Source organism: Mesorhizobium humile (assembly GCF_033977215.1).
Taxonomy (GTDB): Bacteria; Pseudomonadota; Alphaproteobacteria; order Rhizobiales; family Rhizobiaceae; genus Mesorhizobium; species Mesorhizobium humile.
The window spans coordinates 1-112349 of the sequence record NZ_JAVIIV010000013.1 but is presented as its reverse complement, the minus strand read 5'-3'; the positions used below and the strand labels follow the sequence as shown (position 1 = coordinate 112349).

Annotated in this window: 111 protein-coding genes, 1 tRNA gene, 1 other RNA gene and 1 pseudogene (1 of these 114 running past the window's edge); 49 read left to right on the top strand and 65 right to left on the bottom strand. The window is 64.2% G+C overall.

All coding sequences use genetic code 11. The features are described from left to right. The 9 genes from RFM52_RS20030 to RFM52_RS19990 form a co-directional block, all read right to left on the bottom strand. Positions 1 to 255, bottom strand: partial view of a type II secretion system F family protein gene (locus RFM52_RS20030; RefSeq protein ID WP_320297705.1) — the 5' portion only. Its footprint begins 762 nt before the window's first position; the window shows 255 of its 1017 coding nt (coding positions 1–255); its start codon is at positions 253 to 255; the stop codon falls past the left edge of the window. 13 nt (positions 256 to 268) lie between these two features. Continuing rightward, positions 269 to 1282, bottom strand: a complete 1014-nt coding sequence (locus tag RFM52_RS20025) for a type II secretion system F family protein (protein ID WP_320297706.1) — start codon at positions 1280 to 1282, stop codon at positions 269 to 271. Between the two features lie 130 nt (positions 1283 to 1412). Next, positions 1413 to 2912: a TadA family conjugal transfer-associated ATPase gene (locus tag RFM52_RS20020; protein WP_320297707.1), complete on the bottom strand. Its 1500-nt coding sequence runs from the start codon at positions 2910 to 2912 to the stop codon at positions 1413 to 1415. 30 nt (positions 2913 to 2942) lie between these two features. Next, positions 2943 to 4226, bottom strand: a complete 1284-nt coding sequence (locus RFM52_RS20015) for a CpaE/TadZ family protein (protein WP_320297708.1) — start codon at positions 4224 to 4226, stop codon at positions 2943 to 2945. Positions 4227 to 4271: 45 nt separating this feature from the next. After that, positions 4272 to 5009 carry a CpaD family pilus assembly protein gene (locus RFM52_RS20010; protein WP_320297709.1) on the bottom strand — a complete coding sequence of 246 codons (738 nt, stop codon included), beginning with the start codon at positions 5007 to 5009 and terminating at the stop codon, positions 4272 to 4274. Positions 5010 to 5023: 14 nt separating this feature from the next. Continuing rightward, positions 5024 to 6550, bottom strand: coding sequence for a type II and III secretion system protein family protein (locus tag RFM52_RS20005; protein WP_320297710.1), 1527 nt, complete (start codon positions 6548 to 6550; stop codon positions 5024 to 5026). Further along, positions 6547 to 7359, bottom strand: a complete 813-nt coding sequence (cpaB, locus tag RFM52_RS20000) for a Flp pilus assembly protein CpaB (protein ID WP_320297711.1) — start codon at positions 7357 to 7359, stop codon at positions 6547 to 6549. The genes RFM52_RS20005 and cpaB overlap by 4 nt, the downstream gene beginning before the upstream one ends. A gap of 222 nt (positions 7360 to 7581) precedes the next feature. Further along, positions 7582 to 8100: an A24 family peptidase gene (locus RFM52_RS19995; RefSeq protein ID WP_320297712.1), complete on the bottom strand. Its 519-nt coding sequence runs from the start codon at positions 8098 to 8100 to the stop codon at positions 7582 to 7584. Positions 8101 to 8258: 158 nt separating this feature from the next. Further along, complete coding sequence (locus tag RFM52_RS19990) at positions 8259 to 8435, bottom strand: Flp family type IVb pilin (RefSeq protein ID WP_320297713.1); 177 nt, start codon at positions 8433 to 8435, stop codon at positions 8259 to 8261. A gap of 348 nt (positions 8436 to 8783) precedes the next feature. Between RFM52_RS19990 and RFM52_RS19985 the strand changes: the two genes are divergently transcribed. The 3 genes from RFM52_RS19985 (at position 8784) to RFM52_RS19975 (ending at position 10605) form a co-directional block, all read left to right on the top strand. Then, entirely contained in the window at positions 8784 to 9203 is a 420-nt protein-coding gene (locus RFM52_RS19985; RefSeq protein WP_320297714.1) for a pilus assembly protein N-terminal domain-containing protein, read from the top strand. Between the two features lie 141 nt (positions 9204 to 9344). Next, positions 9345 to 9956, top strand: a complete 612-nt coding sequence (locus RFM52_RS19980) for a TadE/TadG family type IV pilus assembly protein (protein ID WP_430699285.1) — start codon at positions 9345 to 9347, stop codon at positions 9954 to 9956. Between the two features lie 37 nt (positions 9957 to 9993). Then, positions 9994 to 10605, top strand: a complete 612-nt coding sequence (locus RFM52_RS19975) for a TadE/TadG family type IV pilus assembly protein (protein WP_320297715.1) — start codon at positions 9994 to 9996, stop codon at positions 10603 to 10605. Between the two features lie 4 nt (positions 10606 to 10609). Here RFM52_RS19975 and RFM52_RS19970 read toward each other — a convergent pair whose 3' ends face one another. After that, positions 10610 to 11548 carry a phosphate/phosphite/phosphonate ABC transporter substrate-binding protein gene (locus tag RFM52_RS19970; RefSeq protein WP_320297716.1) on the bottom strand — a complete coding sequence of 313 codons (939 nt, stop codon included), beginning with the start codon at positions 11546 to 11548 and terminating at the stop codon, positions 10610 to 10612. 132 nt (positions 11549 to 11680) lie between these two features. On the opposite strand from RFM52_RS19970, the gene RFM52_RS19965 reads away from it, so the two are divergent. From RFM52_RS19965 to RFM52_RS19915, 11 genes are all read left to right on the top strand, one after another. Beyond that, positions 11681 to 12919: a phosphopentomutase gene (locus RFM52_RS19965; RefSeq protein WP_320297717.1), complete on the top strand. Its 1239-nt coding sequence runs from the start codon at positions 11681 to 11683 to the stop codon at positions 12917 to 12919. Then, on the top strand, positions 12912 to 13802 hold the full coding sequence (gene mutM / locus RFM52_RS19960) for a bifunctional DNA-formamidopyrimidine glycosylase/DNA-(apurinic or apyrimidinic site) lyase (RefSeq protein WP_320297718.1): 891 nt from the start codon (positions 12912 to 12914) through the stop codon (positions 13800 to 13802). The genes RFM52_RS19965 and mutM overlap by 8 nt, the downstream gene beginning before the upstream one ends. A gap of 47 nt (positions 13803 to 13849) precedes the next feature. After that, positions 13850 to 14623, top strand: a complete 774-nt coding sequence (locus tag RFM52_RS19955) for an enoyl-CoA hydratase (RefSeq protein ID WP_320297719.1) — start codon at positions 13850 to 13852, stop codon at positions 14621 to 14623. Between the two features lie 196 nt (positions 14624 to 14819). Then, positions 14820 to 15086, top strand: coding sequence for a 30S ribosomal protein S20 (rpsT, locus tag RFM52_RS19950; RefSeq protein WP_140645317.1), 267 nt, complete (start codon positions 14820 to 14822; stop codon positions 15084 to 15086). 912 nt (positions 15087 to 15998) lie between these two features. After that, positions 15999 to 17474, top strand: a complete 1476-nt coding sequence (gene dnaA / locus RFM52_RS19945; protein ID WP_430699286.1) for a chromosomal replication initiator protein DnaA — start codon at positions 15999 to 16001, stop codon at positions 17472 to 17474. A gap of 201 nt (positions 17475 to 17675) precedes the next feature. Continuing rightward, positions 17676 to 18794, top strand: coding sequence for a DNA polymerase III subunit beta (gene dnaN, locus RFM52_RS19940; RefSeq protein ID WP_320297721.1), 1119 nt, complete (start codon positions 17676 to 17678; stop codon positions 18792 to 18794). 28 nt (positions 18795 to 18822) lie between these two features. Then, positions 18823 to 19983, top strand: coding sequence for a DNA replication/repair protein RecF (recF, locus tag RFM52_RS19935; protein ID WP_320297722.1), 1161 nt, complete (start codon positions 18823 to 18825; stop codon positions 19981 to 19983). A 31-nt stretch (positions 19984 to 20014) separates the two neighbouring features. Continuing rightward, positions 20015 to 20770 (top strand): molybdopterin-synthase adenylyltransferase MoeB, encoded by a 756-nt coding sequence (locus tag RFM52_RS19930; RefSeq protein WP_320297723.1) that lies wholly within the window; start codon positions 20015 to 20017, stop codon positions 20768 to 20770. 4 nt (positions 20771 to 20774) lie between these two features. Continuing rightward, positions 20775 to 21263: a GNAT family N-acetyltransferase gene (locus RFM52_RS19925; protein WP_320297724.1), complete on the top strand. Its 489-nt coding sequence runs from the start codon at positions 20775 to 20777 to the stop codon at positions 21261 to 21263. After that, the gene (locus RFM52_RS19920; RefSeq protein WP_320297725.1) at positions 21260 to 22513 is read left to right on the top strand and encodes an aconitase X catalytic domain-containing protein; all 1254 of its coding nucleotides are present in this window, start codon (positions 21260 to 21262) and stop codon (positions 22511 to 22513) included. The genes RFM52_RS19925 and RFM52_RS19920 overlap by 4 nt, the downstream gene beginning before the upstream one ends. Next, positions 22510 to 22923, top strand: a complete 414-nt coding sequence (locus tag RFM52_RS19915) for an aconitase X swivel domain-containing protein (protein ID WP_320297726.1) — start codon at positions 22510 to 22512, stop codon at positions 22921 to 22923. Before RFM52_RS19920 ends, RFM52_RS19915 begins: the two co-directional genes overlap by 4 nt. Positions 22924 to 22927: 4 nt before the next feature. Here the strand turns inward: RFM52_RS19915 and RFM52_RS19910 are convergent, their stop codons facing one another. Continuing rightward, positions 22928 to 23929, bottom strand: a complete 1002-nt coding sequence (locus tag RFM52_RS19910) for a 2-hydroxyacid dehydrogenase (RefSeq protein WP_112100053.1) — start codon at positions 23927 to 23929, stop codon at positions 22928 to 22930. Positions 23930 to 24199: 270 nt separating this feature from the next. Between RFM52_RS19910 and RFM52_RS19905 the strand changes: the two genes are divergently transcribed. Then, on the top strand, positions 24200 to 24757 hold the full coding sequence (locus tag RFM52_RS19905; RefSeq protein ID WP_320297727.1) for an SH3 domain-containing protein: 558 nt from the start codon (positions 24200 to 24202) through the stop codon (positions 24755 to 24757). 98 nt (positions 24758 to 24855) lie between these two features. Here RFM52_RS19905 and RFM52_RS19900 read toward each other — a convergent pair. Then, positions 24856 to 24994 (bottom strand): annotated as a pseudogene (locus RFM52_RS19900) (IS5/IS1182 family transposase); the annotation flags it as partial. A 101-nt stretch (positions 24995 to 25095) separates the two neighbouring features. Further along, positions 25096 to 25782 carry a TetR/AcrR family transcriptional regulator gene (locus tag RFM52_RS19895; protein WP_320297728.1) on the bottom strand — a complete coding sequence of 229 codons (687 nt, stop codon included), beginning with the start codon at positions 25780 to 25782 and terminating at the stop codon, positions 25096 to 25098. Between the two features lie 126 nt (positions 25783 to 25908). On the opposite strand from RFM52_RS19895, the gene RFM52_RS19890 reads away from it, so the two are divergent. Next, positions 25909 to 26802 (top strand): NAD(P)/FAD-dependent oxidoreductase, encoded by an 894-nt coding sequence (locus RFM52_RS19890; RefSeq protein WP_320297729.1) that lies wholly within the window; start codon positions 25909 to 25911, stop codon positions 26800 to 26802. A 77-nt stretch (positions 26803 to 26879) separates the two neighbouring features. Continuing rightward, entirely contained in the window at positions 26880 to 27695 is an 816-nt protein-coding gene (locus RFM52_RS19885) for an oxidoreductase (protein ID WP_320297730.1), read from the top strand. A gap of 67 nt (positions 27696 to 27762) precedes the next feature. Here RFM52_RS19885 and RFM52_RS19880 read toward each other — a convergent pair whose 3' ends face one another. Continuing rightward, the gene (locus RFM52_RS19880) at positions 27763 to 28143 is read right to left on the bottom strand and encodes a DUF4260 domain-containing protein (protein WP_320297731.1); all 381 of its coding nucleotides are present in this window, start codon (positions 28141 to 28143) and stop codon (positions 27763 to 27765) included. Between the two features lie 10 nt (positions 28144 to 28153). Continuing rightward, complete coding sequence (irrA, locus tag RFM52_RS19875) at positions 28154 to 28585, bottom strand: iron response transcriptional regulator IrrA (RefSeq protein WP_320297732.1); 432 nt, start codon at positions 28583 to 28585, stop codon at positions 28154 to 28156. Positions 28586 to 28831: 246 nt separating this feature from the next. Between irrA and fabA the strand changes: the two genes are divergently transcribed. The 4 genes from fabA (at position 28832) to RFM52_RS19855 (ending at position 33184) form a co-directional block, all read left to right on the top strand. Then, positions 28832 to 29347, top strand: a complete 516-nt coding sequence (fabA, locus tag RFM52_RS19870; protein WP_149790431.1) for a 3-hydroxyacyl-[acyl-carrier-protein] dehydratase FabA — start codon at positions 28832 to 28834, stop codon at positions 29345 to 29347. A gap of 116 nt (positions 29348 to 29463) precedes the next feature. After that, entirely contained in the window at positions 29464 to 30684 is a 1221-nt protein-coding gene (fabB, locus tag RFM52_RS19865; protein ID WP_320297733.1) for a beta-ketoacyl-ACP synthase I, read from the top strand. Between the two features lie 31 nt (positions 30685 to 30715). After that, on the top strand, positions 30716 to 31528 hold the full coding sequence (fabI, locus tag RFM52_RS19860) for an enoyl-ACP reductase FabI (RefSeq protein WP_095765954.1): 813 nt from the start codon (positions 30716 to 30718) through the stop codon (positions 31526 to 31528). 102 nt (positions 31529 to 31630) lie between these two features. Further along, a complete protein-coding gene (locus RFM52_RS19855; RefSeq protein WP_320297734.1) occupies positions 31631 to 33184 on the top strand; it encodes a putative bifunctional diguanylate cyclase/phosphodiesterase in 1554 nt (517 codons plus the stop codon). Positions 33185 to 33192: 8 nt separating this feature from the next. Here the strand turns inward: RFM52_RS19855 and RFM52_RS19850 are convergent, their stop codons facing one another. The 12 genes from RFM52_RS19850 to RFM52_RS19795 all read right to left on the bottom strand — a co-directional run bounded on the left by RFM52_RS19850 (position 33193) and on the right by RFM52_RS19795 (position 46487). Next, positions 33193 to 34200 carry a class I SAM-dependent methyltransferase gene (locus RFM52_RS19850; protein WP_320297735.1) on the bottom strand — a complete coding sequence of 336 codons (1008 nt, stop codon included), beginning with the start codon at positions 34198 to 34200 and terminating at the stop codon, positions 33193 to 33195. Between the two features lie 71 nt (positions 34201 to 34271). Further along, positions 34272 to 36422: a polyribonucleotide nucleotidyltransferase gene (gene pnp / locus RFM52_RS19845; RefSeq protein ID WP_320297736.1), complete on the bottom strand. Its 2151-nt coding sequence runs from the start codon at positions 36420 to 36422 to the stop codon at positions 34272 to 34274. A 379-nt stretch (positions 36423 to 36801) separates the two neighbouring features. Further along, positions 36802 to 37071: a 30S ribosomal protein S15 gene (gene rpsO, locus RFM52_RS19840; RefSeq protein WP_027165894.1), complete on the bottom strand. Its 270-nt coding sequence runs from the start codon at positions 37069 to 37071 to the stop codon at positions 36802 to 36804. 293 nt (positions 37072 to 37364) lie between these two features. Then, on the bottom strand, positions 37365 to 38459 hold the full coding sequence (gene corA, locus RFM52_RS19835; RefSeq protein ID WP_320297737.1) for a magnesium/cobalt transporter CorA: 1095 nt from the start codon (positions 38457 to 38459) through the stop codon (positions 37365 to 37367). Positions 38460 to 38752: 293 nt separating this feature from the next. After that, positions 38753 to 39712 (bottom strand): tRNA pseudouridine(55) synthase TruB, encoded by a 960-nt coding sequence (gene truB / locus RFM52_RS19830; protein WP_320297738.1) that lies wholly within the window; start codon positions 39710 to 39712, stop codon positions 38753 to 38755. After that, the gene (rbfA, locus tag RFM52_RS19825) at positions 39713 to 40129 is read right to left on the bottom strand and encodes a 30S ribosome-binding factor RbfA (RefSeq protein ID WP_320297739.1); all 417 of its coding nucleotides are present in this window, start codon (positions 40127 to 40129) and stop codon (positions 39713 to 39715) included. A gap of 124 nt (positions 40130 to 40253) precedes the next feature. Further along, positions 40254 to 42836, bottom strand: a complete 2583-nt coding sequence (gene infB, locus RFM52_RS19820; RefSeq protein ID WP_320297740.1) for a translation initiation factor IF-2 — start codon at positions 42834 to 42836, stop codon at positions 40254 to 40256. Beyond that, complete coding sequence (locus tag RFM52_RS19815) at positions 42833 to 43483, bottom strand: RNA-binding protein (RefSeq protein WP_320297741.1); 651 nt, start codon at positions 43481 to 43483, stop codon at positions 42833 to 42835. Before RFM52_RS19815 ends, infB begins: the two co-directional genes overlap by 4 nt. 38 nt (positions 43484 to 43521) lie before the next feature. Next, complete coding sequence (gene nusA / locus RFM52_RS19810) at positions 43522 to 45117, bottom strand: transcription termination factor NusA (protein WP_320297742.1); 1596 nt, start codon at positions 45115 to 45117, stop codon at positions 43522 to 43524. 46 nt (positions 45118 to 45163) lie between these two features. Next, positions 45164 to 45796 (bottom strand): ribosome maturation factor RimP, encoded by a 633-nt coding sequence (gene rimP, locus RFM52_RS19805; protein WP_320297743.1) that lies wholly within the window; start codon positions 45794 to 45796, stop codon positions 45164 to 45166. A gap of 158 nt (positions 45797 to 45954) precedes the next feature. Continuing rightward, complete coding sequence (locus RFM52_RS19800; RefSeq protein WP_320297744.1) at positions 45955 to 46242, bottom strand: type II toxin-antitoxin system RelE/ParE family toxin; 288 nt, start codon at positions 46240 to 46242, stop codon at positions 45955 to 45957. After that, on the bottom strand, positions 46239 to 46487 hold the full coding sequence (locus tag RFM52_RS19795; RefSeq protein WP_224666574.1) for a CopG family ribbon-helix-helix protein: 249 nt from the start codon (positions 46485 to 46487) through the stop codon (positions 46239 to 46241). Before RFM52_RS19795 ends, RFM52_RS19800 begins: the two co-directional genes overlap by 4 nt. A gap of 72 nt (positions 46488 to 46559) precedes the next feature. Between RFM52_RS19795 and RFM52_RS19790 the strand changes: the two genes are divergently transcribed. After that, positions 46560 to 46832 (top strand): hypothetical protein, encoded by a 273-nt coding sequence (locus RFM52_RS19790; protein WP_320297811.1) that lies wholly within the window; start codon positions 46560 to 46562, stop codon positions 46830 to 46832. A 48-nt stretch (positions 46833 to 46880) separates the two neighbouring features. Here the strand turns inward: RFM52_RS19790 and RFM52_RS19785 are convergent, their stop codons facing one another. From RFM52_RS19785 to RFM52_RS19690, 20 genes are all read right to left on the bottom strand, one after another. Further along, entirely contained in the window at positions 46881 to 47348 is a 468-nt protein-coding gene (locus RFM52_RS19785) for a GNAT family N-acetyltransferase (protein ID WP_430699288.1), read from the bottom strand. Between the two features lie 45 nt (positions 47349 to 47393). After that, positions 47394 to 47693, bottom strand: a complete 300-nt coding sequence (locus tag RFM52_RS19780) for a type II toxin-antitoxin system TacA family antitoxin (protein ID WP_320297746.1) — start codon at positions 47691 to 47693, stop codon at positions 47394 to 47396. Between the two features lie 64 nt (positions 47694 to 47757). Beyond that, complete coding sequence (gene trmB, locus RFM52_RS19775; RefSeq protein WP_320297808.1) at positions 47758 to 48468, bottom strand: tRNA (guanine(46)-N(7))-methyltransferase TrmB; 711 nt, start codon at positions 48466 to 48468, stop codon at positions 47758 to 47760. After that, positions 48465 to 49730: a methionine adenosyltransferase gene (metK, locus tag RFM52_RS19770; RefSeq protein WP_320297747.1), complete on the bottom strand. Its 1266-nt coding sequence runs from the start codon at positions 49728 to 49730 to the stop codon at positions 48465 to 48467. Before metK ends, trmB begins: the two co-directional genes overlap by 4 nt. Before the next feature lie 165 nt (positions 49731 to 49895). Beyond that, positions 49896 to 50318, bottom strand: coding sequence for a helix-turn-helix domain-containing protein (locus RFM52_RS19765; protein WP_320297748.1), 423 nt, complete (start codon positions 50316 to 50318; stop codon positions 49896 to 49898). Between the two features lie 140 nt (positions 50319 to 50458). Continuing rightward, positions 50459 to 52030, bottom strand: a complete 1572-nt coding sequence (gene lnt, locus RFM52_RS19760; protein WP_320297749.1) for an apolipoprotein N-acyltransferase — start codon at positions 52028 to 52030, stop codon at positions 50459 to 50461. 97 nt (positions 52031 to 52127) lie between these two features. Next, positions 52128 to 52598, bottom strand: a complete 471-nt coding sequence (locus RFM52_RS19755; RefSeq protein ID WP_320297750.1) for a VOC family protein — start codon at positions 52596 to 52598, stop codon at positions 52128 to 52130. 102 nt (positions 52599 to 52700) lie between these two features. Then, complete coding sequence (locus RFM52_RS19750; protein ID WP_320297751.1) at positions 52701 to 53771, bottom strand: hemolysin family protein; 1071 nt, start codon at positions 53769 to 53771, stop codon at positions 52701 to 52703. A 27-nt stretch (positions 53772 to 53798) separates the two neighbouring features. Further along, positions 53799 to 54296, bottom strand: a complete 498-nt coding sequence (gene ybeY / locus RFM52_RS19745) for an rRNA maturation RNase YbeY (protein WP_320297752.1) — start codon at positions 54294 to 54296, stop codon at positions 53799 to 53801. An 11-nt stretch (positions 54297 to 54307) separates the two neighbouring features. Continuing rightward, positions 54308 to 55300 (bottom strand): PhoH family protein, encoded by a 993-nt coding sequence (locus tag RFM52_RS19740; protein ID WP_226892268.1) that lies wholly within the window; start codon positions 55298 to 55300, stop codon positions 54308 to 54310. A 136-nt stretch (positions 55301 to 55436) separates the two neighbouring features. Continuing rightward, positions 55437 to 56846, bottom strand: coding sequence for a tRNA (N6-isopentenyl adenosine(37)-C2)-methylthiotransferase MiaB (gene miaB / locus RFM52_RS19735; protein WP_320297753.1), 1410 nt, complete (start codon positions 56844 to 56846; stop codon positions 55437 to 55439). A gap of 107 nt (positions 56847 to 56953) precedes the next feature. Further along, on the bottom strand, positions 56954 to 57754 hold the full coding sequence (gene olsA, locus RFM52_RS19730; protein ID WP_320297754.1) for a lyso-ornithine lipid O-acyltransferase: 801 nt from the start codon (positions 57752 to 57754) through the stop codon (positions 56954 to 56956). A gap of 27 nt (positions 57755 to 57781) precedes the next feature. Then, on the bottom strand, positions 57782 to 58276 hold the full coding sequence (locus RFM52_RS19725) for a GNAT family N-acetyltransferase (protein ID WP_140854118.1): 495 nt from the start codon (positions 58274 to 58276) through the stop codon (positions 57782 to 57784). Further along, entirely contained in the window at positions 58276 to 58965 is a 690-nt protein-coding gene (gene tsaB, locus RFM52_RS19720; protein ID WP_320297755.1) for a tRNA (adenosine(37)-N6)-threonylcarbamoyltransferase complex dimerization subunit type 1 TsaB, read from the bottom strand. Before tsaB ends, RFM52_RS19725 begins: the two co-directional genes overlap by 1 nt. Positions 58966 to 59091: 126 nt before the next feature. Continuing rightward, positions 59092 to 60207, bottom strand: coding sequence for a DUF1513 domain-containing protein (locus RFM52_RS19715; protein ID WP_320297756.1), 1116 nt, complete (start codon positions 60205 to 60207; stop codon positions 59092 to 59094). A gap of 3 nt (positions 60208 to 60210) precedes the next feature. Beyond that, on the bottom strand, positions 60211 to 61290 hold the full coding sequence (locus RFM52_RS19710) for an imelysin family protein (RefSeq protein WP_320297809.1): 1080 nt from the start codon (positions 61288 to 61290) through the stop codon (positions 60211 to 60213). 20 nt (positions 61291 to 61310) lie between these two features. After that, positions 61311 to 62915 (bottom strand): di-heme oxidoreductase family protein, encoded by a 1605-nt coding sequence (locus RFM52_RS19705; RefSeq protein WP_320297757.1) that lies wholly within the window; start codon positions 62913 to 62915, stop codon positions 61311 to 61313. 12 nt (positions 62916 to 62927) lie between these two features. Further along, positions 62928 to 63413 (bottom strand): bacterioferritin, encoded by a 486-nt coding sequence (bfr, locus tag RFM52_RS19700; protein WP_320297758.1) that lies wholly within the window; start codon positions 63411 to 63413, stop codon positions 62928 to 62930. Then, positions 63379 to 63690 carry a (2Fe-2S)-binding protein gene (locus RFM52_RS19695; RefSeq protein ID WP_320297759.1) on the bottom strand — a complete coding sequence of 104 codons (312 nt, stop codon included), beginning with the start codon at positions 63688 to 63690 and terminating at the stop codon, positions 63379 to 63381. Before RFM52_RS19695 ends, bfr begins: the two co-directional genes overlap by 35 nt. Before the next feature lie 60 nt (positions 63691 to 63750). Continuing rightward, entirely contained in the window at positions 63751 to 65040 is a 1290-nt protein-coding gene (locus tag RFM52_RS19690) for an imelysin family protein (RefSeq protein ID WP_320297760.1), read from the bottom strand. Positions 65041 to 65454: 414 nt separating this feature from the next. Here RFM52_RS19690 and RFM52_RS19685 point away from each other — a divergent pair, with 414 nt between their 5' ends. Beyond that, positions 65455 to 66708, top strand: coding sequence for an NAD(P)/FAD-dependent oxidoreductase (locus RFM52_RS19685; RefSeq protein ID WP_320297761.1), 1254 nt, complete (start codon positions 65455 to 65457; stop codon positions 66706 to 66708). Between the two features lie 38 nt (positions 66709 to 66746). Further along, the gene (locus RFM52_RS19680) at positions 66747 to 66977 is read left to right on the top strand and encodes a ribbon-helix-helix domain-containing protein (RefSeq protein WP_320297762.1); all 231 of its coding nucleotides are present in this window, start codon (positions 66747 to 66749) and stop codon (positions 66975 to 66977) included. Positions 66978 to 67095: 118 nt separating this feature from the next. On the opposite strand, the gene RFM52_RS19675 is transcribed toward RFM52_RS19680, so the two are convergent. Beyond that, the gene (locus RFM52_RS19675) at positions 67096 to 68373 is read right to left on the bottom strand and encodes a 4-aminobutyrate--2-oxoglutarate transaminase (protein ID WP_320297763.1); all 1278 of its coding nucleotides are present in this window, start codon (positions 68371 to 68373) and stop codon (positions 67096 to 67098) included. Positions 68374 to 68690: 317 nt separating this feature from the next. On the opposite strand from RFM52_RS19675, the gene RFM52_RS19670 reads away from it, so the two are divergent. Genes RFM52_RS19670 through RFM52_RS19660 form a run of 3 tightly spaced genes read left to right on the top strand, consistent with a single transcriptional unit; the run spans position 68691 to position 73995 of the window. Next, positions 68691 to 69827 carry an efflux RND transporter periplasmic adaptor subunit gene (locus RFM52_RS19670; RefSeq protein WP_320297764.1) on the top strand — a complete coding sequence of 379 codons (1137 nt, stop codon included), beginning with the start codon at positions 68691 to 68693 and terminating at the stop codon, positions 69825 to 69827. Further along, a complete protein-coding gene (locus RFM52_RS19665) occupies positions 69824 to 70897 on the top strand; it encodes an efflux RND transporter periplasmic adaptor subunit (RefSeq protein ID WP_320297765.1) in 1074 nt (357 codons plus the stop codon). The genes RFM52_RS19670 and RFM52_RS19665 overlap by 4 nt, the downstream gene beginning before the upstream one ends. Next, positions 70897 to 73995 (top strand): efflux RND transporter permease subunit, encoded by a 3099-nt coding sequence (locus RFM52_RS19660; protein WP_320297766.1) that lies wholly within the window; start codon positions 70897 to 70899, stop codon positions 73993 to 73995. Before RFM52_RS19665 ends, RFM52_RS19660 begins: the two co-directional genes overlap by 1 nt. Positions 73996 to 74205: 210 nt before the next feature. Here the strand turns inward: RFM52_RS19660 and RFM52_RS19655 are convergent, their stop codons facing one another. The 11 genes from RFM52_RS19655 to ffs all read right to left on the bottom strand — a co-directional run bounded on the left by RFM52_RS19655 (position 74206) and on the right by ffs (position 85370). Beyond that, entirely contained in the window at positions 74206 to 74952 is a 747-nt protein-coding gene (locus RFM52_RS19655) for an ABC transporter ATP-binding protein (protein ID WP_320297767.1), read from the bottom strand. Next, complete coding sequence (locus RFM52_RS19650) at positions 74949 to 75788, bottom strand: ABC transporter ATP-binding protein (protein ID WP_320297768.1); 840 nt, start codon at positions 75786 to 75788, stop codon at positions 74949 to 74951. Before RFM52_RS19650 ends, RFM52_RS19655 begins: the two co-directional genes overlap by 4 nt. Next, positions 75785 to 76705, bottom strand: a complete 921-nt coding sequence (gene nikC, locus RFM52_RS19645) for a nickel transporter permease (protein ID WP_320297769.1) — start codon at positions 76703 to 76705, stop codon at positions 75785 to 75787. The genes RFM52_RS19650 and nikC overlap by 4 nt, the downstream gene beginning before the upstream one ends. Next, positions 76702 to 77769: an ABC transporter permease gene (locus tag RFM52_RS19640; protein WP_320297770.1), complete on the bottom strand. Its 1068-nt coding sequence runs from the start codon at positions 77767 to 77769 to the stop codon at positions 76702 to 76704. The genes nikC and RFM52_RS19640 overlap by 4 nt, the downstream gene beginning before the upstream one ends. An 18-nt stretch (positions 77770 to 77787) precedes the next feature. Next, positions 77788 to 79416 carry an ABC transporter substrate-binding protein gene (locus RFM52_RS19635; RefSeq protein ID WP_430699289.1) on the bottom strand — a complete coding sequence of 543 codons (1629 nt, stop codon included), beginning with the start codon at positions 79414 to 79416 and terminating at the stop codon, positions 77788 to 77790. Between the two features lie 260 nt (positions 79417 to 79676). Further along, positions 79677 to 80876 carry a lytic murein transglycosylase gene (locus tag RFM52_RS19630; protein WP_320297810.1) on the bottom strand — a complete coding sequence of 400 codons (1200 nt, stop codon included), beginning with the start codon at positions 80874 to 80876 and terminating at the stop codon, positions 79677 to 79679. Between the two features lie 106 nt (positions 80877 to 80982). Beyond that, the gene (gene recR / locus RFM52_RS19625) at positions 80983 to 81588 is read right to left on the bottom strand and encodes a recombination mediator RecR (protein ID WP_320297772.1); all 606 of its coding nucleotides are present in this window, start codon (positions 81586 to 81588) and stop codon (positions 80983 to 80985) included. A gap of 189 nt (positions 81589 to 81777) precedes the next feature. Continuing rightward, positions 81778 to 82779, bottom strand: coding sequence for a cell wall hydrolase (locus tag RFM52_RS19620; protein WP_320297773.1), 1002 nt, complete (start codon positions 82777 to 82779; stop codon positions 81778 to 81780). 217 nt (positions 82780 to 82996) lie between these two features. Continuing rightward, positions 82997 to 83320, bottom strand: a complete 324-nt coding sequence (locus tag RFM52_RS19615; RefSeq protein WP_040993963.1) for a YbaB/EbfC family nucleoid-associated protein — start codon at positions 83318 to 83320, stop codon at positions 82997 to 82999. A 23-nt stretch (positions 83321 to 83343) separates the two neighbouring features. Then, positions 83344 to 85167 (bottom strand): DNA polymerase III subunit gamma/tau, encoded by a 1824-nt coding sequence (locus tag RFM52_RS19610; protein WP_320297774.1) that lies wholly within the window; start codon positions 85165 to 85167, stop codon positions 83344 to 83346. A 106-nt stretch (positions 85168 to 85273) separates the two neighbouring features. Beyond that, positions 85274 to 85370, bottom strand: an RNA gene (gene ffs, locus RFM52_RS19605) — signal recognition particle sRNA small type. A 182-nt stretch (positions 85371 to 85552) separates the two neighbouring features. On the opposite strand from ffs, the gene RFM52_RS19600 reads away from it, so the two are divergent. From RFM52_RS19600 to RFM52_RS19590, 3 genes are read left to right on the top strand one after another with little or no spacing between them, the layout of a single operon-like run. After that, positions 85553 to 85972, top strand: a complete 420-nt coding sequence (locus RFM52_RS19600; RefSeq protein ID WP_320297775.1) for an HIT family protein — start codon at positions 85553 to 85555, stop codon at positions 85970 to 85972. Between the two features lie 51 nt (positions 85973 to 86023). Continuing rightward, entirely contained in the window at positions 86024 to 86965 is a 942-nt protein-coding gene (gene nudC / locus RFM52_RS19595; RefSeq protein WP_320297776.1) for an NAD(+) diphosphatase, read from the top strand. Positions 86966 to 86975: 10 nt separating this feature from the next. Continuing rightward, positions 86976 to 87278, top strand: coding sequence for a Dabb family protein (locus RFM52_RS19590; RefSeq protein WP_140843772.1), 303 nt, complete (start codon positions 86976 to 86978; stop codon positions 87276 to 87278). A 257-nt stretch (positions 87279 to 87535) separates the two neighbouring features. On the opposite strand, the gene RFM52_RS19585 is transcribed toward RFM52_RS19590, so the two are convergent. Together RFM52_RS19585 and RFM52_RS19580 are read right to left on the bottom strand one after the other, a co-directional pair. Continuing rightward, entirely contained in the window at positions 87536 to 88399 is an 864-nt protein-coding gene (locus tag RFM52_RS19585) for a prephenate dehydratase (RefSeq protein WP_320297777.1), read from the bottom strand. Positions 88400 to 88422: 23 nt separating this feature from the next. Then, positions 88423 to 89151: a 3-deoxy-manno-octulosonate cytidylyltransferase gene (locus RFM52_RS19580; RefSeq protein WP_320297778.1), complete on the bottom strand. Its 729-nt coding sequence runs from the start codon at positions 89149 to 89151 to the stop codon at positions 88423 to 88425. Between the two features lie 193 nt (positions 89152 to 89344). Here RFM52_RS19580 and RFM52_RS19575 point away from each other — a divergent pair, with 193 nt between their 5' ends. From RFM52_RS19575 to RFM52_RS19545, 7 genes are all read left to right on the top strand, one after another. Continuing rightward, positions 89345 to 89992, top strand: a complete 648-nt coding sequence (locus RFM52_RS19575; RefSeq protein ID WP_320297779.1) for a c-type cytochrome — start codon at positions 89345 to 89347, stop codon at positions 89990 to 89992. Between the two features lie 257 nt (positions 89993 to 90249). Then, on the top strand, positions 90250 to 92130 hold the full coding sequence (locus RFM52_RS19570; protein ID WP_320297780.1) for an extracellular solute-binding protein: 1881 nt from the start codon (positions 90250 to 90252) through the stop codon (positions 92128 to 92130). Next, entirely contained in the window at positions 92130 to 94007 is a 1878-nt protein-coding gene (locus RFM52_RS19565; RefSeq protein WP_320297781.1) for an extracellular solute-binding protein, read from the top strand. Before RFM52_RS19570 ends, RFM52_RS19565 begins: the two co-directional genes overlap by 1 nt. 30 nt (positions 94008 to 94037) lie before the next feature. Then, the gene (locus tag RFM52_RS19560) at positions 94038 to 95135 is read left to right on the top strand and encodes a microcin C ABC transporter permease YejB (RefSeq protein ID WP_320297782.1); all 1098 of its coding nucleotides are present in this window, start codon (positions 94038 to 94040) and stop codon (positions 95133 to 95135) included. Next, on the top strand, positions 95135 to 96274 hold the full coding sequence (locus RFM52_RS19555) for an ABC transporter permease (protein ID WP_320297783.1): 1140 nt from the start codon (positions 95135 to 95137) through the stop codon (positions 96272 to 96274). Before RFM52_RS19560 ends, RFM52_RS19555 begins: the two co-directional genes overlap by 1 nt. Then, entirely contained in the window at positions 96271 to 97899 is a 1629-nt protein-coding gene (locus RFM52_RS19550; protein ID WP_320297784.1) for an ABC transporter ATP-binding protein, read from the top strand. The genes RFM52_RS19555 and RFM52_RS19550 overlap by 4 nt, the downstream gene beginning before the upstream one ends. Positions 97900 to 97934: 35 nt before the next feature. Next, the gene (locus RFM52_RS19545; protein WP_320297785.1) at positions 97935 to 98876 is read left to right on the top strand and encodes a 2-hydroxyacid dehydrogenase; all 942 of its coding nucleotides are present in this window, start codon (positions 97935 to 97937) and stop codon (positions 98874 to 98876) included. On the opposite strand, the gene RFM52_RS19540 is transcribed toward RFM52_RS19545, so the two are convergent. The 3 genes from RFM52_RS19540 to RFM52_RS19530 form a co-directional block, all read right to left on the bottom strand. Then, a complete protein-coding gene (locus RFM52_RS19540) occupies positions 98873 to 99403 on the bottom strand; it encodes a P-loop NTPase family protein (protein WP_320297786.1) in 531 nt (176 codons plus the stop codon). The genes RFM52_RS19545 and RFM52_RS19540 overlap by 4 nt on opposite strands. A 71-nt stretch (positions 99404 to 99474) precedes the next feature. Further along, positions 99475 to 99849, bottom strand: coding sequence for a hypothetical protein (locus RFM52_RS19535; RefSeq protein ID WP_320297787.1), 375 nt, complete (start codon positions 99847 to 99849; stop codon positions 99475 to 99477). A gap of 274 nt (positions 99850 to 100123) precedes the next feature. Further along, positions 100124 to 101041, bottom strand: a complete 918-nt coding sequence (locus RFM52_RS19530) for a methyltransferase domain-containing protein (RefSeq protein WP_320297788.1) — start codon at positions 101039 to 101041, stop codon at positions 100124 to 100126. A gap of 209 nt (positions 101042 to 101250) precedes the next feature. On the opposite strand from RFM52_RS19530, the gene RFM52_RS19525 reads away from it, so the two are divergent. Both RFM52_RS19525 and RFM52_RS19520 read left to right on the top strand, forming a co-directional pair. Further along, positions 101251 to 102261: a ligase-associated DNA damage response exonuclease gene (locus RFM52_RS19525; protein ID WP_320297789.1), complete on the top strand. Its 1011-nt coding sequence runs from the start codon at positions 101251 to 101253 to the stop codon at positions 102259 to 102261. 238 nt (positions 102262 to 102499) lie between these two features. Next, positions 102500 to 104101 (top strand): cisplatin damage response ATP-dependent DNA ligase, encoded by a 1602-nt coding sequence (locus RFM52_RS19520; protein WP_320297790.1) that lies wholly within the window; start codon positions 102500 to 102502, stop codon positions 104099 to 104101. A gap of 63 nt (positions 104102 to 104164) precedes the next feature. On the opposite strand, the gene RFM52_RS19515 is transcribed toward RFM52_RS19520, so the two are convergent. Next, entirely contained in the window at positions 104165 to 105361 is a 1197-nt protein-coding gene (locus RFM52_RS19515; protein WP_320297791.1) for a hypothetical protein, read from the bottom strand. Between the two features lie 335 nt (positions 105362 to 105696). Between RFM52_RS19515 and RFM52_RS19510 the strand changes: the two genes are divergently transcribed. The 10 genes from RFM52_RS19510 to RFM52_RS19465 all read left to right on the top strand — a co-directional run bounded on the left by RFM52_RS19510 (position 105697) and on the right by RFM52_RS19465 (position 112239). Continuing rightward, positions 105697 to 105772: transfer RNA gene (locus RFM52_RS19510), tRNA-Thr, on the top strand. Between the two features lie 517 nt (positions 105773 to 106289). Then, positions 106290 to 106502, top strand: a complete 213-nt coding sequence (locus tag RFM52_RS19505; RefSeq protein ID WP_320327870.1) for a hypothetical protein — start codon at positions 106290 to 106292, stop codon at positions 106500 to 106502. 193 nt (positions 106503 to 106695) lie between these two features. Further along, positions 106696 to 106884 (top strand): YodC family protein, encoded by a 189-nt coding sequence (locus RFM52_RS19500; protein WP_140648157.1) that lies wholly within the window; start codon positions 106696 to 106698, stop codon positions 106882 to 106884. 157 nt (positions 106885 to 107041) lie between these two features. After that, a complete protein-coding gene (locus RFM52_RS19495; protein WP_320297792.1) occupies positions 107042 to 107479 on the top strand; it encodes an EF-hand domain-containing protein in 438 nt (145 codons plus the stop codon). Positions 107480 to 107524: 45 nt separating this feature from the next. After that, positions 107525 to 108064 carry an RNA polymerase sigma factor gene (locus RFM52_RS19490; protein WP_320297793.1) on the top strand — a complete coding sequence of 180 codons (540 nt, stop codon included), beginning with the start codon at positions 107525 to 107527 and terminating at the stop codon, positions 108062 to 108064. Positions 108065 to 108138: 74 nt separating this feature from the next. Further along, the gene (locus tag RFM52_RS19485) at positions 108139 to 108588 is read left to right on the top strand and encodes a hypothetical protein (protein ID WP_320297794.1); all 450 of its coding nucleotides are present in this window, start codon (positions 108139 to 108141) and stop codon (positions 108586 to 108588) included. Then, positions 108585 to 109025, top strand: coding sequence for a periplasmic heavy metal sensor (locus RFM52_RS19480; protein WP_320297795.1), 441 nt, complete (start codon positions 108585 to 108587; stop codon positions 109023 to 109025). Before RFM52_RS19485 ends, RFM52_RS19480 begins: the two co-directional genes overlap by 4 nt. A gap of 111 nt (positions 109026 to 109136) precedes the next feature. Beyond that, a complete protein-coding gene (locus RFM52_RS19475) occupies positions 109137 to 109424 on the top strand; it encodes a GCG_CRPN prefix-to-repeats domain-containing protein (RefSeq protein ID WP_320297796.1) in 288 nt (95 codons plus the stop codon). Between the two features lie 82 nt (positions 109425 to 109506). After that, positions 109507 to 110964 (top strand): DUF1800 domain-containing protein, encoded by a 1458-nt coding sequence (locus tag RFM52_RS19470; protein WP_320297797.1) that lies wholly within the window; start codon positions 109507 to 109509, stop codon positions 110962 to 110964. A 36-nt stretch (positions 110965 to 111000) separates the two neighbouring features. Then, positions 111001 to 112239: a DUF1501 domain-containing protein gene (locus RFM52_RS19465; protein ID WP_320297798.1), complete on the top strand. Its 1239-nt coding sequence runs from the start codon at positions 111001 to 111003 to the stop codon at positions 112237 to 112239. Positions 112240 to 112349: the final 110 nt, after the last annotated feature.

Below are 112349 nucleotides of genomic sequence, written 5' to 3'. Positions count from 1 at the left end.
GACGATGTTGCGCATGCCGATGGACTGTTCCTCGCGCAGGCCCTTGCGGCGGCGGTCGGCTTCGTTGGCAAGACGCTGGCGCTGCTCGGCGCGCAGTTTGTCGCGTTCGAGCGCCACGCTCTTCATGCGCGACTTGAGCGACGTGCCGCCGAACGCCGGCATGAGCGTGAAGACGGTCGCGAACACGGCGATGCCGACCAGCATCGCGATCAGGAAGGAAGGGTCGGTGAGTGTTTTGACGACTTGCTCTGTCACCGGATCCGCGCCCCTACACTTCGAAGTTCATCATCTTGCGCATCACCAGGATGCCGATCGACATCCACACACCCGAGCAGCCGAGGATCAGGTTGCCGACGTTGGTGGTGAACAGCGGCATGATGTAGTTCGGGCTCGACAAATAGACGAGGAAGGCGACGACGAAGGGCAAGGCGCCGATGATGACGGCGGACGCCTTGGCTTCCATCGACAGCGCCTGGACCTTGGCTTTCATCTTCTTGCGGTCGCGCAAGACGCGCGAAAGGTTGCCCAGCGCCTCGGACAGGTTGCCGCCGGCCTGCGACTGGATCTGGATGACGATGCCGAAGAAGCCGGCCTCGCTGCACGGCATGGTCTCGGAGATGCGCATGGCGGCGTCAGGCACCGACATGCCCATCTGCTGGGAATCGACGATGCGTCGGAATTCGGACCGGACCGGTTCGGGCGATTCGTTGGCGATCAGGCGGATCGCATCGTTGAGCGGCAGGCCGGACTTGACCGCGCGCACGATGATGTCGAGCGCGTTCGGGAACTCTTCCAGGAAGGCCTTGACGCGGCGTGTGCGGCGAAACGATACGAACCAGCGCGGCAGGCCGAGGCCGCCCGCCAGCAAGGCGCCGGGCAGAGCCCACAAAGGCGCGCCGATAAAAAAGAGAAGGGCCGTGAGCACGAGGCCGCAGACGGCGGAGTAGAGATAGAAACGTTCGAGCGAAACCTGCATGCCGGCCTGGCGGATCTGGGCCTTCAGCGGCGGTTTCTTGACGTTGCGGTCGTTGGTCTTCTGCTTCTCGTCGAGCTGCTTGAGGGAGTCCTGAAGATTTTTGCGCCGCTTGACCGCTTCCGCGGCGCGGTCGCGCGTGGCTTTCACCACCGAGCGGTCGGTTTCGGCCGTCTTGATGGTCTGAAGCCGCTTGCCGGCCTGCTTCTCGTTGTCGATGCGCGTGAACAGGAACGCATAGGCCACCGCGCCGGCGCTGAAGCCGGCGAGCACGATGAAAGCCAGTACGGTGGTGTCAATTCCGAACATCGACCGGGGCCCCTAGGCGGTTCGGCGTTTCAAAGAAACGACGAACCGCCCTATCTCCTTGTTTTGACGCAGTTCCGGACGGAAAGCCGCTTCACGCTTTTCCTGGAATTGCTTCCAACCACCAGATGCATCAGTCAGCGCGCTTCTCCATTGCCTCGAGCGCATTGGCGAGGCGCTGCTCCTCACCATAATAGCGGGCGCGGTCCCAGAAATGCGGGCGGCCGATGCCTGTCGACACATGTTCGCCGACCAGCCGGCCGCTCGAGTCCTCGCCCTTGATGTTGTAGAGGACGAGATCCTGGGTGATGATGACATCGCCTTCCATGCCGACCACCTCGGTGATGTGGGTGATGCGGCGCGAGCCATCGCGCAGGCGGGCCGCCTGGATGATCACGTCGATCGAGCCGACGATGATCTCGCGCACCGTGCGCTGCGGCAGTGTATAGCCGCCCATGGCGATCATCGATTCCATACGGTTGAGGCATTCGCGCGGGCTATTGGAGTGGATCGTTCCCATCGAGCCGTCGTGACCGGTATTCATCGCCTGCAGCAGGTCGAACACTTCCGGTCCGCGCACTTCGCCGACGATGATCCGCTCCGGACGCATGCGCAGGCAGTTCTTGACCAGGTCGCGCATGGTCACCTCGCCCTCGCCCTCGAGATTGGGCGGCCGGGTTTCGAGACGGACCACGTGCGGCTGCTGCAGCTGCAGTTCCGCCGAATCCTCGCAGGTGATGACGCGCTCCTCGCGGTCGATATAGTTGGTCAGGCAGTTGAGCAGCGTCGTCTTGCCGGAGCCGGTGCCGCCCGAAATGACGATATTGCAGCGGACGCGGCCTATGATCTTGAGGACTTCCGCGCCTTGCGGCGAGATGGCGCCGAACTTGACCAGCTGGTCCAGCGTCAGCTTGTCCTTCTTGAATTTGCGGATGGTGAGCGCGGCGCCGTCGATCGACAGCGGTGGCGCGATGACGTTGACGCGCGAGCCGTCGGGCAGGCGCGCATCGCAGATCGGGCTCGATTCGTCGACGCGGCGGCCGACCTGGCTGACGATGCGCTGGCAGATGTTGAGCAGCTGCTGGTTGTCGCGGAAACGGATGCCGGTCTGTTCGACCTTGCCATTGACTTCGATGTAGACGTTCTTGGAGCCGTTGACCATGATGTCGGCTATGTCGTCGCGGGCAAGCAACGGCTCCAGCGGTCCATAGCCCAGAACGTCGTTGCAGATGTCCTCGAGCAGCTCTTCCTGCTCGGAGATGGACATCGCGAAGTTCTTGATCGCAATGATGTCGTTGACGATGTCGCGGATTTCCTCGCGCGCGCTCTCGGGATCGAGCTTGGCGAGCTGCGACAGGTCGATCGTATCGATGAGCGCCGAAAACACCTGGCTCTTGGTGTCGTAATAGGTCTCCGAGCGCTCGCGCTGGACCCTTCTTGCCGGCTCCGGCGCCATGGGCGGCGCCTCGACGGGCCGGCGCGCCGGCGGCGCGGCCGGCGTGCTGGACGGCGGCGCGGCCGGTCGTTCGGCCGTCATCGTCGCCGTTGGAGCGGCGGCGGGAGCAGCGGATGCCGGCGGACGGAATTCGGGCGCTGCCCGGCTGCCGTCGTCTTTGCCTCTTTTACCAAACATGATCGACTACCCGATGCCGCTCAATCAGCGTCACTTCTTGTTGCGCGAGAGCTTGCCGAGGATCGAGCCCAGGCCTGCCTTCTTCCTTGCCTTGATTTCACTGCGTCCGGTCAGCACATGCGCTACTTCGTTGATGGTGGCGACGACCGGGCTCTTGGCGTCCATCTCGCTCAGCATGCGGCCGTTGTTGGCGGCATTGCCGAACAGCAGCGGTTCGAAGTTGATCACGGCCATCGGCGTGATGCCGAGCGGTTCGGCGAAATCGGAAGCCGCGATCTCGGGCCGTTTCGGCACGCCCGCCTGGTTGATGATCAGCTTCGGCGGCGGATCGTTCGGACGCAGCCGCTTCAGCATATCCACCATGTTCTTGGTGTTGCGGAGATTTGCCAGCTCGGGCGTGGCCGTGATGACGATCTCGTCCGCCTTGATCAGCGTGCTCTTCGTCCACCCGCTCCAGACGTGCGGGATATCGAGGACCAGCAGCGGCGCGCTACGCTGCGCCGTCTCTATGATCTGCGAGAAGGCCTCCGGATCGAAATCATAGACGCGCTCGAGCGTGGAGGGCGCCGCGAGCAGCGACAGATGCTCGGCGCATTGCGCGAGCAGGCGGTCGAGATAGACCTCGTCGACCCGCTCGGGCGAAAACACCGCCTCGGCGATGCCTTGCGCCGGATCCTGGTCGAAATTGATGTTGGCAGTGCCGAAGGCGAGATCGAGATCGGCGATGACGACCTCGGACTTGAACAGGGACGACATCGCCCAGGCGACATTGTGAGCGATGGTCGACGAGCCGACGCCGCCCTTGGCGCCGATGAACGCGATCGACCGGCCGATCGGCTCCGATTCCGGATCGACGAAGATTGACGACACGACGCTGACGATGTCGGTCATTGAGACCGGCGCGATGACATACTCGGAAATGCCTGACCGGATAAGCTCCCGGTATAGCCCGACATCATTGTAGTGGCCGATGACCACGACCTTGGAGGACGGATCGCAATATTCCGCGAGCTGGCCGAGTTGTTCGAGCAACTGCTGCGGCTCGCTGCGCGATTCCAGCAGGATCAGGTTCGGTGTCGGCGCGGACTGGTAGAACTCGATCGCGGTCGGGACACCGCCCATATGGACCTTGAGATGGGCCTTGGCCATCCGCCGATCCTCGCCGGCGCGCGCGACGGGATTGGCGACCCCCTCGGTCTCGCAGAAGGCCTGGATCGAAATGCGCGGCACGGGACGCAGCGCCTGCATGGCGGCGATGTCCTGCTGCGAAAGTTCGCCGGTTTCCGCGGGCGTGTCGTAGGCAAGATTGCTCATCGTCATGCTCTTTCCGTGACTGCTCTCTTCGTCGTCCGGCGCGGCTCAGTAGGTTACTTCTGAATTGCTGAGAAACTCCTCGGAGATACCCCTCTCGCGGTACTTGTCGATCACCGCGCCGCGATTTTCGGCGTCGATGTCGGACTGCTTGCGCGGTCCGATCAGATCGTTGGGATTGGCCACCTGGGCCGCGAGGTTGTTCTGATAGGAGCAGCCGAAGTCGGCATAGTGCTTGTTCTCCGACGTCTCCGTCAGATCATCTGGCCAACGTCCGCATTTGTCGGTCTGGGCCCGCACCGCGACGAAAGCGACACGCACCGGCGCGGACGCCTCGGGCACAGCCGACTGATAGGATGTCATCACGATGCGGTTGCGCTTGACGCCCGCCGCCATGGCGAGCCTGGCGAAATCGCGGCCGGCGGCCCGGGCGGCAACCTCGTTGGCGGACCCGGCCGGCATCGCGATCGTCAGCGCCGGCGCGGCGCTCTTGTCGTAGCCGTCGAGAAAACCGAGCAGCGTATCGCGCTGTGCGCCGGTCATGCCGCGATCGCCGGCGCCGACCGGCAGGTCGATCTTCTGGTTCTTCTCGGCGATGACGATCGGATGGGTCGTGCGGTAATCGTCCGGTATCGAGCCGACCGTGACACTGTCGCGGTGCCAGTTGGCGCAGCCTGCGAGCGATGCCGCAAGCATGACCGCCAGTGCCGGGACCACCTGCCGACGGATCCTTGCGATACCGGATGCTGTCCGGACCGTCATGACCTTCGATGCTGACTTGGACATATCCGCATTCCCACTCATTTGTAGATGAAGCCAACGACGCCGTGATAGCGGCCCGGCGGTCTATCGGTCTGCATGGTGCCGTAGACGCGGTTGACGCGGCCGAGGAACATGCCGGCGCCATCGCTCGGCGCATTGAAGTTGTCGTCCGGCTTGGCCAGGTCGTTGCGCGCCACCGGCCGCGACAGATAGGGCGTGATGATGATGACGAGCTCGCTCTCGTTGCGCACGAAATCCTTGCTGCGAAAGAGCGTGCCAAGCACGGGGATCTTGGTCAGGCCGGGTAATCCAGTGACAGCTTGCCTGATATCGTCTCGCACCAGGCCTGCTATCATCATCGAACCACCGGATGGCAGTTCCACCGTCGTATCGGCCAGGCGCTTGCGAAGCGACAAAGCGTTCATGCCGATGTTCCTATTGTCCGTGGATGCCGACGCGGATCCTTCTGTTGTCGGTTCGGAAACCGAGGTTCTGACTTTCAGGCTTATGCGACCCGGCGACAGAACCACCGGCTGGAATTCCAGGCCGATGCCGTACTCGATCTTGGAGATCGAGTAGTTCTGCAGACCAGTCTGATTGCTGTTGGAGACGTTGGCGGAAACACTGGTCACCATATTGTATTCGCCGCCGACCTTGAAGGTCGCCTTTTCACCTGACACGGCGGTCAAGGTCGGCTCGGCCAGAGTCTTCATGACCCCCGACTGCTCCATTGCGTTGATATAAGACTGCAGCCCTGACGAACTAATACCGACGCCCGCATTAGACAGCGGTTTGCCAAGACCCATGTAAGGATCGCTGAGCGCGCCCCACGAAATGCCGTTGCTGGCACCGCTGGCGAGCATATTGACGCCGAGCTGCTTCATCACCGAGCGGCTGACTTCGGCGACGGTGACCTTGAGCGTCACCTGATCGTCTCCGACGATCTGCAAGAGGTTGACGATCTTGGAGGTCCGGCGCTCCTGGTCGGGGTTGTTGATGTCGACGCCGCCATTGACCGAGCCGCCGGCGGCGGTCTGCGAATATTGACCCGTCGTCGCTTCACCGCCGGACACGAAGATGGTCGCCAGGTCGACGGCGCGCTTGGAATCGAGAGGCGTGTCGACCATGCCCGTCAGGACGACGTTGTCGTTGAGAAGCTCGACCTTGATCTGCGAGGACGGGATGAAGCGCTTCAGATAGTCCTCCAGCCCGGCGACGTCGCGCTCGACGGCCAGATCCAGGCTGACGATCTGCTCGCCATTGGGGCCGAAAACGAAGATGTTGGTTTCGCCGACCGCCTTGCCAAACAGGTAGATGCGCCGCGCTGTGCGGGTCACGGCATCGGCAACCGCCGGATTGGCGACGAGGATATCATAGGCGTCGTTAGGCAGGTCGATGACCACTGATTTATTGAGGCCGAGCTTGACGCGCTGCGTGGCGATGGAAGCCGACACGCCGGCACTCGCGGCCTTGGCTTCGACCAGTCCCGGGGCGCTGGTGCCGAGCAGGAAAAAACCGATCGCCGCGGCGGCCAGGGAGGGCAGCAGTTTACCGTTTAGCCTCATTTCCTTGCTCCCACCTCGGAAACCTCACCGGACTTGATCAGCCGTACTGTTCCGCGCCGGCCGCTGCCGTTGACCAGATAGTCGGCCTCGTCCGTACTCTTTTCATGGATGTCGGTGATCGGACGCAGCGCCAGTGTGAGCCGGTCCGCCATCTGCTGCGCCACGGTGATGATCTCGGCCTGCTGCGGCGTCAGTTCCAGCGTCGCGGTCTGGCCGACCCTGGTCTTCTTGCCTTCCTCGTCTTCCTGGATGGTCTGGTCGATGGCCAGCACGCGGATGTTCTTGAGGATGGTCGAGGTGTTGAAGCCGGTGCCGCCGTTGCCTGTGTCGGCACGGCGGGTCATGATGACGTCGACGAAGTCGTTGGGCAGGATGAAGCCGCCGGCGGACGTGTCGGCCGATATCGCGGTGGCGACAGCGCGCATCCCTGAAGGCAGGATCGACGACATGAAGCTCTGCCCCTCGCCGACCAGCTTGGAGCGGCGCAGCGGCTCGCCGGTGTACATTGCGACGCGCGCTACCGAGCCCTTTAGCTTTTCGATCGCGTCAGGTTCGGCGGCGCGCGTGATGAAATTGGCGTTGACGCCATCGGCCGGCCATTGTTCCCAGCTGATGTTGGTGCCGAGCTGGCTGCCCATCGCCACGTCGCCGGAAAGCACCAGCACATCCTGCAATGCGATTGCCGGCTGCTTGGGCGCATCGACGACGACCTGAGGCGGCGGCGCCACGACCATGTTTTTCGCGACATAGCCCGCGCCACCCGCCGCGACCGCAGCCACGCCCAGAATAATCAATCGGGATGCTGGCATTCGTCCGATACCCTTCGCCTCAAGGCAAACCACCTCGCAAGGCCGGACTTTGCAGCCGCAATCGTCAAAACAAGGTTAATGCAATGCTTACGATCGTGATTAATTTAAGGTTTACTCAAATTCGATTGAACGGCCCCGCCGTTAACGAAAAAGGCGGCCAGGCCGCCTTTGTTTTGATGGTTGCCTCAGAACCGCAGCGCACGCACTTGTGGGCGACATGCATCAGGTTGTGAGCCTCTCCAGCGCCCAGACCATCAGCGGCGAATCCGGGAAAGTGATCAGCCCACCCGCGCCAAGCGCGATGCCATAGGGAATGCCAACGCTCTGGTCTGCGAAATGGCGCAGAAGTCGGTTGTGGCCGGTGTACATGGCGAGCGGCGATTTCCGGTAAACCAGGATTGCGAGGGTAAGCAGCCCGCCGATGAAAGCCGACGTCACCAGATAGCCGATCAGGTTGATGTTGAGGCCCATCCATAGAGCGGTCGCGGCGAGAAGCTTGGCGTCGCCGCCGCCCATGCCGCCGAGCGCAAAGAGGCCGAACGTCACCGCAAGCACGAGGGCGCCTGCAGCGAAGTGCCAGCCATAGGTTGTCCAGTCCATACCGGTGAGCGGCGCGACAAGCGCGAATGTCGCCACCAACAGCACCGGAACACGGTTGGCGATCGTCATCGACAAGGCGTCAGAGACCGCCGCGAACAGCATGCAGAACGGAAAGACGACGAAGATCACGGCTTCAAGCATCGATGCGGCGCGCCCATGGCAGTTTCCAGCGGCATCCTAGGCGCGCCGGATTAACGATCGATGAGGCCGGCCGATCAAAATCGGCCGACCACATGAAAAAGGGCCGCCAGCCGGCGGCCCTTTTTCTGTGTGTCGAAAAGGCGCGATACGCGGCCTTATTACGGAGCCGCGCTGTTGAGGGTAGCGGCGATGTTGGCGAACTTGGCGTTCAGCGCGCTGCCGAGCGAGGTAGCGCCGACCATGATGGCGAGCGCGATGAGAGCGGCGATCAGACCGTATTCGATGGCGGTCGCGCCGGATTCGTCCTTCACGAAACGTGCAATGAGATTAGACATGCGAGAGCTCCTACTCCACGTGTTACAGCACTTCCGTCAACTTCTCTTCGCGGTTGATCGGATGCTGCAAATCTAGGGAGAAGCCGTTTCGATCGGCTTAATAAACAGCCTTACCGATTCCTTTCCGGTGGCGAACGCATTGTGTGGTTAACCGCGGGCTAAACATCGCCAACCAGCTCGGGACCCGGGGAAACCGGCGCTTGTGCAATATTCCTAAAACAGTAAGCGCCATCGGCGCATGACGCGCCAGGCGAGCCGATCCTTAATCATGGCCGGGCCCGGCTTAACCGTTGGTTCACCAATCTCGTTCATGTTCCGTTGAAGAATCTGCCCGCCAGGAGCGCTTCAATGACGTCGAGATCGCTGTTTCCAGTCGCCGCGCTGCTGGCAACTGCCGCCTTGGTCATGCCGGCCAGGGCCGGCGCAGGTATAGAAGTCACCATGAACCAGGCCAAGATCGTCAAATTGTCACGCGCGGCCGACACGGTCGTCATCGGCAATCCGGCGATCGCCGACGCCTCGGTGCAGGACGCCTCGACCATCGTTCTCACCGGCAAGGGCTTCGGTGTCACAAATCTGGTCGTGCTCGATTCGGACGGCAGCCCGATCGTCGATGAGCAGGTGACCGTCGTGCGACAGGCCGCCTCGTCGGTGCGCATCTACAGACGCGCCGACGTCCAGACCATGTCCTGCACGCCCTATTGCGAGAGCGCGTTCAAGAGCGAGGCCGAGAAAGCTTCCGAGACCGAAATGAGCGCCGGGCACTGAGCCCTGCGAGGGCAGGCCCAGTGGCATTAAAGACAGCTTAAGGCTTGCCCGGCGAATTTAACGATCATCCATACCGGAACTCAATGGGTTTTCGCTAACCTTGCCGCCGGTACCGCAAAGGGGATCGGCAGGAACTTTGATATGAGCAAGGATGCCACATCCGGCAACGGCATGGACAGCAAGGCGCGCGCCAAAGCCCGCCCTGGCTTCTTCAGCGACAGGCGCGGCAGCACGGCGATGGAATTCGCGATGCTGGCCATCCCTTTCGCGCTTCTCGTCTTCGCCATCCTCGAAAGCTGCATTTCGTTCGCCGGCCAGGAGGTGATGGCCAACGTCACCGACGACGTGGCCCGTCAGTTGCGCACCGGGCAGCTTCAGCAGAACAACGTCACCGAAGCCTCGATCAAGCAACTGATCTGCAATCGCTTGCAGATCATGGTTTCCAACAACTGCACCGATACCGGGCCAGATGCTCCACTGCTGGTCGATCTGCGCGAATACTCGACCTTCGCGGACGCCGCGACGGCGGGTTTCAAGATCGTGAGCGGCGATATTGTGCTGACGCAGGGCGCGAATACGATGTCTCCTACCGTCTCGCCCGGACTGGCGGAGTCCATCAACATGCTTCGGGTGTTCTACAAATGGCCGGTAATGACCGATTTCCTGGCCAAGTCGATGGCAAATCTGAAGGACAGCAAAACGCTGCATTTCGCGTCCGTGACCTGGCAGAACGAACCATTCGACGACAATTGAGACTGCTCGACGGCTAAGCCGCGGCGTGGAGGACGATATGCATAGTGCGGGGGCACTCCAGGGGATTTCGGCAAAGGTGGAGCGGTTCTGCCGCGATCGCCGCGGCGTCGCGGCGATCGAGTTCGCGTTCATCGTGCCGGTGCTCCTCATCATGTATTTCATCACGATGGAGGCCTCGCAAGCCATCGAGACCGGCAAGAAGGTCAGCCGTATCGGCAGCATGGTCGCGGATCTCGTCACGCAGCAGCAGACCGTCGTGAAGGCGAACCTCGATGCAATGATGCAGATCGGCACATCGACGCTGCAGCCTTATAACCGTTCATTGCCGACGATCATCATCACAGGCATACAGATCACGGACGAAGCGTCGCCGAAGGTGCAGGTTGCCTGGTCGCGCAAGGTGGTGGGCACCACCTACAGCGCCGACGCGGCCGCCAACACGATCACCACCGTCCCGTCGGCGCTGATAATCCGCAACACTTTCCTGATCCGCGTGGAAAGCGACCTCGGCTACAAGCCGATCATCACCTGGTCCGCCAGCAATTCGCAGACGCTCGGGCTGACCTCGGCCTTCAGCAACATATCGATGAGCGAAACCTATTATCTAAGGCCGCGCCGGAGTCCGACGATTCCCTGCAGCGACTGCTGATACGCTATTCCTGCCCGGCCGTTTCCTGCCGCACGATCGCCACGGCCATCGCATAGTCCTTCTGCGCGGCCGGCCCGAAACCGCCGGAATGCGTTGCCTCCAGCAGGTCGTACACGTCGGGCGTCTGGGACTTGAGATTGGTCAGGAAGACCGTCAGTCGCCGCTTTGCCTCCGGATCGAGATCGCTGCGGACAGCGTGCGGGCCATAGCGCAACAGGCCCGAGGTCCATAACACCCGAAGCGACGCCTCGGGGATGCCGACGGCCTCCAACCGCGCGACGGTGCCCTCGGAACGGGTGGACCGGCCCTCGGCATCGGCCGGTTCCCAGCCGAACAGCGCGTCCGCTTCGCCGCCACTCAGCATCGTCTCGGCCGCGGTGGCCGAAGCGGCGCGCGCCAGGAAGGGCGAGTCCTGTGCGATCTTGACGCCTTCGGCCGACAGCGCCGCCAGCGGCAGCAACGCGCCGCCGACATTTTCGGCCGGCGCTATCGCGATCCGGTGCGAAGCGATCGCCGCAAGGTCGGGAAGCCTGCCGTCGCGCGTCACCAGGATGGAACGGATGCCGACGGCGCCGTCGGCATCGACCGGCGCCACCAGAGGCTCGACGCAGCCGCAGCGCTCCGAGGCGGTGGCATAGGCGAGAGCGGAATAGATCGCATACTGCACACGCCCGCTCGCCTGTGCCTCGATCAGCGCCGCGTAGTCGCGCGCAACGACGAACTCGACCTTCATGCCGAGCGCATTGGCATAGGCGTCGGTCAGGCGCGCGAGCCCCGGGACGGTGTTGCCGCCGCCCGGTTCGGCGACGATGCCGATGCGGAAGGTGCCGATGTCGTCACGCCAGTCGGCGCGTGCCGGCCAGGAGGCGGTGCAGTACGCCGCGAGGGCGGCCGCGCATATTTTCAGGGCCTGCCTTGCCGCGGTTTTGCCGCGCCTTGCCATACCTCGTCCGCTCCCGCCGCATCCGCGCCTCGCCGCAACTATGGCGACAAGCCGTTGCGGTTTGGTTTCCGATTTGCCAACACCGCCGGGGAACCTTATGTCTGGCAACCCAGACTGACCGCAAAGATACCCATGGCGCGCGCGTTCCTGTTCGTTCTCGATTCTTTCGGCATCGGCGGCGCGGCCGACGCCGAGCGCTATGGCGATGCCGGCGCCGACACGTTCGGACATATTTTTCAGACCTGCGTCGGCGGGCGTGCCGACCAGGCGGGTCTGCGCAACGGGCCGCTGGCCGTGCCCAACATGATGTCGCTCGGACTTGGCCGGGCGGCCCAGACGGCGACCGGACTCAAGCTCGACGTCGACACGCCGTTGCTTGCCTCTTCCTTCCACGGAGCTGCCCAGGAAGTGTCGAGCGGCAAGGACACGCCCTCCGGCCACTGGGAGATCGCCGGCCTGCCGGTGCGTTTCGACTGGGGCTATTTTCCCGACACGGTCCCAGCCTTTCCGGCCAAACTGACCGAAGCGATCATCCGCGAGGGCAAGGTGCCTGGGATCCTCGGCAATTGCCATGCGCCCGGAACCGAGATCATCGAACGGTTCGGCGAAGAGCACATCCGTACCGGCAAACCGATCTGCTACACGTCGGTCGATTCCGTGCTGCAGATCGCCGCGCATGAAACGCATTTCGGCCTGGAGCGGCTTTATGAGCTTTGCCTCGCGGTGCGTCGGCTGGTCGATCCGCTCAAGATCGGGCGCGTGATCGCGCGGCCTTTCGTGGGCGAGACGAAAGCCACCTTCCTGCGCACCCACAACCGCCGCGACTATGCGGTGCCGCCGCCGGAGCCGACCCTGCTCGACCGGCTGACCGGGCGCGGCAGCAAGGTCATCGCCGTCGGCAAGATCGGCGACATCTTCGCTCATCGCGGCATTTCGGAAGTGCGCAAGGCCGGTGGCAACATGGCGATGTTCGACAAGGCGCTCGGCGCAATGGACGATGCCGGCGACGGCGACCTGGTCTTTGCCAATTTCGTCGATTTCGATACCGAGTTCGGTCACCGGCGCGACGTCGCCGGCTATGCCGCCGCGCTCGAGGCGTTCGACCGCCGGCTGCCGGAGGCGCTATCGCGCATCGGGCCGGGCGACCTTCTGATCCTCACCGCCGACCATGGCAACGATCCGACCTGGCGCGGCACCGACCATACGCGCGAACGCATTCCGGTGATCGGCACCGGGCCGGGGCTGACGGGCGGCGACATCGGGCTCAGGCCGACCTTCGCCGATATCGGCGAAACCGTCGCAGACCACCTCGGCCTGGCCGCCGGTCGCCACGGAACATCCTTCCTCGCGACGATAGGCGGCCATGCCTGAGCTGCCCGAAGTCGAAACCGTCCGGCGCGGACTGCAGCCGGTCCTGGAAGGGGCGCGGCTCGTCAAGGTCGAGGCGCGCAGGCCCGACCTTCGCTTTCCTTTTCCCGAGCGCTTTTCGGAACGGCTTACCGGCAAGACCGTGACGGCGCTTGGCCGCCGCGCCAAATATCTGACGATGCATATCGAGAACGGCCCGGTTCTGATCTGCCATCTCGGCATGTCGGGATCGTTCCGTGTCGAGGCCACCGAGGGCGGCGACATCCCCGGCACCTTCCACCACGAGCGCTCGAAAAGCACCGCGCACGACCATGTCGTGTTCGATGTCGTCTCGCCGAAGGACGAGCGCTCCCGCGTCGTCTTCAATGACCCGCGCCGTTTCGGCTTCATGCTGTTTGCCGAAGGGGCGCCGGACACGCATCCGATGCTGGCCGGGCTGGGCATCGAGCCAACCGGCAACGCGCTCGACGGTCCCCTGCTCGCCTCGCTGCTGAAGGATCGCAGATCGCCGCTCAAGGCAGCGCTGCTCGATCAGCGTCTGATCGCCGGACTAGGCAATATATATGTGGCGGAGGCCTTGTGGCGCGCTGGTCTGTCGCCATTGCGCGAAGCTGGCACCATCGCCGGGTCCGCCAGGAAGGCGAAAGAGCAAAGCGGGCGCCTTGCAGAGGCGATCCGCTCGGTCGTCGCCGACGCGATCGCCGCCGGCGGCTCCTCGTTGCGCGACTATGTCCAGGCCGACGGATCGCTCGGCTATTTCCAACATTCCTTCGCGGTCTACGATCGCGAGGGGGAGCCATGCCCGAAGCCGGGCTGCAGCGGCCACATCGAGCGCATCGTGCAAAGCGGCCGCTCGACCTTCTATTGCCGGACCTGTCAGCGGTAAGCTAGGAACGGTATCGATCATCTCACTGCCGCGGAAGGAAGCGAGCCATGGCCCATGAAACCATTATCGTCGAGACGCGCGGCAAGGTAGGGCTGATCACGCTGAACCGGCCCAAGGCGCTCAATGCGCTGAATTCGCAAGTCCTTGCGGAGGTCGTGGCGGCGGCGAGCGCCTTCAATGCCGATCCCGGGATCGGCGCGATGGTGCTTACGGGCTCGGAAAAGGCGTTTGCCGCCGGCGCCGACATCAAGGAAATGCAGGCGATGTCCTTCGCCGACGCTTACACGCAGGACTTCTTCATCGGCTGGGAGGAATTCACGCGCACGCGCAAGCCCATCATCGCGGCGGTCGCGGGCTATGCGCTCGGCGGCGGCTGTGAGCTGGCCATGATGTGCGACTTCATCATCGCCGGCGACAATGCCAAGTTCGGCCAGCCCGAAATCACGCTCGGCGTCATGCCGGGCATGGGTGGATCGCAACGGCTGACTCGCTTCGTCGGCAAGTCGAAGGCGATGGACATGTGCCTGACCGGGCGGATGATGGACGCGGCCGAAGCCGAGCGCAGCGGACTGGTATCACGGGTGGTGCCAGTCGCCGAGCTCGCCGAGGAAGCGCTGAAGGCGGCGGCGAAGATCGCCGAGTTCTCTCTGCCGTCGGTCATGATGACCAAGGAGGCCGTCAACCGCGCCTACGAGACGACGCTCGCCGAAGGGCTGCGCTTCGAGCGCCGCCTGTTCCATTCGCTGTTCGCGCTCGATGATCAGAAGGAAGGCATGGCCGCGTTCGTCGAGAAACGGAAGCCGAATTTCAGCAACCGCTAGGGCATGCTGCCCAATGACGGAAAGCCGGCCATGACCCGACGCGCTTTCAGTCTCCAAAAAGACCGACAAGTGGCGTTGACGCGCCGGAAAAGCTGAACTATAAGCCGCACCAACCGAGGCGGCCCTGTGGCTGCCCGTTTGTTTTTTGCGCCCCGCGGCACCCCGCTGGCGCCCACCAGATCAGAAGAGAGGCATCATGGCCAATACATCTTCGGCCAAAAAGGCAACGCGCAAGATCGCCCGCCGCGCGGCGGTCAACAAGAACCGCCGCTCGCGTGTCCGCACCTATGTCCGCCAGGTCGAAGAGGCGCTGGCCGCCGGCGACAAGGCCGCGGCGGTGGCAGCCTTCAAGGCGGCGGAGCCGGAATTGATGCGCGCCGCCACCAAGGGCGTCGTGCACAAGAACACGGCTTCCCGCAAGGTTTCGCGGCTGGCCCAGCGGGTCAAGACGCTGTCGGCCTGACCGACTCAATCCTTAATCCATCGACGTTGAACCCGGTCGCACAGGCCGGGTTTTTTCGTTTGCCGGCAAGTACTTAAAAAAAATGTCCGCGAGCGCTGCTTGTGGTGCGATTCCAAGGCCAGTAATGTTTTGCCGGCATATTCAACGCCATTGATAGCGGCACGCCCTCCCCGCGGCACCTGCCCAAATTTGCCTGGCAAAAAATCCGCAGTTTTTTCAAAGACTTACAGCCGGTCATCCACAGCTTGTTCAACTCAAGGTCGAGCGGCGGGGGAGAAGTAGCTGTCAAGAGAATTATTTCAGAATATTTCGTTTCGGGCGGCCTTTTTCATATTCGCCGGAAAAGGGTTTGAATCACAATGGCTTTGTCAAAACGTGCCGTGGCGGCACCCGATTTCAAGCCCCGTCCGGTAACCAGATTCGTTAAAAAACCGTTAGACGTGGCCTTGCCCTATCCACAACGATTTCGGTAATGTCCATCCATCGAAGGGACGGGCTTCAGCCCCTGACCCAGCCTGAATCGGCCAGCACAAAATGGCAGAATTCATGACGTGGAGCAATTCCGCGTGTGGCTTGGTTTGTCTCTTCGGTGCGGGTAGGGGACTGGCGTAATTGTACATGGCAGTCGATGTCTCGCCGGCGTTTTCGCCGGAGGGTGCGGTGTTGCCTTGTCTTTGTCGGAAGCCGGCGTGCGGAGCCGGCAGCTGGTCCCTTGCGCGTGTTGCGACGATCGTTGCCGGCGGCGGCAGCGGCATCGCGGCGAAATGAGGTCGCCGGACCAAGGATGCAGGAGGCGCATCCCCGGCGGGAAAAGGGTACGAGAGACAAGGGACTTTGATCATGCAGAGCGGCATCGAGAGGGAGCTAGCGGGCGAGCTTCCATTTCCAGCAACTTTTGCCGGGGGGCACGACGTGGCGGCATCCAGCGACGCGGAACAGAAGTTCGAGCGGGTGAAGACCCAGCTGAAGGCGCGTCTCGGAGCCGAGGTTTATTCGAGCTGGTTCGGCCGCATGAAGGTCGCCGAAGCTTCCCGCGGCGTTGTCCGCATCTCGGTGCCCACGGCTTTCCTGCGGTCCTGGATCAACGGCCATTATCTCGAGCTTATCGCGGAGCTGTGGCGGCATGAGGATCCGGACATCCTCAAGATCGAGATCGTCGTGCGCACCGCGACGCGCCAGGGGCGCAACCCTATCGAGCCGGAAATCGTGCCGGCGCGCAAGATGACCAAGCAGGCGCATACCGCGCTCGCCAACGGCACCGCGAGCGCCGGACGCGTGGAACAGCGGGCGCCGGCGCCCCGCCAGGGCGCGTCCGCGGAACCGGAGTTCCGCCACAACGTGCTGGGGTCGCCGCTCGACCCGCGTTACACCTTCGCCTCCTTCATCGAAGGACCGTCGAACAGAGTGGCCTTCGCCGCGGCCAAGGCGGTGGCGGAATCGCAGTCGAGCGCGGTGCGTTTCAACCCGCTTTTCCTGCATGCGACCGTCGGGCTCGGCAAGACGCACTTGTTGCAGGCGATCGCAGCGGAATCGCTGCGGCACAACCCGAAGTCGCGCGTCGTCTATCTGACGGCGGAGTATTTCATGTGGCGCTTCGCCACCGCGATCCGCGACAACAACGCGCTGACGCTGAAAGAGCAGCTGCGCGACATCGATCTCCTGATCATCGACGACATGCAGTTCCTGCAGGGCAAGTCGATCCAGCACGAGTTCTGCCATCTCATCAACATGCTGCTCGACAGCGCCAAGCAGGTGGTGGTCGCGGCCGACCGGCCGCCGTCGGAACTGGAATCGCTGGAGCCGCGCGTGCGTTCGCGCCTCAATGGCGGCGTGGCGCTGGAAATGTCGGCGCCGGATTTCGCCATGCGGCTCGGCATGCTGAAGCTGCGCCGTGCCACCGCCAAGACCGATGATACCTCGCTCGACATTTCGGACGAGATCCTGGAACACGTCGCGCGCACGGTGACCGGCAGCGGGCGCGAGCTTGAAGGCGCCTTCAACCAGCTTCTGTTCCGCCAGTCCTTCGAGCCGCAGATCACCATCGACCGCATCGACGAGATCCTCGGCCACATCTACCGTTCCGGCGAGCCGAAGCGGGTACGCATCGAGGACATCCAGCGCATCGTGGCGCGCCACTACAACGTGTCGAAGACGGAGCTTCTGTCCAACCGGCGCACGCGCACCATCGTCAAGCCGCGGCAGGTGGCGATGTATCTGTCGAAAGTGATGACGCCGCGCTCGTTGCCGGAGATCGGGCGCCGCTTCGGCGGCCGCGACCACACGACCGTGCTGCATGCCGTGCGCAAGATCGAGGACCTTTCGGGCGGGGACAACACGCTGGCGCAGGAACTCGAACTGCTCAGAAGGCTGATCAACGACCAGGCCTGAAGGGGCGTGGAAATAGCCGGCGACGCGCTTCGCGGGCTTTATCCCCAGAAAGCCCGCGCTACCGGCCGGAACCGGTGTCGCGGGCTTGCGTTCGCAGGCTTTTTACTGTCAGCTTACAGAGATTCTGAAGGCCTTTCAGGGCTTTCACGGGATACCGCCTGCCGGTGACCCGTTCATCCATTGAAGCGAGCCTGTTTCGTCATGCGTGTTATCCTGGAACGGTCAAACCTCCTGAAGTCCCTCAACCACGTGCACCGCGTGGTCGAGCGGCGCAACACCATACCGATCCTGTCCAACGTGCTGCTCAGCGCCGAGGGCGCCAGCCTCGAGATGAAGGCGACCGACCTCGACCTTGAAGTGACGGAAGCGACGCCCGCCAAGGTCGAGCGCGGCGGCGCGACGACGGTACCGGCGCATCTACTCTACGACATCGTGCGCAAGCTTTCCGACGGCGCCGAGGTGATGCTGAAGACGGACGAGGACGGCAACGCGATGACCGTCACCTCCGGCCGCTCGAGCTTCCGTCTGCAGTGCCTGCCGCAATCCGATTTCCCGGAGCTTTCGGCCGGCTCGTTCTCGCATATCTTCCGGCTGGAATCGGCGGCGCTCAAGGGCCTGATCGACAAAACCCAATTCGCCATCTCCACCGAAGAGACGCGCTACTATCTCAACGGCATCTTCCTGCACACGCATGAGGTGGGCGGCAAATTGAAGCTGCGCTCGGTGGCGACCGACGGGCATCGCCTGGCGCGGGCCGAGATCGACGCGCCGGCAGGCTCCGAAGGCATGCCCGGCGTCATCATTCCGCGCAAGACCGTGAGCGAGCTGCAGAAGCTGGTCGACGACCCGGACGTGGCGGTGACCACGGAACTGTCGGACACCAAGATCCGCTTCACCATCGGCAGCGTCGTTTTGACCTCGAAGCTGATCGACGGCACCTTCCCCGACTACCAGCGCGTCATTCCGACCGGCAACGACAAGAAGCTGATCATCGACCGCCAGAGCTTCGCCGCGGCGGTAGACCGCGTTTCCACCATTTCCTCCGAACGCGGCCGCGCGGTGAAGCTCTCGATCAACGAAGGTCAAGTCACACTTGCCGTCAACAACCCGGATTCGGGCAGCGCCACGGAGGAACTGGCGGCGGACTATTCGTCCGATCCGATCGAGATCGGCTTCAACGCCAAATACCTGCTCGACGTCGCGGCCCAACTCACCGGCTCGGAAGCCAAGTTCATGCTGGCCGATGCCGGTTCGCCGACGCTGATCCATGACATGGCCGACGAGACGGCACTCTACGTGCTGATGCCGATGCGAGTGTAGGTCCGAGACGGACCGCTGATATGTCACCGTGACCGCGGATGCGAAACAGCTTCGGCAGCAAAGCTATCTAAGTAAGCTAACGCTTACTAACTTCCGCAACTACGCGGCGCTGTCGCTCGAGCTCGCACCCGGCGCCGTGGTGCTGTCGGGTGACAATGGAGCGGGCAAGACCAATCTCCTGGAAGCGATCTCGTTGCTGACGCCGGGCCGTGGCTTGCGCCGCGCGCCCTATGCGGATGTGGCGCGCGAAGACGGCGACGGCGGCTTCGCCTTGCATGCGCGCATCGAGGGACCGGAAGGCCAGGTCGAGATCGGCACCGGGATTTCCGGGGGCGAGGCCGCCGGCGAAGGCGGCAGGAAGGTGCGGATCAACGGCGCGCCGGCGCGATCGGCGGAGGATATGCTGGAATGGCTGCGGGTCGTGTGGCTGACGCCGGCGATGGACGGGCTGTTCCCCGGTCCGGCGGCGGACCGCCGCCGCTTCCTCGACCGGCTGGTGCTGGCGATCGACCCAGGCCACGGCCAGCGCGCGCTTGACTATGAAAAGGCGATGCGCGGCCGTAACCGCCTGCTTACCGAAGGCTCCCGCGACGGCGCCTGGTTCGATGCGATCGAGACGCAGATGGCCGAGACCGGAGTGGCGATCGCCGCGGCGCGGGCCGAGCTGGTGCGGCTGCTCGCCGCCATGATCGACAGGTTGCCCGGCAGCGGGCCGTTTCCGCAAGCCGACATCAGCCTTGCCGGTGACCTGGAAAGCGAGGTCGCCGCCGCGCCAGCCGTCGATGTCGAGGAGCGCTACCGCCGCGCGCTTGCCAATGGCCGCGAGCGCGACCGCGCCGCCGGCCGCACGCTGGACGGCCCGCATCGTTCCGATCTCGTGGTGCGGCACCGGCCGAAGTCGATGCCGGCCGAGCTCTGTTCGACCGGCGAGCAGAAGGCGCTGCTGGTCGGCATCGTGCTGTCGCATGCCAGGCTGACCGGCGAGATGTCGGGGCTGACGCCGATCCTCCTCCTGGACGAGATCGCCGCGCATCTCGACGCGGGCCGGCGCGCGGCGCTGTTCTCCATCCTGGAGGAGCTGAACTGCCAGGCCTTCATGACGGGCACGGATGCCGCGCTGTTTTCCAGCCTCGAGGGCCGGGCGCAGTTCCTGACGGTCGATCACGGCAGCGTCGGACCGACCGGCTGACAACGCCTTGTGCCAGCGATAAGGTCCTGCCATGACCAATGCCGCGCTGACCGACGAAGAGCTCGAACGCTACGCCCGCCACATCGTGCTGCCCGAGATCGGCGGCCCGGGCCAGCAGAAGCTGAAACGGGCGCGGGTGCTGGTGATCGGCGCCGGGGGACTCGGCGCGCCGGTGCTCGAATATCTTGCCGCGGCCGGCGTCGGCACGCTCGGCATCGTCGATGACGACACGGTCTCGCTGTCCAACCTGCAGCGGCAGGTGATCCATGGGACAGACACGATCGGCATGGCCAAGACCGACAGCGCACGGGAAGCGATCATGCGCATCAACCCCAACGTCGCGGTGGAATCGCATCTCCTGAGGCTGACGGAAGCGAACGCCCCTGCCCTCGTCGCGCGCTACGACATCGTCGTCGACGGCTCCGACAATTTCGAAACCCGTTACGCGGTCGCCGATGCCTGCGCCGGCGAGAAGAAACCCCTCGTGACCGCCGCCGTCGGGCGCTTCGACGGCTCCGTGACGGTACTGAAGCCTTTCGAGACGGGAGCCGACGGCAAGCGCAATCCGGGCTATCGCGACCTGTTCCCCGAAGCGCCGCCCGAAGGGCTGGTGCCGTCCTGCGCCGTTGCCGGTATCGTCGGCGCGCTGACGGGCGTCATCGGCACGCTGGAGGCGATGGAGGCGATCAAGCTGATTACCGGCATGGGCGAGCCGCTCATCGGCCGGCTGCTGCTCTATGATGGGCTCACGGCCCGCTTCGACACCATCCGCTACAAGGCCGTGTGAGCGCATGGACCAGAGCGTCGGCATCTCCATAGTTCTCCTTGCCGCGGACTTCGACCGCTGGGACGACTTGCTCGCGCTGATCCGGCGCGCCTTTGCCTATATGAACGGTGTCATCGACCCGCCGTCATCGGCGCATCTGTTGACCGCCGACAGCATTGGCGAGAAGGCAAAGCGGGAGACGGCGTTCCTGGCTGTGGAGAACGGCCGGATCGTCGGCTGCGTGTTCGCGCTGGAGAGGGCACGGGATTTCTACGTCGGCAAGCTCGCGGTCGAGCCAGGGTTCCAGGGCCAAGGCATCGGAACCCGGCTGATGCGGGCTGCGGAAGATCTTGCCCGCGAACGCGGCAAGGATGCGATCGAGCTCCAGACCCGCATCGAACTGACCGCAAACCATGCAGCCTTCGCCCGGCTCGGATTTCGCGAGACCGAGCGCACGGCGCATGCGGGCTATGACAGGCCGACCTCCATCACCATGCGCAAGGTGCTGTCTTGAGCCTTTCACTCAGCCCGGAAGAGCAGGCGATCGCCGCCGGCCGGGAGGGCGCGGCAATTGCGATGCGCATCGTCGCCGAAAGCGCCCGCCTGCTCGGCGCGCCGCGTCTCATCCCGATCGCTTCCACCCATATCGACGGCGCACTCTATCATGGCGATTCCGGCACGTTGTTTGCCGAGAGGCTGGTCGAAGGCGGCGCGAGGGTCGCGGTGCGCTCGACGCTCAATGTCGGGGCGCTCGACCTCATGGGCTGCTCGCGCATTCGCCTCGAGGAGCCGCAACGCGGCATGGCCCGGCGGATGATGGAGGCCTATCGCAAGCTCGGCTGCGAGCAGAGCTGGACCTGCGCGCCCTATCAGGCCGGACACAGGCCGGCGCTCGGCAGCGACGTGGCCTGGGGCGAGTCCAACGCGGTCGTCTTCTGCAATTCGGTGCTCGGCGCGCGCACCAACCGCTATGGCGACTTTCTCGACATCGCCTGCGCGATTGTCGGCCGCGCGCCGGACTATGGCCTGCATCGGCCCGAAAACCGCCGTGCTAGGCTTGTCTTCGATGTCTCAGGCCTGTCGCCATCCTTCCTCGCTTCGGAGATCGCGTGGCCGGTGCTGGGCAGCCTCTATGGCCGCGAGGTGGGCAATGCGATCGGTGTCGTCACCGGCGTGACCAGTCATCCCGGCGAGGACGCGTTGAAGGCCTTCGGCGCGGCGGCCGCGTCGTCGGGCGCGGTCGGCCTGTTCCATATTGCCGGCGTGACGCCCGAGGCACCCGACGTCGAAACCATCCTGGCCGGGCCGGAACCGGAAGCGATGATCCGCGTGACGCCTGACATGGTGGCCAAGGCGCGCGCCGGCCTGTCGACCGCTGCCGCCGCCAAGACCATCGACGCGGTGGCGATCGGCAGCCCGCATCTGTCCAACGCCGAGTTCGACAGCCTGGAGCGGCTGATCGCAGGACGCAGGCTCGCGGTGCCGATCTATGCCTGCACCGGCCGCCACGCGCTCGCCTTGCTGGAGCTGGACGGCCGGCGAAAAAGGCTCGAGGCCAGCGGCGTCGTCATCGTCGCCGATACATGCGTGGTTGTGACACCGATCATGCCGGACCTCGGCAATGGGGTGTTGATGACCAATTCGGGCAAGTTCGCGCATTACGCGCCAGGCAACACCGGCTATGCGGTGCTCTACGCCTCGCTCGCCGACTGCGTCGAAAGCGCGGTCCTCGGCAGGCCGGTCTTCACGGAGATCGCCGCATGAGCGCGACTGCCGAAATCCTGGTGCCGGGCAGAGCGGGCGAAGGCGAGGCGCTGGTGCTGACGGCGCCGATCAGCTTCTGGGGCGGCGTCGACCCCAAGACAGGCCGCATCGCCGATGTCCGCCACCCGCAGCATGGCGAAGTCATTGCCGGCCGGGTGCTGTTCCTGCCAGGCACGATCGGCTCGTCATCCGCTTCGGCGGTGCTGATGGAGCTCGTCCATAACGGCCGCGCGCCGGCCGCCCTGGTGCTGCACGAGCCGGACGCCATCCTGCTGCTCGGCCTGATCGTCGCCCGGGAAATGGGCTGGGAGACGCCCATGGCGGTGCGGCTCGACCGCGGCGTGTTCAATACCTACCGCGGAGCCGTCGTGACGGTCACTTCGGACGGCGCAGTGACCGGCACCGTTTAAACCTTCAGGTTCTCAGCGGCAGGACGCGGTCCGGCGGGCGGTGACCGTCGAAGAAGGCGCGGATGTTGATGATCACCTTCTCGCCCATGTCGATGCGGCCTTCGAGCGTGGCCGAGCCCATATGCGGCAAAAGCACCACCTTGCCCTTGGCGGCAAGCTTCAAAAGCTTGGCGTTCAGCGCCGGCTCGTGCTCATAGACGTCGAGCCCGGCGCCGGCGATCTTGCCGTCATGGATGAGCTTGATCAGCGATTCCTCGTCGATGATGTCGCCGCGCGCGGTGTTGACGATATAGGCAGAAGGCTGCATCAGCGCGAGGCGACGACCGGACAACAGGTGGAAGGTCGCCGGCGTCGACGGGCAGTTGACCGAGATGATGTCCATGCGGGCCAGCATCTGGTCGAGGCTTTCCCAGTAAGTCGCCTCCAGTTCCTCTTCCACCGCCGGCAGCACGCGGTGCCGATTGTGGTAGTGGATCGACAGGCCAAAGGCCTTGGCCCGCCTTGCGACCGCCGTGCCGATGCGGCCCATGCCAACGATGCCGAGACGTTTGCCCCAGATGCGCCGGCCGAGCATCCAGGTCGGCGACCAGCCGGCCCATTTCTTCTCGCCCGTCAGCACGTTGGCGCCCTCGGCCAGCCGGCGCGGCACGGCGAGCATCAAGGCCATGGTCATGTCGGCGGTGTCTTCGGTGAGCACGTTCGGCGTGTTGGTGACGGTAATGCCTTTCTTGGCGGCGGCCGCGACGTCGATCTTGTCGACGCCATTGCCGAAATTCGCGATCAGCTTGAGATTTTCGCCGGCCTGGGCGATCAGCGCGGCATCGATATGGTCGGTGATGGTGGGGACCAGCACATCGGCTTCCTTGACCGCCGCGACCAGCTCCGGCTGCGTCATTGGCCGGTCCTCGACATTCAGCCTTGCGTCGAACAGTTCGCGCATGCGCGTTTCGACCGGGTCGGGCAGCTTGCGCGTGATGACGACGAGGGGCCGTTTTTTGCCTGCCATTTTATCCCCGAAGCTTCCTGGATCAGGATGACGTTTCGTTGAATCGTCATCCTGATCCTACTCTTTTTTGGAGCATGATCTTTTCCGAAAACCGGTTCCCACTTTTCGGGATCATGCTCTCGAATCCGATCTCGTTGAGACCTCTTTAACCAAGACCGGCGAAACTTGTAGCCAGTCGCGGCATCAGCTCACTCCTGTAACAAGCAGTGCCGCCGAAGACAAAGAAAAAGGGGCGCCCGTCCCGACGGACCGGCGCCGAAAGGAACGAAAGTGTCTGGTTTCGCGTCGCTTCGCCTGGCCTTCAGCGCAGCCCTTCTTGGCGCCCTCATCTGCGCGCCGCAGGCGTTCGCACAGAGCGCGGCCGCGCCGGCGCAGACCATAACGCTTGGCCCAAGCGGCCTGCCGCTGCCGCGTTTCGTCAGCCTGAAACCGGCCCGGGTCAACTCGCGCGTCGGCCCCGGCGCCAACTATTCCGTCAACTGGATGTATCTGAAGGCCGGCCTGCCGATGGAAATCATCCAGGAATTCGACACCTGGCGCCGCGTGCGCGATGCCGACGGCTCGGAAGGCTGGATCAACCAGTCGCTGCTCTCCGGCCGCCGCACCGCCATCGTCGCGCCCTGGCAGCGCGGCAAGGGCGGGCGAATCAACCTGCTCTACGAGCCCGACAAGGATGCCGGCGTCGTCGCCATCATCGAGCCGGGCGTGATCGGCGCGATCAAGAAATGCGACGGCCAATGGTGCGAGATGACCTTCGACGGCCACACCGGCTGGATGGCCCAGTCGCAGGTGTGGGGCGCCTACCCCGGCGAGAAGTTCAAGAACTAAAGCGCGTCGCGCTGAAACGGATTCAGGCGACGCGCTTTAGGCCTTTGTTTGATGCATGTCGTTGCCGCAAAACCGAGGTCACTTTTGCGCGACATGCATTAGGGCGCGGACTCATTAAGGCGCAGCCATAGCCTGATTGACGCGAGTTGAACGAAGGCTCGGTAATTGGCAGCGAGCCTGTCGTAGCGCGTTCGCCACCCGACGACATTGTTTGATCCTGTTGAAGAACCGCTCGACCTAGTTGCGAGCGCGATAGAGATAGGACCGTGCGCCGACTCCTCAATTTTCCTGATCTGCTGGCCTGCCTTGACCTGCTGGCCGACTCGGTCACGCACGATTCAAATTTTGCTTTTTGACCTGGAGGCAGGCGAATATCCTCCCGCGTGGTCGTTGCCACCGTGCGCGGCGATAAACATGGCGACGGCCGACCGACAATAGGATTCGATTTCGTTGTCGTCCTCTGCTCTGGGCTCATCGAAGCGTGCGATAATCAGGAGATCGGAGCCTTTGAAAAGCGCGGCAAACAAGCGGGCGGACCGGAGAGGATCGGGCACGTTCAGAACCGCCATCGCATGCAACTGACGCAACAGGGCCTCGACTTGGGCGATGATATGGGCGGGACCGGCTTCGTAATGGAGCTTGCTCAACGACTTTTGACTCGTCATGTCGGCCATGACCATCGCTTCGACATTGCGGACGTCCGGGCGCAACAGCGTGCGAAGCAGTGATGACCCCACCGCCATGAGCTGATCTTCGGCCGAACCCTCGACGCCTTCAAAAAGGGCCTGTGGTATTAACTGCTGGCAGCGGGCTGCAAACGCCGCGCCAAACAGCGCCTCTTTGTTCTCGAAGTGCCGATAGATGCTGAGCTTGGATATCTTCGCTCGCTGGGCGACCTTGTCCAATGTCGTCGCTTGAAAACCCAGTTCGGCAAAAAGTTCGCCCGCCGTGTCGACGATCGTTTGTCCAAGCGCCTCGTTGGCGGGCCGGCCGCGCCGGGCCCGAGTGTTTTTCTCGGTTACCACAATTCAAGTCCTTGACAGTATCCTAATTCTCGAATTACGATACCACGCAGTTCCTAAAATATGCAAGCCAATGGATAGGCTTCAGCACCAGCCGCCCCCTCCATCCACAACACGGAGCTTATCACCATGGATGACGTCATCATCATCGGCGGCAGCTTTGCCGGTCTCGCCGCCGCCCTGCAGCTAGGCCGTGCCCGCCGCAAGGTCACTGTTCTTGATACCGGCCTGCCGCGCAATCGCTTCGCCGGCCGCTCGCATGGTCTGCTCGGCCACGATCACAAGCCACCGCTGGACATCCTGGCCGAGGCGCGGCGGCAGTTGGCGCGTTATCCCGCGATCAGGCTGGTCAATGCCCGGGCCGACGGCGTCTCCGGCGGCCTCGATGATTTCTCCGTCCTCACTGGCGATGGCGAAAGCCTAGAGGCGCGCCGGCTGATCCTGAGCTATGGTATTACCGACCAGATGCCTGATGTGCCGGGCTTCGCCGAAGGCTGGGGCACGTCCATCGTGCCCTGTCCCTATTGCGACGGCTTTGAAGTCGCCGGCCAGCATTGGGGTCTCGTCTGGTCCGGCCCGCAGTCGCTAAATCAGGTCAGGCTGTTCCACGATTGGACCGACAGGTTGACGGTCTTCTCCGATGGTCACGACATTCCACCCGATATCCGGGCCGATCTGGAGCGTCGCAACACACCTCTCGTCGACGGCCGGATCACTGAAATCGCCCGTCACGGGGGGCATGGCGCCACCGTCAAGCTTAATACCGGCCCCGATGTCGCTGTCGACATCCTGTTCGCGCATCCGCGCAACAAGCCATCTGCAAGCCTGCATGAATCGCTGGGCCTCGCCACGCTCGATACACCTCTCGGCATCGTCCTCAAGGTCGACGAGCGCCGTGAAACCAGCATGCCCGGCATCTATGCCGCCGGGGACCTCACCAACCCCCTCATACCCTCGGTCACCACGGCATCCTGGCAAGGCGCGATGGCGGGCATCTTCGCCCAGCAGTCGATGCTGACTTGAGAGCAGAGTTTCTCGGGTCCCAATTGGCCAAGCCCAGCGGCGGTGCTCCAATCTAAGCAAGAAGGGAAGTGACCCTCATGAATAGGACCAGTCCTGGCGTCGCCCTGGTGACCGGCGCATCCTCCGGCATCGGTCTCGCCACCGCCAAAGCCTTGCGGAATGCGGGCTTTCGAGTGTTCGGAACCAGCCGCCGCGCCGCGACGGAGAGATCCGACGGTATTACTATGCTGACCTGTGACATTACCGACGACGAGTCCGTGGCGAAACTGGTCGATCGCGTCCTTGCCGAGGCCGGCCGCATCGACCTGCTCGTTAACAACGCCGGCATGGGCCTTCTCGGCGCCGCGGAGGAGTCCTCGACGGTTCAGGCGCAGGCGCTTTTCGACGTGAACGTCTTCGGCGTCTTTCGCGTGACCAATGCGGTGTTGCCGACAATGCGACGCCAAGGAAAGGGTAGAATTGTTAATTTGAGCTCGGTGCAGGGGTTCATCCCGGGTCCCTTTTTCGCGCTTTATTCGTCGACCAAACATGCCGTTGAAGGCTATTCCGAATCGCTCGACCATGAACTGCGCCCGTTCGGAATTCGCGTATCGTTGGTCGAGCCCGCCTATACCCGCACGTCCTTCGAAGAGAACCTCGCGAAGCCGGACCAGTTCCTGGATATCTATGAGACGGCGCGCGCAGCCATGAATGGAGCGGTACGGAAGGAGATGGAGAAAGGCGATGCGCCCGAAGTGGTAGCCCAGACCGTATTGGCGGCTGCGACCGATCCGGCTCCGAAGAGGCGCTATACGGCTGGGAAAACGGCGCGTCAGATCAGTTTCCTGCGCCGTTTCGTCCCCGCTTCCGCATTCGACAAGAGTCTACGAAAGCGGTTCGGACTGCCGGTCTGATGCAAGGATCAACCGGCTTTCGTTTCGCAGCCGGAGGGAGAGTCTTAGTTAAGGATCTCAACACGCCCTAACGGACGGCGCTGTTGCGCTCACGGCCGATGCGCCCGAGATGCGTATCCTGAAAACTTGTCGGCAGCTTCAGCCCATAACCCAGGGCACGGTCGATTGCGATGTGCGCGATCCAGATGAGCGCCACGGCGGTCGTGACCCGGCCGGCGAGCAACGCGCCCGCAAGCAGGAGGACGAGCGGGGCAATCAGGATATGCAACGCGTTGTAGGTGGCGGCGCCGAAGCGCGGTCCGGCGAGGTAGCCCAGCATCGACAGGTCCGGCGCAAGGATGAGCAGCGCAAACAGCCACCAGGAAAAGCCGGACATTGCGTAGCAAACGATAGCCAACGCGGCGACGGTGACCCATTCAAACCGGACAATCAGGTCGACGGGCCGCATCGCCACAGGATCAGTCGCCGCGTTTCGCGCGCAGCCTCACGACGATGTCGACATTGGCGATCTCCATGCCTTCCGGCGGCGCCGGCAGGTTGGAGACGGTCACCGGTCCGCTCTCGATGTCGAAAATCCGGTTCTCGCCCTCGACGTAGAAGTGATGATGGTCGGAGGTGTTGGTGTCGAAATAGGTTTTCGAGCCTTCGACCGCCAGGATGCGCAACAGGCCGGCCTGGGTGAATTGGTGGAGCGCGTTGTAGACCGTCGCCAGCGAAACCGGCACGCCGGCGGCAATCGCCTCTTCGTGCAGTTCCTCGGCAGACAGGTGGCGGTCGCCCTTGGCGAACAGCAGGTCGGCCAGCGCAATGCGCTGGCGCGTCGGCCTCAGGCCGGCTTCGCGAACCCGCTTGTCCACAGCGACATTTTCCTTCCGGTAGCCCGAATCCATCTTCGCGTCGAAGCTTTGTTGCCCAGCCCATCAACAGGTCCAGCATGGCAAAAAGACGTCAAAAGCCAAAACCGGACATCAGCCGACATATATTCTGTAGTCCGAATGCGATCAATAGCGCGCATTGACCCGGGCAGGCGCACGGGTTAAGCGCAAACGCCGGTTTCCGGCCGCAAACAGAGTGTGTTAGGAAACCAACGACAAGGGCGCCCTGCCGCCCGCGAAGAACACGGGGACAGAAATTTGATGGCGGGTCAAAAGTCCAGCTACGATTACGAGGAACTGCTCGCCTGCGCCCGCGGCGACCTGTTCGGGCCGGGCAATGCCCAGCTACCCTACCCACCGATGCTGATGTTCGACCGCATCACCGAGATCAGCGAGACCGGCGGCGCCTTCGACAAGGGCTTCATCCGCGCCGAATTCGACATCAAGCCGGACCTGTGGTTCTTCGCCTGCCACTTCATCGGCAACCCGATCATGCCGGGCTGCCTCGGCCTCGACGCCATGTGGCAGCTGACCGGTTTCTATCTCGGCTGGCTGGGCGAGCCCGGCAAGGGCATGGCGCTGTCGACCGGCGAGGTGAAGTTCAAGGGCATGGTGACGCCATCGGTGAAGAAGGTCGAATACGGCGTCGACTTCAAGCGCGTGATGCGCGGCCGTTTGGTGCTCGGCATCGCCGATGGCTGGCTCAAGGCGGATGGCGAACCCATATACGCGGCGACGGATCTGAAGGTCGGCCTGTCCAAGCAGTCGGCCGCCTGACCGTTTTTCGCCACGGCGTCCGCGTAGCCAATGGACGCCAAGTCAGTTTATTTGCGTAGGATCAAGGGCGAAAACCGGCTAGGTTTTTCGCCCGAATACGCCGGAAGGAGTTGCGAATGAGACGGGTCGTAGTGACAGGGCTCGGCATTGTGTCGTCGATCGGCAACAATGCCAACGAGGTGCAGAGCTCGCTTTACGATGCCAAATCGGGCATCAGCTTTTCCAATTCCTTCGCCGAACACGGCTTCCGCTGCCAGGTCTGGGGCGCGCCGACGCTCGATCCGACCCCGATGATCGACCGCCGCGCCATGCGCTTCCTGAGCCAGGGCGCTGCCTGGAACCACGTCGCCATGGACCAGGCGATCGCCGATGCCGGCTTAGGCGAAAGCGACGTCACCAATGAGCGGACCGGCATCGTGATGGGTTCCGGCGGGCCTTCGACCCGCACCATCGTCGAAGCGGCAGAAACCACGATCAAGAACAACAGCCCCAAGCGCATCGGCCCGTTCGCCGTGCCGAAAGCCATGTCGTCGACGGCGTCGGCCACCCTGGCCACATGGTTCAAGATCCACGGCGTCAATTATTCGATCTCGTCGGCCTGCTCGACCTCCGCGCATTGCATAGGCAATGCCTATGAACTCATCCAATGGGGCAAGCAGGACGTGATGTTTGCCGGCGGCCACGAGGACCTCGACTGGACCATGTCGGACCTGTTCGACGCCATGGGCGCAATGTCGTCGAAATTCAACGACAATGCCTCGGCCGCCTCGCGCGCCTACGACGTCAACCGCGACGGCTTCGTCATCGCCGGCGGCGCCGGCGTGCTGGTGCTGGAGGAGTTGGAACACGCCAAGGCGCGGGGCGCCAAGATCTATGCCGAGATCGTCGGCTACGGCGCTACTTCCGACGGCTACGACATGGTTGCGCCTTCGGGCGAAGGCGCGATGCGCTGCATGCGCCAGGCGCTTGCCACGGTGTCTTCGCCGGTCGACTACATCAACACCCACGGCACTTCGACGCCGGTCGGCGATTCCAGGGAAATGGGCGCCATCCGCGAGGTGTTCGGCGACAAGATGCCCTATATCACCTCGACCAAGTCGCTTACCGGCCATTCGCTGGGGGCGGCCGGCGTGCAGGAATCGATCTATTCGATCCTGATGATGCAGGGCGGCTTCATCGGCGAGAGCGCCCATATCGAGGAGCTCGATCCGGAATTCGAGGGCATGCCGATCGTGCGCAAGCGTATCGACAACGCCAAGATCGACACCGTGCTCTCCAACTCCTTCGGTTTCGGCGGCACCAACGCAACGCTGATTTTCCAGCGCTATTCCGCATAAACGCCAGCATTTTTCATAAGGATTGCCAGGCATGGAAGGGTTGATGAAGGGCAAGCGCGGGCTTGTCATGGGTGTCGCCAACGACCATTCGATTGCCTGGGGCATCGCCAAAAAGCTGTCGGAACACGGGGCGGAGCTCGCTTTCACCTACCAGGGCGACGCCTTCGGGCGGCGAGTCAAGCCGCTTGCCGAGAAGGTGGGGGCCTCGCTGATCGTGCCCTGCGATGTCGAGGACAGCGCCTCGGTCACCGCGACCTTCGAGACCCTCGGCAAGGCCTGGGGCGGGCTGGATTTCGTGGTGCACGCCATCGGCTTTTCGGACAAGAACGAGCTGAAGGGCCTTTATGCCGACACCAGCCGCGACAATTTCGTGCGCACCATGGTGATCTCCTGCTATTCCTTCACCGAGATCGCCCGCAACGCCGCCGCGCTGATGGGCAATGGCGGCTCGATGATCACGCTCACCTATGCCGGCTCGGTCAGGGTGATGCCGAACTACAACGTCATGGGGGTCGCCAAGGCCGGGCTGGAAGCCAGCGTGCGCTACCTTGCCAACGACTACGGCCCGCGCGGCATCAGGGTGAACGGCATCTCGGCCGGGCCGGTGCGGACGCTGGCCGGCTCGGGCGTGTCCGACGCCCGCCACATGTTCTCCTACCAGCAGCGCAATTCGCCTTTGCGGCGGACCGTGACCATCGACGAAGTCGGCGGCTCGGCACTTTACCTGCTCTCCGATCTGTCGTCGGGCGTGACCGGTGAAATCCACTATGTCGATTCGGGCTATCACATCGTTTCGATGCCGGCACTGGAGGAACTGAAGCAGAACGACGGCACGCGCGAATAGTTTGCAGTCGCGATAGTAGCGCTCCAGTAAAATTGGATGCATTGGCGGAAACTCATTTTAAGGAGATATCCGCTATAAGGCCCCGTAATCTAGGGACAATGCATGCCTGCAGTCAGCAATCCCAAACGGACTCCGCTGTTCCGGCTGATCACCATCGCCAGCTCGGGCATGGGCAGTTTCATCCTTGGACTATGGGGGCTGCGGTTCGGCTTCGGCGACGGCATGGCCGGTATGCCGGCCGAAACGATGGCCGGCGTCATCGCCGCGCTCTGCGCCTTGGCCGCCGGCGGTGCGGCGCTGTCGTTCTTCGCGGGCGTCGATGAATCGGTGGCCTATGTCGTCAAGGAAACCCATTTCGACAAGCTGACCGGCCTTTTGTCGCGCCAGGCCATGGTCGGCAAGATAGCCGAGGCCGCCTCCGGGACGATCCGAACCGGCGAGCCGGTGTTCCTGATCGACATCGATATCGACCGCTTCAAGCAGATCAACGACGCCATCGGCTACAGCCAGGGTGACGAACTGATCCGCGCCTTCACCAGCAGGTTGAAAGAGAACATGCCGAAGAACGCGGTGATCGGGCGCATCGGCGCCGGCGAATTCAGCGTGCTTTTGCCGGATCGCGACATCAGGGGTTCGATCGAGCGGCTCATCGAGAAGCTCATCAACGAGATGATGGAGCCCTATCCGCTGCAGAGCCATCTGCAATCGGTCAGCCTGTCGGTCGGCATCGTGGCGATGCCGAAGGACGGCGTCGACCCGGTGCTCATCCTGCGCCGTTCGAACCTGGCGCTGCAGAACGCGCGCGCCAGCGGCGTCGGCAACTGGTCTGTCTTCCACGCCGACATGGGCCGGGTGGCGGACTACCGGCAGTGGATCGAATCCGAGCTGAAGACCGCCTTCGACCGCGGCGATTTCAGTCTTCACTATCAGCCGCAGCTCAACCTGCCGAGCGGCCGCATCGTCGGCTATGAGGCGCTGATCCGCTGGAAGCATCCGGAGCGCGGCATGATCCCGCCGATGGAATTCATCCCGATCGCCGAGGAAACCGGCATGATCAATCCGATCGGCGAGTGGGTGCTGCGCAAGGCCTGCAGCGACGCCCGCTACCTGCCGGAGGACTGCTTCGTCGCCGTCAACATCTCGCCGGTCCAGTTCATGACCAGGGATTTCGTCGGCATCGTGCGGGAAGTGATGGCATCGACCGGCATCAAGCCGTCCCGGCTGGAGCTCGAGGTCACCGAAACGGCGATGATGCAGGACCGCGACCGCGCCGCAGCGATCCTGGAGCAGCTTGCCGAGATGGGCATCTCCGTGGCCGTCGACGATTTCGGCACGGGCTATTCCAATTTGAGCTACCTGATCGATTTCTCCTTCGGCAAGCTGAAGATCGACCGTTCCTTCGTCAGCCGCATCGACACCGACTCCAGCTCCGGCGCGATCGTTTCGACCATTGTCGGCCTGTCACGGGCGCTGGGCGTCGGCATCATCGCCGAAGGCGTGGAGACCGAGAACCAGGCCACCCTGCTCCGAGCGGCCGGCTGCGAGGTGGTGCAGGGCTATCTGTTCGGCCGGCCGGCGCCGCTCAAGGTCGAACTCGGCGAAGCGCGGCCCGCCTTCGGCAGGAACGAGCCCGCCCGCATCGTCAGCATTCAATAGAACAAGCTTTAGCGGCGTGCCGAAAGCACCTTGAACATGCCGTCACGGGCCAACTCGGCATGGCTAGCGAAAGCGGCAGCCAATACCTCTTCGTAAGGAAGCTGGCGGTTGGCGACCATGAACAGGCGCCCGCCCGGCTTCAGCGCCTTCGACGCGGCACGGATCATGCCGACGCCAATTTCTGGCTCGGCGGCGCGGCTGCGATGGAAGGGCGGGTTCATGACGATTGCGTCGTAGCGCCGTTCGACCGCCTCGGTGAGCAGATCGATCCAGAAGAAGCGGGGCTCGATGGCGCCATGGACGTTCAGCCTGGCTGCCTCCAGGGCCTCGAAATCGGCTTCGTAGAGATCAAGGGCAACGAGGCTCTGCGAGCGCTGCAGAACGTCGGCCGCCAGATAGCCCCAGCCGGCGCAGAAGTCGGCGATGCTGCCCCTGAGGTCGCCGGGCAGGCTTGCGGCAAGCAATTTTGAACCGGCGTCGACACGATCAAAGGAAAACATGCCGGGCTTGGTCTCGAAGCCGCCTTCAACGACAAGATCGGGATTGCCGGCGCGCAGCATCGCAGCCGCCTCCGTGCCGGTCCGGCGGAACCAGAAGGCAACGCCGTGATGCTTCGGCAGATGGCCTTCGAGCGGCGCCAGCGCGTCGATCCGCTTGCGCAGGCTGTCGATACCGTCCTCCTTGCCACCCGCGACCGCGATCAGCCCGCCTGGCACGGTGCGTTCTATCGCCTCGGCGATGCGCAACTCATTTTGTCCACGATGACGGCCCGCAAGCACCAACGCCATGTCGAAGCCGGCACCCTCAGCGCGCGGCGTGACGGCGTAGCCTGACGCCTGCAGCGTTCGAAAATGCGGCCGAAAGCCTTGCACGATATGCAGCGCCGCCTCGAAGCCGGTAGGCAAGCGGAAGCCGGGCTCGGCGCCGAGAAACAGGACGCGGGCATCCTTTCGCGGCAAAGGCGCCGCCTCGGCCGCGAACGGGTAGAACAGCGTCTTCAGCGGCTCGGCGGCCATTCGCATAGTCCTTCAAACAAAACGGGCGCGACCTTGCGGCGCGCCCGTCATGGATCACCCGTTCAGGTCTATCAGGCGGCGTCTTCCTCGCCGTCCGACTTCTTCTTGTCCTGGGCGATTTCCTTGCCGGTCGCCTGGTCGACGACCTTCATCGACAGGCGAACCTTGCCGCGCTCGTCGAAGCCCATCAGCTTGACCCAAACCTTGTCGCCTTCCTTGACGACGTCGGAGGTCTTGGCGACGCGCTCATTGGCGAGCTGCGAGATGTGGACGAGACCGTCGCGCGGACCGAAGAAGTTGACGAACGCGCCGAAGTCGGCCGTCTTGACGACGGTGCCTTCATAGATCTCGCCGACTTCCGGCTCGGCGACGATGGTGTGGATCCACTTCTTCGCCGCCTCGATCTCCTTGGCGTTGGCCGAAGCGATCTTGACCGTACCGTCGTCCTCGATGTTGATCTTGGCGCCGGTCTTCTCGACGATCTCGCGGATCACCTTGCCGCCCGAGCCGATGACGTCGCGGATCTTGTCGGTCGGAATATGCATGACCTCGATGCGCGGCGCGAACTCGCCGAGCTCGGCACGGGCGCCGGAGAGCGCATGCGCCATCTCGCCCAGGATATGCAGGCGGCCGTCCTTGGCCTGGGCAAGCGCGATGCCCATGATCTCCTCGGTGATGCCGTCGATCTTGATGTCCATCTGCAGCGAGGTGACGCCGTTGGCGGTGCCGGCGACCTTGAAGTCCATGTCGCCGAGATGGTCCTCGTCACCGAGGATGTCGGAGAGCACCGCGAAGCGCTCGCCTTCCTTGATCAGGCCCATGGCGATGCCGGCAACCGGCTTTGCCAGCGGCACGCCGGCATCCATCAGCGCCAGCGAGGTGCCGCAGACGGTCGCCATCGAGGACGAGCCGTTGGACTCGGTGATCTCCGAAACGACGCGCAGCGTGTAGGGGAACTGGTCCGCGCTCGGCAGCATCGGGCGGATGGCGCGCCAGGCGAGCTTGCCGTGACCGATCTCGCGGCGGCCGGGCGAGCCCATGCGGCCGGTCTCGCCCACCGAGTAGGGCGGGAAGTTGTAGTGAAGGAGGAACTTCTCCTTGTACATGCCGGTCAGCGAATCGACATACTGCTCGTCCTCGCCGGTGCCGAGCGTGGCAACGACCAGCGCCTGGGTTTCGCCGCGGGTGAACAGCGCCGAACCATGGGTGCGCGCCAGGACGCCGACTTCGGAGACGATCTTGCGGACCGTCTTCAGGTCGCGGCCATCGATGCGCGAGCCGGTGTCGAGGATGTTCCAGCGCACGACCTTGGCCTGGAGCTCCTTGAACACCGAGCCGATCTGCTCGGAGGTGTATTTGGCCTCTTCGCCTTCGGCCGGCGCGAACGCGGCCTTGACCTTCGCCTTGACGGCGTCGACGGCGGCGTAGCGCTTCTGCTTGTCGGTGATCTTGTAGGCCTCGCGGAGCTCGTCGCCGACGATCTTCAGCATCTCGGCTTCAAGCGCAGAATAATCCGGCGCGGTGAAGTCGCGCGGCTCCTTGGCGGCGACCTCGGCCAGCTTGATGATCGCCTCGATCACCGGCTGGAAGCTCTTGTGGCCGAACACGACGGCGCCGAGCATCAGGTCCTCGGAGAGTTCCTTGGCCTCGGATTCGACCATCAGCACGGCGTCGGCGGTGCCGGCGACGACGAGGTCGAGCTTGGATTCCTGCATTTCATCGATATGCGGGTTGAGCACATATTCGCCGTTGATGTAGCCGACGCGGGCGCCGCCGATCGGGCCCATGAAGGGCACGCCCGAAAGCGTGAGCGCGGCGGAGGTGGCGACGATCGACAGGATGTCCGGATCGTTCTCGAGATCATGCTGGACGACGGTGACGACGATCTGGGTGTCGTTCTTGTAGCCGTCGGCGAAAAGCGGGCGGATCGGACGGTCGATCAGGCGGGAAACCAGCGTTTCCTTTTCGCTCGGACGGCCCTCGCGCTTGAAGTAGCCGCCCGGGATCTTGCCGGCGGCGTAGGTCTTTTCCTGGTAGTTGACGGTCAGCGGGAAGAAATCGAGGCCGGGCTTCGGCTCCTTCATCGAGACGACGGTGGCGAGAACGACGGTCTCGCCATAGGTGGCAAGCACCGCGCCGTCAGCCTGGCGTGCGATCTTGCCCGTTTCGAGGATGAGCGGACGGCCGCCCCATTCGATTTCCACTTTGTGTTGATTGAACATGTCTTGTCCTTCGTATGCGGAAAGGGCCGCGCCGTCTCACGGTTCGCGGATGTCCCTTCCCTGGCTTCCTTGTCGGGCAGCCACGGGCAAGACAACGGGAAGCTCGATAAGTCCGGCCTCAGCCGAGCGAGCATCCTGCAATCCTGCCCCATGACCGTCCATGGGGCGGTTCCGAATGGCCCTCTGCGCGTCCGGAACCGTGTTTGGCCGGCTGATCGGCCGGCTTTGCGCATGACGCCGGAAACGGCTGTTTCCGGAACGCGCCCTGCGCGAATGCGAATTTCAGGAGCGCGTCGCGCTCCGGCATTATCGCACCGGACCATCCGATGCGCCAATGTGCGACCGGCGGGCCCCCTTCGAGAGCCCGCCGGTCAATTCGTCAGCGACGGAGACCGAGCTTGTCGATCAGCGTCTGATAGCGCGCGTCATCCTTGCGCTTGAGATAGTCAAGCAGGCTGCGGCGCTGCGAGACCAGAGCAAGCAGGCCACGGCGGGAATGGTTATCCTTCTTGTGGTCCTTGAAGTGCTCGGTCAGGTTCTTGATGCGCTCGGAAAGGATGGCAACCTGGACTTCCGGAGATCCGGTATCGCCCTTGGCGGTCGCGAATTCAGTCATCAATTCCTTCTTGCGATCGGCAGTGATCGACATCGTGTTTTTCCTTATCTGTTGGAGGAAACGGGACGCCCACAGCCGGGATGTCGTCCAGCAGAGGCCAGTGCAAGCGACGCGTCAGGGCGCGAAGCTGCGGCGCATATAGTGCAATTCCGGAAAAAACGCCAGCCCAAATGTCAAGCCGGCTTGTCGCAGGTCTTGCCGTGAAAACAACGGGTTCAGCGGCTAAAGCGCGTCGCGCTGAACCGGATTCAGGCGACGCGCTTTAAGTCTTTGTTTTGATGCATGTCGTTGTCCCAGAACCGCTGCACACTTCTGGGCGACATGCATTAGAGCCACTTCTTCCATTTGAAGAAGAGGATCAGCCCGACAGCGACAACCGCCATGAACAGAATTGCCGCCGGATAACCGTAATAGGCTTTTAGCTCCGGCATGTTCCAGGGCGAGCTTCCCGGATCGAAATTCATCCCCCAGACGCCGACCAGAAAGGTCAGCGGCATGAAGATCACCGAGACGATCGTCAGATAGGAAATGACATCGTTGGTGCGGGCCTGGGTCAGCGAGACATGCATCTCGATCAGGCCGGTGAGCATGTCGCGCTGGTTCTCGACCAGCTCGATCAGGCGCAGCGAATGATCGAGCGTGTCGTTGAAGAAGATCTTGGTCTCCGCCTTCACGAAGGTCACGTCGTTGCGGATCAACGTCGCCAACGTATCACGCATCGGCCACAGCACGCCCTTCAGCACGCCGGCGTCGCGCCGCAATTCATGCAGCTGCCGCATCTGATCCTTGTGCGGCTTGTTCAGCATCTCGTCCTCGATGCCGTCGACCAATTCGCTCGCCGCCTCAATCGGCGGGAAATAGCTGTCGACGATGGCATCGATCAGCGCATAGGCGAGATAGTCGGCGCCGCGCGAGCGAAGGCGGTTGGGCATCGCGCTGGCGATGCGCTTGCGCACCGGATCGAACGGGTCGCCCTCGCGCTCCTGGAAGGTGACGACGAAATTGCCGCCGAAGAACAGCGCGATCTGCTCGTAGCGGTGCGAGGTGACATCGTCGATCATACGCATGACGACGAAGGCATGATCCTCGAAGAAATCCACTTTCGGCCGCTGTCCGGTGTTGACGACATCCTCCAGCGCCAGCGGATGCAAATTGAAGATGCGGCCGATCTCCTCGATCAGCGGGATGTTGGCAAGCCCCGTGCAGTCCAGCCAGACGACGGGCCATTTCTCGCAATGGGCGTTGAGATCGTCGATCGAGGCATTGTCGATGGTCTTGTATTTTTGCGGCGAGATCAGTGTCAGCCGAAGCTCGCTGCGCCGCGCCGCCGGATCGGCGATAAGCGTGCCGGGCGACGCCCCGACCGGTGGCCTGCGGGTTTTCAGCGATGCCCGCTTCTTGCCTGCATCAGCCTTGGCCATGAGATATCCTCGGGACTCAGCGTTCGGCCGAGATTAGAGCAATTCCAAGAAAAGTGCGCAGCGGTTTTCCGTCCGGAATTGTGTAAATAACAACCACTTAAGCGCGTCGCGCTGAAACGGATTCAGTCGACGCGCTTCAAGTCTTTGTGTTGATGCATGTCGTTCTCCCAAACCGCTGCGCACTTTTGGGCGACATGCACCAGGGCGTTTCGACGCAATTCCGGGCGGAAAGTTACGGCGGAGGCGCCGAACCTGACCGCTCACATTTGTCCTGGAATTGCTCCAGACGGGATTCACCCGACAAAGACCCGCTTGGGCTTGAACATGCCCTGCTCGATGGCGCCGATGGCGACGAGCTTGCCGCGGGCGGTGGCGCAGGCCTCCTCAGCCTCGACCGGCGCATCGCGGCCGCGAATGATGACGGGATTGCCGAGCCGGATCTTCGTCGCCGCATCGTCGCTGACCGCGACCTGCGGCAGGCAGTCGAGCGCCGCCGCCGTTTCGACCAGCAGCGCGTCGATGGCGCTGAAATCGATCGGCGCCTCGGCTTCGTCCGGATTCGGCTCCGCCTTGTCGCCAAAGCGGGCCGCTTCCAGCTCGGCAACGGTGACGAAATCCTCCGGGGTGAACGGCTCGACCTCGACGCGGCGCAATTCGGCTATATGGCCGAAGCAACCGAGGTCGCGACCCATGTCGCGGGCCAGCGAGCGCACATAGGTGCCCTTGCCGCATTCGATCTCGAAGACGGTCTTGTCGGCACCGTGCTCGACGATGTCGAGGCGGCCGATCTCGATCTCGCGCGCCGGGATATCGACCGTCTCGCCTTCACGGGCAAGATCATAGGCACGCTCGCCGGCGATCTTGATGGCCGAGAATTGCGGCGGCGTCTGCATAATGACGCCGGTGTATTTCGGCAAGAGCGCCCTCACCTCCGCCTCTGCCGGGCGCCGGTCGGAGCTGTTGGTCACGGGGCCTTCGAGGTCGTCGGTCGAGCGCTCCTCGCCCCAGGCGACGGTGAAGCGGTAGACCTTGGCGCCGTCCTGCACATAAGGAACGGTCTTGGTCGCCTCGCCGAGCGCGATCGGCAGCATGCCGGAGGCCAGCGGATCGAGCGTGCCGGCATGGCCGGCCTTCTCTGCCTGGAACAGCCACTTGATCTTGGAGACCGCTTCGGTCGAACCCATGCCGACTGGCTTGTCCAGCACCACCCAACCGGAAACCGGCCGGCCCTTCTTCTTGCCGCGACGCGCCACCTATTCCTCGTCCTTGTCGTTGTTCTTGCCGTCGCCGAGATCGCGCGCGACTTCGGGCGATTTCAGCAGTTCGTTGATCTTCGCGAAATTGTCGAAGGACGTATCGAGCCGGAAGCGAAACTCCGGCATGTACTTCATCTGCCTGAGCGCGCCGGAAACACGGCCGCGGATGAACTTCGCATGCTTGTTGAGCGCCTCGACCACAGCGCCATCGTCGCCCGCGCCGAGCGGCGAGACGAAGGCGGTGGCGATCTTGAGGTCGGGCGACATGCGCACCTCGGAAACCGAAACGACGCAGTTCTCGATCACCGGATCGATGATCTCGCCGCGCTGCAAGGTCTCGGACAGAGCATGGCGCACCTGCTCGCCGACGCGCAGCATGCGCTGCGAAGGGCCTGATGTGGTCGAACGGGGCATTTTTTCTGGGTCCTGAAATCGTGAAGCGCGGGATGGGACCACGCCACATGTCTCAACATGCGTAAGGGGTCTGGGCGGCAGCCTTTCGGCCGCCGCCCGTTATTATCCGGCAAGTATAGCTGAATTAGAGCGTTCTGGTTACCATCTCGATGCGGAAGCACTCGATGACGTCGCCGACGCGCATGTCCTCGTAGTTCTGGAAGGCCATGCCGCACTCCTGGCCGCCCGGCACTTCCGCAACCTCGTCCTTGAAGCGCTTCAGCGTCTTCAGCGTGCCTTCGTGGATCACGACGTTGTCGCGGATCAGGCGCACGCCCGCGCCACGCTCGACCTTGCCTTCGGTGACACGGCAGCCGGCGATCTTGCCGACCTTCGAGATATCGAAGATCTCGAGGATCTCGGCATTGCCGATGAAGGTCTCGCGCCGCTCCGGCGAAAGCATGCCGGAAAGTGCCGCCTTCACGTCATCGACGAGATTGTAGATGATCGAGTAGTAGCGGATCTCGATACCGGCAGCGGCTGCGGCCGCACGCGCCTGCGCATTGGCGCGGACGTTGAAGCCGATGATCGCCGCTCCGGACGTCTCGGCGAGCGAAACGTCGCTTTCGGTGATGCCGCCGGCACCGGCATGGACGATGCGCGCACGCACCTCGTCATTGCCGAGCTTTTCAAGGGCGGCATTGATCGCCTCGATCGAACCCTGCACGTCGCCCTTGATGACCAGCGGGAATTCCTTCAGCCCGCTCGTCTGCAACTGCGACATCATCTGCTCAAGCGAGCCGCGCTGGCCGGCATGCCTAGCCACAGCCTTGTCGCGCGCCAGGCGCTGGCGGTATTCGGTGATCTCGCGGGCGCGCGCCTCGTTGTTGACGACGGCGAAACGGTCGCCGGCCTGCGGCGTGCCCTGGAGGCCAAGCACCTCGACCGGCATCGCCGGCGGCGCTTCCGGCACGTGCTCGCCGCGATCGTTGACGAGCGCGCGCACACGGCCCCACTCGTTGCCGGCGACGATGATGTCGCCCGGCATCAGCGTGCCGGTCTGCACCAGCACGGTGGCGACAGGCCCGCGTCCCTTGTCCAACTGCGCCTCGATGACCGCGCCTTCGGCGGTGCGATCGGGATTGGCCTTGAGGTCGAGGACTTCGGCCTGCAGCAGGATCGCTTCCAGCAGCTTGTCGAGATTGGTGCCCTTGGTCGCCGAAACCTCGACGTCCAGCACCTCACCGCCCATCGATTCCACGAACACTTCGTGGCGCAGCAGTTCGGTCCGCACCTTCTGCGGGTCGGCGTCACGCTTGTCGATCTTGTTGATGGCCACGATGATCGGCACGCCGGCCGCCTTGGCGTGACTTATCGATTCGATCGTCTGCGGCATTACGCTGTCGTCGGCCGCCACCACCAGCACGGCAATGTCGGTGACCTGCGCGCCACGGGCGCGCATGGCCGTGAAGGCGGCGTGGCCGGGCGTGTCGATGAAGGTGATCTTCTGACCGTTCTTCTCGATCTGGTAGGCACCGATATGCTGGGTGATGCCGCCGGCCTCGCCGGAGACGACATTGGCGTTGCGGATGGCGTCGAGCAGCGAGGTCTTGCCGTGATCGACATGGCCCATGATGGTCACGACCGGCGGACGCGACACAAGGTCTTCCGCGCGGTCGGCGATGTTGAACAGGCCTTCCTCGATGTCGGACTCGGCGACGCGGCGGACCGTGTGGCCGAATTCGGAGGCGACCAGCTCGGCCGTGTCGGCGTCGATGACGTCGCCCGGCTTCAGGATCTGGCCCTGCTTCATGAAGAACTTGACCACGTCCACGGCACGCTCGGACATGCGCTGCGCCAGTTCCTGGATGGTGATGGTTTCGGGCAGGATCACTTCGCGCATGACTTTCTCGCGCGGCTCGTTATGCATCGCGCGTTTGAATTTTTCCTGGCGGCGACGCATCGACGACAGCGAGCGGGCGCGCGCGTCGTCATCCGACAGCGCCGAGTTCAGCGTCAGCTTGCCGCGGCGGCGATCTTCCTCGCCCTTGGTCGGCTTGGCCGGCCGCGCCACTTCCGGCGTCGCAAGACGGCGCGGCGGCGCACTCGCACCGGCACCAGTACCTGTACGCCGCGGCTTGGCCTCCTCCTCGTCGTCAGCCGTGACGACATCGGCCGCCAGCGGCGCGCGGCGGCGAGCCTCTTCCTCGGCGCGCCGGCGGGCCTCGGCCTCCGTCTGCAGGCGTGCCTCCTCCTCGGCCTGACGGCGCGCGGATTCGTCACGCTCGCGCTTGCGGCGTTCTTCTTCCTCGGCGCGGCGCTTGGCATCTTCCTGAGCGCGCTGGCGATCCTCGGCCTCGCGGACCTTGGAACCTTCCAGCGCCTTGCGACGCGCTTCCATCTCGCCGCGCGAGAGTTCGTTCAGGACCATGCCGGAACGCTCCGGCGGCGGGGGCGGCGCCTTGGGCGCTTCCTGCACGACAGGCGCGGCGGCGACAGGGGCGGCAGCGGCGGGCTTCGGCGTGAAGACGGACGCAGCCACCGGCTCCGGCTTGTCGCCAGGCATCGAGAACTTGCGCTTCTTGATCTCGACCTGGACCTGCTTGGTGCGGCCATGCGAGAAATTCTGGCGCACGGTACCCTGCTCGGTACCGGGACGCTTCAGCGTCAAGGTCTTCTTCGGCGTCACGCTCAACGTCTTGTCGTCGCCCGATTTCGTATCGCTCATTCCATATCCTCTGCGGCATCATCTTCGTCAGCAACGGCCGCAAGCATTGCCAGATCGTTCGGGGTACCGCCCCGATATCGGTCGAGCGCAACAACGCGCTTCTCAACCGCCAGTCCCGCGTCCTGCGCGAGGACGGCAGCATGTATCACATTTGTACCCCCCAATGCCAAGCTCAACTCGGCCTCGGGGAAAAGTTTGTAGGCAAGGATGGCGGGGCCGCCGAGATGGACGGTTGCCCGCCGCGCCTGACTGATCTTGCGGACACCGTCGTCCGAAGCCTCGGTGGCGTGCAGCACCAGCAGCGCCTGACCGTCGCGCACCGCGCCCTCGACCTTGGCGGCGCCAAGAACGACGGCGCCGGCCTTGCGAGCAAGGCCAAGCATGCCCAGAGCGGATCTGGAGAGCAGCCCGTCGACCATGCCGCCGATATCGGCGGGAACGGTCACCTGCGCCTTGAAAGCACGGGCAAACAGGTTCTTGGCCGCTGCCTTCTCGATATGTAGGCGATCGGCGGTGACCCAGCAACCGCGGCCGGGCAGATTTCTCTTGATGTCCGGAACGACGGCCGAATCCGGGCCGACGACGAAGCGGATCAGCTCATCCGCTTCGGCCTGCCTGCGCGTAACGATGCAAGTGCGATCGTTCATCTCGTCCTGGGGCGGGTTGTGTGCGATGCGGTTTCACCTCACGCACCAACAGCTTCGTCAGCCGCGACTTGTTCGGCTGCAAGCTCGTCTTCGCTGATCCAGCCAGCCTTGAGGCGGGCTGCCAGAACCATCTGCTCGGCATCGGCGCGCGAGACGCCGTGACTGGCGAGCACGCCCGGATAGACCTTGGTCTCGCCGTCCTTGCGTTCCTTCCAGCCGGTCAGGTCGTCGGCGGCATAGCCGGCGAAGTCCTCGATCGTCTTCACACCGTCCTCGCCGAGCGTCACCATCATGGCGGTGGTGACGCCGGGGATCTCGCGCAACTCGTCCTTGACGCCCAGCGCCTTGCGCTTTTCGTCATGCTCGGCCTCGATCTTCTCCAGATACTCGCGGGCGCGTGTCTGGATTTCCGAAGCGGTGTCCTCGTCGAAGCCGTCGATCGAGGAGATTTCGCCCGAGTCGACATAGGCGACTTCCTCGACGCTGGTGAAGCCTTCGGAGGCAAGCACCTGGCCGACCATCTCGTCGACGTCGAGGGCTTCCATGAACAGCGCCGAACGCTCTACGAATTCCTTCTGGCGACGCTCGCTCTCCTCCTGCTCGGTCAGGATGTCGATATCCCAACCGGTGAGCTGCGATGCCAGGCGCACATTCTGGCCGCGGCGGCCGATGGCCAGCGACAGCTGGTCGTCCGGCACCACCACTTCGATGCGCTCGGCATCCTCGTCGAGCACCACCTTGGCGACTTCGGCCGGCTGCAGTGCGTTGACGATGAAGGAAGCAGCCGAGGGCGACCACGGAATGATGTCGATCTTCTCGCCCTGCAGCTCGCCGACAACCGCCTGGACACGGCTACCGCGCATGCCGACGCAGGCGCCGACCGGATCGATCGAGGAATCGCGCGAGATCACGGCGATCTTGGCGCGCGAGCCCGGATCGCGAGCTACCGACTTGATCTCGATGATGCCGTCATAGATTTCGGGCACTTCCATGGTGAAGAGCTTGGCCATGAACTGCGGATGCGTGCGCGACAGGAAGATTTGCGGGCCGCGCTGCTCGCGGCGCACGTCATAGACATAGGCCCGGACGCGGTCGCCATATTTGTAGTTCTCGCGCGGGATCAACTCGTCGCGGCGGATGATCGCCTCGCCACGGCCGAGATCGACGATGACATTGCCGTATTCGACGCGCTTGACGGTGCCGTTGACGATCTCGCCGATGCGATCCTTGTACTCGTCATACTGGCGATCGCGCTCGGCCTCGCGCACCTTCTGCACGATGACCTGCTTGGCCGACTGAGCGGCGATGCGGCCGAAATCCATGGGCGGCAGCTGCTCGGCGATGAAGTCGCCGAGCTGGGCGTCGGGGTTGCGCTCGCGCGCCGTGGAAAGCGCGATCTGCGTCGCGTAGTCATCGACCTTCTCGACCACTTCCATCAGCCGCTGCAGCTTCATCTCGCCGGTGTTCGGGTTGATGTCGGCGCGGATGTTGGTCTCCTGGCCGTAACGAGAGCGCGCCGCCTTCTGGATCGCATCTGCCATGGCGGCGATGACGATCGACTTGTCGATCGACTTTTCACGCGCGACCGCGTCGGCGATCTGCAGCAGTTCAAGCCTGTTGGCGCTTACAACCATTGTCTTTCTCCCGATTTCGCGCCGGGCATACGGCCCGGCTGCTCAATCAACTTTCCTGTTCGGTTTCGTTTTCCTCGCCGTCGGCGGCGTCTTCCGCTTCGCCGCGGCGCTTCCTGGCTTCCTTGCGCGCCCGGTTGTCCTTCGACAGGGCATCGCGGATGAGATCGTCGGTCAGCACCAGCCGGGCTTCGGCGATCGCGTCAAACGGCACGCGCACCGTCGGCTCCTCGCCATAGGCCGCCTTGTCGCGCTCGACAAGGATGCCGTCGGCATCCGCCTCGGCGATCTTGCCCTTGAAGCGCTTGCGGTCGCTGACAAGAACCGATGTCTCCAGCTTGACCAGATGGCCGGTCCAGGTGGTGAAATCCGACTTGCGCACCAGCGGCCGGTCGATGCCGGGCGACGATACTTCGAGATGATACGCCTTTTCGATCGGATCATCGACATCGAGCGCCGGCGACACCGCGCGGCTGACCTCTTCGCAATCCTCGACGGTCATGGTGCCGTCTTCGCGTTCGGCCATGATCTGCAACGTCAGCCCGTTCTGACCGGTCAGCTGCACGCGCACGAGACGGAAGCCGATGGCCTTGAGCACCGGCTGCACGATCAGCGCAATGCGCGCATCGATGCCGCTTTCGCGGATGATACGGTCGTCGGCCTCGCTTGCCGCTGCAGTCATCAGATCCCTGTCGCTTTTTTGCGTTTCCGGCCGGCAGGTAATAAAAAAGAGCGGGACCGGGTGGACCCACTCTTCGTCATACCGACCAAGAATTTGACGCTGATATAGACGATTGCCGCCGGCGTTTCAAGCCTTCAGGCAAAGGCTCGCGGCGGTGTCTACAACTGGCGCGGCCATCTCTGGGCCGCATGCATCACGGTGAGTATCTCGATCTCGCCGCCGACAACGCGGTAGGGAATTATGTATGGGATGTCAGCCAGGACCAGCTCTCGTGTCCCTTTCACCCGCCCGACGCGCCCCATGGCGGGTTGCTCGGCGAGATTGTCCGCAGAGGAAACGATACGGGCAATGACCCGTTCCGCGGCGGCTGGATTGTCCTTTTCGACGAATGCGCCAATCTGGTCGAGACGGCGCACGGCGCGTTGGGTCCAGCGGATCCGCTTCATCGTTCAGAAGCCGGCTTGACGTATTTCGCTATGACGCCTGCCAGATCCTTCTCACTCGCAAATTCTCCTCGATCGGCTTCGTCAAGGCCAGCCTCGATCTCGGCAAGTTGCCATTCTTCCCTCGCGACATAGTCTTCGATCGCTTGAGCCGCGACGTAGGAACGAGAGCGATCCACCTTTTCGGCCAGTTGGTCGAGCTTGGCCACAGTCTCATCAGGAAGCCGCACGGTGAAGGCGCTCATTATCCTGTCTCCATTCTGGTTCACTATGAATGTGCTAGAACCAAATTGGTTCGTCAAGAACCCGCTTGGGCTGCGTTGCGCGCCGCGCATGGCGGCCATGCAGCCCTTTGGCTAATCGACGTGTCGTCACCATTTATGCTGCAATGCAAAAAAGAGACGCGCGCGGTGGCGCGCGAAGCTGATCATATGGACCGTGGATTGTTTTTCGTCATAGGCGATTTCTTCAACACATTCGGCAGCGCGGCAGCCGCGGCGCGGGCGCTCGAGGCTGGCCGCAAGCTGCGCCGCAGCGACCTGAAGAAGCCTGGCATCGATCCGGCCGCTTTCGACAGGATCGGCCGCTTCTAGCCTCACAATGGAAGCCCGACCGTCACCACTTCGCCAAGGTGCCCTACCTTATCTCTGGGCCTCCGCCAGCGAGGCGGCGATTGCCGCGATCGAGCGAAATAAGATGAGCGGATCGTCCCTCGTCGGGAGAAACCCCCGGCGCTGCCAGAACTGCGCCGCTTCGGCGTCAAAAGCATTGACCATCAACGCGCGCCCTCCGATCAGTTCCGCCGCCTGAGCGCAGCGCTGAAGGGCATGCTTTACCAGGCCTGTGCCGATGCCGCGCCCGGCCCAACCGGTATCGGTCGCAAGTTGGCCGAGGAGCAGGCACGGCACCGGGTCGGGCGGTTGCCCCGTGCGGATCGACCGGGGCAGGATCGACGGCACGACGGCCGTCGGCGCCAAACCATAGTATCCAACCACCCGGCCGGCTTCCTGGACAACGAGAACGGCCGTAAAGCCCTTCTCCTGATTGGAAAGTGCGCGGGTTTTCAGCCAGTGATCGAGCGCAGGCTTCCCACAGGAAAATCCGGACACGTCGTGAAGTGCCGTAAGCGGTTCGGGAGCCGATAAGGCCACCGGTCAGCGCTTCGTCGTGTAACCAGCTTCCCAGGGGGCGGGCCGCTTTGCCAGTTCCACCATGTCGGGAACGGGAGCGGCCGGAGCCGACAGGACCTCCATGAACTCCGCGAACCCTTCCGGGCTCATGCGGACAAGACGGTTGTCCATCAGCACATCCTCGGCCGCGCGCACGGCGGCGTCGCGCACGAAATCGGTGCGGGACCGGCCGCGCAGGGTTGCGGCACGATCGATCATCGCAACGTCCGCTTCCGGCAGGCGCATCGAGATCGGGTATTCCTTGCGTTCGACCGGGGCGGCCATAACTGTCTCCTTGCCGGCAATCTAGCGGTCTGTAGCGCTATATGCAATACAGAGGACCGCCCGATTACTTCCGGATAAAGGTCAGATAGGCAGGCCGCCGTCCCTCGCGGATGGCCTTGGCCTCGTAGCGCGTGCCGGGCCAGCCGTCATAGGGCCGGTGCCAGCCAGCGGCGTCTTCGGCCTGCCATGCGAAAGCGCCGTGATCGCGGCAGGCGAGCAGCGTCCAGTTCACATAGCTGTCGATGTCGGAGGCGAAGCGGAACCTGCCGCCCGCTTTCAGCACCCGGGCGAAGCGGGCGAGATTGGCGGCGCCGACGAAGCGCCGCTTCCAGTGCTTCTTCTTCGGCCATGGATCGGGATAGAGCAGATCGATGCCGTCGAGCGAGGCTGACGGCAGCCAGTCCAGCAGGCGCGTGGCGTCGTCGTCATAGACTCTCAGATTGGCGAGCGGCGTCTTGCCAAGCGCCGTCATCATCTTGGCCATGCCGTTGACGAAGGGCTCGACGCCAATGAAGCCGGTTGCCGGCGCTTCCGCCGCGCGATGCAGGAGATGCTCGCCGCCGCCGAAGCCGATTTCCAGCTGGAGCGTCGAAATCTGTGCCTTGAACAAGGTCCTGAGATCGGCCGGCGCCTGCGCCGTCAGGTCGAGCCGGTATTCGCGCAGACCGCTTTCGAGGGCGATCGCCTGCTGCGGGCGTATAGTCTTGCCGTGCCGGCGACCGAAGAATCCTTCGGTCGCCCGGCTCGGCCTGTCCTTTGCGTCCGCTGGCGTCAGGCGGCGACGGCGTCCTTGAGCGCCTTGGCGAGATCGGTCTTCTCCCAGGAGAAGGAACCGTCGCGACCGGCCTTGCGGCCGAAATGGCCGTAGGACGAGGTCTTTGCATAGATCGGCTTGTTGAGGTCGAGATGACGGCGGATGCCCGACGGCGACAGGTCCATCACCTTGCGCAGCGCATCCTCGAGCTTCGATTCGTCCACCTTGCCGGTGCCATGCAGGTCGACATAGACCGACAGCGGCTGAGCGACGCCGATGGCGTAGGAGAGCTGGATGGTGCAGCGGTCGGCAAGCTTGGCCGCCACCACGTTCTTGGCAAGGTAGCGAGCCGCATAGGCGGCCGAACGGTCGACCTTGGTGGTGTCCTTGCCCGAGAACGCGCCGCCGCCATGGGGTGCCGCGCCGCCATAGGTGTCGACGATGATCTTGCGGCCGGTGAGGCCGGCGTCGCCGTCAGGCCCACCGATGACGAATTTGCCGGTCGGGTTGATGTACCAGTTGCAGTCCTCGGCGATCTTCAACTCGCCAAGCGCCTCGCGGATATAGGGCTCGACCACCTTGCGGACCTTCTTGGAGTCCCAGCTCGCATCGAGATGCTGGGTGGAGAGCACGATCTGCGTGACTTCCGCCGCCTTGCCGTCGGCATAGCGCACGGTGACCTGGCTCTTGGCGTCCGGGCCGAGCTTGCCGGCCTCGCCATTGCCTTCGTGGCGCGCCGCCGCCAGCAATTCGAGAATCTTGTGGCTGTAATAGATCGGCGCCGGCATCAGGTCGGGCGTCTCGCGGCAGGCGTAGCCGAACATGATGCCTTGGTCGCCCGCGCCTTCCTCGCCCTGGCGGTCGGCGGCGTTGTCGACGCCCTGGCCGATGTCGGGAGACTGACCATGCAGCAGCACGTCGATCTTGGCGGTCTTCCAGTGGAAGCCGGACTGCTCGTAGCCGATCTCGCGGATCGCCTTGCGGGCAACCGATTTGAACTTGGCCGGGTTGACCACGGGGTGGCCGGATGCGTCCTTGAGGACGTTGCCGGCCTTGTCCTTCTTCAAGAGCGTGTCCGGGACGCGGACCTCGCCGGCGATGACGACGCGGTTGGTGGTGGCCAGCGTTTCGCAGGCAACGCGCACCTTCCACGGATCCATGCCCGTCTTCTTGGCTTCGCGATAGACCAGATCGACGATCTCGTCGGAGATACGGTCACAGACTTTGTCGGGATGACCCTCGGAGACGGATTCCGAGGTAAAGAGATAATTCTGCCGCGTCACGGGTGTCCCCTCTTGAAAAAAGATCGGCAGGGCTGCCGATTTTGGCGCGCCACGTGTTAGCGGTGCCGGGCGCCGCTCGTCAAGCGGCGCGACGGATCTGGCATGAATGTAGGCAAGGTCGGCTATGCCACCGGCGGCATGACACCGCCGACGGCATAAGGCAAATCAATCGGCGTCCTCGGCGGAGAGCGCCTTGACCAGATCGATGATCCGGCGGCGCACCTTGACGTCGCCGATCTTGACGAAAGCCCGGTTGAGCTGAAGCCCTTCGGGACTGCCGCAGAATTCGATGGCGAACGCCATCGAGGAGTCTTCGGCAAATCCTCGATTGCCGCCAGCGGGCTCCTCGCCCGGGGCATCCTCGAAGAAGAAGGCGACCGGAACGCTCAGGATGGAGGCGATCGCCTGCAAACGGCTGGCGCCAACCCTGTTCGTGCCCTTCTCGTACTTCTGGATCTGCTGAAAGGTGATGCCGAGATTTTCACCCAGCTTTTCCTGGCTCATTCCAAGCATATTGCGACGCAGCCGAATGCGACTCCCGACATGGATGTCGATCGGATTCGGCTTCTTCTTGTTCTCTTCTGTCATTTTTTCCTCGCCGAATTTTTCCGGCTTTTTCTATTTTGTTCCGCCCATATGAAGCCGGAGCCACCTGCCCCAACAGAACCCTCCAACCGACTTCGAGAAAATTTTAGGCGTTACAGTATGAGTTTCTAATGTGCCGACTGTCAATTCACCCGTAGCCGCTGCCTTACATTCAGTGTGAAGGCAATCAGCGCAAACAGCAACATGATCAGCAATCCGTTAATGCGCCGCTGTTCGGCGGACAGGAGAGCGCGCCCAGAAACCGGCACATGCGCGTCGATGGCGCCGCGCGCGTCGACGGCAAGCGCATCGACAATGCGCCCGCGCGAATCGACGACGGCGGAGATGCCATTGTTGGCCGCGCGCAGCAGCGGCAATCCATTCTCCACCGCACGGACCTGCGCCTGCCTGAAGTGCTGATACGGGCCTGGCGTGTCGCCAAACCAGGCGTCGTTGGTGACGTTCACAATTACGTCAGATGACGCAGAGTCGGCGGCGACGAGATCGGGAAAGATCACCTCGTAGCAGATGAACGGAGCGGCACGCAGGCCGCCCGGCACGGCGATCGGATGGCGCTCGTTGCCGGCGGCGAAATTCATCGGTCCGGCGACGAGCTGGCCTATGCCGAAGCGTTCGAACAGGTCGGCGAAGGGCAGATATTCGCCGAAAGGCACCAGATGCACCTTGTCGACGGCATCGACAATCTCGCCCTTGTCGTTGATCGCCACCACGGAATTGTAATAGCGGCTGCCGGCGCTCGCCGATCCGCCCTCCTCGCGCACGACACCGGCAATCAGCATCTGGCCGTCGGCCAGCAAGTCGCCCAGCGCCGTCAGCGCGTCCGGGCGCTCGGTGAAGAGGAACGGCACCGATGTCTCCGGCCACAGGATGAGCTGAGGCTTGGCGTGACCCGATATCCCCAGCAACGTTGCGAAGATGCGGTCGCGCACCGAGGCGTCCCACTTTTCGCTGAGGTCGACCGCGGGCTGGACGATGCGGACGTCGAGGGAGCGTGTCGCCGGCTCGGCCGGCATGGCGAGCCTGAAATAGCCGAAGCCGACATGGGCGGCGACGAGGATGACGAACAGGGCAACGCCCAGCCTCAGATGCCGGCGCGCCACGACCAGCGCGGGCAGCGAAAACAAGAAGACCGCGAGCGCGTTCATGCCGATCATTCCGGTCACCGACACGCTCTGCATCAGGAGCGGCACGGGCATCGCGGCATAGCCGACGGCGTTCCAGGGAAAGCCGGTGAAGAGGAAGTCGCGCAGCCATTCGGCAAGGCCGAACCCGAAGGCAAGGGCGGCGATGCGGCCGATATCGCTGCTCCAGAACAGCCGCGCCACCACGGTGGCAAAACCGTAGAAGAAGGCCAGCGCGAAGGGGATGCCGACGACGGCGAAGGGCAAGGCCCAGGCGAAGTTGTCGGCCTCGACCAGCAAGGCCTGGCCGATCCACCAGAGACCGGCGAGAAAGTAGCCGAAGCCGAACCACCAGCCGGTTGCGAAAGCCGGCCTCAGACGCCGGAACCAGCCATCGGAAGCCTCACCGGTGGCGCCGTCGAGCAGCCAGACCAGGACCGGGAACGAAACGAAGCAGACGGCGAAGAAATCGTAAGGTGCCTGGGCAAGCACCGCCAGCGCTCCGGCGGCAAACGCCACCAGCGCCCGCCGCCACCCCCAAAGCAGAATTATCCGGCCGGCAAAGCGCTGCATCCAGCTTCCCAAGTCGCGCGAATCAGGGAGCTAGAGGTTTAACAGGCCGCGCCGCCCGATCCAAACGCGGATAAGCGCAGCCTGATACAAAGTCGCGCTATCTATGCCAGCCCTCGATGCGCAGGCCGCTCAGTCGCTCGGCTTCGTCCTTCAGGACAACGCGCATTGTCTGGGTGAACGTCCAGACATGGCCTTCGGGGTCACGGGCGCGATATTGGCGCTCGCCGTAGAAATGGTCGGCGGGCTCCTCGACGATATCCGCGCCCGCCGCGCGCGCCTTCTCGCAATGCGCGTCGATATCCTGCCGCAGACGCACATAGACGGCCTGCGTGTTCTTGCCGCCGACGGAGGCCGGGCTGGCGATATGCTCATCCCATTCTGAATCGACGATGATGTAGCCGTCGCCAAAACGCATTTCGGCATGCACGAGCCGGCCGTCGGCATCGCTCACCAACATGCTCGGCTCGAAGCCGAAGGCCGCCTGCAGCCAGCTCAATGCCGCGCGCGGATCCTTATAGAAAACACCCGAACCCAGAACCGCGTGCTTGAACGGATCGTCGATCACCATGCGGCCTCAAGTCTTTGTCTCTGCGTAATTCCGGACGGAAGGGTTACGGCGAAGGCGCCGAGCCTAACCGCCAGGCACTTTTCCTGGAATTGCTCCGGGATATCAGGCCTGTTCGGTGCGCGCGGCGCGGCGGCGACGCTCGCCCTTCTGGCTCTGCACGATGCGTACGCGCTTGACGCGGCGCGGGTCGGCGTCGAGCACATGGAATTCGAAGCCGGGGATAGCCTGCACGACTTCGCCCCTGGCCGGGACACGTCCCAGCGTGTTGAAGATCATGCCGCCGATCGTGTCGACATATTCGCCATGCTCGCCGGCGGCGAAATCCTCGCCGATCATCTTGGCGACCTCGTCGATCTCGGCCTTGCCGTCGACGACGAAGACGCCGTCGCCGGTCTGGGTGATCATCGGCTCATCGTCGTCATGCTCGTCCTCGATGTCGCCGACCACCATCTCGACGATGTCCTCCAGCGAGGCGAGGCCGTCGGTGCCGCCATATTCGTCGATGACCAGCGCCATCTGCGTGCGCGTCGTCTGCATGCGGCCCATCAGGTCGGAGGCCAGCATCGAGGGCGGCACGAACAGCACCTCGCGGATAAGATTGAGATCGCCGATGGTGCGCGCGAGATCGACCTGGGCGAAGTCGAGCGCCGTCGTCACCGGCGCCTTCGCCCTGGTGCGGCCCTTCTTGACGCGGGCGAGCTTGGTGATGTGGGCGAGCACGTCGCGGATGTGGACCATGCCGCGCGGATCGTCCAGCGTCTCGGAATAGACCGGCATGCGCGAATGGCCGGATTGCTCGAAAAGGCCGAGCAGGTCGCCAAGCGTGGTGTTGATCTCGACCGCCTCGATATCGGCGCGCGGCACCATGACATCCTCGACCCGCACTTCGCGAAGGCGAAGGATGTTGTTGAGCATGGCGCGTTCGCCGGGCGAGAAAGATTCGGCATCGGTTGCCGTTTCGGCCAGCGCGCCCGCGATTTCCTCACGCAGGCTGGTGCCGTTGCGGTGCCGGAACAGGCCGAGCACGCGGTCGACAAGGGAAGGACCGGCATGCGGCTCAGCGGCCGCGCTGCCGGTGGGAATACTCGGACTGGAGCCCTCTTCCGTCTTTTCGGAAGGCTTGGCAGCACTGCCGGCGTCCGGACGGGCGGCAGTTTCTGGTGTGTCGTTCATCGCCATCGGGTCAATTGAGCTTTTTTGTTACGCGTAGGGATCGGGAATGGCAAGCCTCGCAAGCGCCGCGCGCTCGATCGCTTCCATCTCCTCCGCCTCGGCGTCGGTCTCGTGATCATGGCCCAGAAGATGCAACAGGCCATGGATAACGAGATGGGTGATATGGTCTTCAATCGGCTTGTCTTCCAGAGCGGCCTCACGCGCCACCGTCTCGGAAGCCAGCACGATGTCGCCCAGCATCGGCGGCAGCGGACCGCCTTTCGGAAAGGAAAAAGCCGGGAAAGACAAGACGTTGGTGGGCTTGTCCTTGCCGCGCCATTCGGCATTGAGCGTTTGGATATGGGCATCGTCGGAAAAGACGATGCTGAGCTCGGAGGCGCCGTCCACGCCGGTCTCGGCAAAGGCGGCCGCAACGGCGCGCTCGACCAGGTGCGTCAACTCGGCTTCCGCGGGCCAGGCGCCGGCCTCGACGAAAATATCGATATCGACCGGGATACCGGCAGAGGATTTGGTGTCTTCAGCCATGCGGCCTTTGATCAGCTTTCGGCGCCGAGGCCTCGCGCCAGCTTGCCGTCACGGTCATAGGCCTTGACGATCTCGGCGACCAGCGGATGGCGCACCACGTCGCCCTCGTTGAAGCGGACGGTAACGATGCCGGGGACACCGTCGAGGACACGCAGCGCCTCGACAAGTCCCGACTTGGTGTTGGGCGGAAGGTCGATCTGGGTCGGATCGCCGGTCACGATCATGCGCGAGTTCTCGCCGAGACGGGTCAGGAACATCTTCATCTGCATAGGCGTGGTGTTCTGCGCCTCGTCCAGGATGACCGCCGCGTGCGCCAGCGTGCGGCCGCGCATGAAGGCCAGCGGCGCGATCTCGATCACCTCGGCGGCGATCGCCCGCTCGACTTTGTCCGCCGGCATCATGTCGTAGAGCGCGTCGTAGAGGGGTCGCAGATACGGATCGACCTTCTCCTTCATGTCGCCGGGCAGGAAACCCAGCCGCTCGCCGGCCTCGACGGCCGGGCGCGAAAGGATGATGCGCTCGACCATGCCGCGCTCCAAGAGCATCGCGGCATGCGCGACCGCCAGATAGGTCTTGCCGGTGCCGGCAGGCCCGATGCCGAAGACCATTTCGGAGCGCTCCAGCGCCCGCATATAGGCGTCCTGGTTGAGCGAGCGGGCATAAATCGTCTTCTTACGCGTCGCGATCTGGGCAGCCGATACCTTGCCTTTGCGCTCCATCGTCGGCAGCGTCAGCTGATCGTCGGCGGCAATCGCCATGCGCACGGCGCCGTCGACGTCCGACTGGCCGATGTCGACGCCCTTCTGCAGGATGCCATAGAGCGTATCCAGAGCGCGGCGCGCCTGCTCGGCTGCGGCCGCCGAGCCCTTGATCGTAAGCTGATTGCCGCGCGAGCGGATGTCGACGCCGAGCTTCTGCTCAAGCCGGGCCAAATTCTCATCGAACTGACCGTAAAGGGCGCTGGCTAGCTTGTTGTTGTCGAAGGTCAGTACGATGTGCGCCATGTCGGAAGCCCCGGACGCCTGGTTCTGGGGCAGATTCTTCAGTTCAGCAGCGCTCAACCGTCTCTCCTCATCTGCCGAGGTTTGTGGCTATGCATGTCGTTATCCCAAAACCGCGGGCACTTTTGGGCGACATGCATCAGACCAGTTCGGCGAACAGGCTATTGTAGCCGGTCCTTGTGATTCGTACGTCGATAATGTCACCGATTCCGCCGGCCTTGTCGTCAACAATAACGGGCTGCAGCCAGGGCGAACGGCCAACTTTCTGGCCGGCCTGCCGGCCAGGCTTCTCGATCAGCGTGCCGATGGTCCTGCCGACCAGACTCAAGCCGAAATCCTGCTGCTGCTTCAAGAGCAGCGCCTGTAGCCGCTGCAGCCGCTCATCCTTCACCGCTTCCGAGACATGGCCATCCATTTCGGCGCCCGGTGTGCCGGGGCGAGGCGAATATTTGAACGAGAAAGCCAAAGCATAGTTCACTTCGCGCACCAATTTCAGCGTCGCTTCGAAATCCTCATCCGTCTCGCCGGGGAAGCCGACGATGAAGTCGCCGGACATGGCGATGTCGGTTCGGGCGGAACGGATGCGCTCGATGAGCGCCAGATAGTCGCGCGCCGTATGGCGGCGGTTCATCGCCTTGAGGATACGATCCGAGCCGGACTGCACCGGCAGATGCAGATAGGGCATCAAGGCGGGCAGGTCGCGATGCGCGGCGATCAACTCGTCGTCCATGTCGCGCGGGTGGCTTGTGGTGTAGCGCAGCCGCGCCAGGCCAGGGATTTGCGCCAGTCGGAACAGCAGGCGCCCGAGGCCCCATTCCTCGCCATTTTCGCCGACGCCGTGCCAGGCGTTGACGTTCTGGCCAAGCAGCGTCACCTCGCGCACGCCGGCCTCGGCCAGGCGCTCGGCCTCGGCGACGATCTGCGTCACCGGGCGCGAGACCTCGGAGCCGCGGGTGTAAGGCACCACGCAGAAGGTGCAAAACTTGTCGCAACCTTCCTGCACCGTGAGGAAGGCGGTGACGCCGCGCCTGGCAAGCTCGGCGCGCTTCGGCGGCGGCAGATGGTCGAACTTGTCCTCGATGGCGTATTCGGTCTCGACGATCTTTTCGCCGCCACGGACCCGCGCCAGCACGTCGGGCAGCCGGTGATAGGTCTGCGGACCGATGACCAGATCGACCGCCGGAGCGCGGCGGATGATCTCGGCGCCTTCGGCCTGCGCCACGCAGCCGGCGACGCCAATCAGGAGCTCGCGGCCGGCTTCGGCGCGTTCGGCCTTCATGTCGCGGATGCGGCCAAGCTCGGAATAGACCTTTTCCGCCGCCTTTTCGCGGATATGGCAGGTGTTGAGCAGCACCAGATCGGCGTCTTCGACGGCGTCGGTGGCGACATAGCCGTCGGCGGCCAGCGCATCGGTCATGCGCTGGGAATCGTAGACGTTCATCTGGCAGCCATAGGTCTTGACGAAGACCTTTTTCACCGTCTGGTCGGTGCTGGCCGAATGCTCGGCGGGCGAGCCGGCGCCATGGCTTTCAATCGTGTTCAATTCCATCGGGCGGCTTCTAGCGCCTTTCCATGACAAAAAACAGACGATTCTGCCTGTAGCGCGTCGCGCCGCCCTGTCCCAAACCCGCTACAGGCCTTTGGGCGGCATACCGATCAGCGGCTCTTGGCCGGGTCGGCGAGGATAGCTTGCATCATCTCGAGCACCTTGGCTTCCATCAGCCTCGCCGTTTCCTTGCGGTTCGAGCCCTTGGAGAACGGCACCGGCTCGCCGAAATGCACTTCGGCATCGATGGCGCCTTCGGCAAGCAGGGTTTTCAGATGCGGCATCAGATCCTGGTCGCCGATCCAGGCGGTAATCGGCCGATGACGGCGGCCCATCGGCATGCCGTGCAGGCGCGTATAGGCGATCGCCACGGGCTGGATGAAGACCTGTTCCGCCGCACCTTCCGAAATCGCCATGGAGGCCGCGCCGAACAGCGTGCTCTTGAACGGCAGCACGAGGTTGCCGTCGCCGGTCGAGCCTTCGGCGAACAGCACCATGGCGTCGCCCTTTGCCATCCTCTTGGCGATCTCGCTTGCCTGGTCGCCGGAGGTGCGCTTGCGCTCGCGCTCGATGAAGACGGTGCGCTGCAGCTTGGACAGCATGCCGATCAGCGGCCAGCCTTCCATGTCTGCCCTGGCGATGAATTTCACATCGACGAAGGAGCCGAGCACCATGATGTCGGTCCAAGAAATGTGATTGGCCGCCACCAGCAGCGGCCGCTCCCTGGCCAACGCGCCTTTCACATGCACCCGCATGCCGAGCGCCCTCAGGATCATGCGGTGCCAGATCTTCAGGATGAAGGTTTCGGGCCACAACCCCGTCTTCATCGACAGCATCTGCAGCGGCACCAGCACCAGTGAACAGACGACGACATAGAAGAGCGCCAGGAAAATCCGTAATTTCTTGATCATTCGCTCCCGCCCTATCGCGCGGATTGGCTAGCGAAGATCGCGGCGCATGACAAGCGCGCCGGTCGGACCGTGCTCGGTCGAGCGATAATAGTTGGGACGATGACCCACCTGGCGGAAGCCGAGCCTGCGATAGAGCCCGATCGCCGGCGCGTTGGTCTCGTCGACCTCGAGGAAGAGCGCCTCGGCGCGCTGCGCGTGAAGCTCGCGCAGTACCGCGTCCATCAATTGCCAGCCAAGGCCCTGGCGGCGATGCGTGCGGGCGACGGCCACGGTCAGGATTTCGCCTTCGCCGGCCGCGAGCCGCGCCAGCACGAAGCCGACCGGCGGCTTGGAGCCTTGGCCGGTCTCACGCGCGGCGTAGCCGAAGACCGTGTCCTGTTCGAGGAGCGCGGCGAACTCGCCATCGGTCCAGGGCCGCACGAAATCCTCGCGATGCAGCACCGAAACGGCGGCGCTGTCGGCGACCGTCAGCGGCTCCAAGGCATAGTCCCTGCGGCGCGGCTGAAAGAACGGTATGCGCATCAGGGCTCGTTTCCCTTGTCCTGCCTTGGCAAAATGAAACCCGCCTGCGGCTTGGCGTCGGCGCCGCGCAGATAAAGCGGTTTCGGCTTTTCACCCGGCTCCCTGGCAGAGCCCAGCCTGGCATAGGTCGCGATGTCGGCTGTCGCGGCGACCGGACCGGTGTCGAAGGCGCGACCCGCTGCGTTGGCAATCTGCGGCGCGGCGGTCCCGACCAGGACCGCGTCGGCGCCGGTCGCCACGGACACTGCATCGGCAAGTGTGACCACCGAAGGTCCGTAAGTTTCAACTAACGCTTTATCGTAGAGCGCAGCGTGGATTTCCTCGCGGCCGGCATCGAACGCGGCAAGCACCGAGAGCCCGGGAAAGATTTTGGCACCCTCCGCCGCCAGGGCTTCCAGCGTCGTCACGCCGATCGCCGGGATTTTCAGCGCAAGCGCCAGGCCGCGCGCGGTCGAGACGCCGACGCGCAGGCCGGTGAAGGAGCCGGGCCCGATCGAGACGGCAACGGCGTTTAGGTCCGGGTAGCCGATCCCGCCGGCTTTCAGGGCCGCCTCGATGACGGCCATCAGATGCTCCGCATGCCCCTTGCCGAGGTCGCGCACCTCACGGCCAAGCTCCTTCCCCGCGCCCGCGTCATAGACGCAGGCGGCACAGAGATTGGCGGCACAGTCGATGGCAAGCACCTTCATGCGGGCAGCTTCATATCGCCGGTTAAAGAACTGGATCGAAACACAATTCCCTCTGCCCGGCATGGGCCGCCGCCGCAAGAGCCAGGGCGGAGAAATGTTAAGCGGCTTTGCTTCTACGCGCGGCGATCACGCCGTCGCGACAATGCGCAGCATGTGGTTGTCCCAGACATAGTCCGGCTCGGAACGGGTCGCGCCGGCGCCACCGACGATCTCGCCGGCGCCGGTCGTCGCCATGAAGCCGGCGCCGTCGGGCGCAAGGCCGCAGACCTCGACCAGCGACCTGGTCGCGACCAGGCGTCCGCTGGCGGCGTCGAGGACGGCCAGCGAATTACCCTCCGGCGAAGTGACCGCGACCGTGCCCGTCGCCGCATTGGCGGCGACGGAGCCGATATAGTTGCGGAAGCCGGAGAGCACGTCCTGCGGCATCTCCAAAAGCTCGAGCTCCTTGCCGCGCGCGGCGCGGCCGACCAGCGCCGGGCTGTCGGTCGCCGGCCCGCGATACTGGCAGCCGAACCAGACGGTGCTCGCCTGGTCGCGATCCATGTGGCGGATCGAAAGCTGATGCAGCGCCGGCGGCAATTCATGCTTTTCGATCAGGTCCCCGGTGACGCGGTCGACCAGCGTATAGGAGGGCTTCATCGTCGCGATGTTGAGCTCGGCGCGGCCATAGTCGGGATGGGTTTCGATGCCGCCATTGGCAATGGCCAAGGTGCGGCCATCACCAAGCAGGAGCAACTCGTGCGGCCCCATGCCGTAAGTCGGGAACTCGCCGATGCGATTGAACTTCGCCCGCGCGTCATAGACGCCGACGACGCCGGCGGCATTGTCGAAGTCGTTCTCCGTCGCATAGAGCAGGGCGCCGTCGGGCGAGAACACGCCATGGCCGAAGAAATGCCGGCCGGCGATGCTGGCGATGGTCAATGGCTTGTCGCGGCCGGCATTGTCGAAGACGACGGCGAACGTGCCTGGCTGGCGGGCGAAGACGACCGAGCGTTTCGACACCGGATCGAAGGTGACGTCATGGCCGCGATCGGGCAGATCGACCGTGTACAGGATTTTTCCCGCCTCGGAGAGCACGGCGGCGCCGAAGCTGCCGTCACGCTTGACGAAGGCCGTGGCAAAGAGGGCGTCCGCGGCAAGCGTATCGGCCCAGGCGCGCGGCGCCATGGCGGCGGCAAAGCCCGCGCCCGCGGCCCGCAGGAAATCGCGGCGATCGATGAGCCGTGTACCTGTCCACGCCATCGATCAGTCTCCGTCCAGCGACGAGAAGCCCGCGGTCAGGCCGAACTCGGCGGTCATCCTGGTGCCGATCAAGGTCGACAGGCTCGAGGTGATCAGCGCGAAATGCTCGAGCTTGTCGCGCAGCGCCGGATCGGCGAGAGCCTTGTCGATCGGACCGGCGATGGATTTCGCCGTCGCCGCGCCGTTGGTGAGCTGAATGTGGATGGACTCGGCCATCCATTGCGCATCGGCGGGCAGTGCGTCGCCGAACTTGGAGGCCTGGAACAGCTGGTCGATGCCTGACAGGTTTCCAGCCAGCGAAACCATCGTGTTCTGCGAGCGCCAGTAGATCGCCTGCTTCGGCTTGTCGGTATCGGGCTTGGCGCCGAGGAAGCCCTTGAGCCGCACGTCGCGGATCACTTCCAGCTCGTTGATGAAGACGCCGACCAGTTCCGTCACCGCTTCGTTGCCGTCGCGGTAGAGCGGATTCTTCGGCCCCGGAGTGGCCCAGAGCGAGGCAAAGCCGTCGGGCCTTTGCCAGGCGTCGCGCACCTCGCCGGCGATCGTTTCGATGTTGCCGGCGACCGCGGCGCCATAGGCGCAGCGATAGGGATCGTCCTTCCTGGCGAGCGTGTCGGCGCCGTCGCCGTAGAGCACATATTCGAGCGCGCCGAGACCCTGCATGGCGACGCTCTTTTGCGCCAGTTGGGCCGGATCGATGGCTGACGGGTCCTTGGATGCGAGCGTGGCCTGCACCTGTCGCAGGCCGATGCTCTTGCGGTCCGGCCAATAGAGCATGCGCTCCAGCCGGTTGTTCTCCTTGATCGGCCCGAAGGCGATGATCTCGGCCACCGACCAGGCCTCCACAATGCCTGAAAACGCCGAGCGCGCCGCTTCGAGATTCTTTTCAGACGGCGCCTCGCAAAGCTGGCGCATCGCCTTGGTCAGGCCCGCCGCATGATCGTCTAGGCTGGCATAGGCGGGGCGGACGAAACCGTCGATCGCGCGGCCGATGACATCGGAAGCCTTGACCGCGGCCGATGCGGGCAGGGAGATGACCAAAAGAAGCGGAAGGGCAAGCGCGGCAGCCAGGCGTTTCGACATCAAAGCGACGCGTTTTAACATCAAAAGGACTCCAGGAATTTGATCAGCGCGTCACGATCGGCCGCGGCGGCCCCGGCAAAGCGGTCGCGCGCCTTCCGCCCTTCGCCGCCATGCCACAGGATCGCCTCGGCAAGCGTGCGGGCGCGGCCGTCATGCAGATAAAAAACATTGCCGTTGACCGTCGCGGTGAGCCCAATACCCCAGAGCGGCGGGGTGCGCCACTCGCTACCGCTCGCTTCCCCCACCCGCTGGCCGTCAGCAAGGCCCTCGCCCATGTCGTGCAGAAGGAAGTCGGAATAAGGCCAGATCAGCTGGAAGGCCTGCGCCTTGTTGGGCGTGCCGCGCATTGTGACGAATTTCGGCGTGTGGCAGGAAATGCAGCCCATCTCGTAGAACTGCTTCTTGCCGGCGAGCACTTGCGGTGTGGCGATGTCGCGCCGCGCCGGCACGGCCAGATTCTGCGAATAGAAGGTGACGAGGTCCATGACCGGCAGCGGCGCCTCCACCGCCCCCAGGCGTTGCTGCACGCCGTTCGGCATGGCAAGGCAATCCGTCTGCGCCTCGGTGCAATCGCCCCAATGCTTCGGCATTTCCGGCGTGGAGATGCCGATATCGCCGGCAAAGGCATCGGCCGCCTGCTGGCGGATCGAGGCGGTCTGCGCCTTCCAGCCGAAGCGGCCCAAGGTCACCGCGCCGCTCAACGCGTCGCGCACGATGTTCGGCCGGCCAGAAATACCGTCCCCATCGCGGTCGTCCGGATCGGTATGGGCGAGGATATCGGCCGGCGCAATCTGCTCGATCAGGCCGAGCCCGATCATCGGCGGCGTCAGGCGCGGCGACAGCGTGGTGCGCGTACCGAGCGGCCCGTAGCCGAGATTGTCGACGAAATAGCGCGGCTTGCGCAGCGAAACGACAGTGCCGTCGCCGAGCGTCACTTTTTCCTCGGAGTATTCAACGCGCATGCGGCCCTCGCCCTTGAGGCCCGGGACCGCAAGATCCTGCAGTTGCGTGCCATAGACCGGATCGGGAAAGTTCAGCACCTTGTGATCGGCAAGCGCGGCTTTTTCCTCGGCGCTGGCGGCGTCGCGGGCGAGCCGCAGGAACATCGATGTCGATCCGGCATCGCCTTGCGGAGGACGGCCGCGACCGTCCTTCAGATGACAGTTCTGGCAGGCGCGCTCGTTGAACAGCGGACCGAGCCCGTCTGAAGCTTGGGTCGAGGACGGCGACGACACCCAGTTCTTGCGGAAAAGCGCGTTGCCGAGCTTGAAGGTGCCCTCCTCCTCGAAAGTGATGTTGGCGGAGGACTGCGAGAAGGCGTCGCGATCGACGTCCTTGCGCGACGTGCCGGCGCCGCCCTGCATCAATTCGAACGCCTCGGGCTTGGTAAAATCGGTCGTTGGCCTGGTGACCGCCAGAACCCGCGCCTGATCCTTCGGCGTCAGGTCGGTGCGGCTCGTCGGCAGAGCGGCTGGCTCACCGGCCATGGCGGGAGCGGAAAGCATGATCGCCAGCAGAAGCGAAGCCCCGCAACCGGTCCGGTATCGCGGAGACTTCCGAAGCGACAGGCCGTCGATTGCAGCCCGCCGCGCGCGGCGCGAAAAACGAACTACGGGGCGCCGCATTCCCGCATGTCCTTACTCCGCCTCGTTGGCCGGGTCGGCGTTGAGCAGGCCGTACTTTTCCTCGCCGATCGAGGCAAGCAGGTCGAGCTGCGTCTCCAGGAAGTCGATATGTCCTTCCTCGTCGGTCAAAAGGTCCTCGAACAGCTTCATCGAGACGAAATCGCCTTCCTCATGGCAGATCTCGCGCGAGCGCTTGTAGGCGGTGCGCGCGTCATATTCGCCGGCGAGATCGGATTCGAGCACTTCCTTGACGTTCTGGCCGATGCGCAACGGCGCGACGGATTGCAGGTTGGGATGGCCTTCGAGGAAGATGATGCGCGCGATCAGCCGGTCGGCGTGATGCATCTCCTCGATCGATTCCGCCCGCTCCTTCTTTGCCAGCTTGGTGTAGCCCCAATCCTCGAGCAGACGATAATGCACCCAGTACTGGTTGACGGCTCCAAGCTCCAGAAACAGAGCTTCGTTAAGCCGCTCGATGACCTGCGGTTCGCCTTTCATGGGTTCTGCTCCCGTATTGGCCGCGCAAGTCTCGCACGCGATCCAGGTGTGAAACGATGTCCACGCCGCCCACCTCTGAGCGGGCGTGGTAGTTCTCGGTGACCCGAATGATCGTTTCCACCACATTCGGGAAACAGCCGCAACAGCGACCGCGCTTGCGCATCGCATGATAGACCTTCGCGGGCACGATCAGCTGCCAGGGATCCTCATCCAGCAGGCCGACGATCGTCTGCTCGATCTCCTTCTCGGTGATGATGTTGCAATGGCAGATCAGCATCTGTTTGCTCTGGCTGACGGCGCCGGTCCGGCGCCGCTTGGCTGGTGGGTACGTTTAGTCCTACTTGAACACCTTGTCGGGAGCGTCGAGGCTGTCGGAGCCCTCGAAGGCGATCTGGCTCAGCTTGAGCGAGCCGACGGCGCGCTCGATCGACTTGGTCTGGTCGATCAGGGCGTCGATCGCCGCCTGCACGGTGGCGTTGCCTTCGGTGTTGCCCTCGGCGATCTGCTGGTCGTAGGCCTCGCCGGCCAGGGCGCGTGCCTTGATGGCCTCCATCCTGGCGACGGTGGTGTCGAGCTTCCCCGACAGTTCCTTGTCGATCGCCGGATCGGCGGCCTTCACCATGTCGGACACCGACGGACCCGAAACCACGGAGCCGTCGAGCCGCTTGTAGCTGGCACGGTAGGCGTCGCGGATGCCGACGGCATCATAGAGATGCGAGTTATAGGTGTTGTCGGAGAAGCAGTCCTGCTCCTCTTCCGGATCGTGCAGCAAAAGGCCGAGCTTCATGCGCTCGCCGGCCAGTTCGCCGTAGGAAAGCGAGCCCATGCCGGTGAAGACAATCGAGATGGCGGTGTTCGGCTCGCCGTCGACAAGGTTCCTGCGCGCCGCGCCTTCTTCCTTCCAGTCGTTGACCATCTTCTGCAGATCGGCGACAAGAAGGTCGGTTGCCGATTTCAGATACTGCGCGCGGCGGTCGCAATTGCCGCCGGTGCAGTTCTTGAGGTCGTAGTCGGTATAGGGGCGTTCGCCGGCGCCCGGGCCGGTGCCGTGCAGATCCTGCCCCCAGAGCAGGAACTCGATCGCATGATAGCCGGTCGCGACATTGGCTTCGATGCCGCCAGCTTGCTGCAGCGTGCCCGAAAGGAATTCCGGCGTCAGGTTCGAGGCGTCGACCTTCTTACCGTTGATCTCGATTTCCTTGTTGGCGATCACATTGGCCGTATAAAGCGAGTTCGTGTCCGATTCCGTGCCGTAGCTCTTGGCGACATAGTCGATCAGGCCTTCATCCAGCGGCCATGAGTTCACCTCGCCTTCCCAGTCGTCGACGACCTTGTTGCCAAAGCGGTAGACTTCGGTCTGCTGGTAAGGAATGCGCGCCGCCTTCCAGGCTTCGCGCGCGGCGTTCAAGGCGTCGGCGGAGGGGCTGGCGATGAGTGCGTCGACCGCCTTGTCCAGCGCCTGCGCGGTGGTCAGCGAATCCTCGTATTTGGCAAGCCCGATATCGGCATAGGTCTTGATCACGGCCTTGGCGTCGGTCTCGGCTTTCGCCGGCAACACGAAAACCGCCGCCGTCAGTGCAGCCGTGGCGCAGACCGCAGCCAGCCTGCCGCCGTTGCGTGCCGTCATTATCCTTCTCCAGTTCTTTGGAAATTCAACAAAAGGCGCCCACCCGCGCCGAGGCATAAGCATGCCGGGAAAAATGGTGGCCGCGTCGAAGCGCGGTTCGCGATGAAAAGACACCCACTTGCCTCCAATCGAAAGGGTTCAAGGCCCAGACATCAAAGGGATGCGCTTTGCGCGCAGCTCTCCATAAAGCGATGGAGAGGCCGGGAGTCAACTGGCGCGGCAGAAAAAATTCAATCGAAACAATAGTTTAGAATTATTCTAAACTAGGATTATCAACTTTAAGACAATCGCCCGACCGGAGACAGGATTGACAGGCAGCCGTTCTGGGTGCGACCCGGACGCCTACTCTTGCGGCGGCGGCAGACAATCGCCACTTGGCGCAAGAGCCTAGATTTGCTGAGTAAAAGGATTGCGATGACGAACGGGGTTGTGATTGTCGGTGCCGGCCATGCCGGCGTGCAGGCCGCAGCCAGCCTGCGCGAAGAGGGCTATGGAGGGCCTGTCGTCCTGATCGGCGACGAGCAGGAACTGCCCTATCACAAGCCGCCGCTCTCCAAGACCTTCATCAAGGACGCCGAGGCCAAGCCGCAGCCCCTGCGCGGCGAAGCCTTCTACACCGGCAACAACATCGACTACCGGCCGGGCGTACGCATCGAGAGCATCGATGCCCGCGCGGGCCAGTTGAATGTCGCGGGCGGTGGAACGCTCGGCTTCGACCGGCTGGTGCTTGCGACCGGCTCGCGGCCGCGCCTGCTCAAGCTCGACGGCGCCGGCCTTGCCGGCGTGGTCTCGCTGCGCTCGCTGGCCGACGCGCGGGCGATCCGCGAGTTCAGCGCGCAGACCGAAGACGTGGTCATTCTCGGCGGCGGCTTCATCGGGTTGGAGATCGCGGCGACGCTGAGAGCCGCCGGCCGCAACGTCACCGTCGTCGAAGCCGTCGACCGGCTGCTTGGCCGCGCCGTGGCGCCGGTCATCGCCGCGCATGTGCGCCAGCGCCTGGAAGCGATCGGCGTGCGCATCCTGACCGGTACCACCGTCGCCCGCTTGGAGGGCGAAGACGGCCGCGTCTCGGCCGCGATCACGTCCGGCGGCGAGCGCCTGCCGGCGCAAATGGTGATCATCGGCATCGGCGTGGTGCCCAATGTCGAGCTGGCGGAAGCCGCCGGCATCGCGATTGCCAACGGCATCCGCGTCGACCAGCAGATGCAGAGCTCGATCCCAGAAATCCTCGCCATCGGCGACGCCGCTTCCTACCGGCACTGGTTCACCGGCGGCGACGTGCGGCTGGAATCGGTGCAGAACGCCACCGACCAGGCACGGCTTGCCGCGCGCACCATCCTTGGCCATGCCGAGCCATTCTCTGCGGTGCCGTGGTTCTGGTCGGATATCGGCGACATGAAGCTGCAGATGGTGGGGCTCACGCAAGGCGGCGATAGCCACGTGGTGCTCGGCGATCTCGCCGACAACAAGTTCTCGATCTACCACTATGCCGGCAGCCGGCTGCTCGGCATCGAATCCGTCAACCGGCCGGCCGATCACATGCTGGGACGCAAGATGCTCGGCGCCGGCTTCTCGCCGACGCCGCAGACTGTGGCAGGCGGGCCGGACGCGCTGAAGGCGGCGCTTGCGGCGTTTCAGGAAATGGAACCGGCCAAGGCCACCGCGTAGAGATTGCCAATTTCGGGCGAACGCCGCAAAGTGTTCGAATGAGCACAATAAATGTCTCGCTGCCTGACAGCTTGCAGCATTTCGTCGAGCAGCAAGTGGCGGAGCGCGGCTATGGCACGAGCAGCGAGTATGTGCGTGAACTGATCCGCCACGATCAGGATCGTCAACTTCTACGCTGTTTGCTGCTAGAAGGCGCGTCGTCCTCGCCGGGCAATCGCGTTGACGACAACTACTTCGTATCCCTGCGACGAAGAGCGCAGGGCCGATAAATCACTTTGGCGGATTCTGCACGCCAAGCGGATATTCCAGTCTGGCTACAGAATCCTAGCTCCTGACGGCACATCCAATCGCTTCGACGTAAGCCGTCAGGAGGAATGCAGGGTGCCCTTAAGCCGCCCGCGCGTCGCGGATCGAGGTTTCCAGGATATCCAGCGCCTCAGTCATGACGCCGTCCTGGATGGTGATCGGCGACAGGAAACGGATGACGTTGCCGTAGACGCCGCAGGTGAGCAGGATGAGGCCCTTGTCCAGCGCCTTCAGCCTGACCGTGTTGGCGAACTCCGCCGACGGCAGGCCCTTCTTCACATCGTTGAACTCGACGGCGTTCATGAAGCCCGGGCCGCGGATGTCGACGATCTCCGGCACTTCGTCGCGGATCGATTCCAGCCGCTGCTTCAGCCTGGCGCCCAGCGCGTTGGCGCGGTCGCAGAGCTTTTCCTCGTCGATGACGTCGAGCACGGCGTGGGCGGCGGCGACGCCGATCGGGCTGCCGCCATAGGTGCCGCCGAGCCCGCCCGGGCCGGGCGCGTCCATGATCTCGGCGCGGCCGGTGACGGCCGACAGCGGGAAGCCGCCGGCAAGGCTCTTGGCCATGGTGGTGAGATCGGGCGCCACGTCATGATGATCCATGGCAAACATCTTGCCGGTGCGGGCAAAGCCGGTCTGCACCTCGTCGGCGATGAGAAGGATGCCATGCTGGTCGCAGATCTTGCGCAGTGCTGCCATGAAATCGCGCGGCGCTTCATAGAAGCCGCCCTCGCCCTGCACCGGCTCGACGATGATGGCCGCGACGCGGCCCGGATCGACATCGGCCTTGAACAGCTTGTCGAGCGCGGCGAGAGAATCGGCGACCGAGACGCCGTGCAGCGCGATCGGGAACGGGGCGTGGAAGACATCGGCCGGCATGGCGCCGAAGCCGACCTTGTAAGGCACGACCTTGCCAGTCAGCGCCATGCCCATGAAGGTGCGGCCATGGAAGCCGCCGGAAAAGGCGATGACTGCCTGGCGGCCGGTGGCGTTGCGGGCGATTTTTATCGCGTTCTCGACCGCCTCGGCGCCAGTGGTGACGAAGATGGTCTTCTTCTCGAACTTGCCGGGCAGCAGGCCGTTCAGCCGCTCGGCGAGGTGCACGTAGCTCTCGTAAGGCACGACCTGGTGGCAGGTGTGGGTGAAGCGGTCGAGCTGCTCCTTGACGGCCTCTATCACCTTCGGATGGCGATGGCCGGTGTTCACCACGGCGATGCCCGACGAAAAGTCGATATAGCGGCGGCCCTCAACGTCCCAGATTTCCGAATTCTCGGCGCGATCGGCATAGATCTGCGTCGTCATGCCGACGCCGCGCGAGATCGACTGGTTCTTGCGTTCGGAAATGGCTGAATTCTTCATCTCGTCCCTCAATCGGGCCATCCCTATGTCGAGACTGGGCCGTTCTTGTTGATGCCGTTGCAGGCCTCTTCTGACCTTATTTCACATTTTGCTCAAGTCGGCACCATGGCCCAGTCGATTGGGCCTGCCTAAACGCAATTCCGGGAAAAGTGTGACGCGGTTTTGCGTGCGGACTTGCGTCAGGCAGAAAGAAGCGATCTTAACCAGGGTGACGATGGGCGCTGCGGAAATGGTTTCCTTTTCCCGCCGATCGATTAGTCTCGTTTCATCCGCGACGTGCCGCCGTCAGGAGCGGCTCCCACGGGCTGAGGGGAACCATGAGCAGGAACGTGACATCGTCCGCCTTGCCGTCTTCGCCGCCCCGCCCGCTTTTTCGTACAAAAACCTTGCTGGTGCTGGCCTGCGCCGGCGCGGCGATTTCGGCGGCCGGTTGCCAGAAACAGCAGGCGGCGGAAAAGAAGCTGCCGGTGGTGGTGACGACCCAGACGGTCGCGCTCGCCGACTACGCGCCACGGACCTCGCTGACCGGGGTGATCGCGGCGCGCACGCTCAACAATCTGTCGTTCCGCGTCGGCGGCCGCGTCGCCCAACGTCTGGTCGATGTCGGCCAGCATGTCGACCAGGGTATGGTGCTTGCCCGCATCGATCCGCAGGAACAGCAATCGGACCTGCGGTCGACCCAGGCCGATCTCGACGCCGCGCAGGCGCAGCTGACCCAGGCCGCGGCCACCTACGAGCGGCAAAAGACGCTGCTTTCGCAGGGTTTCACGACGAGACGGGACTTCGACACCGCCAACCAGACGCTGAAAGTGGCGCAGGGCAGCGTCGATGCCGCGCAAAGCGCCTTGGCCAACGCCAAGGAAAACCTCTCCTACACCGAGCTCAAGGCGGGCGCCGCCGGCGTCATCACGGCGCGCCAGGTCGAGGCCGGACAGGTGGTCCAGGCGGCGCAGACGGTGTTCACCATCGCCGAGGACGGCGATCGCGACGCCGTCTTCAACGTTCATGAAACTCTGGTTGCCCAGACGCCGCCGTCGCCCGCGGTGACGATCACGCTGCTGTCGGACCCGCAGATCAAGGCCGTGGGCAAGGTGCGCGAAATCTCGCCGGCGGTCGATACCCAGTCGGGATCGATCCGGGTCAAGGTCGGCATTCCCGACACGCCCGCCGGCATGCCGCTCGGCGCAGCGGTGATCGGCACGGTCAGCGCCAGGTCGGTCAAAGCCATCCTGTTGCCCTGGCAGGCGCTGACCTCGACCGCCGGCAAGCCCGCCGTCTGGATCGTCGATCCGTCGAGCAAGGCGGTGACGCCGGCGCCGGTCGAGGTGCTCGCCTTCGATTCCGGCATTGTCGTCGTCGACAAGGGGCTGCAGGAAGGCCAGAGCGTCGTCACCGCCGGCGGGCAGTTGCTCAGCCCCGGACAGACGATCGAGGTGTCGGGAGCGAGCCAATGAAGCGGTTGCCGCGTATCGTTCCCCTGCTGATCCTTGCGGCGCTTGCCGCTTGCTCGCGCTCGGAAGAGAAGCCGCCGGAGATCATCCGGCCGGTCCTGTCGATGGTGATCCAACCGAAAACCGTCGAGACCTTCGGCTTCGCCGGCTCGGTCGAGCCGCAATACAGCGCCGACCTTGCCTTCCGCCTGCTCGGCCGCGTCGTCTCGCGCGACGTCAAGGTCGGCGACCTCGTCACCAAGGGCACGACCATCGCGGCGCTCGATCCGACGGCGCTGGAGCTTGCCGTCCAGGCCTCGAAAGCGGATCTGTCGAATGCGCAGGCGCAGTTCACCAACGCCGCCGCCAGCGAGGATCGCCAGCGCCAGCTGCTTGCCTCGGCCAACACCTCGCAAGCCACGTTCGATGCCGCGAAGCAAGCGCGGCAGGCGGCGGAAGCCGGCGTGGAGCGCGCCAATGCCGCTTTGGCCAAATCGCAGGAGCAGCTCGGCTATGCAAGGCTGTTCTCCGATTTCGACGGCGTCGTCACCGCTACCGGCGCTGAAGTCGGCCAGACCGTTTCGGCAGGGCAGACCGTCGTCACCGTGGCGCGCACCGACCCGCGCGAGGCGGTGGTCGACATCCCCGACCAGTTGATCGGCGATCTCACCGTAGGCATGCCCTTCGAGATCGTCTTGCAGTCGGTGCCGGCCATCAAGACCGACGCCAGGCTGCGCGAGATCGCGCCGCAGTCGGAAGGCACAACCCGCACACGGCGCGTCAAGCTGACGCTGGTCGATCCGCCGACGGCGTTCCGGCTCGGCTCGACGATCACGGCGACGCGCATGACCAAGGTCAACCCGACGATCGAACTGCCGATGTCGGCGCTGCTCGAAAAGGACGGCTCGCAAAAAGTGTGGATCGTCGATCCGCAATCCTCCAGCGTGAGCACGCGCGAGATCAAGGTCGCCTCCAAGGGCGGCGGCAGCTTCACGGTGGCGGAGGGGCTCGAGGCCGGCATGCGCGTCGTCACCGCCGGCGTGCACAGCCTCGCCGAAGGCCAGAAGGTCAAAGTGCCGGAGGGCGGGGTCTGATGAAGGGCTTCAACCTCTCCGACTGGGCGCTCAGCCATCGCTCCATGGTCTGGTACTTCATGCTGGTCTTCGTGGTGGCCGGCATCTTCTCCTATCTCAATCTCGGCCGCGAGGAAGACCCCGCCTTCACCATCAAGACCATGATCATCCAGGCCAACTGGCCCGGCGCCTCGGTCAAGGAGACGGTGCAGCAGGTGACCGACCGCATCGAGAAGAAGCTCGAGGAGCTCGACAGCCTCGACTACACCAAATCGGTCACCACAGCCGGCCAGACCGTCATCTTCGTCAACCTGAAGGACACCACCAAGGCGCGCGACGTCGTGCCGAACTGGCTTCAGGTGCGCAACATGGTCAACGACATCAAGGCGCAGCTTCCGCAAGGCGTGCAGGGACCGTTCTTCAACGATCGCTTCGGCGACGTCTACGGCAATATCTATGCCTTCACCGCCGACGGGCTGACGCCGCGCCAATTGCGCGATTACGTGGAGGATGTCCGCACCAAGATCCTGACCGTGCCGAATGCCGGCAAGGTCGATCTGGTCGGAGCGCGGGACGAGGCGATCTATCTCGAATTCTCGAGCCGGCAGATCGCGGCGCTCGGCCTCAACCAGCAGCAAATCGTCGCCAGCCTGCAGGCGCAGAACGCGATCACGCCCTCCGGCGTCGTCGAGTCCGGACCGGAGCGCATCAGCGTTCGCGTCGGCGGTCAGTTCACTTCCGAAGAGAGCCTGCGGGCCATCAATTTGCGCGTCAACGACCGCTTCTTCCGGCTAAGCGATGTGGCGACGATCAGGCGCGGCTATGTCGATCCGCCGACGGCGCTGTTCCGCTTCAACGGCCAGGATGCGATCGGGCTTGCCATCGGCATGAAGCCCAATGCCAACCTACTGAAATTCGGCGAGGCGCTGCATGAGGAGATGCAGAAGGTGCTGGCCGACCTGCCGGTCGGCGTCGGCGTGCATCTGGTCGCCGACCAGCCCGTGATCGTCGAGGAGGCGGTCTCGGGCTTCACGCGGGCGCTGTTCGAGGCCGTCGCGATCGTGCTCGCCGTCTCCTTCATCAGCCTGGGGCTGCGCGCCGGCTTCGTCGTGGCGCTGTCGATCCCGCTGGTGCTGGCCATCACCTTCACGGTGATGGCCTATCTCGGCATCTCGCTGCAGCGCATCTCGCTTGGCGCCTTGATCATCGCGCTGGGGCTATTGGTCGACGATGCGATGATCGCGGTCGAGATGATGGTGGCGCGGCTGGAGGTCGGCGACAATCTGCGCAAGGCGGCGACCTATGTCTACACCTCGACCGCCTTCCCTATGCTGACCGGCACGCTGGTAACGGTCGCCGGCTTCATCCCGATCGGCCTCAATTCGAGCGCGGCAGGTGAGTACACCTTCACGCTGTTCGTCGTCATCGCCGTGTCGCTGCTGGTGTCATGGATCGTGGCGGTGCTGTTCGCGCCGCTGCTCGGCGTCACCATCCTGCCGGCGACGATGAAGGAGAAGCACCACGACCAGCCCGGACGCTTCACCTCGCTGTTCCGGCGCGTGCTTGTCTTCTCCGTTCGCCGCCATTGGCTGACTGTCATCGTGACCGTGCTTGTGTTCGCCGCCTCGGTCGCCGGCTTCGGCCTCGTCCAGCAGCAGTTCTTTCCGCCCTCCGACCGACCGGAACTGATCGTCGACTGGAACCTGCCACAGAACTCCTCGATCACGGAAACGCGCGACCAGATGGAGCGCTTCGAACAGCGCGCGCTGGTCGGCAATCCCGACATCGACCACTTTTCGTCCTATATCGGCCAGGGCGCCGTGCGCTTCGTGCTGGCCTATGACGTGCAGCCGGCCAATCCCTATTTCGGCCAGACGGTCATCGTCACCAAGAGCATCAAGGCGCGCAACCGGGTGAAGCCGGCGCTGGAAAAACTGCTGCGCGCGGAGTTCGTCGGCACCGACGCCTTCGTCAAGCCGCTCGAGCTCGGCCCGCCGGTCGGCCGGCCGGTGCAATACCGCGTCGGCGGTCCCGACATCCAGACGGTGCGGGAGCTCGCGCAGCAATTCGCCGGCGTGATCTCGGCCAATCCGAAGCTGGCCGCCCCCACCTTCGACTGGAACGAACCGCAGCGCGTGCTGAGGGTCGACGTGCTGCAGGACAAGGCGCGCCAGCTCGGCATCACCTCGTCCGACATCGCCAGCGCGTTGAACAGCACGGTCGGCGGCGCGACCATCACGCAGGTGCGCGACGCCACCTACCTGATCGATGTCGTGGCGCGCTCGCGCGAGGCGGACCGCAGCTCGATCTCGACGTTGCAGAATTTGCAACTGCCGACCGGCACCGGCGAGTCGATCCCGTTGGCGGCAATCGCCAACTTCCGCTACGACCTCGAACAGCCGACGGTATGGCGGCGCAACCGCACGCCGACGATCACCGTGCGTGCCGGCCTGGTCGGCGACGTGCTGCCGGCGACCGTCGTCAACGAGCTGAAGCCGTCGGTCGACGCCTTCATCGCCAAGCTGCCGCCCGGTTACTCGGTCGAGACCGCGGGCTCGGTCGAGGAAAGCGCCAAGAGCCAAGGCCCGATCGCGGCCGTGGTGCCGCTGATGCTGTTCGTCATGGCGACCATCCTGATGATCCAGCTGCAGAGCTTCCAGCGCCTGTTCCTGGTGGTGGCGGTGGCGCCGCTCGGCCTGATCGGCGTGGTGGCGGCGCTGGTGCCGAGCGGCGCGCCGCTCGGCTTCGTCGCCATCCTCGGCGTCCTGGCGCTGATCGGCATCCTGATCCGCAACTCGGTCATCCTGATTGTGCAGATCGAGGACCTCGTCAAAGAAGGCAAGGATCGCTGGGCGGCGGTGATCGAAGCGACCGAGCACCGCATGCGGCCGATCGCGCTGACGGCGGCGGCCGCCAGCCTGGCACTTATCCCGATCGCGCGCGAAGTGTTCTGGGGTCCGATGGCCTATGCCATGATGGGCGGCATCATCGCCGGCACCGCGATCACGCTGCTGTTCCTGCCGGCGCTTTACGTGACGTGGTTCAGGATCAAGGAGCCGAAGCGCGAGGCGGGTGACGGTGAGGAAGCAGAAGCGGTACCGGAAGGCGGGGCGGTTTGAGCCGCAAAATTCGATTGCCGAGTTCCCGCCCACCCCCCTCTGGCCTTCCGGCCATCTCCCCCGCAAGGGGGGAGATCAGCAGTTGGTTTGACGGTGCTTTTCCTGCAAAGTTGGCAATTGGCGAAAGCATTCGCGACATCCAATCTCCCCCCTTGCGGGGGAGATGTCCGGCAGGACAGAGGGGGGTGTGAAGGAACGCTACCTACGAAGCTACACCCGCACAAACCCTTCGCTCGCCCTCAGCAGGTTGCGCGTATAATCCTCGCTGACGCGGTGGCCGATCAGCTGGCTCGCGGTCAGCGTCTCGACCGCCTCGCCGTTCTGCATCACCATCAGCCGCTCGCACATATGGGTGATGATGGCGAGGTCGTGGCTGACCATCAGGAAGGTGAGCTTGCGGCGGCGGCGGACCTCTTCGAGCAGGTTCAGCACCTCCGCCTGCACCGAGGCGTCGAGCGCCGAGGTCGGTTCGTCGAGCAGAAGGACCGAGGGTTCGAGGATCAGCGCGCGCGCAATCGCGACGCGCTGGCGCTGGCCGCCGGAGAGCTGGTGCGCGTAGCGGAAGCGGAAGCCCTTGCCGAGGCCGACCTCGTCCAGCGCGCGCTCGATGCGCTTCTCGCCGTCGGCAATGCCGTGGATCGCGAGGGGTTCCTGCAGCAGGCGGTCGACCGTCTGGCGCGGATGCAGCGAGCCGTACGGGTCCTGGAACACCATCTGCACGTCACGGTAAAAAGCCTTGTCGCGGGTTTTGCCAAGGGTCTTGCCGTTGACGGTGATGGTGCCGGACGCGACCGGCGCGAGGCCGGTGATCGCCCTCAGCAGCGTCGACTTGCCGGAACCGCTTTCGCCGACCAGGCCGTAGGATTCTCCTTCCCGAACATCGAGGCTGACGCCCTTCAGCACGCGAAACCGGTCGAAGACCACTTCCAGCCCTTCGACGGTGATGGAAGCCGTCATGCCGCCCACTCCGGCTTGCGGTCTAGCACCGGCAGCGGATGGCGCTCGAAACCGATCCTCGGCATGCAGTTGAGCAGGCCGCGCGTGTAGGGATGCTGCGCATCGCGCAGTTCGGAAGCCTTGATCTGCTCGACCACCTTGCCGGCATACATGACGACGACACGGTCGCAGAAGGAGGAGACCAGGCGCAGGTCGTGCGAGATGAAGATCAGGCCCATGCCGCGCTCGGCGACGAGCTTGTCGAGGATCTTGAGCACGTCGAGCTGCACGGTGACGTCGAGCGCCGAGGTCGGCTCATCGGCAATCATCAGCTCGGGTCCGGTGACCAGCATCATGGCGATCATGGCGCGCTGACCCATGCCGCCCGAGACCTCGTGCGGGTAAAGGTCGAAGACGCGGGCCGGATCGCGGATCTGCACCGCCTGCAGCATGGCCAGCGCGCGCTCGCGCGCCTCGCTCCTGGAGACCTTTTCATGCGTGCGCAGCGTCTCGACGATCTGGCGGCCGATGGTCATCACCGGGTCGAGCGAATATTTCGGATCCTGCAGGATCATGGCGATGCGGTTCCCCCGCAGCGCCCGACGCTCGCGCGACGATACGGACAGCAGGTCGATGCCGTCGAAGGCGAGCTTCTTCGCCGAAACCTCGGCCTGCGGCGGAGTGAGGCCCATGATGGCGCGGCCGGTCTGCGATTTGCCGGAGCCGCTCTCGCCGACGATGCCCAGGCGCTCGCGGCCGAGCGAGAAGGAGACGCCGCGCACGGCCTGCACGAGGCCGGTGCGGGTCGGGAAGGTGACACGCAGATCGTCGACGTCGAGGAGTGTTTCGCCGCTCATTGGTCACCGCTCCGGGGATCGAGCGCGTCGCGCAGGCCGTCGCCGAGCAGGTTGAAGCCGAGGCTGACGATGAGGATGGCAGCACCCGGTGCAGCCGCCACCCACCATTGGTCGAGGATGAAGCGGCGACCGGACGCGATCATCGCGCCCCATTCGGGCAGCGGCGGCTGCGCGCCGAGGCCGAGGAAGCCGAGGCCGGCGGCGGTCAGGATGATGCCTGCCATGTCGAGCGTGACGCGGATGATCAGCGAGGAGATGCAGAGCGGCATGATGTGGCGCAGCACGATGCGGAAGGGCGAGGCGCCCATCAACTGCACCGCCTTGATATAGTCCGAGTTGCGCACCGTCAGCGTCTCGGCGCGGGCAATGCGCGCGTAAGGCGGCCAGGAGGTGATGGCAATCGCCAGCACGGCATTCTCGATGCCGGGGCCGAGCGCGGCGACGAAAGCCAGCGCCAGCACCAGCTTCGGGAAGGCCAGGAAGATATCGGTGATGCGCATCAGGATCGTGTCGGTCCAGCCGCCGGCATAACCGGCGATCGTGCCGACCAAAAGGCCGATGGGCGCGGCGATGATGGCGACGAGGATCACCACATAAAGCGTCCAGCGCGCGCCATAGACGATGCGCGAATAGATGTCGCGGCCGAGGTCGTCGGTGCCGAACCAGTGCGCTGTGCCGGGCGGCAGCAGGCGGGCGTTCTTCAGATCGCCGATGGTCGGCGAATAGGGCGCCAGCACATCGGCAAAGGCGGCGACCACCAGGAGCCCGATGATGATCAGCATGCCGACCAGCGCCAGGCGATTGGCGGAGAAGCGCCGCCAGGCGACATAGGCGCGGCCGAGCCTTGCCTGCAGGCGAGAGGCCGGCCGGTCGCTCAGCAGCCATTCGCGACGGGATTGGATGGTTTCAGCGCTCATCCAACCTTCGTCCTCGGATCGAGCAGCCGATAAAGCAGATCGGACAGAAGGTTGATGGCGATGAAGACCGAGCCGATGGCGATGGTGCCGCCAAGCACGGCGTTCATGTCGGCGTTCTGCAGCGAGTTGGTGATGTAGAGGCCGATGCCCGGCCAGGAGAAGACGGTCTCTGTCAGCACCGAGCCTTCGAGCAGGTTGGCGTAGGAAAGCGCGATCACCGTCACCATCGGCACGGCGGCGTTGCGCAGCGCGTGGCCCCAGATGATGCGGCTTTCCGACAGGCCCTTGGCGCGCGCGGCGACGATGTATTCCTGCGCCAGCTCGTTCAGCATGAAGGAGCGGGTCATGCGGCTGATATAGGCGAGCGAGAGATAGCCGAGCAGCGCGGCCGGCAGGACGATGTGGCGCCAGGCGTCGTAGAAGACGTCCCACTGCCCCTGGATCGCGGCATCGAGCAGGTAGAAGCCGGTGATCGGCGTGAACGTGTATTCGAAGACGACGTCGAGCCGCGCCGGAAAGGCGATCCATTGCAGCTTGGCGTAGAACAGCACCAGCCCGAGCAGGCCAAGCCAGAAGATCGGCACCGAATAGCCGATCAGGCCGACGACGCGCGCGACCTGGTCGATCAGGCTGCCGCGCTTGACGGCGGCCAGCACGCCGAGCGGCACGCCGATGACGGCGCCGATGATCGTGCCCAGCGTCGCCAGCTCGATGGTCGCCGGGAAGACGCGGCGGATGTCGGACATGACCGGATTGGTGGTCAGCACCGAAGTGCCGAAGTCGCCCCTCAGCGCTGCTTTGACATAGAGGTAGAACTGCTCGATCCAGGGCAGGTCGAGGCCCATTTCGCGGCGGGTACGCTCTACGACGGCCGTCGGCGCCCGGTCGCCGAGAACAGCCAGCACCGGATCGATCGGGATGACACGGCCGATGAAGAAGGTCACCGCGAGAAGACCGAGATAGGTCGTCACCGCGATGACCAGGAAGCGGCCAAGCGACGATAGAAAGGCGACGGCACGGGCGCTGCCGCGCCCTGCCGCCACCTGGTTTTCAGCTACGCTCACGCGGCGGATCCGCCGACGCTATTCCTTGGAGACCGCGCCGACGAAGTTGGTGTCGAAGCTCGGGCCGAGCGCGAAGCCCTTGAGGTTCTTGCGCAGGCCGGCCACTTCGAGCTGCTGGTGGATGATGACGAAGGGGCTGGTGTCGAGGATCTTTTTCTGCAGATCCTTGTACATGTCAGCGCGCTTGCCCGAATCCTTCTCCAGCAGCGCCGCTTCCGTTTCCTTGGTCAGTTCCGGAATGTCCCAGCTGTTGCGCCAGGCAAGCGTGTGTGACTTGCCGGCATCCGAATTGTCGGGGTTCGAGGCAAAGGTCTGGGCATTGGAGTTCGGGTCGAAATAGTCCTGTCCCCAATTGCCGATATAGATGTCGTGATTGCGGGCGCGGTACTTGGTCAGGGTCTGCTTGCCGTCGCCAGGGATGATCTCCAGCTTGATGCCGGCCTGACCAAGCGTCTGCTGGATCGATTCCGCCATGCCGGTCGTCGGCTGTCCAGTGCGCACGTCCATGGTCACCTTGAAGCCGTCCGGCAGGCCGGCCTTGGCGAGCAGTTCCTTGGCCTTGGCGACGTCGAGCTTGAAGGGATTGTCGTCGATAGCGCCGAGGTCGCCCTTCGGCAGGAAGGATTGGTGAATCTCGCCGATGCCCTTGAGGATGGTCGAGCCCAGCGCATCGTAGTCGACCAGATATTTGAACGCCTGCCGCACCTCGGGCTTGGCAAGCGTCGGGTTCTTCTGGTTGAGGCTGATGTAATAGACCGTGCCCTTCGGCGCGCTGGTGGTGGTGAGGTCGGCGTTCTTGGCGATGGCGTCGAGGTCGTTCGGCTCGAGGTTGCGGGCGACGTCGATATCGCCTGCCTCCAGCGCCAGGCGCTGCGCCGAGCTTTCCTTCATGTTGCGGTAGATGACGCGGGCGAGCTTGGCCTTCTCGCCGTTGTAATTGTCGTTGCGCTCCATGACGACGGCCTCGTTGGCGCGCCACTCGCGCAGCTTGTAATGGCCGGAGCCGGCATAGCCGGTTTTCAGCCAGGCATTGCCGAAGTCGTTGTCCCATTTGTAGTCGGCGCTCGGCGTGACGGCGGCGACATGCTCCTTGACCAGCTTGGCGTCGACGACGGAGGCGACTGTGGCCGACAGGCAGTTGAGCACGAAGCTCGGCGCGTAGGCCTTGTCGACGACGAACTGGAAGGTGGTGTCGTCGACGGCCTTGGCCTTTTCGGTGACATTGTCGCCGGTGATGCCGAACTGGTTGATGATGAAGGCCGGGCTCTTGTCGAGCTTGATGGCGCGCTCGAAGGAATAGGCGACATCGGCCGCGGTGATCGGGTTGCCGGACGCGAACTTCATGCCGGGCTTGAGCTTGAAGGTGTAGGTCAGGCCGTCATCGGAAACGGTCCAGCTCTCGGCGAGGTCACCCTTGACCTTTGAGGTATCGCTGAGGTCGAGGCGGACCAGGAGATCGTAGGTGTTGCCGGTGACTTCGGCCGTCGACAGCTCGAACGCTTCGCCCGGATCCATCGTGATGATGTCGTCGATGGCGAAGCCCTCGACCAGCGTATCGGCGGGCGTGACCGCGAAGGCGGGCGTTGCGAGCAGCGCAGTCATTGCCACACCCGCAAGCAAGCTACGGACAGCAAACTTTTCCAGCATCATAGTGATCGTTCCCTGTTTTGTTGACCTGAGTTCCCGGCTCAGGCCTTCATTATTCTTCTCGAAGCCGGCAGCGGCTTGGACCACGTACCGTCGTGGTTTTTGTCCAGTTGGTCAACACCCATTCGACGGCGCTCGCCCGACAGCGTGCAGATACCATATCGGACCAGACGGGCCGCCATGAGTTGACCCATGCGCCGGCTAATTGACACCGCCGATCCGGAAACATTTGCCAGGGGCCGCGCCTTGGGAAGCAGCCGCTATTTCAGCTGCGCAACCAAACCCGCATCGGGAAAGCAGGTGGCGGGCTTGCCGTTCTTGGATTGCCAGATGCCGATCGAGCGGCGGGTCTTGAAGCCCGGCAGGCCGTCGGCGCTGCCGACATCGTAACCCTTGGCCTCCAGCGCCCGTTGCAGGGCGGCGATATCGGAGCGATGGAGATCGCCGACCGCGCCCCAGGCGCCGACGAAGGTGGTGTCGCCCTTGGCGATGCGGTCGGCGGCATGGCCGATGAACAGGCCGTAGAGATCGCTGTTGTTGTATTGCTTGATCACATAGAAGTTCGGCGTGACGACGAAGGCCGGACCGCTGCGCCCGGCCGGCATCAGCAGGAAACCCTCGGCCTTCAACTCGCTCGCCGCAAACGCCTTGCCGTCGACGCGCCTGATGCCCATCGCCACCCAGTCGGAGATCTTCTTGCCCTGATCGGGTCCTTCGAGCGAGCAGGAGACATTTGCCGGAACCGTCACCTCGGTCCCCCAGCCGCGCCCCCTCACCCAGCCATAATGGACGAGGTAATTGGCGATCGAGGCGAGCACGTCGGGCGTCGAATTCCAGATGTCGGGCCGGCCGTCGGCGTCGAAATCGACGGCATGCTTCAAGAAGGAGGTCGGCATGAATTGCGGCTGGCCGAGCGCGCCGGCCCAGGACGACTTCATCGTGTTGACCGGCGCCAACCCGCGCTCGACGATTTCGAGCGCCGCCAGCACCTCGGTGCGAAAGAAGTCTTTCTTGGTCGACATGAAAGCGTCGGTGCCCAGCACCTCGAAGGCATCGTAAGGCATCTTGGCCGCGCCGAAGCCGGTCTCGCGGCCCCAGATCGCCAGCACGATCTCGCCTGGAACGCCGTAGCGCTTTTCGATCAGCCCGAGCGTGCGGGCGTTGGCGCTCTCGCGCATCCTGCCGCCGGTGGTGACGGCGCGGAGGATCTTCTCGGCGAAATAGTTGGCCGGTGGGCCGAACTCGGCCTGGTGCTGCTTCTCAGGTGTCGTCGGCTTTTGGCCGGGCGGGACGAGATCGGGCAGCTCGAGGTTCGGCTTCACGCCGATGAAGGCGCCGTCGAAGGTTTTTTTCGAGATACCTTTGGACTTGGCTTCGGGCCAGAGGTCGGTTTGCAGCCAGGCCTGGAACTGATCGTCGATGGGAGCGGCGCGGGAGGGGGTGGTGAAAGAGAATACCAACGCGGCAAAGAGGAAAACAGCGGCGAATACGCGGAGGTAGCGTTCCTTCGGACGGAGTGCAACGCTTCGATGAAACCCGCCTGTCACCGTCCCCTCCCCGCCAATTTCAAAACGCCGTCCTCGACCTCAACGCCGCGGCCAGCGTGCCCTCGTCGAGATAATCCAGCTCGCCGCCGACCGGCACGCCATGCGCCAGCCTCGTCACCTTCACATCGAAGCCCGACAACTGATCCGTCAAATAATGCGCGGTCGTCTGGCCCTCGACGGTGGCGTTGACCGCAAGGATGACTTCCTTCACCTCGCCGCCGGCGACACGGTCGACCAGCGAGCGGATGTTGAGCTGGTCCGGACCGATGCCGTCGAGCGGCGACAGCGTGCCGCCGAGCACGTGATAACGCACGTTCATGGCCGCCGCGCGCTCCAGCGCCCAGAGGTCGGAGACGTCCTCGACGACGATCAGCGTACTGGCGTCGCGGCGCGGGTCGGTGCAGATCATGCATGGATCGGCGGTGTCGACATTGCCGCAGGTCGAGCAGATCCTGACCTTGTCGACCGCCTCGCCCATGGCGGCGGCCAAGGGCTCGAGCAGCTGCTCCTTCTTCTTGATGAGATGAAGCGCGGCGCGCCTGGCCGAGCGCGGCCCAAGCCCCGGCACCTTGGCCAGGAGCTGGATCAGGCGTTCGATTTCCGGACCGGCGATTCTCTTCGACATCGCCCTGATCTAGAGCAATTCCAGGAAAAGTGCGAAGCGGTTTTCCGTCCGGAATTGCGTGAAACGAAAAGATGGATCAGTTCGTCGTTTCGTGAAACGGCGGACTGATCCAGGATTTTTCAGGACAGCCAGCAACGGCACAGGGCCCGCCATGCTGCCATGGCGGGCCCTGTGCGGATGCAATCGGGTTCAGTTGGCTTCGAGCGGCCGGTCCTGGCTGACGATCATCGCGCCTATGGCGTCGGTGTTCTCAGGCGTCGACTGGAAGCCCATCGATGCTTCCTGCGGTGCGTTCGGCACCGAAGTGATATAGCGACCCTTGAGCGTGCCGCCGAAACGCGAGGCGTCCGGTTCGGCCATCGGCTCCTGCATCGCCACGACCATCTGCTTCTGCGCGAGACGACCGGACTTCGCGGATGGTGCAGGGATTGCAGGCGCCGCGGCAGCGGTCACATAGGTCTGTTCGGCGGAAGCGGTTTCGGTCCGCGCGGCGGCGGCCAAGGCGGCCTGCTTCGCCGGGTCCGGACGGACGATCGTCTTTACCACCGGTTCGGCGGAAGCAACCAGCACCGGGGCGTCGGCCGCGGGCTTCTGCCGACCGGACTTCTGCTGGTTGTCCACATTCATGGCGACCATCGGCTCGTCCGGCAGCGGCTGCCAGTTGCGGCCGCGCTTCTCATAGAAGGCGTTGCCGCCGGCGACCATCGTGTAATGCATGTTCTTGTAGGGGAAATGCAGGCCGGCGGTGTGGAAATACATCGTGTTCTTGAGCTTGGCCTTGCGCTCGCCCCGCAGCACCGCGTCGGCGGCTTCCTCGACATCGGGCAGCGCCCTGGAGTTCATCGGCCGCGTCATCACGCCGGGCGCAAACTGGCCCGGCTCGCCGACCACCTGACAGATGGTGCTGCCGTGCTGGCCGGAGCGAAGCCGGTTCATGACGACCGTGCCGACGGCGATCATGCCGTCGCGGCTCGACCGGTTGGACTCGAAGAACATCGCCCTTTGCAGGCATTCCTTGTCCTTCAGCGAGGGGCTGGAGGAACGCGTGAGGAAGCTTGGCGTGAGGGCGTCGGTCAGACCCGAGACCGACATGCCATGGGAAGAAGTGGTCTGGCTGCAACCGGCCAGGAGCAAGGGGGAAGTGACGATGCCGATAAGCAGCAGCGGCGTCTTCCATCGCGTCGCGATCACCAAAAAAGCCTCATGTCCAGATGCCAGCCCGCCCCGAGATGTGGCAAGAATGAGACTCTTTCGGGCAAAAAGATGGCTAGAGGGTTAGCAAAATCTGGACTTGGGTAAAACTTTATGAAAGCCGCGTAATGAGCCCGTGAGCAACGCCGGCAAAATAGTTAACAACGCGCCGCGCGCCCAATTTCCGTTCATAATCAATTAACTGGGGGACGCCGCCTCAGAACGGCAATTTCATTCCGGGCGGAATCGGCAGACCCGCCGTCAACGCCTTGGTCTTTTCCTGCATCACCTGCTCGACCTTATTTTTGGCGTCATTGTGAGCGGCCAGGATGAGGTCCTCCAGGATCTCGGCTTCGTCCGCCTTGATCAACGACGGATCGATCTTCAGCGCTTTCATTTCGAACTTGCCGGTCAGCGTGATGCTGACCAGGCCGCCACCGGCCTGGCCGGTGGCCTCAAGCGTGGCGATCTCGTCTTGCATGGCCTGGAACTTGGCCTGCATTTCCTTCGCCTTGCCCATCAGGCCGAGAAGATCTTTCATCGGGGTGGTCCTCTAAGATTGTTTCAGATTTCGTCGTCGTCGGCCGCAGGCTCGACCGGCACTTCGGCCTCGGCCTCTTCCACATCCGGCACGTCCGGAATGCGCACGTCGATGATCTTGGCGCCGGGGAACCGGGCGAGAATGGCCGCGACAGTCGGGTCGCTCTTGGCATCGGAGAAGGCGTTCTCGCGCTTCGTCGTCTCCATCTCGGCCAATGTCTGGCCGCCCTCTTCCTTCGACAGCGACACCAGCCAGTTGCGGCCGGTCCAGGCGCGCAGCTTGGCGGTCAGGTCGTTGAGCAGCATCTTCGGCGCGTCGTCGGTCAAGGTGACATCGAGACGGCCGGGCTCGATGCGGACCGGTCGCACGCAGCGTTTCAGGAGCACCTTGAAGGCCATGTCGCGATTGGCGTCGGCAAGCGCGACGATATCGGCCAGCGATTTCACCGGAACGACGGGCGCCTCGGCAACGGGCTCCGGCGCCGGAACGAAGGCGGCGGGCGTGGGCTGCGTTTCGACCAGGCGCATCGTCTGGGCGCCGCCACCGGTGGAAGCCGGCATCCGCGTCTGCGCGACAGCGCTCGCGCCGCCGCCATTGCCGGAACTCGCCGGCGCTCCGTTGGCGCGCGGCGGCGCGCCGTTCTGCACCAGGGTCGCGCCCTCGAGCGATTTCAGCGCCTCGTCCAGCGTCGGCAGATCGGCGGCATGCGCGAGCCTGATCAACACCATCTCGCCGGCGCTGACCGGGCGGTTGGAGGACTGCACCTCGGGAATGCCCTTGAGCAGCATCTGCCAGGTCCGCGACAGCACGCGCACCGAAAGCGTGCCGGCGAATTCGGCGCCGCGCCGGCGCTCGTCCTCGGAAAGCGACGCATCTTCGGCGGCCGCCGGCACGAAGCGCAGGCGGGTGACGAGGTGGTTGAACTCGGCAAGATCGGTGAGCACCGCGGCCGGATCGGCGCCGGTGTCGTATTGCGCGCGGAATTCGGCCAGGGCCGCGGCCACATCGCCCTTCATGACATGCTCGAACAGGTCGATGATGCGGGCGCGGTCGGCAAGGCCGAGCATGGCGCGCACGGCCTGCGCGCTCACCGTGCCGCTGCCATGGGCGATCGCCTGGTCGAGGATGGAAAGCGAATCGCGCGCCGAGCCTTCGGCGGCCCGCGCGATCATCGCCAAAGCCTCGTCGTCGACGGCAATGCCTTCCTTGGCCGCGATCGAGGACAAATGGCCGACCAGCGCGCCGGCATCGATGCGCCTCAGGTCGAAGCGCTGGCAGCGCGACAGCACCGTGATCGGCACCTTGCGGATCTCGGTGGTGGCGAAGATGAACTTGACGTGCGGCGGCGGCTCTTCCAGCGTCTTCAACAGGCCGTTGAAGGCCTGCGTGGAGAGCATGTGCACTTCGTCGATGATGTAGACCTTGTAGCGGGCCGAGACCGGCGCGTAGCGGACGCGGTCGATGATGTCCCTGATGTCGTCAATGCCGGTATGGGATGCGGCGTCCATCTCGATGACGTCGACATGGCGGCCTTCCATGATCGCCTGGCAGTGCTCGCCGGGGATCGAAAGGTCGACGGAGGGCTGATCGACGGTCGCCGTCTTGTAGTTGAGCGCCCGCGCCAGGATGCGCGCGGTCGTCGTCTTGCCGACACCGCGCACGCCGGTCAGCATCCAGGCCTGGGCGATGCGGCCGGTGGCGAATGCATTGGTCAGCGTGCGGACCATCGGCTCCTGGCCGATCAGCTCGGAGAAATTCGAAGGGCGGTATTTGCGCGCCAGGACGCGGTAAGCGCCGGCCTTACCTGTTCCCAGGCTTTCTGGCCCCAAATTTCCGGCTTCGCTCATTCGCCGTCAAAAGCTCCCAGGACCGCGACGGAAGGCGGCCGATTCCTGCGCATAGTCTCACCCGCACGGCTCGGGGCCGTCAATGTCGCGGGAGAAAGGCGAAGAGGCGGGAGGCTGGAACAATGACCCGTTCCGGGCTCGTTAGGGCTGCTTCCTTCCGGACCTGACCCGGTTGGCGAGTGGATCGTCCACCACCAACCTCCCGCGCTCCATATCGGCAATTCGGCGGCGAAATGCAAGGGCCGAGCCGAAACCTGCCGCCACATAGAAGGCGGAAAGTCCTTCAAATCGATAATGACGGCAATGAATCGCTTGCAGCCACCTTGCCGCCGCTCTAGCGTTCCGGGTTTGGAAAATGCTTACAACAAAAGCGAAGGAAACGCCCATGCTGCCTGGCCTCAAGGCCGGATTCACGCTGGACGCCCGGCTGGAGGCGGATAGCGAGCAGCTCATGTGGCTTGGCCTTTGCGAGCTCAGGCTGATGAACGACCGCCGCTGGCCATGGCTGGTGCTGGTGCCGCAACGGCCCGGCGTGGAGGAAATCCACGACATGACGCCGCTCGACCAGACGATGCTGACCTTCGAGACCAACATGGTGGCGCAGGCGCTGAAGCGGGTGACCGGCTGCACCAAGATCAATACCGGGGCTTTGGGCAATATCGTGCGCCAGTTGCATGTCCATGTCGTCGCCCGCTCCGAGGGCGATCCCGGCTGGCCGGGACCGGTCTGGGGGCACGGCATGCGCGAACCCTACCAGCGCTCCGATATCAGGCGGTTTGCCCAAACGATCAAGGCGGCGCTATAAGCTGACCAGTGTCCATTCCGCACCCGAGTTCCCAGCACACCCCGAGTCCCCATGAGCTTTCGCCTGTTCGACGCGCCCTTGCGCGAGCCCAGCCAATTCGTCGGTTTCGCCGGTAACCGGATCGACCGGCAGTCCGAGAACCGCGCTGACGACGCGGTCGGAAAAGCGCTGGCCGACCGCACCGCGCGGCTCATGCTGATGCATGCCGGCCGGCTCTACCTCAAACTCGACGATGGCAAATTCGACCCCTGGTTCAAGGCGGATGAAAGCCAGGCCTTCGAGGTTTCGCTCGACCACGGCGTGCTGCTCGGCTTTTCGGAGGAAGGCCCTGTGCTGGCGGTGCCTGCCGGCATCGAGCCGGAAAAGCTGCCCGAGACGATCAAGGCGATCGACTATCGTTCCGTCTATATGCAAGGGCTGGTCGACGAGGCGGCCGCCGGCGCGCTGGCGCAAGGCGCCGCGCTGCTTGCCTGGCACGCCAGCCACGCCTTCTGCTCGAAATGCGGCAACCGCTCGGAAATGCGGGCCGGCGGCTACCGGCGCCATTGCCCTGCCTGCGGCACCGACCATTTCCCGCGCACCGACCCGGTGGCGATCATGCTGACGGTGACGGGCGAAAAATGCCTGCTCGGACGCGGCAGGCATTTCGCGCCGGGCATGTATTCGGCGCTTGCCGGCTTCATCGAACCGGGCGAGACGATCGAGGCGGCGGTACGGCGCGAGACGCTGGAAGAGGCGGGCATCCAGCTCGGCCGCGTCGTCTACCACGCCAGCCAGCCCTGGCCGTTCCCCTATTCGCTGATGATCGGCTGCTTCGGCGAGCCGCTCAACGAGGATATCCAGGCCGACCTCAACGAATTGGAAGACTGCCGCTGGTTTTTCCGCGACGAGGTGCGCACGATGCTGGACAGGCAGCACGCCGACGGCTTGATTACCCCGCCGAAAGCGGCGATCGCCCATCACCTCATCCGCGCCTGGGTCGACAGCGAATAGGAGCAGAGACATGATCCGTCACACCGTCGTGTTCACGCTGAAACATCCGCTGCAGTCGCTGGAGACGAAGCGCTTCCTGCACGACGCGAAGAAGATCCTGACCGGGATCAAGGGCGTCACGCATTTCGAGCAGCTTCGGCAGGTGAGCCCGAAGAACGACTATCAGTTCGGCTTCTCGATGGAGTTCGCCGACCAGGCGGCCTACACGCGCTACAACGAGCATCCCGACCACGTCGCCTTCGTGCGCGACCGCTGGGTGCCGGAGGTCGAGAAGTTCATGGAGATCGACTACGTGCCGCTGGGCTTCGGCTGAAATTGGGTTAAGCGCAAACGTCGGAGATTAGCGCGGGCCTCCATCAGGTCGTCATTCCAGGGCGGAGCGAAGCGAAGACCCTGGAATCCATGCCGTTACCTCAGCCGAAGGGCGCAGCGGAGCAGAATTCTGCGCCGTGGGCGGCGCTTCAACGTCACGGAATGGATCCTCGGGTCTGCGCGCGTCGCTTCGCTCCTTGCTTCGCCCGTGGATGACGAAGTGTGAGCGTCTCGGCTAAGTTCGCAGGTTTAGCCAGCCTAATCCGCCACCTTCCACTGCTCGCGGGACGCGCTTGCCGGATAGACGCCGAGGATGCGCATCTCGCGCGAGAAGAAGCGCAGCTCGTCCAGCGCCAGCTTGACCAGCGGATCGTCCGGATGGCCCTCGATGTCGGCGTAGAACAGCGTCGCGGTGAAGGCGCCGAGCTGGTAGCTTTCAAGCTTGGTCATGTTGATGCCGTTGGTGGCGAAACCGCCCATGGCCTTGTAGAGCGCCGCAGGCACGTTGCGGACACGGAAGATGAAGGTCGTCATCATCTTGGCGTCCGGCGCCGGGCGCTCCACCCAAGCCTTGTTCTTGGTCAGCACGACGAACCGGGTGACGTTGGAGTCAGTGTCCTCGACATTCTTCTCGATGATGTCGAGCCCATAGAGTTCCGCGGCCAGCGCCGGCGCCAACGAGGCCATGGTGCGGTCCCTGACCTCCGAGACCATCTTGGCCGAACCCGCCGTGTCGCCGGCGATCACCGGCTTCCAGCCGTTCTTGCGGATGTATTTGCGGCACTGTCCCAGCGCGTGGATATGGCTGTGCACGGTCTTGATCTCTTCGCGCTTCACCCCCGGCAGCACCATCAGCTGGAAGTGGATCGGCAGGAAATACTCGCCGACGATGTGCAGCTTGGATTCCGGCAAGAGGTGATGGATGTCGGCGACGCGCCCGGCGATCGTGTTCTCGATCGGGATCATGGCGAGCTCGGCCTTGCCGGTCTCGACCGCATTGAAGGCGTCCTCGAAGGTCGGGCAAGGCAACGGCTCCATCGACGGGAACATGTTGCGGCAGGCCGTGTCGGAATTGGCGCCGGGTTCGCCCTGGAAGGAAATTCTGTCGGTCTTAGCGGTCATGCCCCAGATGTCTCTATCTTGTCTCAGTTTGAAAGGATCTTTCTAGCCCGCTCCAGGTCGTCGGGGGTGTCGACGCCAAGCGGCAGCGATTTGACGATCTCGGCGTCGATGCGCATGCCGGCTTCCAGCGCGCGCAGCTGCTCCAGCCGCTCGCGACGTTCCAGCGGCGACGGCTTCAGCGCCACAAAGCGTTCGAGCGCGGCGCGGCGATAGGCGTAGAGGCCGATATGGTGATAAAGCGGCCCCTCGCCCCAAGGCGCGGTGGCGCGGGTGAAATAGAGCGCTTTCAGCCGTGTCGCGGAAAGCGGCGAGCCGACGATCTTGACCACATTCTGGTTGGTCTTCTCCTCGTCGCGCACGATCTCGACGCCGAGCGTGGCGATATCGACCGATCTGTCCTCAAACGGCCGCAGCGACGCGCCGATGATCTCGGGATCGATGGTCGGCAGGTCGCCCTGGACGTTGACGATCGTTTCCACCTGCTTTTCGGGGTCGAGGGCCGTCAGCGCCTCGAAGATGCGGTCGGAACCCGATTCATGATCCGCGCGGGTCATGACCGCCTCGAAACCGTGCGCCCGCACGGTTTGCGCGACCGCTTCGGTGTCGGTTGCCACCACGACACGGCCAAGCCTGGCCTCGGCGGCACGGCGGGCGACATGGACGATCATCGGCGCGCCCGCAATATCGGCCAGCGGCTTGCCCGGCAGGCGCGTCGAGGCCATGCGGGCGGGGATCAGGATCAAGGTTGACATCGGATTTCTGGGCGGTCGAAAAACGCGGATGGAAAAGTGGCAAAAGGTCTCACTGGAAGCGCCCTTATAGGTGTTGCAACGCCAGAGCAAAAGACCTAGTTTCCGCCCGATTTGACTGGCCTTTCGAGGCAGTTCGCGATACCGACGGACGGAGTGGACGGGACGGTCCGCCGGAAAAGGGAGCAAGGGGCGTATGGATTCCAACGAAGTCAACAAGCTGCTCGGCGGATTTCTGGGAACCTGCTTCATCGTCTTTTCGATAGGTCTCGTCTCGGACGCGTTGTTCGCCTCGCCGGCGCCGGAAAAGCCCGGCTTCGCCATCGAGGCCCAGGAGCCGACCGAAGGCGGCGCCGCCGCGCCTGCGGCGGAAGCCAAGCCGATCGCCGACCTGCTCGCCGGCGCCAGCGCCGATGCCGGTGCCGCCATCTTCAAGAAGTGCCAGGCCTGCCATTCCGGCGAGAAGGGCGGACCGAACAAGGTCGGCCCGGATTTGTGGGACATCGTCGACCGTCCGGTTGCCGAGCATGAGGGCTTCGCCTATTCGGCCGGCATGAAGGACTTCTCCAAGGGCGGCCAGGAGCACTGGACCTACGAAAACCTCAACCACTTCATCACCTCGCCGAAGAAGTTCGTGAAAGGCACAGCGATGGGCTTCGCCGGCCTGCCGAAGGATGAAGACCGCGCCAACGTGATCGCCTATCTGCGCACGCTGTCGGACAATCCGAAGCCGCTGCCGCAGCCGGGCGCTGCCGCCGACGCTTCCAAGCCCGCCGATGCGGCGAAGCCGGCGGACGGCGCCGCCAAGCCGGCCGAGGCCAAGCCTGCGGCCCCCGCTCAATAAACAATTTGTCATAGAGACTTCCTTGGAAAAGCCGGGTTCGTCCCGGCTTTTCTGTTAGGAAATATGCATGGACGGCGACAAAGGCCGTGCTTGCGGTTCCCACCGGCGTCAAATGATCTAGATTGCGGGTGGGCAGAGCAATTCCAGGAAAAGTGGGAACCGGTTTTCCGTCCGGAATTGCGCCGAGACAAGGCAATAGAGCGGCCGTCGTTTCCGTGAAACGATGAGCGCTCTGGGGCTCACGACGAGGAGAACGCATGAAGGTTGGCCGCTCCCGCACGCTTTTCGCATCGGCGCTGGCGCTCGCCTTCGCCGCCAGCCTGCAGGCCGGCTTAGCCGATGAGTGGCGCACGACGTCGTCGCTGATCGGGCCTTCAAAATACGGCGAGAATTTCCAGCATTACGACTACGTCAACCCGGATGCGCCAAAGGGCGGCGCCTACAACTCCGTCGTTGTCGGCACATTCGACAGCTTCAACCCCTATATCGTGCAGGGGTCGCCGGCCGCGGGAATGGTCGGGTTCGGCGGCGGGCTGCTCTACGACACGCTGATGGATCAGGCGACCGATGAGGGCAGTGTCAGCCACCCGCTGGTTGCCGATGCCTACAAATACCCTTCCGACTACTCGTCCGCCACCTACCGGCTCGATCCGCGGGCAAAATGGCATGACGGCCAGCCGATCACCGTCGACGACGTGATCTGGTCCTTCCAGGTGCTCAAGGCCAACAGCCCGCAATACAGCCGCTATTTCGAGAACGTCACCGACGCTGCGGCGATCTCCGATCGCGAGGTCGAATTCCATTTCAACCAGAAGGGCAACCGCGAGCTGCCCAAGATCCTCGGCGATCTCGTCGTTTTACCGAAGCACTGGTGGGAAGGCACGGACGCCAGCGGCAAGAAGCGCGACATCACCAGGCCGACGCTGGAGCCGCCGCTTGGCTCCGCTGCCTACAAGATCGCCAGCTTCAAGCCGGGCTCGGAGATCGTCTGGCAGCGCGTGCCGGACTATTGGGGCGCCAAGCTGCCGGTGAAGGTCGGCCGCGAGAATTTCGACACCCAGCGCTTCACCTACATCCTCGACGACAACGCCGCTTGGCAGGCCTTCACCAAGGGCGGGCTGGACGACATCAAGCCGGAAAACAGCTCCAGGCGCTGGGCGACGGCCTATAATTTTCCCGCCATCAGCGCCGGCGACGTGATCAAAAAGGAATTCAAGACCACCTCGCCTGAGCCGATGCAGGCTTTCATGCTCAACCAGCGCCGGCCGCTGTTCCAGGATCGCCGGGTGCGCGAGGCGCTGAACTATCCCTACGATTTCGAAACGATGAACCGCACGTTGTTCTTTGGCTTCAACACCCGCACCCAGAGCTATTTCCAGGGCACCGAGCTGGCTTCGAGCGGCTTGCCGCAAGGCAAGGAACTCGAAATCCTGGAGAAATACCGCGACAAGCTGCCGCCTGAACTGTTCACCCAGGAATTCAAGCTGCCGATCTACGACTCGCCGCAGGCGGAACGGAAATACCTGAAGCAGGCGGTGGACCTCTTCGCCCAGGCGGGCTGGGTGATCAAGGGCGGCAAGATGATGAACGCCAAGACCGGCGCGCCGTTCAAATTCGAGATCATCGGCACGTCCGACACGGACCAGATCCTTGCGGGCACCTATATCGCCAACCTGCGCAAGATCGGCGTCGATGCGACGCTGCGCATCATCGATCCCACCCAGTACGTCAACCGGGTCAACAATTTCGACTACGACGTCATCACCAATCTGCTGCAGCAGTCAGAATCGCCAGGCAACGAACAGCGCGATTTCTGGAGCTCGAAGGCCGCCGACGCGCCCGGATCGCGCAACTATGCCGGCATCAAGGACCCGGTTGTCGACGCATTGGTCGACCGCATCATCTTCGCCACCGGTCGCGACGACCTCGTCGCGGCCACCCATGCGCTCGATCGGGTGCTGTTGTGGAACTACTATGTGGTCCCGCAATTCCATCGGGCGGTGGTGTGGCTCGCCTATTGGAACAAATTCGGCATGCCGGAGAAGCAACCCACCTATCGCGGCGCCGATATCGATTCCTGGTGGATCGACCCAGAGAAGGAAAAGGCGTTGGCCGCCAAATACAAGGGCCTCAATTGATGGGGCGGCAGGCTTTGCTTCCCCGTCGCGACTTCCTGGCGCTCGGCGTCGCGGCAACAGCTGCGGCCTTGCTGTCTGGCCGCGCCTTTGCCGAGACACCGACCGGCGTCAAGCTGCATGGCCTGTCGGCCTTCGGCGACCTGAAATACAAGCCCGACTTCACGCATTTCGACTATGTCAATGTCGACGCGCCGCAAGGCGGCACGTTCAATTTCTCGCCGCCGAACTGGGGCGCCAACCAGAGCCCGCAAACCTTCAACACACTGAATTCCTTCGTCCCCAAGGGCGATTCTCCGCAACGCATGGAGATGTGTTTCGATACGCTGATGGCGAGAGCGCTCGACGAGCCTGACGCGGTTTACGGGCTGATCGCCGACAACGTGACGATTTCGGACGACCGCAACAGCTTCACATTCTCGCTGCGCCCGCAGGCACGCTTCCATGACGGCACGCAACTCACCGCCGACGATGTCGCCTTCACCTTCAAGCTGCTGAAAGACAAAGGGCATCCGGACTACGCGCTGTCGCTGACGCATCTGGAAGATGTCGTGGCGAAGGACGCTCACACCGTCGAGCTCAAATTCTCCGGCAAGCAGTCGGCCCGCACCATCCTGAACGTGGTCGGATTCCCTATCCTGTCGAAGGCCTTCTTTACGGCCAATCCGTTCGATTCCTCGCAGCTCAATCCGCCGCTCGGCTGTGGCGCCTACAAGGTCGGACGCTGGTCGGCGGGTGCCTGGATCGAATATGAGCGTGTAACCGACTATTGGGGCAACGACCTGCCGGTCAATCGCGGCCAGAACAATTTCGGGCGCATCCGCGTCGAATTCTACCAGGATCGCACGGCTGGGTTCGAGGCCTTCAAGAAGGGCGAGATCCTCTATCGCGAGGAATTCACCTCGCGTGTCTGGGCGACGGCCTATGACTTTCCAGCCTTCACCGCCGGCAAGGTGATCAAACACGAGTTCCCGGCCGAAACAACGCCTTCCATGCAGGCCACCGCGGTCAACCAGCGGCGTGAGCAATTCAAGGACTCGCGCGTGCGGCAGGCGATCGCGCTCTGCTTCGATTTCGAATGGACGCGGCGCAACTTCTTCTATGGTTCCTATGAGCGCTCGCAATCCTGCTTCGAAAAGTCCGACTTCCGGGCCGCCGGCGCGCCAACGCCGCAGGAGCTGGCGCTGCTGGAACCGCTGCGCGCCCAGCTGCCGCCTGAGACCTTCGGCGAAGCGGTGACGCAACCGCCATCGGACGCGTCCGGGCGAGACCGCAAGCAACTGAGCGCGGCGCTGAAGCTGCTCGCCGAGGCCGGCTGGAAACGCTCCGGCGATTTCGTGGTCAATGACAAGGGCGGGCGGCTGTCCGCCGAATTCCTGGTCGACGACGAGACCTTCGTGCAGGTCTATTCGCCCTGGGTCGCCAATATGAAGGCAATCGGCATCGATGCTTCGATCCGGCTGGTCGATTCAGCTCAGTACCAGCTCAGGCAATCGACGTTCGATTTCGACCTGCTCTCGGCCGCCTTCAATTTCAGCGCCACGCCGACCCGCGACGATCTGGAAATTTTCTTCCACTCGCGCAGCGCCACCGTATCGGGCTCGCGCAACCTGTCGGGCGTTGCAAGTCCGGCGGTCGATGCGCTGATCGATGCCGTCGGCGCCGCCAAGGACCGTGAAAGCCTGACCACCGCCATGCGCGCGTTGGACCGGGCCTTGCGCGCGCGGCGCGATTGGATTCCAAGTTGGTATCTGGCGAATCACCGAAGCGCCTATTGGGATATGTTCGGCTTCCCCGAGCAGAAACCCGAGTTCGGCTTTCCGGTCGAAGCGCTGTGGTGGGTCGACAAGGGTAAGGCGGCAAAGATTGGCAAAGCCTGACATGAACGTTTGCGCGGGGTCGGACGCCTGATGGGCGCCTATATCCTGCGCCGCATTCTTCTCATGATCCCGACGCTGTTCGGCATCATGGCGATCTCCTTCGCGGTCATTCAGTTCGCGCCGGGCGGTCCGGTCGAGCAGGTGATCGCCCGGCTGACCAACCAGGGCGGCAACGATCGCCTGGGCAGCGGTGGCGGCGACGCCGGCGGTAGCGGCAATTTCGACGTTGCCGGCGACGTTAGCTCGAAATATCGCGGCGCGCAGGGACTCGATCCCGAATTCATCAAGAAGCTGGAAAAGCAGTTCGGCTTCGACAAGCCGCCGCTCGAACGCTTCGGCATGATGCTGTGGAACTATAGCCGCTTCGATTTCGGCGACAGCTATTTCCGCGACATCTCGGTGCTGAATCTGATCCTGGAGAAGATGCCCGTCTCGATCTCGATCGGGCTGTGGATCACGCTTCTGTCCTACCTGATCTCGATCCCGCTCGGTATCCGCAAGGCGGTGAAGGACGGCTCGACCTTCGACGTGTGGACCAGTGGCGTCGTCATCGTCGGCTATGCCATTCCCGGCTTCCTGTTCGGCATCATGCTCATGGTGCTGTTTGCCGGCGGTTCGTTCTGGGACTGGTTTCCGCTGCGCGGCATCGTTTCGGACAATTGGGACCAGCTCTCGTGGCCGGGCAAGATCGCCGACTATTTTTGGCACATGACGCTGCCATTGACGGCGCTCGTGCTGTCGGCTTTCGCGACGACCACCCTGCTCACCAAGAACTCCTTCCTTGAAGAAATCCGCAAGCAATATGTGGTCACGGCGCGCGCCAAGGGCCTGTCGGAGCACAAGGTGCTCTACGGCCACGTCTTCCGAAACGCCATGCTGATTGTCATCGCCGGCTTTCCCGGCGCCTTCATCTCGGCCTTCTTCACCGGCTCGCTGCTGATCGAGAACATCTTCTCGCTCGACGGCCTCGGCCTGCTCGGCTTCAAGTCGGTGATCGACCGCGACTATCCGGTGGTGTTCGCCACCCTCTACATCTTCTCGCTGCTCGGCCTGTTCGTCGGCCTTTTGTCCGACCTGATCTACACCTGGGTCGATCCGCGTATCGACTTCGAGCGGAGAGACATCTGATGGCCGAGGCCGCGATCGAAAGCGCGTCGGCGCCGCCCCGCAGGCCATGGCTGTCGCCGCTCAACCAGAGGCGATTGCAGAATTTCAAAGCCAACCGTCGCGGCTACTGGTCGCTCTGGATTTTCCTGCTGCTGTTCGTGCTGTCGCTGTTTTCCGAACTGATCGCCAACGACAAGCCGATCATCGCCTCCTACAAGGGCGAGATCCTGTTTCCGGTCCTGGTCGCCTATCCGGAGGAGAAGTTCGGCGGTTTCTATGCGGTCACCGACTATCGCGATCCGGTGATCCAGGACGAGATCAATGCCAATGGCTGGATGATCTGGCCACCGGTCCGCTACTCCTACCAGACGGTCAACAACGCCATTCCGGAACCGGCGCCGGCAAAACCGTCCTGGCTTTACGACAAGAACAAGCGTTGCGGCCAATACCCAAAGGGAGAGGCCGACGAGAACTGCGTCGTCGGCAACTGGAACTGGCTGGGCACGGACGACCAAGCCCGCGACGTGCTGGCGCGCGTGATTTACGGCTTCCGCATCTCGGTGCTGTTCGGCCTGATCCTGACGCTCGGCTCGTCGCTGATCGGCGTCGCGGCCGGCGCGGTGCAGGGCTATTTCGGCGGTTGGACCGACCTTCTCTTCCAGCGCTTCATCGAGATCTGGTCGGCGATCCCGGTGCTCTACCTTTTGCTGATCGTCTCGGCCATCCTGCCGCCGGGCTTCTTCATCCTGCTCGGCTTGATGCTGCTGTTCTCGTGGGTGGCGCTGGTCGGCGTGGTGCGGGCCGAATTCCTGCGCGCGCGCAACTTCGAATATGTCAACGCGGCGCGCGCGCTGGGCGTGCCGAACCTGACCATCATGTTCCGGCACCTGTTGCCCAACGCCATGGTGGCGACGCTGACCTTCCTGCCCTTCCTGCTCAGTGGCTCGATCTCGACGCTGACCTCGCTCGACTATCTCGGCTTCGGCCTGCCGCCAGGCTCGGCCTCGCTCGGCGAATTGCTGAAACAGGCGCAGCGCAACCTCAACGCCCCCTGGCTCGGCATTTCAGGCTTCATCGTCATCTCGGTGATGCTGTCCCTGCTGGTCTTCATCGGCGAGGCGACACGCGACGCCTTCGATCCGCGCAAGACGTTCAAATGAGCCAAGCCCTGCTGTCCGTCCAAGATCTGAGCGTCGCCTTCGCGCAGGGCGGCAAGCAATCGATCGCCGTCGACCATATCTCCTTCGACATCGCCAAGGGCGAGACGGTGGCCCTGGTCGGCGAATCGGGTTCGGGCAAATCGGTATCGGCGCTGTCGGTGCTGAAGCTTCTGCCCTATCCCGCCGCCAGCCACCCGTCGGGCAGGATCCTGTTCAGCGGCGCCGACCTGCTCGCCATGAACGAGAAGGCCCTGCGCGGCGTGCGCGGCAACAAGATCACCATGATCTTCCAGGAGCCGATGACCTCGCTCAACCCGCTGCACACGATCGAGCAGCAGATCGTCGAGGTGCTGCAGCTGCATCAAGGCATGCGCGATGCTCCGGCCCGCGCGCGCACGCTGGAGCTGCTCAACGAGGTCGGCATCCGCGATCCGCAAAAACGCCTCGACGCCTATCCGCACCAGCTCTCCGGCGGCCAGCGCCAGCGTGTCATGATCGCCATGGCACTGGCCAACGAGCCGGAACTGCTGATCGCCGACGAGCCGACGACGGCGCTCGACGTCACCGTGCAGGCGCAGATCCTGGAACTGCTGGCGAAGCTCAAAACCCGCAAGGGCATGTCGCTCTTGTTCATCACGCATGATCTCGGCATCGTGCGCCGGATCGCCGACCGCGTCTGCGTCATGACCAAGGGCAAGATCGTCGAGAGCGGTCCGACCAGGGAAATCTTCGCCAATCCGCAGCATGACTATACAAAGCATCTGCTGGCGGCCGAGCCGAAGGGCAAGCCGCCCACAGCCGACCCGGGCGCCAAATCCGTCATGACGGGCAAGGACATCAAGGTCTGGTTCCCGATCAAGAAGGGTTTCTTCCGCAAGACTGTCGACCATGTGAAGGCGGTCGACGGCATCGACGTCACCGTGCGCGCCGGCCAGACGCTCGGCGTCGTCGGCGAATCCGGCTCGGGCAAGACGACGCTCGGGCTGGCGCTCGCCCGGATGATCTCCTCGACCGGCACGATCAATTTCAACGGACGCGACATCAACCAGCTGTCCTTCAGCGCCATGCGGCCGCTGAGAAGCGAATTGCAGATCGTCTTCCAGGATCCGTTCGGATCGCTCAGCCCACGCCTGTCGGTCTCGGAGATCATCGAGGAAGGGCTGAAGATCCACGCGCCGAAACTCTCCGCCGACCAGCGCGACGACAAGGTCGTGGAGGTGCTGAAGGAGGTCGGCCTCGATCCGGAAACCCGTCACCGCTACCCGCATGAGTTTTCCGGGGGCCAGCGCCAGCGTGTCGCCATCGCCCGCGCCATGGTGCTCAACCCGCGCTTCGTCATGCTCGACGAGCCGACCTCGGCGCTCGACATGAGCGTGCAGGCGCAGGTGGTCGACCTCTTGCGCGGCCTTCAGGCCAAGCACAATCTCGCTTATCTCTTCATCAGCCACGACCTCAAGGTCGTCCGTGCCCTTGCAAACGACGTCATCGTCATGCGCAATGGCCAGATCGTCGAGGCGGGACCTTCCGCGCAGATTTTCAGCAGCCCGCAAACCGACTATACGCGGGCGCTGATGGCGGCGGCTTTCAAGATCGAGACGGCGCCGACCGGCGTGGTCAGCGAGTAGGCTTGGCTGGAGATACAGGGAAGAAAAATCCGAAAATGGAAAAAGGCAAAATCCTGCTTGCCGTCACGGCGTTTCATCCGCAGCGCTGGCACCAGCTGCTGGCGGCCGAACGTGAGGTGGTGCTGGAGCCGGCCGGCGCCAGCGACCCCTCGATCGCCTACGCGGTGGTGTGGAAGCACAAGCCGAACCTGCTCTCCGGATTGCCCAACCTGCGCGCCATCTTCTCGGTCGGCGCAGGTGTCGATCACATCTTTGCCGACCCCGGCCTGCCCGATGTGCCGATCGTCAGGGTCGTCGCCGACAATCTCACCCAGTACATGACCGAATATGTCGTCTGGCGGGTGCTCGATCACCATCGGCACGGCATGCTCTATCGGGCACAGCAGCCGAAGAAGACCTGGCATGAGCCGCTGCAGCGGCCGGCCGGCGACATCTCCGTCGGTATCATGGGCCTCGGTCACCTCGGCCGCGCCGCGGCGTCGGCGCTGCTTTCGCTCGGCTTCGCCGTCAATGGCTGGTCGCGCAGCGACAAGGCCATGAAGGGTGTTTCGACCTATGCCGGCGAGGCGGGGCTGATCCCGTTCCTCAACGCCACCGATATACTGGTGGTGCTGTTGCCGCTCACGCCGCAAACCCAAGGCATTGTCAATTACGGGCTGCTCAAGGAACTGCGCCGGCGCAACGGCCTTGGCGGCGCGGTGTTGATCAATGCCGGGCGTGGCCGCCTGCAGAAGGACGCCGACATCGTGCGCGCGCTGGACGACGGCACGCTGAAGGAAGCGAGCCTCGACGTGTTCGAAGTCGAGCCGCTGCCGAAGACCAGCCCGTTATGGAGCCATCCGAAAGTGTTCGTCACGCCGCACGCGGCGGCGACCTCGGACCCGGCCCATCTGGTGCCGATCATGCTTCGGCAGATGGACGCATTCGAGCGCGGCGATAAGCTCGAGAACCTGGTCGACCGCGAAGCGGGATATTAGCCGGGAGTCAAACCCCAGTCGCGAAAACACTGCTTGATCGCCCGCAGCGAAGACAGCCGCAGCTTCGGCAGCGCAAGCTCTTCGAACATCGCCTGGTATTTCTTGCGGTTTTTCGGCGTGGTGACGGCGATGTGGTGGATCATGTCCCATTTGACGCTGTCGCGCCCGCCTTCCAGGGCGCCTAGCCTGTCTTTCTCGAACAGCGTTCGCCTAAAATAGCGCAGAAGGCTCGACGCCGTGGAGATATCCAGCAGGATCAAGCCTGTTGCCCGCCGAAGGCGCTGCGGCATGCACACCGAGTAGTTGCCGTCCATCACCCAGCGCTCGCCAGCTATCGCGGAATCGTGCAGGGCGATGAATTCGTCCCTCGGGCGCTGCTCCCAATCCGTGTTGGGCAGATGGAAGAGCAGATCGAGGTGAACGGCTTGCAAGCCGCGCTTGCGCGCGATCGCGTCGGCAAGGGTAGACTTGCCGCTGTTGGACGGTCCCAGGATAACGATGCGGTCGCCGAGGTCCGAGAGGTTCATCGGTTGGACTTTCAAGCGCAGTCAAACGCTCGGCGATCCGGCCGAGCGTTAAAATATCGAATGTAGGCTTCTCAGGAAGGCTTCGAGCCGGGCAGCCCGAACGTCTCCTTCTTCTTCGGCTTGCCGCAGTCGCGGCGGTCGATCGAGCGGCTCATGGCGTCGATCTCGCCGCTCGCCTTGTTGCTGGCGCGCTGCGCCTTGGAGCGCGTGTCCGGCATAAAAGGACCGAAGCCCATCGCCGGGTTGGAGAAACCCGGCTTGGCGGTGACAGGCAGATTGTTCTGCTGCGCCAACTGATTGCGCTGCGCCAGCAATTGGTCGCAAGGCACATCGTCATACTGCAACGAGGACTGGACATCCTCGTCCTGACGCTCGGCCATCGACGTGCCGCCGACGCAGCCGGCAACCGTCAGGCAGGATGCCAACGCAACCATGGTCCAGCGCATGGATATCTCCTTGCGACGTTCGCCCCCCTGTAACCCGACATGCGATTCGGGCTTTTTGGGGGGCAGAGAATTAATACAACGTCGGCGGGACAGCACCCCCCTCTGTCCTGCCGGACATCTCCCCCTAAAGGGGGGAGATTGGCAGTTTCGGCCTGCCGCTCTTCCTGCAGCGTTGGCGATTGGCGAAAGCCGCCGCGACATCCGATCTCCCCCCTAGCGGGGAGATGGCCGGCAGGCCAGAGGGGGTGGGACGGATCGCGGCGTTGGCGATCCTTTACACCGGATGTCCTTTCCCGGCCACGATGACAAGACCCTCGACCGGATCGCGCCGGTCGTGCCGGATGACCATGCTTTCCAGCGACAGGACCGCAAGCCCGTTGGCGCAAAGCACGCGCCGCGCATAGGCCTCGGAATGGGCATAACGCCGTGATGGCAAAAGGGCGAAATCACCGCCGCCGGCAAGCGTCTCGAGCGAAAAGGCGAATATGCCATCCTCGGCAAGCACGGTCGCAACCGCGCCGACGATGCGTTCGAGGGCGCCCAGATAGATGAATACGTCGGCAGCGACCACGAGGTCGGCTCTGTCGCCGGTGTGGGAGAAATGCTGAAGGTCGGCCTTGGCCAGCAGGTCGTAGATGCCCTTGGCTTTCGCCTTCCTCAGCATGCCGGCCGAGATGTCGTAGCCTTCCAGCCGGTCGACGAAAGGGCGCAGCCTTTCGCCCATCAGGCCGGTGCCGCAGCCGAGATCAAGCGCCAGCCGGAACCGGCCGGGCCTTGCCGTGCCGATGGAGCGACCGAGAAAGTCCGGCAGCCCGTATCCGAGCTTCTTGACGAGCGAGTCCTCGAAGCCGTCGGCATAGTGATCGAACAAGGTCTCGACAAAGGCGCTTGGCGGCGCCGCCGCGGCTGGCGCCTTGCCGATCAGTTGAAGCTTGAGCGCGGCGCCCAGGCGATCCGCGGGCTCGAGCTTCAGGGCCATGGCCCAGGCTTGCGCGGCCTGGTCGAGCAGGCCAGCCACTTCCTGCATCTCGCCGAGGCGAAACCAGCCCGCGGCCCAGCGCGGCGCCAGTTCCAGCGCGCCGAGCAGAAGCTCCGCCGCCTGCGCGGGCTCGCCCGAGGCGAGCAGCGTCTCGGCGAAATCGGCGCGACGGTCGGCATTCAGATCGCCCGACGAGGCCTGGAGCGGTTTCATCTCTTGAAGGATCCCACCGGCAAGGCGGGCCGGCGAAGGGTTCCATAGCATGATCCCGAAAAGTGGGAACGGTTTTCGGAGAGAGATCATGCTCCAACAAAGAGTTGGATCGTGATGGCGTTTCAACGAAACGCCATCGCGATCCAAGATGAGTCAGCAGTCTCTTGCAACAGGCTTCCCGCGCGGAATTTAGCCACTATCTTGGAGCGATGCGCGCCAGCGAACTGCTCAAATCCCGACCGGAAGGCCTCTATTGCCCGCCCGGCGATTTCTTCGTCGACCCGGTGCGGCCCGTCGAGCGAGCGCTGATCACGCACGGCCATTCCGACCATGCGCGATCCGGCCACCAGTCGGTGCTGGCCACGCAAGAGACGCTCGACATCATGGGGCTGCGCTATGGCGAGGATTTCGCCGGAACGACGCAGGCAGCAGTGTTTGGCAAAACACTCGACATCAATGGCGTCGCCGTCACCTTCCATCCGGCCGGGCACGTGCTGGGCTCGGCGCAGATCTGCGTCGAGCACCGGGGCATGCGTATCGTCGCCTCCGGCGACTACAAGCGGCAAAAGGATGCCACCTGCCTGCCGTTCGAACCTATCCGGTGCGATGTCTTCATCACCGAGGCGACTTTCGGCCTGCCTGTGTTCCGTCATCCGCCGGACCATGAGGAGATCGCCCGCGTGCTCAAATCGGCGGCGCAATTTCCCGAGCGCTCGCATCTGATCGGCGCCTATGCGCTCGGCAAGGCGCAGCGCGTGATGCGGCTGTTGCGCGACGCCGGCTACGACAGGCCGATCTATATCCATGGCGCGCTGGCCAAGCTCAGCGAATATTATCAGGGCCAGGGCATCGATCTCGGCAAGCTCGAGCCGGCGACGGTCGAGAGCGGCAGCAAGGCCGATTTCGCCGGTGCCATCGTCGTCGGCCCGCCGTCGGCCTTCGCCGACCGCTGGGCGCGGCGTTTTCCGGACCCGATCTCGTGCTTCGCCTCGGGCTGGATGCGCATCCGCCAGCGCGCCAAGCAAGGCGGCGTCGAGCTGCCGCTGATCATTTCCGACCATGCCGATTGGGACGAGCTGATCATCACGATCAAGGAGACGGGCGCACAGGAAATCTGGGTGACGCATGGCCGGGAGGAAGCGCTGGTGCGCTGGTGCGAGCTGGAGGGCATCGCCGCGCGGCCGCTGCATCTCGTGGGGTATGAGGACGAGGGCGACTGATGGAACGGTGTTCGCCAATCGTCGCCGCTGAGTTCTACGGCGCCCGCCTCTGTCCTGCCGGACATCTCCCCCTCAAGGGGGGAGATTGGCAGCTTCAGCGCCGGCGCATCTCCCGCGGCGCCGGAGATTGGCGAAAGCCGGCGCGACATCCGATCTCCCCCCTTGAGGGGGAGATGGCCGGCAGGCCAGAGAGGGGGGCCTCGCGCCGGCTTTCGCTATCGATCAGGCCTACCCAGCCATGAACCGCTTCGCCGAGCTCCTCGACCGCCTGGTGCTGACGCCGTCGCGCAACGGCAAGCTGACGCTGCTGACTGACTACTTCCGCAGCGTCGAGGACCCCGATCGCGGGCTGGCGCTGGCGGCCATCACCGGCGATCTCAACATAGCGGCGGTCAAGCCCGCGATGCTGCGCGCGCTGGTGGTCGAGCGCATGGACCCGGTGCTGTTCGGCTATTCCTATGACTATGTCGGCGACCTCGCCGAGACGGTGTCGCTGGTCTGGCCGCAACCGCAAGGACATATCCCCAACCATGCGCCGACGCTGGCCGAGGTGGTCGGCAGGCTGCAGGCAGCAAGCCGCTCCGACGGACCGAAAGTGCTGGCGCGGCTGCTCGACGACGCCAGCATCTCGGCGCGCTTCGCCATCATCAAGCTGGTGACCGGCGGCTTACGCATCGGCGTGTCGGCCAGGCTCGCCAAGCAGGCGCTGGCCGACCTCGGCCAGGTCGACGTCGCCGAGATCGAGGAACTCTGGCACGGGCTGGCGCCGCCTTACACCGAGCTGTTCGCCTGGCTGGAAGGCCGGGCGGAAAAGCCGAGGAGTGCCGCGCTTGCGCTGTTCCGGCCGGTGATGCTTTCCAATGCCGTAGACGACGGCGATCTCGCAAAGCTCGACCCGGCAGACTACGCGGCGGAATGGAAGTGGGACGGTATCCGCGTGCAGGCGGTGTGCGAAGGCGGCGTCCGCCGGCTCTATTCGCGCACTGGCGACGACGTGTCCGGCGCCTTCCCGGACGTTGCCGCGGCGATGAATTTCGAAGCGGCGCTGGACGGTGAGCTGCTGGTCGGCGACCCGCGCGAGGCGACGGGTACGTTTTCGGACCTGCAGCAGCGGCTGAACCGCAAGAGCGTCTCGCCGAAGATCCAGCAGCAATATCCGGCCTTCATGCGCTGCTACGACGCGCTGCAGATCGACGGCGAGGATTTGCGCGCGCTGCCCTTCGCCGAGCGCCGCAAGCGCCTCGAGGCCTTCGTCGGGACGCTCGATCCCCGCCGCTTCGACCTGTCGCCCCTTGTCGCGTTTCCCGATTGGGAAACGCTTGAGAAGCTTCGCCAGGCGCCGCCGCACCCGATCATCGAGGGGGTGATGCTGAAGCGCTGGGATTCACCCTATCTCGCCGGCCGGCCTAAAGGGCCCTGGTTCAAATGGAAGCGCGATCCGCACACCATCGACGCGGTGCTGATGTATGCGCAGCGCGGCCACGGCAAGCGCTCCAGCTTCTATTCCGACTACACGTTCGGCGTCTGGTCCGGCCCCGAGGGCTCGGAAGAGCTGGTGCCGGTCGGCAAGGCCTATTTCGGCTTCACCGACGAGGAGCTGAGAGAGATCGACAAATATGTGCGCGACAACACGATCGAGCGTTTCGGGCCGGTACGCTCGGTGCGCGCCGACCGCCGGAACGGCCTGGTGCTGGAGGTGGCATTCGAAGGCCTCAACCGCTCGACCCGGCATAAATCGGGCGTCGCGATGCGCTTTCCCCGCATCTCACGGCTGCGCTGGGACAAGCCGGCGGCGGAAGCCGACCGCATCGAGACGCTGCAGGCGCTGCTGGATGGCTAAGAGCTAAAATCCGATGCGGGCGCGGTTGGGGATTGCTGCGCCCGCATCGATAGGTAAGCGCAGTCACTCCGCGATCGAGACGCGGATGTCGTAGATATCGACGGACTTGCCCTGCTGGTCGAAGTCGGAGTTGACGGCGATGGTGCCGGCGGCGCCCGGATGCTTGTCCGGGAACCGCACATCGAACAGATATTCGTTGCGCTCGTGGCCGACCGCGTAGCGTTTGCGGCCGCAATCGCCAAGATCGCCGAAATTGCAGTCGACCGAGATCTGCGTCTCCTTGCCCTCTTCCGAGCGGGCGATGATGTCGAACATGGCATGCTTGCCGGCAAGCTTCTCCAGCACGCCCTGGCCGACATCGAAGGCAATGGCCGAGCCCGAGGCGCCCGAGCGGATGCGCAGGAACTGGCCGGTATCGTCCTTCATCACCTCGGCGGCGGCGTCGGACGGCGCGCTGACATGGGTCGGATCGGCGGGCGAGAAGACGTTGATCCAGTTCTTCGACTGGTCCGCCTCGCCTGGCTTCTGGGGCGAGCCGGGTTCGGCCGGCTGCGAGGAATCCTCGTCGTCCAGCGTCGGCGTCGGTTCCGGCGGACCGGTGTTGAGCTCGGCCGCCGTCTTGAACACACCGGTCTGCTTGGCGAAATAGAGGCCGATTCCGGCGGCCGCGAGCAGCGTCGCGACGACAAAGATGGCGGTGAGCGGCAGGCGCCGGCCCCTAATGCGCCGCTCGTCACGGTCGGGCGCAACCTGGGCGCCGTTGCCGACCGGAGCGCCCGGCGAATCATCTAATGACGGCGCATCGGGAAGCGCCGTCTCGTCCGGCATGATGTCGGGCACGCGCGGCAGCACGCGCGAACGCGGCTGGTCCGAGGCGTCGGGCTGGACCGGGCCGTCGACGGTGATCGAGGGCGAGGGTGCCGATTGCGACGGCGGCAACGGCGCGTCGACCGACGGCGCTGCCGATCCGGCCGGCGCTTCGACACGGGGATCCGGCGCGCCATTGCCGGCCGGCGCGACGTTTTCCGGCGGCAGCGTCACGTCGGGCACTGCCGGCAGGAACTCCGATTCGATCTCGGTGATCTTGGCCTGCACCGCCTTGCGGCGGCTGATGGCGGCCTCGACGGTTATGTTCGGATTGGCCTGCAGGACGCGGTCCAGCGCGGCAAAGGCCGATCGATAGACCTTCTCGCGGAACGCCCGGTCCTCGGCATTGCCCTTCTCGAAGGCATTGCGGATCGCTTTCTCGATGGGGTCCAAGCGAGCTCCCTCTGCGCGTTCGCTCACGGTTCCTGATCGGTAGCGCAGCCGACCAATCAATCAACGGCGAGCGGCTGCCTTGCCGGCCAAAGCCATTTCGGCATTTTTTGTTGAAGAATCAACATTTTTCGTCACCGCCGGCGCGACCGCGCCGGCCAGCCAGGTGCAAAGGACGGCCGGCCCGCACGCCGCCGCGGGCAACGCCTGCGCCCGTCGCGCGGTAACCGTAGATCGGAATTGCCGCCGACGAGGCCGGAATTCACCGCTGCCCATCTTGAATTAGCGAGCGGTTGAGTCTATCACCCAGCCCATTCTGGAAGCCTGACGCTTCCCGGGCCGCTTTAGCTCAGTTGGTAGAGCACATCATTCGTAATGATGGGGTCGCGTGTTCGAGTCACGCAAGCGGCACCAAAACTCCCGACAATTAGGATCGCTTCCGCGGATATTGCGGCACGACCTTATTTGGGCGTGAGTCCCCAATAAGGACATTCGCCCAATCCTTACTGCGCGACGTCAGCAGGACTCCAGAAGCGTGCGGGGGTTCCCTTTTCCTGCGCTGCCATTCGCGCTCTCAATCTTTTTCAGGATCTTCCTTCTCCCCTCTCCCATTGCTGTTTCCGTCCAAACAAGGACGCTCCGGGGGCGGCGTGTCACCTTCCCTTGAGGGCAAGGCTTTCTTTCCCTAACGGAATAAGGGGCTATATCTTTTGTCCCTTCGGACCAATGCGTTTGGCAGGACAGACCTCGGTCGATTGTGGGCTAGCGGGCAAATCAGACAGTCTCGCGATCGCACCGGCTGATAACCCCAAGCCCCCCGCCCATCGGTCGGTGCATGCCCGGCTTGCGGACCTCAAAATCCTAACCACAAAAAGCAAGCCGGGCTTCCATCCCGCGTGCCCGCGCCGAGACGCAAATTGTCGGAAATGCGATGAGGAGTTGGACGGTCTATCACGTCGATTTCGGAGCTGGCGGCAAAAGCCCGCTTCTGACGGAGATCGGAAGCGTTGAAGCAGATAATCTTCTGGCGGCGGTGATGAAGGCACAGGCATTGTGGCCCGATGAAAGGTCCATGACTGTCCGCCCGGCCGGAGAAGACGGCCCGTCGACAAAGCCGCCAGTTCCACAGCGCGACACCGATTGAACCCGAGGAGGGAGCAGGCCGCGAGTTTCGGCTCCAAAGCCTTGGCGGCCATGCATTCAGCGCTATCCGGCGTGTTGCGCGCGGCGCCAGTTTTCCACGCCTTCCCAGCCTGCACCACTTCACATGCGCATCTCGGCCATTGTCGGGAATCGTTGTTGGTGGGAAACTCCTCTTGTCAGCATGGGAGGTCAAAATGCCCAATAGTTTCAAGACCGGAGACGTCGTCAGGCTGAAATCCGGAGGCCCGGAAATGACAATCAGCGACGGTGCGGCTTCCGGCACGTATCTGTGCCACTGGTTCAACCGCGAAGGCGATGTCTGGACCCCGCAGCATGCGGGCTTCAAGCCGGACCAACTTGTGGCGGTCGACCACCCGAGATAGTCGTCGCTTTCCGTCCTTCAGGGATGCTCCGGTCCGGCCGGGCCGGATGCAGTGGACTTTTGTCCGGTCGAAAAAGAACCGACGGATTTTGCTCCGCCTCGCGTTTAACGGCTGAAGCGTGGCCGCCCAATGGCCGCGCCCAACCGGAGACGAGAGCATGATCCGCCAAACGATGTTCGTCGTTGCCTTTGGTTTGCAGACCGCGGCCGCGGTCGCCCAGACGACGACGCCGACCCCTGCCCCCGTGCCGGCCCAGGCGGCCCCGGACAGCTCGGCCGCCGCCACGGACAAGTCCGGCCTGACGCTGGAAAAATTCGAGGCGCGCCGCGAAAAGGCGTTCATGCGGGCCGACACCGACAATGACGGCAAGGTCAGCCTCGCCGAATGGACCGCTTTCCAGACCGGACGCAAGGCCAAGGGCGATCCGGCCAAATCCTTCGCGCGCATGGACGCCAACAAGGACGGCTTCGTCGACAAGGGCGAGCTCGATGCCTTCCTCGCCAAGCGCTTCGCCAGGCTCGACAAGAACGGCGACGGCGTGCTCGGCGCCGACGAGAGGCCGGGCCACAAATCCGCTCCCAATCAGGAGCAATGACCAAGAGGCTATGCCGCATAATGACAGTCGCGAGCGCCCGGGTTGATGGGCGCCGATCCGGACGAGGAACTGGTACGCCGCATCGGCGCCGGCGACCCCGCCGCCGTGCAGGCGATGGTAGCGCGCAAGCTGCCGCGCCTCCTGGCCCTGGCCGCCCGGATGCTCGGCGACGCGGCGGAGGCCGAGGACGTCGCCCAGGAGACCTTCGTGCGCATCTGGCGCCATGCCTCCGGCTGGCGCCACGGGCAGGCGCGCTTCGACACCTGGATCCACCGCGTCGCGCTCAACCTTTGCTACGACCGACTGCGGCGCCGACGCGAATGGACGACGGACGAGCTGCCGGAGGTGGCCGATGAAGCGCCGCTTCCCGATGCGATGCCGGGCGACGAAGAGCGCAGGGTCAACCAGGCGCTGCAGCGCATCGCGCCGCGCCAGCGCGAGGCGATCGTGCTGGTGTATTATCAGGAGCTGTCCAACATCGAGGCCGCCGGCGCCATGCAGGTCAGCGTCGATGCGCTGGAAAGCCTGCTCGCGCGGGGCCGTCGCTCGCTGCAGGCCATGCTCACGGGAGATGGCGATGACTGAGACCTCGAAGGGACTGCGAATTCCAAGGACCGCGGCGTGGGGGGCCACGTCAAAACGGTGGAAGGGGGAAAGAGATGGCTAAGAAACCTATCGCAAGACCGATGGATGCCGGGCGCTTCGCCGCGCTGGCGGATGCCTATGGCGGCGCGTTGCACCGCTGGCCGCCGGCTGACCAGGCCGCGGCGATGCCGTTTGCCGAGACCGACGAGGGTCGCGCCATCCTGGCGCGTGCCGGCAGGCTCGACGCCGTGCTCGACCGGCATCGGGTCGAAGCGCCCAGCCCGGCTCTGCATCGCGCGATTGCCGCCCACGCCGCGACCGAGGTCAGGCAGCAGCGCCGCCACCGGTTCTGGTGGCTGGGCTTCGGGCTTGCCGGTGTCGGCCTGGCCGGCGCCGTGGCAGGGCTGGCGCTGGTGACCGTCGTTGCCCCGGACGCTCCCTCCGACCACTATGTGATGGACGCCAATGCGACGTCGTTCGGCGATGCCGGTCCCGACGCCGACCAGGCCGAGGAGGACCTATGAACCCCCGTCTCGTCGCGGCATCCCTGGTGCTGAATGTTTTTCTGATCGGCGCGGTGGCCGGCGGCGCCGGCTGGTTGATCGGCAAATCCAATCCGGGCTTTTCGCTGGAATCGGCAGGCGGCCGGCTGCCCTCCGCCGACCGCAAGATCTTCCGCCAGGCGCTGCGCGAGGTACGTCGCGAGTCCCGCGACGTGATCCTCGATGGACAGGCCGCGCGGCGCGAGGCTGCGAACCTCCTGCAGCAGCCGACCCTCGACAGCAACGCGCTTGCCGCGGCGCTGGAGCGAGCGCGCAATGCCGATGTCACCGTGCGCACCCGGCTCGAGCAGCGCATCATCGCATTCGCCGCGTCGAGCTCACCGGAGGACCGCCAGTTGCTGGCCGACGCCTTGCTGCGGCGTGCCGGCAGGCAGCCGCCCGCAAAAAAATCGCCATAGGCAGCGACGGAAAGGGCGAGCACGCCCCGTTCAAGGGAAAGAGGGACAGGCCTGCGACCGCCTTCGGCGGCGGCAGGTTCTCTTCAACCTCGAAACTTTCGGGAGTATCCCATGAACCGTCTGACAAAATATTCGATCGCGGCCGCGCTCGCCATCGGCGGAACGGCCGCCGCAAGCGCCGCCTCGGCGATGCCGATCGCTCCGGTCGCGCCGGCGCCGGCAATGATAGAGCACGTCGCCTGGGGCTGCGGTCCGGGCTGGCATCCCAACCACTGGGGCCGCTGCGTCCCCAATCGTCACGTGATCTATCCAGGCTATTATTACTGGGGCGGACCGCGCGTCTATATCGGCCCGGTCTGGCACCCCTATCACCGCTGGCACCACTGGCGCCGCTGGTGATCGCCCGCTCATGACGCCGGTGCTGCGGCCGGCGTCATGAGCGCCCTTCCCGATCCATGCATAATTCGGAACGGAGGCTTCGTTGGCCGCACCGGTTTCAAAGTCCGTGTCGCCGGATCCCGCGCTGCTGACGCTTCACCGCTTCGGCCTCGGCGCAAAAGCCGGCGACGACCTCGGCAAGATCGCCGCCGATCCGCGCGGCTATCTCAAGGCCGAGCTCAAACTGCAGGACATCGCGCTCATTTCCCCCGACGACCCGAAGAATGCCGGGCTGCTGGACAGCACCGCGGCAATCCAGGCCAGCATGACGGCGGCGATGGAGCGCAAGGCGGCGCGGAATGAGAAGGCGGCGGCCGCGATACAGCCGACAGCCATGCAAGACCCGGCCGGCTCGGCCGGGACAAAAGCCAAGCCAATGGTGCCGCGTGTCGAGGCCGATATCTATCGCGACGAAGCGCAGGCCCGTTTCGACAAGGCGCTCGCCGCGACACCCGGTTTCGTGGAACGGCTGGTCGGCTTCTGGACGAACCATTTCTGCGTCTCCGTCGCCAAGGCGCCAGTCGTGCGGGCATGCGCCGGCGCCTTCGAGCGCGAGGCGATCCGGCCCTTCGTGCTCGGCCGCTTCGCCGACATGCTTTTGGCCGTCGAGCATCATCCGGCCATGCTGTTCTATCTCGACAACCAGCAGTCGATCGGGCCGGACTCGCGCGCCGGCAAGCGGCGCGGCCGCGGCCTCAACGAGAATCTCGCCCGCGAGATCCTGGAATTGCACACGCTGGGCGTCGGCAGCGGCTATGCCCAGGCCGACGTGACCAGCTTCGCCGGCATGCTGACCGGCTGGACGATGGCTGGACGCGAGGGGCGGCTTGGAGAGCCGGGCACCTTCGTCTTCAACGCCAATGCCCATCAGCCAGGCAAGGCGGTTCTGCTCGGCAAGACCTATCCCGACGGCGGCATGGGCCAGGCGGAGGCGGCGCTCAACGACATTGCCCGCCATCCAGCGACCGCGCAGCACATCGCCACCAAGCTTGCCCGCCATTTCATCGCGGACGATCCGCCGCCGGCGGCTGTCGCCCGCCTTGCCGCGGTCTTCACCAAGAACGACGGCGACCTGCGCTCGATCGCATTGACGCTGATCGAGATGCCCGAAGCCTGGTCGACGCCGCTCACGAAGCTTCGCTCGCCATTGGACTATGTCGTCGCGCTGCGGCGGGCGGTCGGCGCCACCGCCGGCAACGAACCGCAACGATCGCTTCGCTGGCTGAGCGTGCTCGGCGAACCGCTTTGGCAGCCGCCGGGGCCGAACGGCTTTCCCGACCGGACGGACGCATGGGCTTCCGCCGAGGGCCTTAAGACGCGCCTGGACATCGCCTGGCAGGCCGCGAAGCAAGCGGACGACATCGGCGACCCCGACGAGACGCTGGCGTCGCTGATCGGCCCGTCCGTCTCGGCCGAGACGCGGCAGGCGATTTCGCGCGCGGAGTCCAAGCAGCAGGGCCTGGCGCTGCTGTTGATGGCGCCAGAATTCCAGCGACGGTAATTCCAGCGCCGGTGACCTAGCAATGGAGATGCGGCCATGAGCCTTCTTTGCGAAACTCCCAACCTCTCCCGCCGCGCTATCTTGATGACCGGCGGCGCGCTGTTTGCCTGGGCCTATCTGCCGCGCTTTGCCCGCGCCGCCGACAATCGCGACCCGCGCCTGATCGTCATCGTGCTGCGCGGCGCGCTGGACGGGCTGTCGACAGTCGGGCCGGTCGGCGATCCCGACTATGCCGGCCTGCATGGCGACATCGCGCTTTCGCTCTCAGGCGCCAACGCGGCATTGCCGCTCGACGGTTTCTTCGCCGTCAATCCGGCAATGCCGGTGTTTGCGCGCCTGTTCAAGGCGAGCCAGGCCGCAGTGGTGCATGCGGCCGCGACCGGCTATCGCGACCGCTCGCATTTCGACGGCCAGGACGTGCTGGAAAGCGGCCTGCCCGGCCCCGGCAACGCAACCACCGGCTGGCTCAACCGGGCTTTGGCCAGCCTGCCGGCGGGCGAGCGCGTGGCGAAGCTCGGCGGTCTGGCGGTCGGGCCGTCGACGCCGCTGGTGATCCGCGGCGCCGCCCCCGTGCTCGGCTGGGCGCCACAGGCCCTGCCGACGCCCGGCGACGCGCTCGCCGAACGCGTGCTTGACCTCTACAACCATCGCGACCCGGTACTGGCGGCAGCACTGCAGAAAGGCCTCGACGCCGACCGGATGGCGATGGGCGACCAGCTCAACGGCGAGACCATGAAGCCGAAAGGCGGCCTCGCCAACGCCGCCGGCATGCGGCAGTCGGCACAGGGCGCGGCGAGGCTGATGGCGGCCGATGACGGGCCGCGCATCGCCGCGCTCGCCTTCGACGGCTGGGACACCCATGTCAACGAAGGCGGCGCCACCGGCCGGCTCGCCAATCTGCTCGGCGGCCTCGACGGCGCCTTCGAGGAATTCGAGAAGGGGCTCGGCGAACGCTGGAAGGATACGGCTGTCGTCGCCATCACCGAGTTCGGGCGCACCGCGCGCATCAACGGCACGGTCGGCACCGATCACGGCACCGGCACGGTGGTGCTTTTGGCCGGCGGCGCGATCAAGGGCGGCCGCGTCATCGCCGACTGGCCGGGCCTGAAGCCGGCGCAGCTCTACGAGCAACGCGACCTCGCGCCGACCAGCGATGTGCGCGCGGTGCTGAAGGGCCTGTTGGCCGACCAGTTCGGACTGTCGCCGGCCGTGCTTGGCGACAAGGTGTTTCCGGAGTCGGCGGCGGTGAGGCCGATGCGAGATTTGGTGGTGTGAGCTTCGACTTGGTCCATCGGCGGGAGGCATCCTGTCAATTCGTCATGTATGGACGGCCCCTCTTGGGCAAGAGGCAAAATAGCGGCGACGGCTTAAGTCTGGAGCGGTCA

Excerpts from the sequence above, each read along its gene's own strand:
- rpsO (WP_027165894.1), bottom strand. The coding sequence starts at position 37,071 with ATGTCGATCACTGCCGATCGCAAGAAGGAATTGATGACTGAATTCGCG.
- rimP (WP_320297743.1), bottom strand. The coding sequence starts at position 45,796 with ATGACTGCAGCGGCAAGCGAGGCCGACGACCGTATCATCCGCGAAAGC.
- RFM52_RS19665 (WP_320297765.1), top strand. The coding sequence starts at position 69,824 with ATGAAGCGGTTGCCGCGTATCGTTCCCCTGCTGATCCTTGCGGCGCTT.
- RFM52_RS19885 (WP_320297730.1), top strand. The coding sequence starts at position 26,880 with ATGAATAGGACCAGTCCTGGCGTCGCCCTGGTGACCGGCGCATCCTCC.
- RFM52_RS19695 (WP_320297759.1), bottom strand. The coding sequence starts at position 63,690 with ATGCTGATCTGCCATTGCAACATCATCACCGAGAAGGAGATCGAGCAG.
- RFM52_RS19815 (WP_320297741.1), bottom strand. The coding sequence starts at position 43,483 with ATGAACGATCGCACTTGCATCGTTACGCGCAGGCAGGCCGAAGCGGAT.
- RFM52_RS19565 (WP_320297781.1), top strand. The coding sequence starts at position 92,130 with ATGGGGCGGCAGGCTTTGCTTCCCCGTCGCGACTTCCTGGCGCTCGGC.
- fabB (WP_320297733.1), top strand. The coding sequence starts at position 29,464 with ATGAGACGGGTCGTAGTGACAGGGCTCGGCATTGTGTCGTCGATCGGC.
- RFM52_RS19505 (WP_320327870.1), top strand. The coding sequence starts at position 106,290 with ATGAGGAGTTGGACGGTCTATCACGTCGATTTCGGAGCTGGCGGCAAA.
- RFM52_RS19635 (WP_430699289.1), bottom strand. The coding sequence starts at position 79,416 with ATGCTGGAAAAGTTTGCTGTCCGTAGCTTGCTTGCGGGTGTGGCAATG.
- RFM52_RS19610 (WP_320297774.1), bottom strand. The coding sequence starts at position 85,167 with ATGAGCGAAGCCGGAAATTTGGGGCCAGAAAGCCTGGGAACAGGTAAG.
- RFM52_RS19535 (WP_320297787.1), bottom strand. The coding sequence starts at position 99,849 with ATGCGCTGGACCATGGTTGCGTTGGCATCCTGCCTGACGGTTGCCGGC.
- RFM52_RS20010 (WP_320297709.1), bottom strand. The coding sequence starts at position 5,009 with ATGTCCAAGTCAGCATCGAAGGTCATGACGGTCCGGACAGCATCCGGT.
- RFM52_RS20025 (WP_320297706.1), bottom strand. The coding sequence starts at position 1,282 with ATGTTCGGAATTGACACCACCGTACTGGCTTTCATCGTGCTCGCCGGC.
- RFM52_RS19570 (WP_320297780.1), top strand. The coding sequence starts at position 90,250 with ATGAAGGTTGGCCGCTCCCGCACGCTTTTCGCATCGGCGCTGGCGCTC.
- RFM52_RS19680 (WP_320297762.1), top strand. The coding sequence starts at position 66,747 with ATGAGCACAATAAATGTCTCGCTGCCTGACAGCTTGCAGCATTTCGTC.
- RFM52_RS19650 (WP_320297768.1), bottom strand. The coding sequence starts at position 75,788 with ATGAGCGGCGAAACACTCCTCGACGTCGACGATCTGCGTGTCACCTTC.
- irrA (WP_320297732.1), bottom strand. The coding sequence starts at position 28,585 with ATGGATTCGGGCTACCGGAAGGAAAATGTCGCTGTGGACAAGCGGGTT.
- nikC (WP_320297769.1), bottom strand. The coding sequence starts at position 76,705 with ATGAGCGCTGAAACCATCCAATCCCGTCGCGAATGGCTGCTGAGCGAC.
- corA (WP_320297737.1), bottom strand. The coding sequence starts at position 38,459 with ATGGCCAAGGCTGATGCAGGCAAGAAGCGGGCATCGCTGAAAACCCGC.
- RFM52_RS19955 (WP_320297719.1), top strand. The coding sequence starts at position 13,850 with ATGGCCCATGAAACCATTATCGTCGAGACGCGCGGCAAGGTAGGGCTG.
- RFM52_RS19890 (WP_320297729.1), top strand. The coding sequence starts at position 25,909 with ATGGATGACGTCATCATCATCGGCGGCAGCTTTGCCGGTCTCGCCGCC.
- RFM52_RS19755 (WP_320297750.1), bottom strand. The coding sequence starts at position 52,598 with ATGGTGATCGACGATCCGTTCAAGCACGCGGTTCTGGGTTCGGGTGTT.
- RFM52_RS19705 (WP_320297757.1), bottom strand. The coding sequence starts at position 62,915 with ATGCGGCGCCCCGTAGTTCGTTTTTCGCGCCGCGCGCGGCGGGCTGCA.
- RFM52_RS19915 (WP_320297726.1), top strand. The coding sequence starts at position 22,510 with ATGAGCGCGACTGCCGAAATCCTGGTGCCGGGCAGAGCGGGCGAAGGC.
- RFM52_RS19560 (WP_320297782.1), top strand. The coding sequence starts at position 94,038 with ATGGGCGCCTATATCCTGCGCCGCATTCTTCTCATGATCCCGACGCTG.
- RFM52_RS19725 (WP_140854118.1), bottom strand. The coding sequence starts at position 58,276 with ATGCGCATACCGTTCTTTCAGCCGCGCCGCAGGGACTATGCCTTGGAG.
- RFM52_RS19580 (WP_320297778.1), bottom strand. The coding sequence starts at position 89,151 with ATGTCAACCTTGATCCTGATCCCCGCCCGCATGGCCTCGACGCGCCTG.
- RFM52_RS19485 (WP_320297794.1), top strand. The coding sequence starts at position 108,139 with ATGGCTAAGAAACCTATCGCAAGACCGATGGATGCCGGGCGCTTCGCC.
- dnaN (WP_320297721.1), top strand. The coding sequence starts at position 17,676 with ATGCGTGTTATCCTGGAACGGTCAAACCTCCTGAAGTCCCTCAACCAC.
- recR (WP_320297772.1), bottom strand. The coding sequence starts at position 81,588 with ATGTCGAAGAGAATCGCCGGTCCGGAAATCGAACGCCTGATCCAGCTC.
- pnp (WP_320297736.1), bottom strand. The coding sequence starts at position 36,422 with ATGTTCAATCAACACAAAGTGGAAATCGAATGGGGCGGCCGTCCGCTC.
- RFM52_RS19780 (WP_320297746.1), bottom strand. The coding sequence starts at position 47,693 with ATGGCCGCCCCGGTCGAACGCAAGGAATACCCGATCTCGATGCGCCTG.
- RFM52_RS19615 (WP_040993963.1), bottom strand. The coding sequence starts at position 83,320 with ATGAAAGATCTTCTCGGCCTGATGGGCAAGGCGAAGGAAATGCAGGCC.
- RFM52_RS19550 (WP_320297784.1), top strand. The coding sequence starts at position 96,271 with ATGAGCCAAGCCCTGCTGTCCGTCCAAGATCTGAGCGTCGCCTTCGCG.
- cpaB (WP_320297711.1), bottom strand. The coding sequence starts at position 7,359 with ATGCCAGCATCCCGATTGATTATTCTGGGCGTGGCTGCGGTCGCGGCG.
- RFM52_RS19855 (WP_320297734.1), top strand. The coding sequence starts at position 31,631 with ATGCCTGCAGTCAGCAATCCCAAACGGACTCCGCTGTTCCGGCTGATC.
- RFM52_RS19715 (WP_320297756.1), bottom strand. The coding sequence starts at position 60,207 with ATGGCGTGGACAGGTACACGGCTCATCGATCGCCGCGATTTCCTGCGG.
- mutM (WP_320297718.1), top strand. The coding sequence starts at position 12,912 with ATGCCTGAGCTGCCCGAAGTCGAAACCGTCCGGCGCGGACTGCAGCCG.
- RFM52_RS19600 (WP_320297775.1), top strand. The coding sequence starts at position 85,553 with ATGCTGCCTGGCCTCAAGGCCGGATTCACGCTGGACGCCCGGCTGGAG.
- RFM52_RS19475 (WP_320297796.1), top strand. The coding sequence starts at position 109,137 with ATGAACCGTCTGACAAAATATTCGATCGCGGCCGCGCTCGCCATCGGC.
- RFM52_RS19975 (WP_320297715.1), top strand. The coding sequence starts at position 9,994 with ATGCATAGTGCGGGGGCACTCCAGGGGATTTCGGCAAAGGTGGAGCGG.
- olsA (WP_320297754.1), bottom strand. The coding sequence starts at position 57,754 with ATGATCAAGAAATTACGGATTTTCCTGGCGCTCTTCTATGTCGTCGTC.
- nudC (WP_320297776.1), top strand. The coding sequence starts at position 86,024 with ATGAGCTTTCGCCTGTTCGACGCGCCCTTGCGCGAGCCCAGCCAATTC.
- RFM52_RS19590 (WP_140843772.1), top strand. The coding sequence starts at position 86,976 with ATGATCCGTCACACCGTCGTGTTCACGCTGAAACATCCGCTGCAGTCG.
- ybeY (WP_320297752.1), bottom strand. The coding sequence starts at position 54,296 with ATGGCTGAAGACACCAAATCCTCTGCCGGTATCCCGGTCGATATCGAT.
- RFM52_RS19690 (WP_320297760.1), bottom strand. The coding sequence starts at position 65,040 with ATGACGGCACGCAACGGCGGCAGGCTGGCTGCGGTCTGCGCCACGGCT.
- RFM52_RS19585 (WP_320297777.1), bottom strand. The coding sequence starts at position 88,399 with ATGACCGCTAAGACCGACAGAATTTCCTTCCAGGGCGAACCCGGCGCC.
- RFM52_RS19660 (WP_320297766.1), top strand. The coding sequence starts at position 70,897 with ATGAAGGGCTTCAACCTCTCCGACTGGGCGCTCAGCCATCGCTCCATG.
- RFM52_RS19925 (WP_320297724.1), top strand. The coding sequence starts at position 20,775 with ATGGACCAGAGCGTCGGCATCTCCATAGTTCTCCTTGCCGCGGACTTC.
- RFM52_RS19965 (WP_320297717.1), top strand. The coding sequence starts at position 11,681 with ATGGCGCGCGCGTTCCTGTTCGTTCTCGATTCTTTCGGCATCGGCGGC.
- nusA (WP_320297742.1), bottom strand. The coding sequence starts at position 45,117 with ATGGTTGTAAGCGCCAACAGGCTTGAACTGCTGCAGATCGCCGACGCG.
- RFM52_RS19480 (WP_320297795.1), top strand. The coding sequence starts at position 108,585 with ATGAACCCCCGTCTCGTCGCGGCATCCCTGGTGCTGAATGTTTTTCTG.
- bfr (WP_320297758.1), bottom strand. The coding sequence starts at position 63,413 with ATGAAAGGCGAACCGCAGGTCATCGAGCGGCTTAACGAAGCTCTGTTT.
- RFM52_RS19555 (WP_320297783.1), top strand. The coding sequence starts at position 95,135 with ATGGCCGAGGCCGCGATCGAAAGCGCGTCGGCGCCGCCCCGCAGGCCA.
- RFM52_RS19930 (WP_320297723.1), top strand. The coding sequence starts at position 20,015 with ATGACCAATGCCGCGCTGACCGACGAAGAGCTCGAACGCTACGCCCGC.
- RFM52_RS19685 (WP_320297761.1), top strand. The coding sequence starts at position 65,455 with ATGACGAACGGGGTTGTGATTGTCGGTGCCGGCCATGCCGGCGTGCAG.
- rpsT (WP_140645317.1), top strand. The coding sequence starts at position 14,820 with ATGGCCAATACATCTTCGGCCAAAAAGGCAACGCGCAAGATCGCCCGC.
- RFM52_RS19880 (WP_320297731.1), bottom strand. The coding sequence starts at position 28,143 with ATGCGGCCCGTCGACCTGATTGTCCGGTTTGAATGGGTCACCGTCGCC.
- lnt (WP_320297749.1), bottom strand. The coding sequence starts at position 52,030 with ATGCAGCGCTTTGCCGGCCGGATAATTCTGCTTTGGGGGTGGCGGCGG.
- infB (WP_320297740.1), bottom strand. The coding sequence starts at position 42,836 with ATGAGCGATACGAAATCGGGCGACGACAAGACGTTGAGCGTGACGCCG.
- RFM52_RS19765 (WP_320297748.1), bottom strand. The coding sequence starts at position 50,318 with ATGACAGAAGAGAACAAGAAGAAGCCGAATCCGATCGACATCCATGTC.
- fabA (WP_149790431.1), top strand. The coding sequence starts at position 28,832 with ATGGCGGGTCAAAAGTCCAGCTACGATTACGAGGAACTGCTCGCCTGC.
- miaB (WP_320297753.1), bottom strand. The coding sequence starts at position 56,846 with ATGGAATTGAACACGATTGAAAGCCATGGCGCCGGCTCGCCCGCCGAG.
- RFM52_RS19545 (WP_320297785.1), top strand. The coding sequence starts at position 97,935 with ATGGAAAAAGGCAAAATCCTGCTTGCCGTCACGGCGTTTCATCCGCAG.
- RFM52_RS19910 (WP_112100053.1), bottom strand. The coding sequence starts at position 23,929 with ATGGCAGGCAAAAAACGGCCCCTCGTCGTCATCACGCGCAAGCTGCCC.
- RFM52_RS20020 (WP_320297707.1), bottom strand. The coding sequence starts at position 2,912 with ATGTTTGGTAAAAGAGGCAAAGACGACGGCAGCCGGGCAGCGCCCGAA.
- RFM52_RS19710 (WP_320297809.1), bottom strand. The coding sequence starts at position 61,290 with ATGTCGAAACGCCTGGCTGCCGCGCTTGCCCTTCCGCTTCTTTTGGTC.
- RFM52_RS19490 (WP_320297793.1), top strand. The coding sequence starts at position 107,525 with ATGGGCGCCGATCCGGACGAGGAACTGGTACGCCGCATCGGCGCCGGC.
- RFM52_RS19540 (WP_320297786.1), bottom strand. The coding sequence starts at position 99,403 with ATGAACCTCTCGGACCTCGGCGACCGCATCGTTATCCTGGGACCGTCC.
- RFM52_RS19495 (WP_320297792.1), top strand. The coding sequence starts at position 107,042 with ATGATCCGCCAAACGATGTTCGTCGTTGCCTTTGGTTTGCAGACCGCG.
- RFM52_RS19750 (WP_320297751.1), bottom strand. The coding sequence starts at position 53,771 with ATGAACGACACACCAGAAACTGCCGCCCGTCCGGACGCCGGCAGTGCT.
- RFM52_RS20005 (WP_320297710.1), bottom strand. The coding sequence starts at position 6,550 with ATGAGGCTAAACGGTAAACTGCTGCCCTCCCTGGCCGCCGCGGCGATC.
- RFM52_RS19850 (WP_320297735.1), bottom strand. The coding sequence starts at position 34,200 with ATGGCCGCCGAGCCGCTGAAGACGCTGTTCTACCCGTTCGCGGCCGAG.
- RFM52_RS20015 (WP_320297708.1), bottom strand. The coding sequence starts at position 4,226 with ATGAGCAATCTTGCCTACGACACGCCCGCGGAAACCGGCGAACTTTCG.
- RFM52_RS19995 (WP_320297712.1), bottom strand. The coding sequence starts at position 8,100 with ATGCTTGAAGCCGTGATCTTCGTCGTCTTTCCGTTCTGCATGCTGTTC.
- rbfA (WP_320297739.1), bottom strand. The coding sequence starts at position 40,129 with ATGCCCCGTTCGACCACATCAGGCCCTTCGCAGCGCATGCTGCGCGTC.
- RFM52_RS19520 (WP_320297790.1), top strand. The coding sequence starts at position 102,500 with ATGAACCGCTTCGCCGAGCTCCTCGACCGCCTGGTGCTGACGCCGTCG.
- RFM52_RS19530 (WP_320297788.1), bottom strand. The coding sequence starts at position 101,041 with ATGAAACCGCTCCAGGCCTCGTCGGGCGATCTGAATGCCGACCGTCGC.
- RFM52_RS19465 (WP_320297798.1), top strand. The coding sequence starts at position 111,001 with ATGAGCCTTCTTTGCGAAACTCCCAACCTCTCCCGCCGCGCTATCTTG.
- RFM52_RS19670 (WP_320297764.1), top strand. The coding sequence starts at position 68,691 with ATGAGCAGGAACGTGACATCGTCCGCCTTGCCGTCTTCGCCGCCCCGC.
- RFM52_RS19800 (WP_320297744.1), bottom strand. The coding sequence starts at position 46,242 with ATGAAGCGGATCCGCTGGACCCAACGCGCCGTGCGCCGTCTCGACCAG.
- RFM52_RS19575 (WP_320297779.1), top strand. The coding sequence starts at position 89,345 with ATGGATTCCAACGAAGTCAACAAGCTGCTCGGCGGATTTCTGGGAACC.
- RFM52_RS19525 (WP_320297789.1), top strand. The coding sequence starts at position 101,251 with ATGCGCGCCAGCGAACTGCTCAAATCCCGACCGGAAGGCCTCTATTGC.
- fabI (WP_095765954.1), top strand. The coding sequence starts at position 30,716 with ATGGAAGGGTTGATGAAGGGCAAGCGCGGGCTTGTCATGGGTGTCGCC.
- RFM52_RS19740 (WP_226892268.1), bottom strand. The coding sequence starts at position 55,300 with ATGGCGCACATCGTACTGACCTTCGACAACAACAAGCTAGCCAGCGCC.
- RFM52_RS19990 (WP_320297713.1), bottom strand. The coding sequence starts at position 8,435 with ATGTCTAATCTCATTGCACGTTTCGTGAAGGACGAATCCGGCGCGACC.
- RFM52_RS19675 (WP_320297763.1), bottom strand. The coding sequence starts at position 68,373 with ATGAAGAATTCAGCCATTTCCGAACGCAAGAACCAGTCGATCTCGCGC.
- RFM52_RS19500 (WP_140648157.1), top strand. The coding sequence starts at position 106,696 with ATGCCCAATAGTTTCAAGACCGGAGACGTCGTCAGGCTGAAATCCGGA.
- RFM52_RS19985 (WP_320297714.1), top strand. The coding sequence starts at position 8,784 with ATGACGTCGAGATCGCTGTTTCCAGTCGCCGCGCTGCTGGCAACTGCC.
- RFM52_RS19980 (WP_430699285.1), top strand. The coding sequence starts at position 9,345 with ATGAGCAAGGATGCCACATCCGGCAACGGCATGGACAGCAAGGCGCGC.
- RFM52_RS19970 (WP_320297716.1), bottom strand. The coding sequence starts at position 11,548 with ATGGCAAGGCGCGGCAAAACCGCGGCAAGGCAGGCCCTGAAAATATGC.
- RFM52_RS19655 (WP_320297767.1), bottom strand. The coding sequence starts at position 74,952 with ATGACGGCTTCCATCACCGTCGAAGGGCTGGAAGTGGTCTTCGACCGG.
- tsaB (WP_320297755.1), bottom strand. The coding sequence starts at position 58,965 with ATGAAGGTGCTTGCCATCGACTGTGCCGCCAATCTCTGTGCCGCCTGC.